Below are 115,343 nucleotides of genomic sequence, written 5' to 3'. Positions count from 1 at the left end.
GCTGTTGAGGAAGTGGGCGTTGATTTCAAAGATGATGTCCAGATGTCGGGGCAGCAGGCGCGCCATCAGCTCGACCGGCCAGGTTTCCAAGGCTTCGCTCATCAATGTGTGGTTGGTGTAGGAGAAGATTTTGCAGCACATTTCCCATGCTTTTGTCCATTCGAAGCCTTCTTCGTCAATCAGGATACGCATCAACTCCGGAATGGCGAGTACGGGGTGGGTGTCGTTCAGGTGGATGGCGGCTTTGCCGGCAAGATTTTCAACGCTCGGGAAACGGCATTTGTGGCGTGCGACGATGTCTTGAACCGAGGCGGAAACAAGGAAATATTCCTGTTTCAGGCGCAGCTCTCTGCCGCTGTCGGTAGAATCGTTCGGATAGAGGACGCGGGAGATGTTTTCGTCGCTGTTTTGCGCACGGACGGCAGAGGCATAGTCGCCCTTGTTGAAGTCGGCAAGGTTGAACAGTTTGCCGGCGTGCGCCGTCCACAAGCGCAACGGGTTGGCACATTCGCCGCCGTAGCCCGGGATGATTTCATCGTATGCCATCGCGGAGATTTCTTCTTCGGGCAGCCATTCTTTTTTGCCGCCCATATTCAGAAGCTGACCACCGAAACGGACGGAATACTGTTTGTTCGGACGGGCAAACTGCCAAGCCAAATCCTGATCCAGCCACAAATCGGGTTTTTCGACCTGCTGTCCGTCCGCGATTTCCTGTTTGAACATACCGTATTGGTAGCGGATGCCGTAGCCCATTGCCGGAATCCGCAAAGTGGCGAGCGAATCCAAGAAGCAGGCGGCAAGGCGGCCCAAACCGCCGTTGCCCAAACCCGGGTCTTGTTCTTGTTCGCAAACGTCGGCGAACGCTTTGCCCAGTTGTTTGAACGCCTCTTCAAATTCGGCGTAAACGCCTTCGTTGATCAGGGCGTTGACAAATGCGCGGCCGAGCAGGAATTCCATAGACAGGTAGTAAACCATACGCTTCCCGTTTTCGATGTGGGCGCGGCGGGTTTTCAGGAAGTCTTCGGCAATCAGGTCGCGTGCGGCAAGCATCGCGGCGTTGAGCCATTGGTGTTCGTTGGCATCTTTGGGGTCTGCGCCCAAGATGAAAATCAGCTTATAGACGATTGCCTTGCGGATGGTCTCGGCATCCGGCTTGGGCATGACGTAGTCGAAACCGGAAATGGGAAGTTTTTGAGCCATGTGAAACAGCCTTTCTCTGCGGGGTGATTGAAAAATAGGTTTCCGTATGCCGTCTGAAGGGTAGCCGGTTCAGACGGCATTTCTTTTATTTATGTTCGGACGGGTCATGCTTCCTGCTTCAAAACCCAAATGCCCATATGTCCGGCGGCAAACCGATTTTCAGAAACATTGTAATTAAATTTCTCCGATGGTACGCAAGAAACCTGCCACCGTCCTTGAGGCAGGTTAAAAAACTGCCGATTACGCGCACCGTTGACCAACAGCAGCCATTGCCCGTCCAGCAGAACCTGCATCGATTTCGCCGTCTTGTCGTGCCAGTTTTCATGATTCATCGGCACTCCGTCGGCATTCAGCCAACGTACCCTGCCCTCCGTCCACCAGATGTTTTCGTTCAAAATGTCGATTTCCCGGCGCAGGGCAATCAGCGATTTCGTGTAATCCTGCAACATTTCGTCCGCGTCCTGCCAGTCGAGCCACGCAATCGGGTTGTCTTGGCAATAGGCATTGTTGTTGCCCTGCTGGCTGTTGCCGAACTCGTCGCCGCCGAGCAGCATCGGGATGCCGTTGGAAAGGAACAGCGAGGAGAGCAGTGCTTTAGCGGTGTATTCGCGGCTTTGCCGTATGTCCGTATCGTCGGTCGCGCCTTCGATGCCGTGGTTGTAGCTGATGTTGCCGTTGTGTCCGTCGCGGTTGCCTTCGCCGTTGGCATCGTTGTGTTTTTCGTTGTAACTGACCAAGTCGCGCAGGGTGAAGCCGTCGTGTGCGGTAATGAAGTTGAGGCTTGCCGAGGGCTTGCGTCCGCCGTGCCGGAACAGGTCGGATGAACCTGCTAGACGTTCGGCAAACGCACCCAAATTGCCGTTTTCCCATACCCAAAACGCACGCATATCGTCGCGGAAACGTCCGTTCCATTCGGCAAACGGCGGCGGAAACTGCCCCAAACGGTAGCCGTCGCCGCCGATGTCCCACGCTTCGGCAATCAGTTTCACATCTGCCAGCACGGGGTCTTGGTAAAGCGTTTGGAAAAAATGCCCGTCCGTTCGGAAATCTGGCCCCCGTCCCAAAACCGTTCCCAAGTCGAAGCGGAAACCGTCTATATGGAAGTGTTCCGCCCAATAGCGCAGGCTGTCCGCAGCCCAACGCGCCACATCGCGGTCGGCAATACGCAGCGTGTTGCCGCAGCCCGACCAGTTTTCATAACCGCCGTGCAGCTTGTGCCAATACCAGCGCGCATTGTCGATACCGCGCTGGCACAGCATCGCGCCTGCTTCGTCCTGTTCGGCGGTATGGTTGTACACCACGTCCAAAATCACTTCCAAACCTGCCGCGTGCAGCGATTTGACCGCCTGTTTCAGCTCCGCCGCAGCCTGTTCCGCCTCCGCCGCGTAGGACGGCTCGACCGCGAAATGGGCGCAAGTGTTGTAACCCCAATAGTTCGACAGCCCTGCCTGCTGCAAATGGTATTCGTCAAGATGCTGCTGAACCGGCAGCAGCTCGACCGTGGTAACGCCCAAATCCTTCAAATAGGCAATCACGCGCGCATCGGACAGGGCGCGGTATGTGCCGGCATGTGCCAAATCGGGAAACTGTTTGGTCAGCCCCTTGACGTGCGCCTCGTAAATCACGGTTTGCGCCAAGGGGATGCGCGGACGGCGGTCGCCGCCCCAGTCGAAACCGTCATCGCCCCACACCACGCTTTTGGGCGCAAATGCCACGTTGTCGCGCCCGTCCTCCGATCTGAACCATGCCATCTCTTCCGCATTGCGGAAACTCGGTTTGCCGTCGGTCTGCCGCGCATACGGATCGAGCAGCAGCTTTTGCGGATTGAAACAGGATTCCGCCTCCGTGTCCGCCCTGCCGTACACGCGGTAGCCGTAACGCTGCCCCGTGCCGATTCCGCGCACAAAGCCGTAAAACACCGTGCCTTCGTACGAAGGCAGCTCCAGCCGCGTTTCCCTGCCTTCGCCGTCAAACAGGCACAGCTCCACTTTTTCGGCATTGCCTGAAAACAAGGCGAAATTGACCCCACCGTCCATCGGGGTCGCCCCCATCGGATAAGGAAAGCCGCTTTCGATAACATATTTTTCGGCAACCATAAAACCGTTCCAAAAATAAAATAATAAAATGATTCAGTATGATACGAACAGATAAAGCCCTAATGCCGTCTGAAGCAGGCTTTCCCGCCTTCAGACGGCATCTCAAACTTCAAAACCCGATTCACAGGGCGACGCTTTATGTGCAGTCCTGTGTGTTGGAACATCGGTTAAACATCGTTTACAAAAACGCCGACGCGCCCCGCCGTATTCAGACGGCATCCCAAGGCTCGGAATGCCGTCTGAACGCCTTTGCGGTAGGCAGTCAAAGCCGCCCTGCCCCCAATCCGCCCTATCCCCTAGGCAATGCCTCTTCGTCCAGCGATTTCAACCATGCCAGCTTTTCGCCAATTTTGATTTCCAATCCACGAGGGACGGGTTGGTAGAAATCGGGTTCGTCCAAGCCGTCGGGCATATAGCTTTCTCCGGCGGCGTAGGCGTTCGGTTCGTCGTGGGCATAGCGGTATTCGCGTCCGTAGCCCAACTCCTTCATCAATTTGGTCGGCGCATTGCGAAGATGGACGGGCACTTCGTCGCTGCTGTTTTCTGCAACAAACCGGCGCATTTGGTTATATGCCTTGTAGCCCGCGTTGGATTTGGCGGCGGCAGCAAGGTACAGCACAGCTTGCGCCAAAGCGAGTTCCCCTTCGGGCGAGCCTAGGCGTTCAAAGGTGGCGGCGGCATCGTTGGCGATTTGAAAGGCACGCGGGTCGGCAAGCCCGATGTCTTCCCAAGCGATACGCACGATGCGGCGGGCGAGGTAGCGCGGGTCGGTGCCGCCGTCGAGCATACGGCAAAACCAATACAATGCCGCGTTAGGATGCGAACCGCGCACGGATTTGTGCAGGGCGGAGATTTGGTTGTAGAAACTCTCGCCGCCTTTGTCGAAACGGCGGATTTGCGCCCCGAGACTGTCAGTGAGAAATTCGGCGGTCAGGGTTTTCAGACGGCGCGTGTCGGCGGCGCGTAACAGTTGTTCCAACAAATTCAACAATCTACGCGCATCACCGTCAGCGGTATTCACGAGTAATTCTTGCGCATCCGCTTCAATCGTAAACTCTTGGTATTCAGGCAAAGCCAAAACTTTGGCAATCAGCTTTTTGAGGCCGTCTGAAGACAAGGGCTGCAAAACATACACCTGAGCGCGGCTCAACAGCGCGGGATTGACTTCGAACGACGGATTTTCCGTCGTCGCGCCGATAAAGGTCAGCAAACCGTTTTCCACATAAGGCAAAAACGCGTCCTGCTGCGCCTTGTTGAAGCGGTGGACTTCGTCGACAAACAAAATCGTCGCCCGCCCCTGCTGCAAAGCGATTTCGGCCTTGTCGATTGCCCCGCGTATGTCCTTCACGCCGGAAAATACGGCGGAAACCGGCAGAAACTGGGCATTGAAACTCTGCGCCAAAATCCGTGCTAGCGTAGTTTTGCCTACACCCGGCGGCCCCCACAGCAACATAGAATGCGGCTTTCCTCCCTCCACCGCCACGCGCAAAGGTTTGCCTTCGCCGATGAGGTGTTCCTGCCCCACCACATCGTCAAGCGTATGCGGACGCAATCGTTCGGCAAGCGGCGCGTCGGGTTCTCGGGCAAACAAATCGGTCATAAGGGCTCCGTCGACAGGTTTTCAAACAATATGATTATACGGCAGGGAAAGGCGGCGTGCCGCATACGGATTCCGCCCCGCCGTTTGCATTAAGCCGATATTAGGCGCATACTGAAAAAGACGAGAGACTTCACACACTATATCCGGCCGGAGTCCGATTCCGCACCGGCACAACAATACTCAAATCAGAGTTTCAATTAAACATTAAGGAGACTTTGATGAAACAAAATAGAAAATTTGCTTTATCTACCATTGCTTTGTTGATTCAATCGGCATTATGTTTTGAGGCAGAAGCCCATGAATATACTAATATTCAAGAGATGGAATGGGTGTCTTTATTTTCTGATCCGCAAAGAGACGATGATAGTCTTATAACCCTTAAAGATGAAAAAATCACTGTAAAAAACTATATTGTGCCTTGGTGGAAAAAAGGTGAAAACTTTAGAAAATTAGAACTTATTACCACTGGTAAAAATGATAATGGAAATTTAACGGTAAAGGGAAGTTACGGTATTCTTTCTTATGCAGACAAAGAGCTAGAATACAAACCAGAGCTATTGCTTAAAAGCAATAATGACATTCTATTTAAAAATAATCTCCAATCTGTTGAAATTAATCCTTATTCTAATGATGTCAAGTTAGAAGCCGAAGGAAAAATAGACTTTAATCTAGATATTGCCGAGAAAGCACTCACCCAACAAGGACAGGAATTTCTTGTTAATGATAAATCTTTAATTAAATATCTCAACTACACCACAGACGGTACTAAAGGCTCATTATCTCTAACCTCCAAATTAGGCAACCATCTTAACTTAAATGCAAAAATACACAAAGGTATTCACCATAGCGGTATTGTCAACCATTTAAATACAAATGTTAATTTGACGGCAACAGAAGGCGATAATGTTATTGCCCTTAATGCACATTTAGAAGACAAAATTGATAACCCAGCAAATTTTAGCACCCCAAGTTATTTAAGAGGAATTGAAACCGCCTTTAAATCTCACACCACCTTAGTTGGAGAAAATAATAAAGTTTCCATTACAACTGAAGGCAATGGATTAGGATTAGGATTAGGTAAACAAAACCCCAGCAAGGACAGCCCTTATTCAGGGCATACCACAGGTATTTTTATTAATAACCAGCCTAATAATTTAGATCAACCCACTATTGATGGGTTTAGCTCTGTAAATTTAAAAGCGACAAAAGGCAATAATGAAGTAGATATAAACGTAAGAAACCACTCTTCTGTAAAAGGAATTATTGCCACTCATAATTCAAAAGCAACTCTTGAAGCAGAAGAAGGTAATAATATCATTAAGGTAAAAAATCCGGATTTAAACACACCTATTGAAAGAGCTGAAGGCGAACACTACAGAACAGGTATTCAATCATCAACCGACAGTCAAGTCACCTTGACTGCCAAAAATAATATTGTGGAAGTGGCCGGTAATCCGATGTATCAAGAAGGTTTGCAAGTTGATTCTAACTCTTCCATTACAGCAACAGCAAAAGAAAACAATGAAATTACGGTTGAAAATGCAGCTTATGGCAGCGATGGGGTGTCGACTTTAATCCCCCAAGCTAATGGCCGCCCTTCATTAACCAATGATGGTAATAAAATTATCTTAGAGGCAGGTAAAGATAATATCATTACCATGAAAGCCACCGATGCAGATATGGATTATCTTGAAAATTCTGCTGTGTTAAAGGAAACCAATCATTATAAAGGTAAAAAAGGCTCAAATGGCATACTTAGTGCAGGAGATAAGTCTTTAGTTAAATTGACGGGTAAAAATAATTATATTCTCACTGAATTAAGCGATAAAGCGCGAGCTTTTGAACATAATGGCGTGGTATCGCAAGACGGTGCTAAAGTTGGGATTACCGCCAAAGAAGATAATGCTATTGCAGGAGCAAATGATGGGTCTAATGCTCACACTCAAGCCACTGTCACTATTGATGGTAAAAACAATACTATTTTAGCCTTTCAAAATGGAATGAAAGCATTTGGTAAAGGTCAACAAACGGTAACTGCCAGCGAAAAAAATGAGATTATTGGTGGTGGAACAGGTGTTTGGACTAGACATGAGGGTAGTCATATTGCTCTGAATGGAAAGGAAAACCAAGTATCTAGTAAATTGGGACTGTATGCTTCTGAAAAAAGTCAGCAAACTTTAAAAGCAGAAGATAAAAACGAAATTAATGGCAGTAATGTTGCTATTTACAGTGATGATTCAACCATTAATTTAGATTCTCAAAAAAGCAATATTGTTAATCTTAATGTTAATTCTAAAGCAGATAAAACTGTTAATATATTTGCCTCAAATAATGGATCAATCTTATTAACTGCAAAAGAAGACAATACGATTAATGCCAAACACGAAGGGATTAAATCCGACACTAAGGCAAGTGTTACTTTAGCTGCTAGAAACAATACTATTAATGCCTCTGAAACAGGTATTTATTCATTAAACAGTGCTAAGATAGATGTAAATGGTCAAATTAAATTAAGTTCGAAAATCGCTAATCACGCATCAACAGAGGGGCGCATCAACTTAAATTATGCTGATAAGAGTGAAATTACGGGCGCAACCATCGCAAATGGCGGTAATATTGCTATTAAACCATTAAATTTCTCTACTAACACTATGACATTAACAGGTGATGTGTTATCCGCAAATAATGGCAAAGTAGAGTTAGACTTCACACCAAACAGTCATTTAGTAGGTCGTTTAGATAACTTTGCTGGGTTAAATAATCCTACCCATAAAGATTTATTCAACCGATATGTCAATAACCTAGAAGGCAAAAGTGCGGGCGAAATTAACCTTAATTTAGCCAAAGACGCATTATGGACGATGACAGGTCAAAGCTGGATGGATAAATTGAGCGGCGAAGGTACGGTTGATTTTGACAGTAACAGCAAAACGAGCGGACGCGCCTTACATATCGGCGAATTGGCGGGTGCCAATAAATTCTTGATGCATCTGAATAAAGACGGCATTCACAGCGATATGCTCTATGTGAAAAAAGGAACGTCCACTCCGCAAGAAGTCGTCGTCAAAAATCTGTCCGAAGTGCTCGACAGTATGAATTACGGCGACCGCCTGCGTTTTGCGACTGTTCGAGAAAATTCAGGCAATGAATTTGTGAACGGTAAGAAATATATTGATGATACACATCTTATGGAGCAGGCTTTAACGGTTGAATATTCTGACCATAAAACTGATCCGAGCAATAACGATGATTACAATCGCAGATTTAATGGTGAAACAATGACTGCTGAAAAAGCAGGTAACACAGATGTGGATGCGATGTATGGTAGCGAGCATAGAAAAAATGTCTATTTAGTCAAACAAACTACGGGCAATCCGAGCCGAAATGTCAAAAATATCAATGATATGTTCGACTCAACCGCACATTATGCGTTCACTTTGGATACTTATACCAAACGCGAAGGGGAGCGGGCTTTTTCAACGTTGGACAAAAAAGAAGGCGATTGGATAAGGCTGACGCATACCCGTTTGATTCAATCCAATGCGTTTAGGTTTCATAACAACGATTTTGAAATCGGATATGACCGCTTCAGCCTCAACGAGCAGGAGAAAAAACGCAAATGGGGCATAAGTTTCGACTACGGCCACGGCAGGACATCATTATGGAATACGTTTGGCAAGGGCAAAATCAGGAAATATGAATTGGCCCTGTACAATACTACCCAATACATAGATAAAGAAGGAGACGAAACAGGATATATCGACAATGTATTAAAAATAGGAAAACTGCGTAACCGTGTGATTGCACGAAATCATATGGGGCAATTATGGGGCAAGGGAAAATATAGCAACACCCTATTCTCTATCAGCACCGAATACGGCCGCCGTAAATTTTTGGATGACGATAAATTGTGGCGGATTACACCGCAAGCACAGTTGCAATATTCCTATTTGAGAGGTGCAGGCTATCGGCTCGACAATGGTATAAATGTCAACTTAAGCCACGTAAACAGCCTGATAGGCCGCTTGGGTTTGGATGTTGTGAGAAAATTTGACGAAGATAAAAAACTTTTCTATGTAAAAGGCAATATTCTTCATGAATTCTTGGGCAGCCGCTCCTTTAAGGCATTTGAAGGCAACAGCAGTTATGCTCAAAAATGGAATACGAGGGGGACTTGGTATTCCGCCGGATTGGGCTACAATGCGCGGACAGGCAAAAAAACGAATGTCTTTGCCGATGCGGAAAAAGAGTTTTCCGGCGGCAAAAAAGGTTCGTACAACATCCGCTTATCCGTTTCCCATCAGTTTGACTGAATGATTGAAACCTTATCGCAACAATAGGTTAAATCCATTCAAGTCTTTAGGATAAACCACAATGAAATGCCGTCTGAACCGGTTTCAGACGGCATTTTTGCAAACAGGCAAAATGACGGCGGCGGGATTTTTTATTTTCCCGATTGAAGTATAATGTCGTCGGTTTCAACCGGATATTCAAACGGTTTGCTTCAGCACGCGGAACGGCGCATAAAACGCCGCCCTGTGCGTTATCCCGAACGGGGCGGCTAATCAGATCCTATCGCCATAAAACGGCGGGGTTTCAACCGAAAAGGAATTGAGATGAACAAAACCTTGTCTATTTTGCCGATGGCAATCTTACTCGGCGGCTGCGCCGTCGGCGGCGGCACATTCGGCAGCTTAGACGGCGGCACAGGTATGGGCGGCAGCATCGTCAAAATGGCGGTAGAGAGCCAATGCCGCGCGGAATTGAACAGGCGCAGCGAATGGCGTTTGACCGCGCTGGCGATGAGTGCCGAAAAACAGGCGGAATGGGAAAACAAAATTTGCGCTTGCGTCGCCCAAGAAGCACCGGAACGGATGACCGGCAACGATGTGATGCAGATGCTGGATCCGTCCACGCGCAATCAGGCGCTTGCCGCCCTGACCGTCAAAACGGTTTCCGCCTGCTTCGGCAGGCTGTACCGCTAACCTCCTTCAGACGGCATGAGGCAGATGCCGTCTGAAGCCGTTTTCCTGCAATTTCGACAGACGAGAAAAATCATGAAATACATCAGCACGCGCGGCGAAACCGCACACAAACCGTTCAGCGAAGTTTTATTGATGGGGCTTGCCCCCGACGGCGGCCTGATGCTGCCGGAACATTATCCGCAAATCGGTCGCGAAACCTTGGACAAATGGCGCGGTTTGGCTTATCCCGAATTGGCGTTTGAAATTATGCGCCTATTCGTTACGGATATTCCGGAGGACGATTTGCGCGATATTCTGAACCGTACTTACACGGAAGCGGCGTTCGGTACTAAGGAAATCACCCCCGTCCGCACGCTTTCAGACGGCATCAAAATCCAAGCCTTGTCCAACGGCCCGACGCTGGCGTTCAAAGATATGGCGATGCAGTTTTTGGGCAACGCGTTTGAATATGTTTTAAACAAAGAAGGCAAAAAACTCAATATCTTGGGCGCAACCAGCGGCGATACGGGTTCGGCTGCGGAATATGCCTTGCGCGGCAAAAAAGGCGTGAACGTATTTATGTTGTCGCCCGACGGCAAAATGAGCGCGTTCCAACGCGCGCAGATGTACAGCCTGCAAGACGGGAATATCCACAATATCGCCGTGAAGGGTATGTTTGACGACTGCCAGGACATTGTAAAGGCGGTGCAGAACGATGCCGCGTTCAAGGAAAAATACCATATCGGTACGGTCAACTCGATCAACTGGGGACGCATCGTCGCGCAAGTGGTTTATTACTTTGCGGGCTATTTCAAAGCGACGCAAAGCAATGACGAGCAGGTCAGCTTCTGCGTGCCGAGCGGCAACTTCGGCAACGTTTGCGCGGGACATATCGCCAAACAAATGGGCTTGCCCATCCGCCGCCTGATTGTTGCAACCAATGAAAACGATGTGTTGGACGAGTTTTTCAAAACCGGTGCATACCGCCCGCGCAACAGCGAGCATACTTATGTTACCTCCAGCCCGTCTATGGACATTTCCAAAGCGTCCAACTTCGAGCGTTTCGTGTTCGACCTGATGGATCGCGATCCTCAGGAAATCAATACGCTGTGGGCGGAAGTCGCGGCGGGTAAGGGCTTTGACCTGCGATTTGCCTTGGACAAAGTCGGCGGCAAATACGGCTTTACCTCCGGCAAATCCATCCACGCCGACCGCCTCGCCACCATCAAGCAGGTTTACGAGCAAAACCAAGAACTCATCGACCCGCACACTGCCGACGGCGTAAAAGTCGCCCGCGAAGTGCGTGAAGAAGGGGAAACGGTGGTTTGTTTGGAAACCGCGTTGGCGGCGAAATTCGATGCGACCATACGCGAAGCCGTCGGCGATGTCGCCATTCCGCGCCCCGCCGCGCTGGAAGGTTTGGAAAAATTGCCGCAGCGCGTGCAAACCGTGCCGAACAGTGCGGATGCGGTAAAAGGCATCATCGAACAAACCCTTGCCTGATGTTCCGTATGGGCGGCATTCCGTCCGAGCTTAAGATTGAAAGAAAATGACCTTACCTATGCAGGAAACCCGTTTTTCCATACTGTTGGACGAATTGGCGGCAAAACAGGAAGCAGCCATCGCCCCCCACCTGCTTGCCGACGGAACAAAGGTATGGGTACGCAAAGCAGGCAGGCACAATGCACGATGGCGTTACGCGCTACTCGGTATGGTTGCCCGATATTTGAAACTGGGGGTGTTGAAGCCGGTTCCCAGTCTCGGCGGTGAGCCTGCCATTGCAACCGAGTCGAAACGCCTGTACGAATTGCGCGCGGCGGGGATAGTCGTTCCCGAATTGCTCGCCGTCCGGAAAAATGCCCTTATGTTCGGCAATTTGGAAGGCATCCCGCTCGATGCGCAAATCCGCCAAGAAGCCGAAGCCGGAAAGGCGGACGCTTGGCTTGCCGGTTTGGAAGCCATTGCACGCGTGCATAAAAAACAGCAGTTCCTCAGTCAGGCGTTTGCACGGAATATGATGTGGGCCGGAAAAAACATCAGCTTTTTGGATTTTGAAGACGACCCTTCCGAAGTCCTGACCATAGCGCAATGCCAAGCCCGCGATTGGCTTTGCTACATCCATTCGACCGCGCTGATATTGAAAAACGGCGGACTGCTGGAAGCGGCTGCGGAAAAATGGGGCGGCGTATTGTCGGATCAGCCTGCCGAAATACAAAGGCTGATTGCCGCCACCGTCAAACCGATTCTCCCGATACGCAGGCTGGAACACCCCCGCTGGGGACGGGACGCGCTCAGGCTGGCAGCCTCGATTTCCCTGATTTCCCTTGCCGATATGCCGCCGTAAGCCGCCGCCCGCCCCGCGATGCCGTCTGAAGCCCTTCAGACGGCATATAACCAACGCGCATCAAGCATTGTCGCAACCATCCGTTTCGTTTAGAATTTTGACTTTATCCCGAATCGGGCAGACATTTTCACTCTGCCGCACATCCCGAACAAGCACTATCCATTTCTTTTACTGACAGGAAACCCAAATGGCAGCATTCAATACCCAAAAAGTATTGTCCGTACACCACTGGACAGACGCATATTTTACCTTTACCTGCACCCGCGACGAATCGTTGCGCTTTGAAAACGGACAGTTCGTTATGGTCGGATTGATGGTGGACGGCAAGCCGCTGATGCGCGCATACAGCGTCGCCTCCGCCAACTGGGAAGAACACCTCGAATTTTTTAGCATTAAAGTCCAAGACGGTCCTCTGACCAGCCGCCTGCAACACCTCAAAGTCGGCGACGACGTGTTAATCAGCAAAAAACCGACCGGAACCTTGGTTGCCGGCGACCTGAATCCGGGCAAACACCTTTACTTGTTGAGCACCGGTACTGGCATCGCTCCTTTCTTGAGCATCACCAAAGACCCCGAAATTTACGAGCAATTTGAAAAAATCATCCTCGTACACGGTGTGCGCTACAAAAAAGATTTGGCGTACTACGACCGCTTTACCAAAGAATTGCCCGAACACGAATACCTCGGCGACTTGGTTAAAGAAAAACTGATTTACTACCCGATTGTTTCGCGTGAAGAATTCGAACACCACGGCCGCCTAACCGACCTGATGGTAAGCGGCAAACTGTTTGAAGACATCGGCCTGCCCAAAATCAATCCTCAAGACGACCGCGCCATGCTGTGCGGCAGCCCCGCGATGCTGAAAGACACCTGCAAAGTTTTGGACGATTTCGGTTTGACCGTCTCTCCGAAAACAGGCGTGCGCGGTGATTACCTGATTGAGCGCGCATTTGTGGACCAATAATCTACTTGAAAATGCCGTCTGAACGGCATCAGCAATCAAAAATCCCGAATCCTGCCAATCAGGATTCGGGGTTTTTATAGTGAATTAAATTTAAATCAGGACAAGACGGCGAGCCGCAGACAGTACAAATAGTACGGAACCGATTCACTTGGTGCTTCAGCACCTTAGAGAATCGTTCTCTTTGAGCTAAGGCGAACCAACACTGTACCGGTTTAAATTTAATTCACTATATAGTGGGTAAAAATTAGAAATGCACATTTCCGTCATTCACGCGCAGGCGGGAATCCAGACCTATCCGTTTCATTAGCATTTGAAAATAAAAGAAAAACCAAGCATATGGGTTCCCGCTTGCAGGGGAATGGCGACGGTATTCTGCCGTAGCCAAAGCAGAAAAACATCCTTATTGTCATTTCATCATGATATGACAGTAAGGATGTTAAAAATTAATTATCATTATATAATTGATATATAAGAAAAATTGTCCCAATAAGAAATGTTATGCAGAAAATAAAATGAAAAGGATGGTTTTCATTGAAAATGGTTGTTCTGCCATCGTCATACACAGAGCCAGTATTTGGAAAAAAAATAATCCATATTGACATAATTATTCCATTTATCGCATAAATCCACTTTCTAATTTTTTTCCACATTAATATAATCTCTTATTTAATAAAATCAAAATAAAAATCAAATACCTAGCAATTCGATCTCAAATTTTGAACGCCAACGTGTTTGAGCGGTAACAATACATACTTTAAGTTTGCAATCCTTCATCGTCTCATTTTTGTTTTCATCAACTATACGTCTAAAGCAACGCTGTCCGTCATTGTTCGGACGGCATTTTTTCAGACGGCATGTCCACCTGCTTATGAAGCCGCATGGCGTTGCCCAATACGACCAGCGAACTGAAGCTCATACCCAGTGCGGCAATCCACGGTTGGACATAGCCCAAAACGGCAAGCGGTACGGCAATGATGTTGTAAGCACTCGCCCACGACAGGTTCTGACGAATAATCTGCTGCGTCCTTCCCGCCTGTGTCAGCATATGCGGAACGGTATTCAAATCTTCGTTTAAAAGGACGATATCCGCGCCGTCCCTTGCAATATCGGTTCCGCCCGCCACCGCTGCAGAAGTATCGGCCTGTGCCAAAACAGGGGCGTCGTTGATGCCGTCGCCTATCATCAACACTCTTTTCCCTTCTTTCTGCAAAGCCTTGACATATTCCAACTTGTCTTCCGGCATGGCTTGGGAACGGTAGTGTCCGATACCCAAGGCGACGGCGGTTTCTACAACGGCGGTTTCACGGTCTCCGCTGAGCAGGTGCAGGGTCAGGTTTTGCCGCTTCAACTTGCGGACAACTTCCTCTGCCCCCTCCTTCAACGGGTCTTGAAGATAAAACACAGCTTGGAAACCGAGCTGGTTGCCGAGATAGACCGCGCTGCCACTTTCTGAAGCCTGTTCATCCTGCGGAGGTTCTCCAGCGATTTTGGCAACATAAGCCGCCCTGCCCAATGCCCACACCTGCGTTTCCCCGTTGACGGTCAGTTGCGCACCTACGCCTTCACCGACGTGATTGAGGCGTTGTCCGACCCGTATGTCAGGAATCATGCCGTCTGAAACACGATGGTTGAGGATGGCGCGGGCAAGGGGATGTTCGGACTGTTGTTCCAACGCCTGCGCCACCGCGAGAACAAAGGCTTCGTCTGTACCGCTCAACAATAAGATACGGCTGACGGTGGGATTTCCCCGAGTCAGCGTTCCTGTTTTGTCGAAGATGATGTCGGTGGTTTGGGCAAGCGTTTCCAGGGTTTGCTTACCGCTGATTAAAATGCCTTCGCGCGCCAGCGCACCGGTAGAAGCTGCCAAGGCCGTCGGCGTGGCAAGCGACAGGGCGCAGGGGCAGGTAATGACCAGCAGGGCGACGGTAATCCAAAGCGCGGTGTGTGCGTCGGCGTACAGCGTCCAGCCGATGAAGACGGGGACGGCAAGCAGGAGTTCGCCGAATATGAAAGACGAGGCGTATTGTTCCGCCAACTCGGCAGTGCGCGGTTTTTGCGCCAAGGCGCGGTCGAGCAGGCGGACGATGTGCGACAGGCGCGTGCCGCCGCCGGTGCGGTCGGTGCGTATAATCAGGGGGCTTTGCGTGTTGAGTGTGCCTGCGGTTACTTTTTCAGACGGTATCTTGGCGACGGGCAGGCTCTCGCCGGTCAGCATAGATTCGTTGACGGCACTGCTTCCTTCCAGCACCGTGCCGTCAACGGGGATGGTCTCGCCCGGTTTGACCAGCACCACATCGCCTGCTTGGAGCTTGACGACGGCGGCTTCGCGGACATCCTGTACGGCAGGATAGCCGGGCATCCGGTGGCAGAAGGCGGGTATCAGTTTCACCAGCCTTTCGGCGGCATCGCCTGCCTTGCGTCGGGCAATGTGTTCCATAAAGCGTCCGCCCAGCAGGAAAAACAGCAGCATCGCGATGGATTCGAAATACATCCCCTGCCCTGCGTTGGTGGCGAGGCTGTAAATGCCGGCGGCAAAGGTCATAATGATGGCGGCGGCAATCGGCGTATCCATACCGACGCGGCGGTTTTTCAGGTCGCGCAATGCGCCTTGATAAAACGGGACGGCGCAATAGAATACGACGGGCAGTACCATCAGGAAGCCGCCCCAATGGAGGATTTGCAGGAAATCGGGTTCGATGTCGCCGCCGTAAAGGTAGGTCGGCAGCGCGAACATCATGGTCTGCATCATCCCCAGTCCGGCAACGGCAAGGCGGACGATGTATTGTTTGCGTTCTTTTTGGTTGGCGGCTTCGATTTTTTGCGCGTCATAGGGTGCGGCGGTGTAGCCTGTCTGCCGGATTTTCAACAGAATGTCGGAGAGGTGGATTTTGCCGTCCTCCCAGACGACGCGGCAGCGGTGCGTGCTGTAATTGAGGTCGATGCGGACAATGCCGTCTGTACGCAAAAGCTGCTGTTCGATCAGCCAGACGCAGGCGGCGCAGGTGATGCCGCCGAGCATTAAAACCGCCTCGCGCGTGCCGCCGTGTGTTTCGACAAAATCGGACTGCACCTCGGGCAGGTCGTACAGGAGGATTTGCTCGAGGATTTCTTGGGGCGGCAGCTCGGTTTTTTGCGCGTCGGCGGTGCGTTGTTTGTAATAACTGCCCAAACCCGCGTCAATAATGCTTTGTGCGACTGCCTGACAGCCGGCGCAGCAGGTTTCGCGGTCTTCGTTTTCGTAACGGACAGTCAGGTGGAGGTGTTCGGGAACGTCCAGCCCGCAGTGGAAACAGGTTTTTTTCATGGCATTTCGGTTTCGTCTGTGTTTGGTGCGGTGGCACAATACTCGGCAATGGCTTCGCGCAGTGCGTCTATACCGGTATTTTCAGCAACGGAAATGCGGACGGCGACAATTTTTCCCGCAGCGTCGCGCCATATGCCTGTGTTTTGTTCTTCAGACGGCAGCAGGTCGGTTTTGTTGTACACCTTGATGCACGGAATATCGCCGGCATGGATTTCTTGCAGTACGTTTTCCACGTCTTCAATCTGCTGCCCGCTGTTCGGGGCGGCAGCATCGACGACGTGCAGCAGCACATCGGCTTGCGCGGTTTCTTCCAAGGTGGCGGAAAATGCCGAAATCAGTTTGTGCGGCAGATCGCTGACGAATCCGACGGTATCGGTCAGGATGATGCTGCATTCGGGACTGATGTACAGCCGCCGCGCCGTCGTGTCGAGTGTGGCGAAAAGCTGGTCTTTCGCATATATGCCCGACTTGGTCAGCCGGTTGAACAGGCTGGATTTGCCGACATTGGTATAGCCGACCAGCGCAAACGTTTTGATTCTGCCCGATTCGCGGGACTTACGGCGCAGCGCGCGCTGTTTTTTGAGGTTGGCAAGCTGTTTTTTCAAGACATTAATCCGATGGGCGATCAATCGGCGGTCGGTTTCCAGTTTGGTTTCGCCCGGTCCTTTCATGCCGATGCCGCCGCGCTGGCTTTGCAAATGTCCGTAACCGCGTATCAAGCGTCCCGCCAAATGGCTTAATTGTGCCAACTCGACTTGCAGCCTGCCTTCCTGCGTGCGGGCGCGGCGGGCGAAAATCGCCAGAATCAGCCCTACCCTGTCCAATACGCGGCACTTCAGCTCCTTTTCGAGGTTGCGCTCTTGCGTCGGCGTCAGTTCGTGGTTGAATACGACCAAATCGATGCCGTCTGCGGCAACTGCTTCCGACAGCTCCGCCGCCTTGCCCGTGCCGACAAACAGCGCGGTGTGCGGACGGTCGCGTTTGGCGGTCTCCACAATGACGGGATTGCCGCCCGCCGCCTTGACCAGCTCGACGGCTTCTGCCAATGCCGTCTGAAAACTGTTCAGACGGGCGGCACTGCTGCCCGTACCATCTTTGTCCAACATTACGCCCACCAGCATGACGCGTTCCGGTTGCGCTTGGGTACTGCCGTTGCAGTCTGTTCTGCCTGTCATGTATTCAATCCTGTAAATAAAGGGTAACGCCGCGTTCCGGGCTGTCTTCCGGCGCAAGCGTGATGCGGCTGCCCGTTATTCCGCCAACGCTGAAGACGATGCCGCCCGCCTCGTGCCTTCCTATGGACAGGCGGCTGCCGGGCCGCTGCCGGTAGGTATAACGGGTACACGCTTCCAAGCACCAGCGTCCGCGCCAGTGGATGAAATATTTTTCGCCTTTTCTAACCGCAAGTGTCTCGCCGCCGTTCACCTCAAAATAAGGGTAATCGGGTTTTCGGGTTTTAAACTGCCATTTCGCCTGCGCGCGCCGTCCGTTGCGGACATAGTCGAATACCGCCGTATAAAGCGTGCCGTATTCCAAAGGCTTGAGCGGGAAAAGCGCGAATTGGTACGCGGTCAGCCTGCCGTTGGGGTCGTTGTCGGCGGTTAAAACCCTGACGGGGCGGATTTCGTTTTTACCCTGATACAGCTTGAAACTTTTCATCGCAATTTTGCCTGCCGCCTCGGAAAAATCAATGCTGGCAGGATTTCCCGTCATTTCATATCCCGGCATAGGGGCGGGACGTTCCCCGTAAAAATAAGGCAGCGCGCCGCTGCCGACCGGATAGGCAGTATAAAGCAATTCCGTTGTGGGCATGACTTCGTCGGCATAAACGACCGCACCGTTATGGCAGGCGTTGCGGTAATAGTGCCGTCCCGCTTCAGGCTGATTTCTGCCTTGGGCGCAATGCCGCTCAAACCTGCCGTTACCCTGATTGAATACGACGACGGTTTTGCCGTTTTCGCGCACAAATGCCGCACCTGCTTCGTCGGTATGGCGGTCAAGCAGCGAAAGGCGGTGGTAGATTGCGCTCATCAATCCGTCAACCTGGCGTTGCTGCGTGCGGATGTCGCTGTCGGACGATTCGGCGGCTTCCTCTTCCGTGCTGATGTTTTCATGCACGCCGTTGTAGAGATACCCGGCAAGGCGTGTGCGTCCGGTCAGCTTTTGTGCGGTGTAGTGCGGATTGTCGGGATGGTGTTCGCCGTGTCCGTCTTCGGGATTGAGCGTGAGGTAACGTGCGTGCCTGCGGGCGGAGTTTTCCAGTACAGGCGCGTGTGCCAGCGCGTGCAAACCGATTTGGGCGCGGATGCGGTTGAGGTAGTGCAGCGCATCGCCGCCGTCCCTGATTTGCGGTGCGGACGGATAGACAAGTTCGCCCGCCGGCAGGGATTGGTTTTGGGTATGGTAGAAAACGCCTGCCGCCGAACCCAACAGGAGCAGCCAAATAAAAAGGGATTTCATAATGCCACCCTCCCGAAGCGGCAACGGGGTGTTTTATCAAAACGGCAAACTTGTCAATGCGGTTTCCGCTTGCCGATTGCCAAACCGGCAAACCTTTCCCCGTGCCGATGCCGAACCCGATGCCGTCTGAACCTTCAGACGGCATCGGGTGTTTATTTGTCCACCCGGACGGGTGCGGGTTCGTATTGTGTCGATTCGTCCCCGTAATACAACACGCCGAGTTTGATGGGGATTCTGCCTTGTGATTTGCGGTGGGCGTTGGAATCGCGCAAGGAATAGGCGCAGCCGCAATATTCCTGCTGGTAGAAGTTTTCACGTTTGCTGATTTCAATCATGCGCGCGCTGCCGCCGCCTTTGCGCCAGTTGAAGTCCCAATACACCACATCATCGTAAGGCGCGGCGGCGCGGCGGCCGCAGTCGTTGATTTGCGCCATATTTTTCCAGCGTGAAATGCCCAGCGAACTGGTAAAGACAGGGAACCCGTGCTCATGCGCGTATTGCGCCGCTTTTTCAAACCGCATATCGAAACACATCGTGCAGCGGATGCCGCGTTCGGGTTCGAATTCCATCCCTTTGGCTTTGGCAAACCATTCTTTGCGGTCGTTTTCGTAATCGTCGTCTTTGTCGATGAAGGGGATGCCGAACTTTTCCGCAAAGCGCACGTTTTCCTCTTTTCGGAGCATATATTCTTTGTGCGGATGGATATTGGGATTGTAAAAATAAATGGTGTAATCAATACCGCTGGCGAGCATAGCCTCCATCACTTCGCCGCTGCACGGGGCGCAGCAGGAATGCAGCAAGACTTTTTTATGTCCGCCGGGCGGGACGAGTATGGGGCGGTCGATGTCGGTAACGGTAGGTTTGTTTTGTGTTTCCATTAACTTAACAATATCTGTCGAATACGGTTGAAGCGGCTATTTTATCAGAGCCGCCGCATGTAAAACAGAGTGTCAGGGCATCAACCCAAGCTGCCTGAACGAACAGACGCTTTGCGCCGTTACGATAAAATGGTCGAGCAGCGACACATCGACCAGCGACATGGCCTGTGCCAGCCGCCTTGTGAACATGATGTCTTCCTGCGAAGGCTCGGCGGAACCGCCCGGGTGGTTGTGCGCGATAATCAGGCTGTCGGCGTATTCGTCCAATGCCAGTTTGACGATTTCGCGGATGTAGGGCGTGTTTTCCGCAACCGTCCCGCGAGATAGTTCCCTGACGGAAATCAGCCGGTTTTGGCGGTTCAGCAGCAGTGCGACGCTGACTTCGACTTTTTCCTGTCCCAAATGAAAGCGCAGGTAATCGGCGACCGTATCCGGATCGGACAGGACGATGCCCTCCTGCAATTCTTCCGCCAATATCCGCCTCCCGATTTCCCTGACTACGGCGAACTGTGTGAAACTCGCTGTCCCCATACCCTTGTATGCCGACAGTTTGCCGACCTCCGCGCTCATCAGCTTCCCCAAGCTGCCGAACTCCTGCAACAGGTAGCGCGCCAAATCGACCGCGCTCATCCCACGCGTTCCGACGCGCAGCAGGATTGCCAAAAGTTCGGCATCGCTCAACGCCGCCGCCCCGCGTTCCAACAGCTTTTCCCTGGGCCTTTCGCCTTCCGGCCATTGCTTGATGCTCATATTTTCCCTTTTTTAAAATAGTCTGAGATGCCGTCTGAAACAGATATTCCCACACACCAAATATCCGAAATGCCGTCTGAACCGGATTTCCGCTTCAGACGGCATCTGTATTTCAAAACGGTCTTACGCCGTTTCTTCCAACTCGATTGAAGCCGCCAAAAGCGACAGGCGCGCCATAACGCCGTACACATAGAGGCGGTTGTGGACATTATCGACATCGCAGTCTTTTTCGGAGCGCGGCATACCGAGCGAATCCCATTGTTCGAATACGCGTTTGCAGGCTTCGGGGGCTTCTTGCGAATTATCGCCGTTACCGGTAGGAATGCTGTTGGACAGCGGCACAAACACCATACCGCCGGCGTTGAGGTTTTCGTCCGCACCGCGCCCTTCGTGCACGCGGAAGAAGCCGCCGATGACGAAGCGGTCCATCATATAGACGACGGGTTCACACACCGCGCCGTTTAAGGTTTCATAAGTATAAATCCCTTCTTGGACAATCACTTCGCTGACTTCCAAGCCTTCTTTGACTTTCGCCATTTTGTTGCGGTTTTTACGGTTCAAGCCGCGCACTTCGTCGGCGGATTTGACGCTCATCACGCCCATACCGTAAGTGCCCGCGTCGGCTTTGACGATGACGAAAGGTTTGTCGGCAATGCCCGATTCGTCGTATTTGGCTTGGATTTTCGCCAGCACGCGTTCTACCGCTTCCGCCAGCGCGTCTTCGCCTTCACGCCCTTGGAAATCCAAACCGCCGATTTTTTCAAAATACGGGTTAATCTGCCACTCGTCGATGTCGATCAGCTTGGCAAATTCGGCGGCAACTTGGTTGTACGCGCCGAAATGAGCTGTTTTGCGGCGCGTTGTCCAACCGCCGTGCAACGGAGGCAAAACGGTTTGGCTGATGTCTTTGAGAATGTCGGGAATGCCGGCGGACAAGTCGTTGTTCAACAAAACCACGCAAGGCGAAAAGCCGTCGGCAAGATGTACACGCTCACGGGTACGCAATAAAGGCTCAAGCAGGATTTTGTCACCCAAGGCGGTTTCAAGCTCGGTCGGCTCGGTTACCTCAGGATTCAGGCTACCCAAGCGCACTTCATACCCTGCCGAACGCAAAATCTCGCTGAGGGCGTAAACGTTTTGCAGGTAAAACGTATTGCGCGTATGGTTTTCAGGAATAATCAATACGGACTTTGCCGTTTCGCAGGCGCGTTGTACCGCATCTTGTGCCGCGACTGCCGCCAGCGGGATGAAATTCGGATTCAGATTATTGAAGCCGCCCGGAAACAAATTCATATCGATGGACGAAATTTTGTAACCGGCGTTGCGGATATCGACCGAACCGTAAAACGGCGGACGGTGCACATTCCACTGCGAACGGAACCACGCCTCGATTTTGGCGTGATTGGACAGGATTTTTGCCTCAAACGCCTGAAGTTGCGCCGAATGTTCGGGCGACATAACCGGTAATTTCATCTTTCGTCTGCCTCTGTGTGTTTTTTGACAAGGTACAGATAATAATGCCTTTGAAAGAATGACGACAAGTATTCTTTCATATCGGATCATTCTTTAGATATAACTGTTTACTGAAATGGACAATATGTCTAATTTTTTCGTTAAAATTGTTTACAAAATAACACCGACTCAAAAATTAGACAAAATCTGTTGCGCGGCGTAAAGAATACGTCTAAAATCCGCCCAATCCGCATCACCATTTATCCAAAAGAACAACATCATGACAGCACAAACCCTTTACGACAAACTCTGGAACAGCCACGTCGTCCGCGAAGAAGAAGACGGCACCGTCCTGCTTTACATCGACCGCCATCTGGTTCACGAAGTAACCAGCCCGCAGGCGTTTGAAGGTCTGAAAATGGCGGGGCGCAAGCTGTGGCGCATCGACAGCGTCGTTTCCACCGCCGACCACAACACCCCGACCGGCGATTGGGACAAAGGCATCCAAGACCCGATTTCCAGGCTGCAAGTCGATACTTTGGATCAAAACATCAAAACATTCGGCGCACTCGCCTACTTTCCGTTTATGGACAAAGGTCAAGGCATCGTCCACGTTATGGGGCCCGAACAAGGCGCGACCCTGCCCGGTATGACCGTCGTCTGCGGCGACTCGCACACTTCCACCCACGGCGCATTCGGCGCACTGGCGCACGGCATCGGCACTTCCGAAGTCGAACACACGATGGCGACCCAGTGCATTACCGCGAAAAAATCCAAATCCATGCTGATTGCCGTTGAAGGCCGTCTAAAACCCGGCGTTACCGCCAAAGACGTGGCACTTTACATCATTGGCCAAATCGGCACGGCGGGCGGCACGGGTTACGCCGTCGAGTTCGGCGGCGAAGCCATCCGCAGCCTCTCTATGGAAGGCCGCATGACCCTGTGCAACATGGCGATTGAAGCAGGTGCGCGCTCCGGCATGGTTGCCGTCGATCAAACCACCATCGACTATGTAAAAGACAAACCCTTCGCACCCAAAGGCGAAGCATGGGACAAAGCCGTCGAATACTGGCGCACGCTGGTTTCCGACGAAGGCGCGGTATTCGATAAAGAATACCACTTCAAAGCCGAAGACATCGAGCCTCAAGTCACTTGGGGTACGTCGCCTGAAATGGTTTTGGATATCAGCGGAAAAGTACCTAATCCTGCCGAAGAAACCGATCCGGTCAAACGCAGCGGCATGGAACGCGCCCTCGAATACATGGGCTTGGAAGCCGGTACACCATTAAACGAAATCCCTGTCGATATCGTCTTTATCGGTTCTTGCACCAACAGCCGTATTGAAGACTTGCGCGAAGCCGCCGCCATCGCCAAAGACCGCAAAAAAGCCGCCAACGTACAGCGCGTGTTAATCGTCCCCGGCTCCGGTTTGGTCAAAGAACAAGCCGAAAAAGAAGGCTTGGACAAAATTTTCATCAAAGCCGGTTTTGAATGGCGCGAACCGGGCTGCTCTATGTGCCTCGCCATGAATGCCGACCGCCTGACCCCGGGACAACGTTGCGCCTCCACTTCCAACCGTAACTTTGAAGGCCGTCAAGGCAACGGCGGACGCACCCACCTCGTCAGCCCCGCTATGGCCGCCGCCGCCGCCGTTACCGGACACTTTACCGACATCCGCACGATGGCGTAAGTATATTCAGACGGCCTTTAAGAATTTGACGAGGTCGTCTGAAATATGTCCCGTAAGGCAGAAACACCTTTAATATTCAAACCAAGGAATTTAAGCATGAACAAACTTTTCATTACCGCCCTGTCCGCCCTCGCCTTGTCCGCCTGCGCCGGCACTTGGCAGGGCGCGAAACAAGACACCGCCCGCAATCTTGACAAAACACAGGCCGCCGCCGAACGCGCCGCCGAACAAACAGGCAACGCCGTCGAAAAAGGCTGGGACAAAACCAAAGAAGCCGTCAAAAAAGGCGGCAATGCCGTCGGACGCGGTATTTCCCATCTCGGCGAAAAAATCGAAAACGCCACCGAATAACCGATTCGCGATGCCGTCTGAAACCGTTTCAGACGGCATCGTCAGCACAAGACACAAACCCATGAAAGCCTTTACCAAAATCACCGCCATCGTCGCCCCGCTCGACCGCAGCAACGTCGATACCGACGCCATCATCCCCAAACAATTTTTAAAATCCATCAAACGCAGCGGCTTCGGCCCCAATGCCTTTGATGAATGGCGTTACCTCGACCACGGCGAACCGGGCATGGACAACAGCAAACGCCCGTTGAACCCCGATTTCTCCCTGAACCAGCCACGCTATCAAGGCGCGCAAATCCTGTTGACGCGTAAAAACTTCGGTTGCGGCTCTTCACGCGAACACGCCCCTTGGGCATTGGACGACTACGGCTTCCGCGCCGTCATCGCCCCCAGCTTCGCCGACATCTTCTTCAACAACTGCTACAAAAACGGACTTTTGCCTATCGTTTTGACAGAAGAACAGGTTGACCAGCTTTTCAAAGAAGTTGAAGCTAACGAAGGCTATCAGCTCTCCATCGACCTTGCCGAACAAACCCTGACCACCCCTAGCGGCGAAACGTTCACATTCGACATTACCGAACATCGCAAACACTGCCTCTTAAACGGCTTGGACGAAATCGGACTGACCCTGCAACACGCCGACGAAATTCACGCCTTTGAAGAAAAACGCCGCCAAAACCAGCCTTGGCTGTTTAACGGTTAAAACCATGCCGTCTGAAAACCGTTCAGACGGCATTCCTGATAACAATAATTGCTGCGGCTAATGTAAACAGAGGGGCGATAAATTGCTTTCATCTTTTAAGCTGGCTTAGCAACACTCTAAATTAATGCAATAATGCAACTCTCCATTTCAAATAAATTTTTAGATTTTTAATATGCAACAAATTAAATTTATTGACTTATTTTCCGGAATGAGTGGCATCAGGAAAGGATTCGAACAAGCCTGTCGGAAACAGTCGGTTGCTTGCGAATGTGTTTTTACTTCAGAAATCAAACCGGCAGCTTTGGAAGTATTGAAGCAAAACTACCCTGATGAAGTGCCGTATGGAGATATAACGAAAATTGAAACAGGGGATATTCCCGATTTTGACATCCTGTTGGCAGGTTTCCCTTGTCAGGCTTTTTCTTTCGCCGGAAAAAGGTTAGGCTTTGAAGATACACGTGGAACGCTTTTCTTTGATGTGGCAAGGATTTTAAAGGCAAAAAAACCAAAAGGTTTTATTTTGGAAAATGTGGAAGGATTGGTGACGCACGATAGAAAAGATCCGACACAAAAAATAGGACGCACCCTGACCGTTATTTTGGAAACCTTGGAAACATTGGGCTACTATGTTTCTTGGAAAGTTTTAAATGCAAAAGATTTCGGCATTCCCCAAAACAGGAAGCGCATTTATCTGACAGGCAGTTTGAAATCCAAACCCGACTTATCTTTTGAAACAACCCTAAGTCCGAAATTAAAAAATATTTTGGAATCGGGACTGCCTACCGAAAGCAGTCCTTTCATCAAAAAATTGCTAAAGAAATTTCCCCCGTCCGAACTGTACGGAAAATCAGTAAAGGACAAACGGGGAGGGAAAAACAATATCCACAGTTGGGATATTGAATTAAAAGGCACAGTAACCGAAGAAGAGAAGCAATTATTAAATATGCTTCTAAAAGAACGGAGGAAGAAAAAATGGGCTTCAGAAATCGGCATCGATTGGATGGATGGGATGCCTTTGACAAAAGCGCAAATTTCAACTTTCTATAAACACCCCAATCTCCAAAATATTTTGGACAGCCTGACAGATAAAGGCTATTTGGTTTTGGAGCATCCGAAACAAAAAATTGGCGGGCGAAGAATCAAAGATGAATCCCTGCCCAAAGGCTACAATATTGTTTCAGGAAAAAAATCATTTGAAATCAATAAAATATTAGACCCAAATGATGTTGCGCCAACCTTAGTTGCAATGGATATGGAGCACCTTTTCGTCGTTGACAACGGCGGTTTGCGCACACTTACCGGAAAAGAAGGTTTACGCTTATTCGGCTATCCGGACGATTATTCGTTTGATATTCCTAAAAAAGACAAATACGATTTATTGGGCAATACCGTTGCCGTTCCTGTGATTAAGGCGGTATCTGAAAGGCTTCTGCATACTTTATAAACCGATAGGGATAAAATGGTAAAACTTACTGCACAACAAATATTTGATAAGTTGCTGAATGAGGAAAAAATCTTATCGGCTAATGGTCAAATTAGATTTTTCTTGGGCGATGTGGATATTATCGTCAAACAAAAAGATGTCGTCGGCAACATCATTCAGGAATGGCTCGGCGGATGGTTGAGAAAAAGGGAAATTGAATTTGATGTTTCAACCAATACCCAAATGCCCCCCGATTTCTTTTTAAATAAAAAAGACCGCAGTAGAGAATTGTTGGAAGTAAAGGCGTTCAACCGAAATGCCAGTCCGGGTTTTGATATTGCAGATTTTAAAATGTATTCTGATGAAATCATTCATAAACCCTATATGCTGGATGTAGATTATTTAATATTCGGTTACGATATGGACGACAACGGCAATGTAACCATCAAGGATTTATGGCTTAAAAAAGTATGGCAAATTACCAGAAGTATGGATGGATGGGCAATTAATCTTCAAGTCAAAAAAGGCGTGGTGCATAAAATCCGCCCAGGTGTTTGGTACAGCATAAATAAAAAGAATATGCCAATGTTTGAATGCTTGGAAGATTTTGTTTCCGCAATTGAAGAAACCGTTTATCAAAACCCGGCAACACGGCATAACGCATCCTTATGGAAAAGGAAATTTGAGGAAGCCTATAAAAAACACTACAACCGATCGATTTCCATACCCCGTTGGCACGAAATTGCACATAAATACCAAAAGAAATAACCCTTCAACCATCAACCCGTAAGGAAACTTAAAATGACCAAACATATTGCCATCCTCCGAGGCGACGGCATCGGTCCCGAAATCGTCGCCGAAACCGTCCGCGTACTCGACAAACTTATCGCCCAAGGCTTGGACGTCAGCTACGAATACGCCCCACTAGGCGGCGAAGCCTATGACGAATACGGCCATCCTTATCCCGAACTTACGCAAAACCTCTGCCGCAAAGCCGATGCCGTCCTGCTCGGCGCGGTCGGCAGCCCGCAATACGACAATCTTGACCGCCCGCTGCGCCCTGAGCGCGGTTTGTTGGCGATTCGTAAGGATTTGAACCTGTTTGCCAATTTGCGCCCCGCTATCCTCTATCCCGAATTAGCCAACGCCTCCACGCTCAAGCCTGAAATCGTTGCCGGTTTGGATATTTTGATTGTGCGCGAACTCACCGGCGATATTTATTTCGGCGAACCGCGCGGCATCCGCGTTTTGGAAAACGGCGAACGCGAAGGCTACAACACCATGAAATACAGCGAAAGCGAAATCCGCCGTATTGCCCACGTCGCCTTCCAATCCGCCCAAAAACGCAGCAAAAAAGTCTGCTCCGTCGGCAAAGCCAACGTTTTGGAAACCACCGAACTGTGGCGCGAAATCTTTGAAGAAATCGGCAAACAATACCCCGATGTCGAACTCTCCCACATGTATGTGGACAACGCCGCCATGCAGTTGGTACGCGCGCCCAAACAATTCGACGTGATTGCCACCGGCAACATCTTCGGCGATATTTTATCGGACGAAGCCTCTATGCTGACCGGCTCCATCGGTATGCTGCCCTCCGCCTCGCTGGACGAAAACGGCAAAGGTCTGTACGAACCGTCACACGGCTCCGCTCCCGACATCGCCGGACAAAACAAAGCCAACCCGCTGGCCACCATCCTCTCGCTTGCCATGCTGCTGCGTTACAGCCTGAACGACGAAGCCCGCGCGCAACAAGTCGAAAACGCCGTCCAAAAAGTGCTGCAACAAGGCTTGCGCACCGGCGATATTTACGAAGAAGGCACGAAACTCGTTTCCTGCTCCGAAATGGGCGACGCGGTACTCGCCGCCTTGTAAAAAACAAAGCGCGGTGTTATCCGCGCTTTTTCATCTGCCCGTTCGTCAACCGCCTGCAAACCCACCGTTTACCGGCAGGAAATGCCATCAATCCCCGCCTATGTTAGGATAAACGCCTTTACCGGCCCACACAAAGGATTATCATCATGAAAAAAATCATCATCGCCGCACTCGCAGCCGCCGCCGTCGGTACTGCCTCCGCCGCCACCTACAAAGTGGACGAATATCACGCCAACGCCCGTTTCGCCATCGACCACTTCAACACCAGCACCAACGTCGGCGGTTTTTACGGTCTGAGCGGTTCCGTTGAGTTCGACCAAGCAAAACGCGACGGCAAAATCGACATCACAATCCCCGTTGCCAACCTGCAAAGCGGTTCGCAACACTTCACCGACCACCTGAAATCCGCCGACATCTTCGATGCCGCCCAATATCCGAACATCCGCTTCGTTTCCACCAAATTCAATTTCAACGGCAAAAAACTTGTTTCCGTTGACGGCAACCTGACTATGCACGGCAAAACCGCCCCCGTCAAACTCAAAGCCGAAAAATTCAACTGCTACCCAAGCCCGATGTTGAAAACCGAAGTTTGCGGCGGCGACTTCAGCACCACCATCGACCGCACCAAATGGGGCGTGGACTACCTCGTTAACGCCGGTATGACCAAAAACGTCCGCATCGACATCCAAATCGAGGCAGCCAAACAATAAATCTTGATACGAATCAATAAAAATGCCGTCTGAAATATTTCAGACGGCATTTTTATTTCCATCATGATAAATTTACCATATCATATCGTACTAATCCTTATTAATTATATTGGATAAACTTTATGACTACTCCGTTTAAGCTAAATACGCATCGTCTTTTTAATCTCAACATCATCCTGCTATCTCTGCTTTCCGCATCATGCTACGCAGAAGGCATGACATCTGCCGAGTTGCCGCAAGTCAACGTTAACGCGCACAAAGACAAAAGCAGCCGCGACCTGCAGGCTAAGGACGTTTTGGGCGACGGCGACGTGCTGACCGCCCATGATTTGAAAACCAAACGCGCCGTCTCACTCGGTCAGACTTTGGAAAAAGTCGGCGGCGTACAAAACGCCGGTTTCGGCCCCAATACCGGTCTGCCTCAAATCCGCAGCTTGAGCGGTTCGCGCGTCTATATCAGCGAAAACGGCATGGGTGTGTCCGATATGGCGGCAATCAGCGGCAACCTGCCGACCATGGTCAACCCGTTTTTAGCAGATAAAATTACGGTTTTGAAATCTTCAGCGGCAGTCCTGTACGGCGGCAACGCCATCGGTGGAGCGGTTGATGTCGATACCGGCATCATCCCGCACAAACTGCCGGAACAAGACTTCGGCGGTAAAATCGAATTGAGCGGCGGCTACAACACCCCGCACAACGAAGCCTTCCGTTTCGACGGCAAGACCGGTAATTTCGCATGGCATCTTGATGCTTCCAACAGCCAAATTTCAGGCTACCGCATCCCCGGCTCAAGCAAGCCCGATTTGTGCTACGACCCGGCGAACCGCCTCAACTCGCGCCTAATGTGGTCTTGCCAGATTACGCCGGAAATTGAAGAAAAACTCAATTACGGATATTTCAAATATAAACTCAAAGACAGCGCATCTTTTTTTAAGAAATACCCAGATGCCGATGAGAGTGAAGCCTACAAATTGGTAAAACCGATGTGGGGTGAATGGATTGACAATCCGCTTTACGACGGTTCGAAAGAGTTCCGTAAAACCACCGTCCACGCCATGCGCGACGATACGCCCGTCCGCGAAGGCCGCCTGGGCAACAGCAGCCTGAAAAACCGCAGCGTTTCATTCGGCGGCAGCTATATCGGCGAGAGAGGCCACATCGGTGCCGCCGTCAGCCGCAGCCTGTACCGTTCCGGTATTCCCGGTTTCTCCTATTACAATATCGACGGCAACGGCAATCGCAAACTTGCCGCCGAACCCGCATCCGTCTATTCTCAGCAAACACGCTGGCTTGTGGACGCACTTTACCGTCCGCAATCCTCTTGGGTGGACAACGTCAGCTTCCTGACCTCATACACCGATACGCCGAATACCGAACTCTTGGGCTCGACCAAGGTTAACAGCCTCGACAGCCGTACCCTCCAAAACCGTATCGAACTGAACCACCACTTCTCCTCTCTGTTTAACGGCAGTATAGGGGCCGACTACAAACGCCGCCATACCGAATCTTCGGGCTTGAACGGCAAACGTACCGGCAACTATTCCTACCTGCCCGATACGAACAGTCGTGAATACGGCATATTTGTCTTGGAAAACCTCAAATACCGCAACTATGAAGCCTCGCTCGGTTGGCGTTATGGCAATGTCCGCCACGGCCTTGACTTGGGCAGCTACAAAACAGCCCGTAATACTGGTTCCAAAAAAGGATCTGAGCAACGGAGCAGCCTCAAATACAGCCTCAACAGCTTCCATCGTCAACCGGTTGGAAACCCCTTCCGTTTTGGAAAATAAATGCCCGCTACAGCCGCTCCCAACGCGCGCCGGAAATTAACGAACTCTATGCAAGCGGCAGCCATTATGCGCAACTTGCTTCGGAAAATCATTTTTCCGATTCCGTCTTACGTCCGGAAACTGCCAGAACATGGGAATTCGGCAACGAATTCGCGTGGAACGGCGGCAAACTCCGCGCCAACTATTACCAAACCCGATTCAACGACTACATTTATCTGTCTGACTCTGCACATGACGGCGGCGACCGCCTGCCGACCAAATACTGGCGTGCGGCAGATACCCGCATCCAAGGTTTGGAAATCGAGCTGACCCAACTTTTCGACCTGAAACAATACGGACAACTCGAACTACGCCTGTTTGCCGACAGGGTTCGCAATCATGCCGACGACAAAGACAGTAGGAATGCGGACTCAAACCGCCTGCGCAATGACGGCTACTATATGCCCAACCTGCCTGTTTCCCGCTACGGGCTGGGTGCAAGCTGGAACAAAGGAGCATGGCAAATCGGCAGCAGCCTGACCCGCTACGCCGCCGCCAAACACACCGGAAACATGGCTGCGGCATACAAAGAACCCTCACTCGGCTCCTACGCCCTGCTCGATGCCTATGTCAGCCATACGCAAAAACACAGCAGATACAGCACAGAATGGTTCTTGGACGGCCGAAACCTGACCAACCGTACCGCGCGCGCGCAAAACTCCATACTCAAATACATTGCGCCGCTGCCCGGACGTTCTATCCGCGCCGGTGTGAAAATTTCGCTGTAAACATCAAATACCGCCTGTAAACGAAATGCCGTCTGAACATTCTTCAGACGGCATTGATTTATTTCAAACACCGATACAGCGTTCAATCTGCCACTTTTTTCAATTCCGCACGCATAGCATCAATTACCGCCTTGTAATCCGGTTTGCCGAAAATTGCCGAACCTGCCACAAAGGTATCCGCGCCGGCTTGGGCGGCGGCGGCAATATTGTCGGTTTTGATGCCGCCGTCCACTTCAATGGCAATACGTCTGCCGCTTTTCTCTTCATAGCAGTCAAGCATGGCGCGAGCCTGTCTGATTTTTTCCAAAGTGTGCGGAATGAAGCTCTGACCGCCGAACCCGGGGTTGACCGACATCAGCAAAACCATATCCAGCCTGTCCAATACGTTTTCCAACAGATATACGGGCGTTGCCGGATTCAACACCAGCCCCGCCTGACAGCCCATGTCCCGAATCAGGCTCAAGCTGCGGTCAATATGGCGGCTCGCTTCGGGATGGAACGTGATGATTGATGCTCCTGCTTTGGCAAACGACTGAATCAGGTCGTCCACGGGTTCGACCATCAGATGCACATCGATCGGCACGCCCGCATAAGGCTTCAATGCCGCGCAAACCATAGGGCCGAAAGTCAGGTTCGGCACATAATGGTTGTCCATCACGTCAAAATGGATCAGATCTGCACCCGCCGCAATGACGCTTTCCACCTCTTCGCCAAGCCGTGCAAAATCTGCCGATAAAATGCTGGGTGCGATACGGTAAGTAGTCATGTTTTTTCCTTCAATATCTCTTTTATAGTGGATTAACAAAAATCAGGACAAGGCGACGAAGCCGCAGACAGTACAAATAGTACGGCAAGGCGAGGCAACGCTGTACTGGTTTAAATTTAATCCACTATACGTTCCGATTCCGCCGTTATGTCTGCCTGCCGGACATACGTACGCATTATTAACAAAAGTTAACCGCGATAATACCATCTTTCACACGTCAATCTAGTATATTTCCTAAAATTTCCAACAAGAGGAAAAGCCGTGCCACTGCCCGTTTCCAGCCATTTTGCCAAACCTGTTGCCTCTTTTTTCGGTATGGCTTTGCTTTCCTGTCAGATTTCCTACGCCGCGCCGTCTTATATTTCCCTAACCGATTTCCAACCGAACTGCGACATACGCCGGCTCGGGCTGACACAGGGTCAGCATAATGAGCTGCGTAAAATCCGCGCCGCCTTCAAAATGGCGGGCGACAGGGCGCGTTTGAAGGTTATGCATTCCGAACACAGCCGCCGCCGGTCTGTCGTTGAAATCATTTCTTCGGATGTTTTTAATCGGAACGAGGCGCGCGATTATGTCGAAAGCCGCTACCACTCCAGCATGGATTTTGCGGTGGACGAGTTGGAAATCCAACACCGTTTCTTTCATATCCTCACACCTCAACAGCAGCAAATGTGGCTTTCTTCCTGCCTCAAATAATCCCCGAAACGCTCACGGCGCACGTTGCTCCGGCAGCCTGCCCGCCCAGTCGCAGGCAAACTGCCAGGCGGAACGTCCCGAGCGGTTGCCCCGCATCTGCGCCCACTGCAACGCCGCCGTCCGGGCGGCTTCGTCATATGGCACATCAAAATCTTCCAACCAGCTTTGCACTGCCGACAGATAATCGTTTTGATCGAACGGATAAAAACTGAGCCACAATCCGAAACGGTCGGACAAAGATACTTTTTCTTCCACCGCTTCTTTCTGATGGATTTCTCCGCGCACGCCTGTCATACCTGCGTTTTCATCAAAATATTCCGGCATCAGGTGCCGTCTGTTGGAAGTCGCGTACACCAGCACGTTGGCGCAACGTTGGGACAAACCGCCGTCCAACGCGGTTTTCAATGCCTTATAGGTTTCGTCGCCGCTTTCAAATGACAAATCGTCGCAAAATACAATGAATTTTTCCGGGCGTTCCTTCAAAAGCGTCAACAGATACGGCAGGCCGATCAAATCGCTTTTATCGACTTCGATCAGGCGCAACTCCTTATCCGCATATTCGTGCAGCAGGGCTTTGACCAGCGAGGATTTGCCTGTTCCGCGCGCGCCGCTCATCAATACATTGTTCGCCGGTCGGCCGGCAATGAATTGTTCGGTATTACGCACCAGCAATTCGGTCTGCCTGCCGACTCCGGCAAGCCGCGACAAAGGGAAAACGTGCGGATCGGGCAAGTGTTCCAAAAAACCTTTTTTGCCCGCACTCTGCCAGCGGAAGGCAAGCGCGTTCCAATCCGTATGCCCGGGTTCGGGCGGAAGCACGGCATCCAAACGCCGCAAAACGGCATAGGCTTTATCGAGAAATTCGTTCAATTCCATCTCTACCTCACTTTGCATATCTTTGCGCCATCAGCCGTTCGACGGTATCGACGATTGCCTGCGTATTCGGATCGATTTCGATGTTGATCCTGTCTCCGGCCTTTCTGCTGCCGAACAGCGTCCGTTCCAAAGTTTCAGGAATCAGATGGACATTGAAACGGCTGTCTTCGACTTTGCCTATAGTCAGGCTGCAACCGTCCAAGCCGACGAACCCTTTGGTCAGGATATAGGGTTTGAGTTCGTGCGGGAGCGCAAACCAAACCGTGCGGTTGAACCCGTCCCGTTCGATTTCGACAATGGGCACGGTTGCCATAATGTGTCCGCTCATGACGTGTCCGCCGATTTCGTCTCCGAAACGCGCCGCCCGTTCGATGTTGACGCAATCGCCTTCCTTCAGCAGCCCCAAATTGGTTTTTGCCAAAGTTTCCGCCATTAAATCGAAGCTGACGCGGTTTCCTTCGATTTCGGTAATCGTCAGGCAGCAGCCGTTGTTGGCGACCGATGCGCCGCGTTGCAGATTGTCCGCCGCCTCTTGCGGAAGCTCGACGACATAAGTCTGAAACGCCTCCGACGGGCGGTGGATTGCCGTCAGTTTTCCCAATCCTTGAACAATGCCTGTAAACATAATCCTGTTTCCCTATGTCGGTAAAATAGTGCAAATTGTAGCATTTCCCCGCGAAAAATGCCGTCTGAAACGCCTTCAGACGGCATTGTGCCTCCGATTCGGGCAAAAACCGCCCGGTACGTCTTGACCTTTCCTTTCCGCGCCGGTCGGCAGTGTTGCCCTTATCCCTCCTGCAAATCGGTTTGCGTGTTCAAGTCGGCAAAATGCCCGTCAAACTCGAATCTGACCGGCCGCGCCCTTTGCTGCTGCAACCAGCTCCTCAATGTTTTCATACCCGAAAACAGATAAGGAATCGCGCTTTGCAGAATTTGCGGACGGATATACATAGTGTTGTAGTGCATCGTTACCGGCGTTTCCACATAAAACGCATTGCACAACGGTGTGCGTTTGGAGACGCTTTCAAAGCGCGCGACCAAATCGTCCGGCAGATACGGCATATCGCACGGCACAACCAAAAGCCAGTCGGCAGTCGCCAACTGCAAATCGTTGGCTGCGGTACACAATGCCGAAAGCGGGCCGAAATGCTGCCACTGCCGCGCATCGGGAAAAACGTGCGGGCTGCGGCGGGCATATTCTTCCAAATTCCGGTTGGTACTGATGGCGATATGGCTGACCTGCGGCCTGACCCTGTCGATGACATGGTCTATCAGTGCCTTACCGCCCAAAAGAGCAAGCCCCTTGTCCTCGCCTCCCATACGGCTCGCCTGCCCGCCGGCCAGTATCAGAGCAAAAGTTTTCATTGCGGATGTTCTCTTGGAAAAGTTCGAGGTTTTCATGATTGCAGTCTGCTGTTTCCAATAGTTCAAAATGCCGTCTGAAGCAGACGGCAAATAAATTCATGTTATTTGAATTTTATCATAACATGATTTAACACTGAAGCGGTACGGATTGAGTTTTCCTTAACCAATTCTTTCTGAGAAGTTGTATCTAATCCCAAAGAATGATATTGTTTGCATTATTTGGAACAATTTTTCGCCGAGCATGATACTGCCAGCCCGTTTTTCAGACGGCATCAGCCTTTCCCTGCGCCTGAAACTCCTGACCGGACTGTGGGTCGGGTTGGCGGCATTGTCTGTCGTTTTGACACTGCTGCTCTCTTTGCGTCTGGAAAACGCGGCCTCCGTCATCGAAGAAGCGGGCAACTTGAGAATGCAGGCATACCGTCTGGCATACATGGCGGGTGAAGGCTCGCCCCGTGCGCAAATTGACAATCAGGTTGCCGAATTTGAAAAAAGTTTAAAACGCATTGCCCAAAGCGATGCCATCCATCCGCTGATTCCCTCCGACAATCCCCTTGCCTACGATTTGATACAGTCCATGCTGATTATCGACTGGCAGGCAAACATCCTTCCCCCGCTGCAGGCCTACCGCCGCCCGACACAAGTCGAACTTTACCGCTTTGCCGGCAATATCGAACTGTTTTTGCAGGCATTGGAAAATGCCAACGAAAAAAACACATGGTGGCTCAGGCGGTTTCAATGGGCGATTATGCTGATGACGCTGGTGTCGTCGGTACTGATGCTGTTCTGGCACCAAATCTGGGTTATCCGCCCGCTTCAGGCATTGGGAGAAGGTGCGGAACGCATCGGTCAGCGGCATTTCGACATCCCTGTTCCCGAAGACGGTACGCCGGAATTCAAACAGGTAGGCCGCTGTTTCAACCAAATGGGCGGTAAACTCAAAGCCCTGTACGACAATTTAGAAGGGCAGGTTGCCGAACAGACCCATAACCTTGAAAAGCAAAACCGCAACCTGACCTTGCTGTACCGGACCACGCGCGACCTGCATCAATCCTATACGCCGCGACAGGCGGCGGAAGAATTTTTGAACCACATCCTGCCCGCCGTGGGCGCGCAATCCGGCAGCATCTGCCTGGAAAACGGTTCCGACACAGACATTTCCGTCCATACGGCCGAACACGGCAAAAAGCCCCCTTTGGAAAAATACCATGACGAAACCTTTCCCATCGAATATCAAAACGAGAAACTGGGTATGCTTTCGCTCAGCTTTTCAGACGGCATTTCCCTCACCGGAGACGACCGCACACTGCTTCAAACCCTGATTCGGCAATTGGGCGTATCGCTTGCCGGTGCAAAACAGGAGGAAGAAAAACGTCTGCTTGCCATATTGCAGGAACGCAGCCTGATTGCACAGGGGCTGCACGACAGCATCGCACAAGCATTAACGTTCCTGAACCTACAGGTACAGATGCTGGAAACCGCCTTTGCCGAAAACAAACGGGAGGAAGCCGCAGAAAACATCGGCTTCATCAAAACAGGCGTGCAGGAATGTTATGAAGATGTCCGCGAACTGCTGCTCAACTTCCGTACCAAAATCAGCAACAAAGAATTTCCAGAAGCCGTTGCCGACCTGTTCGCGCGCTTCACGCGGCAGACCGGCACGACTGTCGAAACCGCTTGGGAAAACGGCACGCACCTGCCTACACAGGACGAGCAGCTCCAAATGATTTTCATCCTTCAAGAAAGCCTGTCCAACATCCGCAAACACGCCCGCGCCACCCATGTAAAATTCACCCTTTCCGAACACGGCGGACGCTTTACCATGACCATCCAAGACAACGGACAAGGTTTCGACACGGAGAAGATAGGAGAACCTGCGGGCAGCCATGTCGGGCTGCACATCATGCAGGAGCGTGCCAAGCGCATCCATGCCGTTTTAGAAATCCGTTCCCAAGCCCAACAGGGAACCACCGTCTCATTGACGGGTGCACCCAAAGAAAGCCTACTATGACCATCAAAATCATCCTGATAGACGACCACACCCTCTTCCGCAGCGGCATCAAAGCCCTTTTGTCGCGCCAACACGGTTTTGAAGTCATCGGCGAAGCCGCAGACGGCCTCTCGGGCATCAAAATGATCAGCCGGCTGCAACCCGATGTCGTCCTGCTTGACCTTGATATGCCCGGTATGAACGGACGCGAAGCACTCTCCCAAATCATCAGCATCAATCCGCAACAGGCAGTGATTATGCTGACCGTTTCCGAAGACAACGACGATTTGACCGAATGTATGCGTATCGGCGCGCGCGGCTACCTGCTGAAAAACATCAACGCCGACTTTCTGCTCGAAAGCATACGTAAAGCCGCAGAAGGCGATAATGTATTCTCGCCCGAGATGACCGCCAAACTCGTCAAAAGCCTGATTTCCCCTCAACCCGCACAAGGGACGCAGCCGCTCTCCTCACTTACCCCTCGCGAACTGGAAATCTTGGGCTATCTCGCCGCAGGACACAGCAACAAAATCATCGCCCGCCACCTCGATCTTGCCGAATCCACCGTCAAAGTCCACGTTCAAAACCTGCTCCGCAAACTCAACCTCAGCAGCCGTGTCCAAGCCGCCGTTTACGCCATCCGGCACAACGTCCCCCAACCTGTGCTGGAATAGGCGTTCAGACGGCATCGGGTCGGGAAGGAAAGCAATGCGCCCCTTTGACGGGGTGCAATATATAAGGGACGGCATCCGGTGTGCCGTCCCTTTAAGTACGCCATTACTGCCGCCCCGAACGGGATGGCAGGCGGTTTATTTCCAAGAATATTTCATCCCCGCAGTGCCTTGGCAGCCGTGATGTTTGTTGCCGCCGAATGATTTTCCGCAACGGGCATCGGCATAAAGGTAAGTGTTTTCGGTTAATGAGAATTGAGTGCCCAAGCCTAATTCCCACCAAGTACGGACAAACTTCCCGGCTAATTTGTCCTGCCCGATTAATGCGTTGCCCCCTGCCTTAAAATCGTGCCAAATATTGCCGGTGAAATAATAGGTGCGCGTGCGTTGCTTATCGTTCGGTTGGTTATGCGCCAAACGGAAACCGACACGGCCGCGCAAACCGTAACCTTTTTGCGAAACGGCACGAGTGCCGTCGTTAAAGTTGCCTAAGCGCAAGTATTGCGCAATCAGTTGTGCTTGCGGCTCTAAAATCCAGCTATCTCCGTTGTTGGTTTTATCTTTGCCTAAGGCGTAAGGGCGGCCGGTTTCCACTGAAAGGGCAGCTCCCCAACCGTGATTTTTCGCACCTGTACCGTCAACCGCCGAATAACGGTTATTTAACCAAGAAAGCTGCCCCACCAAATCAATGTAAGTGCCGTTTTCATGGTAACGCGTATCGGTTACACCAAGATTAAGTGCGGTAGTTTTTACGTGGGAAGTTAATTTATCTGCAATCACGATGCCGTTTTTCGCGCGGTATTCATCATAGAATTTGCTGTGAGAACGTAACGCACCGAAATACAAGCCGGTAAAACGACGAGTGAGTTTGCCCTCATCATCTTGTTTGGTTTTAACATCAAAATCGTGTCCCACTTGGAAGCCGTACATATTGGTTTTGAAACCAAAACGTTCTTTTCCATCGAGTTTGAGGTGTTTGCCGATTACGCGCCCCCAAGATTGTTTTTCCACATCCTGCCAATAACTGCCTTGCTTGTCCCAAGAAAGGGTTTGGTTTTCGCCACGGCGTTGGTGAAGTGTATCCAGCATCGCATAGCCTGATTCCAAGTTTTGACGTGGAACGAGCGTATAAGCCGGTGCGCTTGGCGTGATGATGGTTTTATCTTGATTCGGCGTGGTTAAAGTCCAGAAGTATTCTGTCGCGCCCGCCTCATCTTTGCGGGAAACCAATTGCAATTCCCCTGCACCCGTGGTTTTTGCTGTACCAGTAAAGGTTGAACGTGTATTGTAAGCGTAAGGTTTAGTTGCATCCGTAGAATTTATTTCACCGTTTGCTGTTCCTTTGTCATCGCCTAAAACTTTAATAACAGGGACACTACGTTTGTAGCGATCGGCAAGTTCGCCGATTGAGCCATCAATAACATTTTCAGTACCATCTGTTTTAACGGCTTTAACAGTCGTATTACCAGAGGCATCACCTGTAATCGTTAATAAATCCGATTCTGAATGTGCGCCGGAATAATCGCCCGGGGTATCCCATTTGGTGTTTACTTCTAACACACCATCTTTACCAACATAATTCCCTTCAATGGTCAGTTTGTCTGCATAGGATTGATTGGCAAGCGTAATGATGCCGCCGTTGGTGAACGTTCCCTTTTCAGTTTCATAACTTGTACCTGATAAAGAAACACCCGCACTTGACTGGGTAAATGTACTTTTAGCAAGTTGTATATTCCCATCCGGTGTCTCGACTACACCTTTTGTAATTGTGAAACTACCATCTTTGATTTTAATTGTTCCTGCCTTATCTTCTATTTCTATCACTCCGTTTACAATTTTGAATGGTTTCGTAACATATTTAACGGTATTATCATTTGGTTGTTCTGTGCCATCTGTTTTTAATAGCGTACTTGATTTTATTTTGAATAGACCTTTGGCATTTATTGTGCCATTAGTGATACTCTTTTCAATTTTTTGCTCATTCGCAGCGTGAGTCAAGGTTACTTTATAATCTGTTCCTACCCCCATAGAATGTTTTGAAGCATCTAATACACCGCCATCAGCAAGCTTCACATCATAAGCTGTCGCACCTTGAACTGACTCATCTATTTTAGGTGCGAGTTCCCAAATAGCCCCATTTTTGATTGCAACATCAAGTTTAGAACTGACGAGTCCTTCACTTTGCTGATGCGTCAAGCCAATCGCTTTGGCTTTATTATCTAGCGTAAAAGTGAGATCTGAGGCTTTGTTTTTTGCCAATTTTGTTTCAGCCAACCAACCTTTATTTGCTGCCTTTGCTTCAGATTGCGCGCCTTTTAATAAGAATTTTGCATTTTCGGCAACAAATTCCCCATTGTTAAACCAGTTGGCGACGCTCTTTCCTGCAATAGATACCGCAGGGCTGTTCACATTCTCTGCATTAGCGACAATCAATGAGGCATTTTCAGAATTGGTTGAAATTTTGGTATTGTTCAACCTCACTTCTTGATCTTTGTTTGGTTCGTTACGGGAAACGGGTACAGTGAAAAAATAGGTTACATCAGTAGCGTAATCCCCTGTATCAAATACAATAGCGGAATTACCTGATGTGATTGTTCCTGAGCTGGTTTCACTATCCGCGATTAAACGGGATTTTGTTCCGAACAAGCGTACCGTAGCTGAATCTTTTGTTTCTGAAGTATCCAGCTCCATTTTGCCTGTCGAGTTGATTACCGCACCTTCGTAATCATCAGCTTTTGGCGTGTTAGGTAATTCCGGTTTACCAATTTTCAGTGCTGCGGAATGTTTACCATTTGCTTTTACAGTGATTTTGCTGTCTTTTAAATTGGCTTTAGCACCATCACCTGCAATGTAGATACCCACTAAATAATCGCCAATTTTTGCGGTTGATTTATCTTCAACGTCGATAGTTAATGATTTTTCAGAATTTAAAATAGGGGTTGAATGAGTGGATGATTTTCGATAAATCCTAATCCCTGAAAGTTGATGACCGGTGTTAGCTGTTGCACCGCTATAGCTCATAGAACCAAGAATAGTACCCGGGGTATTATCTACTGTAATTGTTGCATTATCTTTTAATGTTAAAACAGTCTCATTTTTACCACCACCATTATAATCATACCCAACCGCAATGCCATAAGCGGCGTTAGAGTCGGGAGACATACCAACTTTTCCCTCACTGGCTAAAGTAACAGCAATATTGGTTTTTCCTTGAATTTCTTCGCTGCGATCGCCACGAATAATAATGGCTTTAGGATAAGTGTGTTTTTTAGGGTCTTGTGGTGTAACCGTGATATTTACATCACCGGTAACGGTGTTTGTAGCATCGGTAACTTCGTGACCAATAGGCGTTTCACCGAAAATTTGTTTATTTTCATTAATACTGGGATATTCAGCTGAAAAAGCTGTTGCAGAAAGAGAAGAAATCAAAATGCTCAAAAGCGTTTTGCGATAGGGAAATGGTTTCATAAGGGGGCCCGTAATTTCAGAACATAAAGATAAGTAAAAATTGATGTCAATTATTTTAATAAGGATAAACCTATTAAGAGTTTACCCCCCCCCCCGAATATGGCAAGCAAAAAAATGCTAGCATAATGAAAATGCCGTCTGAAACAGGTTCAGACGGCATTGGCTTTCAGACGGCATTTGATGCTTGGAAGTCAGGAAACTTGGGTTTGATGCTCGTTCCCTTGACGCTCTCGGATGCAACCCAAACGGTACACTGTCTCGCCCTGCCCGCTCAGGAATGACCGAACCGCATCAGCATCTTCGGCAGCAACGATGACAACCATACCGATGCCGCAGTTAAAGGTCCGGTACATTTCTTGGGTTTCCACATTGCCCGCCTTTTGAAGCCATTGGAAGAGCTTGGGCAATTCCCACGATTCGGCATCGATTTGGGCAACCGTGTTTTCAGGCAACACGCGCGGCACGTTTTCGGTAATGCCGCCGCCGGTAATGTGCGCCATACCTTTAATGGTAAATTTTTCCAAAGCGGCAAGAATCGGTTTCACATACAGACGGGTCGGCGCAATAACGGCTTCTCTCAAGGTTTTGCCATTATCAAACTCGGCATCCAAATCGGGATTGTCGCGTTCGATGATTTTACGGATAAGGGAATAGCCGTTTGAATGTGCGCCGTTGGAAGCCAAACCCAATACTACATCGCCCGCACCGATGCTGCGGCCGGTAATGACATTCTCTTTTTCCACCACGCCGACGGCAAAACCCGCCAAATCGTATTCTCCGACGGGATACATGCCCGGCATTTCGGCAGTTTCCCCGCCAATCAGGGCGCAGCCTGATTCTTCGCAACCTTGTGCAATGCCTTTGATCACATCGGTAGCACGGGCGACATCCAATTTGCCGCAGGCAAAATAATCCAAGAAAAACAACGGTTCAGCTCCTTGAACCAAAATATCGTTGACGCTCATTGCAACAAGGTCGATGCCCACCGTATCGTGTTTGTCCCAATCGAAAGCAAGCTTGAGCTTGGTACCCACGCCGTCCGTACCGCTGACCAATACGGGATTTTTATATTTTTTGCTGATTTCGACCAATGCGCCAAAACCGCCCAAATCCCCCAATACTTCCGGGCGCATCGTGCGTTTGGCAAACGGTTTGATGTTTTCGACCAGTTGGTCGCCTGCGTCGATATCGACGCCCGCATCGCGGTAACTCAATGAAGTACTCATCGTTTTTCCTTGGTAAATGGGGATTGGACGGTAAAATAACAGGGCGTATTCTACCTTATTTCACGTTTGCAGGTTCAGATTTTTGGGCAATATTGTAAACAATATTCTTTGTATGGCAGATTTTTTGACAAACCGTGCAAGGATGTTGATGATCCAAACAATATCAGGTTCGATATTTGAAAAATTGTCCGGAAAAACAAGCCCGCCGGATTTTGACGGATTGCCCCGTAAAATTAAAAATGCGGGTTTCCCGAAACGGCAACCGTTCCGAGACCGTAAGTACGGGCATCACCTGTCCGCAGATAATCCGGTACAAACTTTTTTATTGTTCATACAATGATTTTATTTAAGAAAATATATAACCTATCGGGCAACCTGCTTCCCGATACCGGCCAATAAAATGCCGTCTGAACTTTTTTCAGACGGCATCGCATATCATTTAAACATTAATCCAGCTTCTTAAAGTGGCGGCGGCGTTCCAGTTCGCTCAGGTAACGCTTGCGCAGGCGGATGGATTGCGGAGTGATTTCAACGAGTTCGTCATCGTCGATAAACTCAACCGCGCCTTCCAGCGTCAGCTTGATCGGCGTGGTCAGGCGCACGGCTTCGTCGGTACCGCTGGCGCGGATGTTGGTGAGTTTTTTACCTTTGAGCGGATTGACCACCAAATCGTTGTCGCGGCTGTGGATGCCGATAATCATGCCTTCGTAGATTTTGTCGTTGGGCGATACGAACATACGGCCGCGGTCTTCCAGATTCCACAAGGCATAAGCGACTGCCTCGCCCTGCTCTTGGGACACCAGCACGCCGTTGTGACGGCCGGGCATATCGGGTTTCACGGGCGCGTAGTCGTCGAACACGTGGCTCATCAAGCCGACGCCGCGCGTCAGGGTCATGAATTCGCCTTGGAAACCGATTAAGCCGCGCGCTGGAATATGGTATTCGAGGCGGGTACGGCTGTTGCCGTCGCTTTCCATATTGGTCAGTTCGCCGCGACGGCGGCCGAGTTCTTCCATTACCGCACCTTGGTTGTCGTCGGGTACGTCCACGGTCAGGTTTTCATAAGGTTCGCATTTTTGACCGTCGATGTCGCGGTACACGACGCGCGGTTTGCCGACGGCGAGTTCGTAGCCTTCGCGGCGCATATTTTCCAGCAAAATGGTCAGGTGCAGCTCGCCGCGTCCGGATACGCGGAACACGTCGGCATCGGCGGTATCTTCCACGCGCAGGGCGACGTTGGTCAGCAATTCTTTTTGCAGGCGGTCGCGGATTTGGCGGCTGGTTACGAATTTGCCTTCCGTACCCGCCAGCGGGCTGGTGTTCACCATAAAGTCCATGGTCAGCGTCGGTTCGTCCACGCTCAACATCGGCAGGCCTTTGGGATTTTCTTTGTCGGTGATGGTTACGCCGATACCGATGTCTTCGATACCGGAAATAATCACGATGTCGCCGGCTTCGGCTTCTTCAAGCGGCACGCGTTCCAAGCCTTTGAAACCCAAAAGCTGGTTGATGCGACCTTGGGCGATTTGCTGCTCGTGGTTCATCACGGCAACGGTTTGACCGGGCTTGATGCGTCCGTTCAGGATGCGTCCGATGCCGAGGCGGCCGGTGTAGTTGTCGTAGTCGAGCTGGGAAATTTGCAGTTGCAGCGGCTCGTCCGCGCTGCCGCTCGGTGCGGGCGTGTGTTTTAAGATGGTGTCGAATAGCGGGCGCATATCGCTGCTCTCGTCGGTTTCTTCCAGCTTGGCAAAGCCGCTCAAACCTGAAGCGTAAACAATCGGGAAATCCAACTGCTCGTCGGTCGCGCCCAAGTTGTCGAAGAGTTCGAAAGTTTGGTCGATGACCCAGCTCGGACGGGCGGACGGTTTGTCGATTTTATTGATGACGACGATCGGTTTCAGCCCCAAAGCCAAGGCTTTTTTGGTCACGAAACGGGTTTGCGGCATCGGACCTTCCTGCGCATCCACCAACAAGACGACGCAGTCCACCATCCCCAAAACGCGCTCCACTTCGCCGCCGAAGTCGGCGTGTCCCGGCGTGTCGACGATATTGATGTGGTAGCCCGCGTAATCGATGGCGGTATTTTTGGCGAGGATGGTGATGCCGCGTTCTTTTTCGAGGTCGTTGCTGTCCATCACGCGCTCGTCAACCTGCTGGTTGGCCCGGAATGTGCCGGATTGGCGCAGCAGTTGGTCGACCAATGTGGTTTTGCCGTGGTCGACGTGGGCGATGATGGCGATGTTGCGGATTTGTTTCATAATTAATGTTTTTCAAAAACTGTAAGAGATAACTGCGCATTATACCACGCTTTACCGGGCAGTATTTGGGAAATGAAGATGCCGTCTGAAGCCTTTGCCTTTCAGACGGTATAGTGGATTAACAAAAATCAGGACAAGGCGACGAAGCCGCAGACAGTACAAATAGTACGGAACCGATTCACTTGGTGCTTCAGCACCTTAGAGAATCGTTCTCTTTGAGCTAAGGCGAGACAACGCCGTACTGGTTTTTGTTAATCCACTATATCTTCTTACATACTTTCAGTTATCCGGTTGCGCAGCCACCTTGCCGCCGGGGCGATTTCGCCAGCCAACAGCCCCGCCGCAATGCCTGCCGATTCTTTTATGACATCCGCCGCCGCGCCGTGCAGCCACACGCCCGCGCAGGCGGCTTCAAAAACCGGCACGCCCTGTGCGAGCAGACTGCCGATGATGCCGCCCAATACGTCGCCACTGCCCGCCGTTGCCAATCCCGCGTTGCCGCTTTCGTTGACATAGATTTCCGTATCGGACGCGGCAACCAATGTTTTGTGCCCCTTTAAAACCACGGTTGCGCCGAAAATTGCCCCTATCTTCCTCACTGCCGCCGTCCGATCCGCCTGAACCTGTGCAACCGTCGTTCCAAGCAGGCGCGCGGCTTCGGCGGGGTGTGGCGTTAAAATCAGGTTTTTACACCCGCGCGCCAGATTTCGGGTTTCAGCATCGGTTGATAATATGTTCAGCGCGTCCGCATCCAAAAGGACGGGCTTGTCCGTGTGTTCCGTCAAAATTCCGGCAAGCGTTCCGACCACCGCCCTACCTGTACCCAATCCGCAACCGACAACCCAGGCGTTTATATCTTGACGCTCGGTCAAACCGTCTGCCGTGTCCAACATAATTTCGGGAAAACCGGCAATGACGGCGAAAGGCAGCGTTTCCTGATTGAAACCCGCCCACACTTTTCCGCAGCCGAGATACATTGCCGCCGATGCCGCCAAAATGGGCGCGCCGCTCATCCCTGCCGCGCCGCCGACTACGGCGAGCGTACCGAAAGTCCCTTTGTGCGAATCTTCCGCACGGGCTTTGAAAACATGGGGAAAACGCAATGCCGTCTGAAGCATCCGGCGGCGGCTTTCGCCTGAAAGATGAAAAACGGGAAACATTGCCCCTCCAATCGGTTAAAATTAAGGCTCGAAAACAAACCGATTCTACTGCCGGAAACCGATTATGAAAAACAAAACCAAAGTCTGGGACTTCCCCACCCGCCTTTTCCACTGGCTGCTTGCCACGTCCCTACCCTTTATGTGGTATAGCGCGAAAGCCGGCGGCGATATGCTGCAATGGCACACGCGCGTCGGGCTGCTCGTCCTTTTCCTGCTCGTCTTCCGCCTCTGCTGGGGCATTTGGGGCAGCGATACCGCCCGTTTTTCCCGTTTCGTCCAAGGCTGGGCAGGCATACGCGGCTATCTGAAAAACGGTATTCCCGAACACATCCAGCCCGGACACAACCCCTTGGGCGCACTGATGGTCGTCGCGCTTCTGGCCGCCGTGTCGTTCCAAGTCGGCACCGGGCTTTTTGCCGCCGATGAAAACACCTTCAGCACCAACGGCTACCTCAACCATTTGGTTTCCGAACATACGGGCAGCCTTATGCGGAAAATCCACCTCAACTTTTTCAAGCTGCTCGCCGTTTTTTCCGCAGTCCACATCGCTGCTGTCGCCGCATACCGCGTGTTCAAAAAGAAAAACCTCGTCCTCCCGATGATAACCGGCTTCAAATACATCGAAGGCAAAACCTCAATCCGCTTTGCCGGCAAAGCCGCGCTTGCCGCCGCATTATCGGTTGCCGCGCTTGCCGCAGCCGCCATCCTGCTCCTGTCCTGAAACCCGACATCAATGCCGTCTGAAGCCCTTTTCTGCCTTTCAGACGGCATTCCGAACATTGCCGCTTCAAAAATACCGTTGCACAGAATATCCCACCATTCCGCAACTTCCACACAATACCGATACTTGGTATAAAATACTTTCTTTTTTCCAGCTCTCTAACACAGTACAAAATGTCATCTGAAACCCTTCGCTTTTCAGACGGCATGAAAACAAGGAAACACACCATGCCAGAATACCGCTCCAAAACCTCCACCCACGGCCGCAATATGGCAGGCGCACGCGCATTGTGGCGTGCGACCGGCGTAATGGAAACCGACTTCGGCAAACCGATCATCGCCGTTGCCAACTCCTTCACCCAATTCGTTCCCGGCCATGTCCACTTGCACAATATGGGTCAACTGGTTGCCCGCGAAATTGAAAAAGCAGGCGCAATCGCCAAAGAATTCAACACCATCGCTATCGACGACGGCATCGCCATGGGACACAGCGGTATGTTGTACTCCCTGCCCAGCCGCGATTTGATTGCCGACTCTATCGAATACATGGTCAACGCCCACTGCGCCGACGCGCTGGTGTGCATTTCCAACTGCGACAAAATCACCCCAGGAATGCTGATTGCCGCGATGCGCCTGAACATCCCCACCATCTTCGTCTCCGGCGGTCCGATGGAAGCAGGCAAGGTTATCGGCGTGGCAAACATCCAACCAGAACGCCGCTTGGACTTGATTGACGCGATGATCGAATCGGCGGACGACAATGTCAGCAACCGGCAAGTCGAAGAAGTCGAACAAAACGCCTGCCCGACCTGCGGCTCGTGTTCGGGTATGTTTACGGCAAACTCGATGAACTGCCTGACCGAAGCACTCGGCCTTTCCCTGCCGGGCAACGGTTCTTATCTGGCTACCCACGCAGGTCGTAAAGAATTGTTTCTCGAAGCCGGCCGTATGATTGTCGAAATCACCAAACGTTATTACGAGCAAAACGACGAAACCGTGCTGCCGCGCAGCATTGCCACCAAAAAAGCGTTTGAAAACGCCATGACCATGGACATCGCCATGGGCGGCTCCACCAACACCATCCTGCACTTGCTCGCCGTTGCCAACGAAGCGGGCGTGGATTTCAAAATGGCCGACATCGACCGCCTGAGTCGCGTCGTGCCCTGCATCTGCAAAACCGCGCCTAACAACCACGACTACTACATGGAAGACGTGCACCGCGCAGGCGGCATCTTCGCCATCCTGAAAGAATTGGACAAAGCGGGCAAACTGCACACCGACGTGTACACCATCCACGCGCCGACGCTGAAAGACGCGATTGAGCAATGGGACGTAACCAATCCCGAAAACACCCGCGCCATCGAGCGTTTCAAAGCCGCACCGGGCGGCGTGCGCACTACCCAAGCATTCTCGCAAAGCCGTATGTGGAAAACCCTCGACCTCGACCGCGAAAAAGGCTGCATCCGCGACGTGGCACACGCCTACTCGCAAGACGGCGGTTTGGCAGTCTTGTTCGGCAACATCGCCGAGCGCGGCTGCGTGGTAAAAACCGCAGGCGTGGACGAGAGCATCCTCAAATTCACCGGTCGCGCCCGCGTGTTTGAAAGCCAAGAAGCCGCCGTCGAAGGCATTTTGGGCAACCAAATCGTCGCCGGCGACATCGTCATCATCCGCTACGAAGGCCCGAAAGGCGGCCCCGGTATGCAGGAAATGCTGTACCCGACCTCCTATCTGAAATCCAAAGGCTTGGGCAAAGCCTGCGCCCTCTTGACGGACGGACGCTTCTCCGGCGGCACATCAGGTTTGTCCATCGGACACGCCTCGCCCGAAGCGGCAGAAGGCGGCGCAATCGGTTTGGTACACGAAGGCGACACCATCGAAATCGATATTCCAAACCGCAGCATCAACCTGAAAGTATCCGACGAAGAACTCGCCGCCCGCCGCGCCGAAATGGAAGCGCGCGGCAGCAAAGCGTGGAAGCCGGAAAACCGCGACCGCTACGTCTCCGCCGCATTAAGGGCTTACGGCGCGATGGCGACTTCCGCCGACAAAGGCGCGGTGCGCGACGTATCGCAAATCGAGAGATAAGCCCCAAAACGTGCGGCAAATGCCGTCTGAACAGTAAAGGTCTGATGATGGACAAATTTATCTGGGCGATGGCGGTATTTTCCGCAATTTTGGCCCTCGTTATCGGCAGCGGCTTTACCGCGCTCGAATATGTGAAAGAGCCGCTGCCGGCCGCCCCTTATGCCGCTTCCGCGCCGCAAACCGCCGGGGTCAAGCCCTCGGCGCATTCTGACGGAACGGAATCCCCCGTACTGCCGGTTGACGGTTCAAACCCCGCCCCCGTTTCAAACACCGGCGATGCGGACGGACAGGACGCGCCTGACGGAAAGGCAGCCGATACCGTTTCCATCATCGGGGTCGGCGACATTATGCTCGGCAGCAATTATCCGGTCGATTACCTGCCCGATACCAATATCCTGAAAAACGTCGAATCCGTCTTGCAAGACGCGGACATTACCGTCGGCAACCTTGAAGGCACGCTGTTTGACGAAGGCGGTACGCCGAAGAAATGTGCCAATCCGAACATCTGCTACGTTTTCCGCACGCCCTCCGCCTACGGGCAATACCTTGCCGACGCGGGATTCGACTACCTCAGCCTCGCCAACAACCACAGCAACGACTTCGGCGCGCAAGGCATCACGGCAACGGCAGGCAACCTTGACGAATTGAACATCAAATATTCGGGCATCGAAAACAGGTTTGAAACCGCCATCCTGAAGAAAAACGGCGTGAGATACGGCTTCGTCTCCTTCGCCCCCAACCTTGCCGCCGTCAAACTGAACGATTATGCCAAAGTCAGAAAACTGATTCGGAAAACCAAACAGAAAGCCGACATCGTCATTGTGATGTTCCACGGCGGCGCGGAAGGAAAGCAGGCGGAACACCTGCCGTTCGATACCGAAATATTCTATGGGGAAAACAGGGGCAACGTCGTCGAGTTTGCGCGGCTTGCCGTTGATTCCGGCGCAGATGTCGTATTCGGGCAGGGGCCGCACGTTACTCGCGCCGTCGAACTTTACCGCGACCGCTTCATCTCCTACAGCGGCGGCAACTTTGCCACCTACGGCGCAATCAACACCTCCGGCATCAGCGGCATCGCGCCGATTTTCAAAATCATCACCGACAAACAGGGGCGGTTCGTTTCCGGCAACATTATCCCCATCACTCAAGTCGGCGATAAAATCCCCAAAATCGACCCTGAAAAAACCGTTATTCAGCGGATTATTTATCTGAACCACAGCGATTTCCCCAACGGGAACGGACTGGATGTCTCGCCCGACGGCAGCATCACGCGCCGGTAAAAGATATTCAAAATAATGTCTGAAAGAAAATGCCGTCTGAACAAATACCGTCCGAACCTTTCCGGGTTTCAGACGGCATTTAAGTTTCAGACGGCATTTTTGCAATCATCAATAATCGACTTTAATCCCTGAGGCTTTTTCCGCTCCGTCCGCGCCGCCTTCCGGCTCGAACTGCAAGGGATACAGGTTGAGCTTTTCCATCAGGATTCTGTCGCCGTCCTCATCAGGATTACCTGTGGTCAACAGCTTGTCGCCGTAAAAAATCGAGTTCGCGCCCGCCATAAAGCACATCGCCTGCATCGCTTCCGGCATATTGCTGCGCCCTGCCGACAGCCGGACATAACTTTGCGGCATCGTAATCCGCGCCACGGCGATGGTGCGGACAAACTCCGTCCAGTCCAAATCCTCGGCATCGGCAAGCGGCGTACCTTCCACTTTGACCAACCGGTTAATCGGCACGCTTTCGGGCTGCGGGTCGAGATTGGCGAGGCTGGCAATCAGCCCGGCACGTTCGGCGCGGGTTTCGTTCATCCCGACGATGCCGCCGCAGCAGACTTTCAAACCGGCGTTGCGGACTTTGCCCAAGGTGTCCATACGGTCTTCGTGCCGGCGTGTGTGGATGATGTCGTTGTAGCGGTCGGGGTCGGTGTCGAGGTTGTGGTTGTAATAATCCAAGCCCGCCTCTTTCAAATCTTCCGCCATACCTTCTTCGAGCATACCGAACGTGCCGCAGGTTTCCATACCCAAACCCTTGACGGCTTTGATGATTGCGGAAACCGTCTCCACGTCTTTGGGTTTGGGGCCGCGCCACGCCGCACCCATACAGAACCGGCTTGCGCCGCGCGATTGGGCGATTTTGGCTTTTTCGACGATTTCATCCACATCCATCATCTGCTCTTTGCCCAGATTGGTGTTGTGGTGCGCCGATTGCGGACAGTAGGCGCAATCTTCGGGACAGCCGCCGGTTTTGATGGACAACAGCGTGGAAAGTTGGATTTCGCGCGGGTTGAAATTTTGGCGGTGGACTTCTGCCGCCTGATAGACGAGTTCTAAAAACGGCAGTCCGAAAAGTGCCTCGACATCGCATTTTTTCCAATAGTGCGCGGTAGGATGCGGCTTGCGCTCGGTCTTACGGCGCAAGGCGACGGGGGATACGGTCATAATGTGTTCTTTCGTATTTACAGCGGCGCAATGACGCTGACGTGCAGACCGCCGGCGCAATGACGGCGGTTGCGGGTAATCAAATGGCTGAAAACAGCGGCGGCAAGTGTAACGCGTTTGAAAATACGGGGCAAACGGTTTTTCCGCCTTTGTGCCGCGCAGGTGGAAAATGCCGTCTGAAGGGCTTTCAGACGGCATCGCCCAAACTATTTTAAAGCGTCCAGCAGCTTTCCGTGTATTCCGCCGAAACCGCCGTTGCTCATCACCAAAATATGGTCCCCGGTTCGGGCGTTTTTCACGATTTCGGCAACAAAGGCATCGAAATCCTTGCCGACGTGCAGCCTGCCGCCCAAAGGTGCGAGGGCTTCGTCAACGTCCCAGTCCACGCCGCCGGCGTAGCAGAACACTTGGTCGGCTTCTTTAAGGCTTACAGGCAGGGCGGACTTCATCGTGCCCAGCTTCATCGTGTTGGAACGCGGTTCGAGGACGGCGAGGATACGCGCGCCGCCGATACGTTGGCGCAAACCTTGAATCGTGGTTTCGATGGCGGTCGGGTGGTGGGCGAAGTCGTCGTAAACGGTGATGCCGTTTGCCGTGCCTTTGATTTCCATACGGCGTTTGACGTTTTTAAACGCGCCCAAGGCTTCGCAGGCCGTCCGAATATCAACGCCGGCGTGACGCGCGGCGGCGATGACGGCAAGTGCGTTCATACGGTTGTGCCTGCCCATCAAATCCCATTTGACGCGTCCGGCGGTTTTGCCGTCAAGCAACACGTCGAACGAGCCGTCGGCATTGGCTTCGCCGGCCTGCCAGCCGTGTTCCATGCCGAATTTCTCCACCGGCGTCCAGCAGCCTTTGTCCAAAGTGTCTTGCAGGCTTTGTTGTTGTCCGTTGCAGACGATGAGGCCTTCAGACGGCACGGTGCGCACGAGATGGTGGAACTGGGTCTGTATCGCGCCCAAATCGGCGAAGATGTCGGCGTGGTCAAATTCCAGATTGTTCAACACGGCGGTACGCGGACGGTAATGCACGAATTTAGAACGTTTGTCGAAAAAGGCGGTGTCGTATTCGTCGGCTTCGATGACGAAAAACGGCGATTGGCTGTTCGGGTCTTGACGCGGCGTTTGCGGCAGGCGGGCGGAAACGCTGAAGTTTTCCGGTACGCCGCCGATGAGGAAGCCCGGCGCGAGTCCGGCATATTCCAAGACCCATGCGAGCATGGACGCAGTGGTCGTTTTGCCGTGCGTCCCCGCCACGCCAAGTACCCAATGATGGTGCAGCACGTTTTCAGCCAGCCATTGCGGGCCGGAAATATAAGGCAGCCCTTTGTTCAAAATTGCCTCGACCACATCCATCCCGCGCCTGGCGACATTGCCGATAACGTAAACGTCAGCTTGAAATTCCTCCAACTGCGCCGCATCGAAGCCTTCGTGTACGCCTATGCCCAAGGCTTCGAGCTGGGTGCTCATCGGCGGATACATCTTCGCGTCGCAACCGCTGACTTTAAAGCCCGCTTCTTTGGCAATGGTGGCAATCCCGCCCATAAACGTGCCGCCGATACCAATAATATGGATGTGTTTCATCAAAGTTCCCCAATCGTTCAAATTTTGCCGTCCGACAGCGCAAGGGCTGATTCGGCTTCAATCAGTGCGGCTTGATGCCGGCAGCCGAACCGTCTTTCTGTGCATTTCCTTTCGGATTTTGGACGTGTTCGTCCCTCACCGTGTCCGAATAATCGCCGACCCCTGCGTCTTCCGCCCTGTCTTTCACGGCAGGTCTGACCGAACTGTACACACGATCCCGCCCCAAACCCGCGTTGGTACAATGTTTTCCCGGAGTTTGGCTGTAACTGACCTTACCGTTTTGACGGCATTCATACACTGCCGCAGATGCCGTCTGAACCGCCACAGCCAGCATCAGCCCCGCAATCATTTTAGATGTTCTCATATCAAGACTCCTTCAAAACCATTTCCACCACATCCAAGCCAAAACCGCCGCCGCCACGGCATTAGACAATAAGATGAGTTTCCACTGTCCCGCCTTATGCGGCACAGCCCTTCTCGGCTTCAAAACGCCGCCATAAAAAAACGGCGACAGCAGCATAGAAGCGATACATAAGAAAATCAATACGCCGTAATAGATTTTTTCAGACGGCATTTCTTTTCCTCAATACGCCGCCCGCTGCCGCATCTGCTCGAACAGGCAGATTGTCGCCGCCATCGCGACATTTAAAGACTCGGTTGCATCGTGCATCGGTATCCTGACGCACTTGTCCGCCCTGTCCAAAACCGCTTTGCCGACACCCGCGCCTTCGTTGCCGAACACCCAGGCTGTCGGTTCGCGCAAATCTTCGTTATACAGAACCGCCTGTTTTTCCTCACGCAAGGCGGTGGCAAACACACGGTCTTCATAACGCGCCAACCATATTTCCAAATCCGCCTGCGGATAAATCTCCGACAAGAAATGCGCGCCCATACCTGCGCGTAATACCTTGGGCGACCAAACATCCGCTGAACCCCTGCCCAAGACGACCGTACCTACCCCTGCCGCCGCCGCACTCCGTAAGACGGTGCCGACATTGCCCGGATCTTGTACGCCGTCCAAAACCACACAGTCGCCTTTGTCCGGCAAGGTTCCGCCCAATGGGATGTCAATCAGCGCAAGCACATCATCCGCACAAGTCAAGCTGCTGATTTTTTTCAATATGCCGTCTGAAACGGAAAAAATCCTGTCTTCCGGCAAAACCGCCGTCAATTTACGGACTTCTTCAGACGGCATTTTAGCTTCGGGAATATATACCCCGACCGGTTTTCTGCCGGATTGCAGGAAAACCTGAAGCAGGTGCACGCCCTCCAAAACGGTTTGGGCATACTGCCGCCTGAACTTTCCTTGCGACAACAGGCGGTGCAGGTGTCTGATGTGTTCATTATTGGTCGAACTGATGTGTTTCACTTCACAAGCCTTTTAGAAATATGCAACCGGACAATACCCGACTGAACGCCGCCGAAATCTGTTTGCGATATTATCAAAATAAAATGGGAAAGTCAGGATGGACGGGCAAAATGCCGTCTGAAACCGAGATTTGAAAATCCGCACAACAGTTTGCCAACGCCAATGGACGGTTTCCGCTGTCGGCAACAAGCGGCCAGATTGGGCGCAGGGCAGGCAAAACCCGTTTCCCCTGAAGGATTTTTTTCACATTTTTCTGGATGCCGCCCACGGTCAACGTATCCGATGCCGCTACCGTCCTCAAAATCCCGTCCTGTTCCAAAAGATGTCCGGGAAGCCCGAACGGATGGCGTTTTAAAACAAATCCCTGATCCGTCAATATTTCCCTTAAATTTCCGCTTACCTGCCTGTCTTTCAAAAACCGTAATTTATCCGTTTTTTCCAATCGGAACACAAACAGCCTGTCCGCATAATGATACAGCTCAAAACCGGACAGCGTCCATTGGCCTGTCTTCGCCTCCGTCAAAACGCGGGCAATGTCGGCAAGGGCATTCTGATTCGGCACGGTGATGCCGTTTTCCTTCAGAAAATGCCGCAAAATATGGGTTTTCCGGCGCGGGGAAAATGCCTGCCAACGCACCGTATCGAAACTGCCTTCCTCACAGACCCAACGGCAGTCCTGAACGACGACCTCGTCCAACAAAGCCAAATCTTCCTGCAAAGCGCGGACATTGTTCAGCACATGCCGCCCGAAATGGGGAATCTGCGCCGAGAGTTCGGGCAAAATACGGTGTCGGAAGCGGTTTCGCAAATAAGCCGTATCGCTATTGCTTTCGTCCTCGATATTCGGCAAACCGTGTTTTTTTGCATAATCCTGCACATCTTGCCGTGAAAAAGGCAGCAAGGGCCGCCAGATGATGCCGTTTTCCCCAAAAGGACGGACGGCGGGCATAGCCGCCAAAGCGCGCAAACCGCCGCCGCGCGCGACTGCCAGCATAAAGGTTTCGATTTGATCGTCCCTGTGGTGCGCCAACGCCAAAACATCAAAGCCTTTTTCGGCAAACGCTGCATACCGCTTTTGCCGCGCCGCCGCCTCGATGCCCAAACCGTTTTTTTCCACGCAGACCTTAACCGTTTCCAGCCCCACCCCGAGCATATCGCAATAGTTTTGGCAGAAATCCGCCCAATCGTCGGCACGGGGGCTCAAGCCGTGATGGATATGCAATGCCTCCGGCACAAATCCTGCCCGTTTCCCGGCACAAACCAGCAGATGCAGTAAAACGACGGAATCCAATCCGCCGCTTAATGCCACTGCTGTTTTTTTTCCATTCAGACCTTGAGGAAAACAATCCTTCAAGCATTGCTCAAACGCATCTAAAGTCAGCACGGCTCCGTCCCGATAAAGAAAAAGCAAGCAGTTTCAGACAAACTGCTTGCTGCTTGTTCTACCCGAATTATTGTTCCGAAAATTTGCCGTAAGCCATAATGCGGTCGAAACGGCGTGAAAGCAAATCGGCGAGCGGCATACTTTGCGCTTCGTGCAGTTGTTTTTCCAAAACGGTTTTCACGTTTTTCATGGTTTGCCCGAAATCCCGATGCGCGCCGCCCAATGGTTCTTTGATGACGGTATCGACCAAGTCCAGCTTTTGCAGGCGGTCGGCAGTAATGCCCAAAGCCTGTGCCGCATCAGCCGCTTTTTCGGCGGTTTTCCACAAAATAGACGCGCAGCCTTCGGGGGAAATAACGGAATAGGTCGAATATTGCAGCATATTGACGTAATCGCCTACGGCAACCGCCAATGCGCCGCCCGAACCGCCTTCGCCGATGACGGTACACAAAACGGGAACGCGCAGGCGCGTCAGTTCGTACAGGTTTTTGCCGATGGCTTCCGACTGCCCGCGTTCTTCCGCGCCGATGCCCGGATACGCGCCCGGCGTATCGATAAAGGTCATGACAGGCAAGCCGAATTTTTCCGCCGTTTTCATCAGGCGCAAGGCTTTGCGGTAGCCTTCGGGACGGGGCATACCGAAGTTGCGGCGGATTTTTTCTTTGGTGTCGCGCCCTTTCTGATGCCCGATAACCATCACGCTTTGTCCGTTGAAACGCGCCAATCCGCCGACAATCGCATAATCGTCGGCAAAGTGGCGGTCGCCGTGCAGCTCTTCAAAATCGGTAAACAGCGCGTCAATGTAATCCAAAGTATAGGGACGCTGCGGATGCCGGGAAACCTGTGAAATTTGGGCGGGTGTGAGTTTGCTGAAAATCGATTTGGTCAGGTCGTTGCTTTTTTTCTGCAAACGGTGTATTTCGTCCGAAATATCGACGGCAGACTCGTCTTGGACGAAACGCAGCTCATCGATTTTGTTGGTCAGTTCGGCTATGGGTTGTTCAAAATCCAAAAAAACAGGTTTCATAAAATGAAGCTCTCATCAACAGATTCTGCCGTTATCATACGCTATTTGCGCATATTACGCAGTTAATTTATTGCCGCAGACCGTTTCCCGCCCCCTATTTTTTATATTCGGGAGAATGGGAAACAAAGGATTAGTGTATATACACTAGTTATAAAGCTGCGTATCTTATGCTAAACTCAAAACAAATTCAATTGCTTCAAAAATCATAATGAAAGACAACAATGATTCTTCCGCCATACGACTGGACAAATGGCTGTGGGCTGCACGCTTTTTCAAAACCAGGTCGTTGGCACAAAAACACATCGAACTGGGCAGGGTTCAGGTAAACGGTTCAAAGGTTAAAAACAGCAAATCCGTCGGCATCGGCGATATTATCGAGCTGACGCTCAATTCCCTACCCTATAAGATTGAAGTTAAAGGTTTAAACAATCAACGCCGTCCGGCATCGGAGGCGCGTTGCCTTTATGAAGAAGACCAGGCAACGGCAGACTTGAGGGAAAAACGCAGGCAGCTCGACGAATTCAGCCGTATCAGCCACGCGTATCCCGACGGCAGGCCGACCAAGCGCGACCGCCGCCAACTGGACAGGCTGAAAAAAGGAGACTGGTAAAACCGTTCCCGCTGCAAACAGAAGTACGAACCGCGTACCGCCGTATTTCAGACGGCATTGCCGAAACTTATTCTGCCTCGTCTATCCATGCCTGCTGCACAGCCTCGAGGATGCGTTCGCCGCAACGGGCGGGATCGTCGTCAAATTCGGGCAATGCCATAATCAGGTCGCGCAGTTGGGTAAAGCGCACGGTTTTTGGATCGATGGTTTCGCCGTGCAGGTCGTAGAGTTCTTCGGCGATGCGCCGGGTGTCGGTCCATTTCATATGAATTTCCTTTTATCGTCCGGCATTGAAGCCGTGTAGAATATGTTTCGGCAAAACTGCCGCCCTTTGAGGATGGCTGAATGTTTCAACTCGCCGGACACCACCCTATGTGTCCTAATCTGGGAGGAGTTGCCCCTCCCAAACAAATCTGATTCTACCGCCCCGAAGAGCGGGGTTTCAACCGACAAGGAAGATTGATGAACAATCCGTTGGTCGCAAAATTGTCCAAACTGGTTTATACCGCTTCCGACCATCCCGACTCCCTGTCGGAGATGGAGGAGTTTGACCGTCTGATTCTGCTGATACGCAAACTGTATCAAATATTGGACGGACAACATACCCTCTACAGAGTAACGGTTTGCCTTCACTACCGGAACAGGCGCGGTCTGATTGCCTTGGATAAAGCGGCTTCCGGTTGCGATGCGGCAATGTTGCGCGCCCGGCGTTGGCGCATCTACACGCAGATTGCGGAACGCCTTTCCGGGTCGGGCGGCGGCTTCACGGTTACGACAGAAAGCGTGTCCGCCGCCTGCCCCGAGCTTGAAGGACGCTATCTCGACCTTGTCCGCCGCGCCGCCGTCTCTTTCGGTTTCGCGCAAGGATGGGAAAATCCGGCAGGCGGACAGGAAGAAACGCAAGCCGTCTCGGATGCCGCATCGGGTCGTTCCGTCAAAAAACCAATCAAAATCAATATAGAAGCGAAAGTGGAACGCTATCCGGCATACCGCCCGACCGCCGCCCTGAAAGTAACCCGCCGGCGGTTTTTCCGGCTGCAAAACCGGTAAATACCCGTGCATCGCGTCCGAGTAATCCGTCTCGGATGCCGCACCTGCCCGTTCCGTCAGAAAACCGATAAAAATCATATAGAATCGAAAGTTCCGCCTGTACGAACGCCTGTTTTCGGGCGATTGCGCCTTATCCGCGCAACAATGCCGTCTGAAGCGCGCCGGCTTCAGACGGCCTGTTCTCAGTGTTCTTCGCGCGCGTGGTTGATGGTGTATTTGGGGATTTCCACAATCAAATCTTCGCCGGCGACAACCGCCTGACAACTCAGGCGCGAATCGGCTTCCAAACCCCAAGCCTGATCGAGCAGGTCCTCTTCCAATTCGGTCGGCTCTTCCAAACTGTCAAAACCTTTGCGGATGATGACGTGGCAGGTGGTGCAGGCGCAGGATTTTTCGCAGGCGTGATCGACTTCGATGTCGTGGTCGAGCAGCACATCAAGGACGGTTTTGCCTTCGGGCGCGTTATCGATGACTGCACCCTCGGGACATAATGTTGCGTGTGGAAGTACGGTGATTTTGGGCATTTTTATTGTCTTTCTGTAAAAAGTGGTTGTGTCCGTTTTTCAGAAAACTGTCTGCCTAATGTCGCGGTTCGAGCAGGTCGGCAACATTTTGCCAGCCCGTCAGGCGGGCAAAATCGAGGGCGGTATAGCCTTCCGATGTCTTTGAGGCAGGATTTGCGCCGTATTCAAGCATGGCTTGAACCATAAGTGCATTTCCTGCGATGGCTTCATGATGAAGCGGCGTATAGCCGTCTTCGTCCTGCTCATGCAGAAAATCCGGATTTTGGGACAACTGTTGCCGAAAATCGTCAATACAGTTCCGGCACATCGGATGCTCTTCCAGATTTTCGGGGTGTTCTTTTTCTTCATACACCAGCAATATCTGTCTGGGATCGCCGAAATCGATTCCCCATGTGGCATCGTGTTCTGCGCACTCCTCTTCCGTCATCTGTCCGCGCATTGCCTGTATGGTAAAGCCGCCGTAGGGGATGCCGTTGCACACGAACATCCAGTCGCTGATGTCGTCAACCGGAACGCAAACGCTTTCGCCTTGTTCGACATTGGTCAGTTCGCCGGGTTCATTGTTCAGCACACCGTAAATATAAAGACCGTCAAAATAAATATCGTCGATCCACATATGTTCGCAAATTTCGCCGTCTTCGCCGTCTTGGAAAAAAGGGACTTTGACCATAGCAAAATCCAGGGCGGGAATAATGCGTCGGCGTTCCCAAAAAAGCTCGCGCCAAAAGTATTTGAATGTTTTACGGGCGCGTTCGCCGGCACGGTTTACCGGTTCGTCTGCCTGTTCTACATAATAAATGACGGAATCGCCCATCATACTGCTCCTCAACGTGTACGGTATCTGTTTGCACCTTACTGCGGTTTTCTGCCTTCGGCATCCGATTCGGATTTGAAAAATTCCAAATATTCGGAATAGGCTTTTTCCAAATCCGCCCGCGAAAAACAGGTGTAAATATGGATGCCGTCTGCAATTTCGTCGGTCAGCCTCGTGCCGCTTTTGCCGAAATATGCTTCTTTAAAAAGGCGGATTTTCGATTTTCTCGGCTTGTAGGATGCCGCGCCCGCCAAAAGCCGGGGCAGCGCGTAAGGGTATTCCCGGTGTCCGCGCCGTACAAAATCAAGCAGTTGTTTGCGGCCGGATACGGCATTCCCTTCCTGCCGGCGTTCGTGGACGCTTTTTTCAAATTCCGATTCCGCCGTTTCGTTTTTCGGGAACACGATTTCGCCGCGAAGCGATAAAAACAAACGTTTTACAAGATTCTCGTCCACGGCGAACAATTCGGTATCGCCTATCCTGCTTTTACTGAAAATTTCATGGAGCAGGTTTTCTTTTTCTTTGTAATTGTCGGTTTTGACGGCGAGGATGCGCTCCAATCCGGCAACGTTCGCATAGCCGTTGTTTTCCAAATGGCGCATTCTGCCTTCAAAATTGCTTACGTCCGAAATGCCGATTTTATACACGCCCTTGATGACGGCCTTCATCAGATAGACAATGCCTGACTTTTCCATATCGATGTTTTTCAAGTGTTTTCGAGCCTTCAGACGGCATCAGGTTATATCTATGCCGTCTGAAACCGTTTAAGTATCAAATATTATCGACACTCTGGCCTGTCAGCGCGCGTTGGATGTTGCGGTTCATGCGTTTGGCGGCGAAATTGTCGGTGATGCTGCCGAGTTTGGCGGCGGCGGCACGGATGTCTTCGGCTTTTCCGTCTTTCAGACGGCCTTGCAAATCGGCGATGCCTTGCCGAATCTGTTGCAATTCTTCGGCTTCCAGCAAATCGCTGTCCAACTCGAGGGCGGCGTTGACGGCATCGGTCAGGCTTTCGGCTTCGACCACGGCTTCGGCGCGGGCGCGGGCCGCCATATCTTCGGCGGCGTTGTCCATACTGTCTTTAAGCATTCGGGTAATCGCGCCGTCGTCCAGGCCGTAGGAAGGTTTGACTTCGATTTGCGCGTGTACGCCGGTGCTTTGTTCTTGGGCGGAAACGGACAGCAGCCCGTCCGCATCGATTTGGAAGGTTACGCGGATACGCGCCGCACCCGCCGCCATAGGCGGAATGCCGCGCAAGGTAAATTTGGCAAGGCTGCGGCAGTCGGCAACCAGTTCGCGCTCGCCTTGTACGACGTGTATCGTCATCGCGGTTTGACCGTCTTTGAAGGTGGTAAAGTCCTGCGCGCGCGCAGTGGGGATGGTGGAATTGCGCGGGATGATTTTTTCCGCCAAGCCGCCGTAGGTTTCCAAACCGAGCGACAAGGGCGTAACGTCCAGCAGCAGCCATTCGCCGTCGGCTTTGTTGCCTGCGAGGACGTTTGCCTGTATGGCTGCGCCGAGCGCGACAACTTCGTCGGGGTTGAGGTTGTTCAGCGGGGTTTGTCCGAAAAAGGTGGCGACTGCCTGCTGGACGTGCAGCATACGGGTCGAACCGCCGACCATAATCACGCCTTTGACTTCGTTTTTACCGACACCGGCATCTTTCAACGCCTGTTTGACCGGTTCGAGCGTTTTCATCACCAAATGCTGCGTCAGGTTGTGGAACTCGGCGCGACTGATGCTTGTGTCGATTGCCATGCCGTCTGAAAACGTCGCCTGAATACGTGCTTCGGTTTGCGTGGTCAATTGTTCTTTGGCGGCGCGGACAAGGGAAAGCAGGAGTTGGCTGTCTTGTTCGTTGAGTTGGGAGAGCCCGTTTTGTTCGAGCAGGTAGCAGAACAAACGATGGTCGAAATCGTCGCCTCCCAACGCGCTGTTGCCGCCGGTGGCTTTGACTTCAAACAGCCCTTTGGTCAGTTGCAATACGGATACGTCGAATGTGCCGCCCCCTAAGTCGTACACGACAAACGTGCCTTCTGAGGCGTTGTCCAGCCCGTAGGCGATTGCGGCGGCGGTGGGTTCGTTGAGCAGTCGCAATACGTTCAAACCGGCCAGACGCGCGGCATCTTTGGTGGCTTGGCGTTGGGCATCATCGAAATAGGCGGGAACGGTAATAACAGCACCAACCAAATCGCCGCCCAAGGTTTCTTCGGCGCGCAATTTAAGGGTTTTGAGGATTTCCGCCGACACTTCGACAGGCGTTTTCACCCCCTGCCGCGTATGTAGTTCGATAATGCGTTGATTGTCGCCGAAACGGTAAGGCAGGTAATGCGTATTTTGATGCAGATCGGCAAGCGTCCGTCCGATAAGGCGTTTGGCGGAGCTGACGGTATTCAGCGGGTCGGATTTTTGCGCGGACAGGGCGGTTTTGCCGACTTCAATGCCGCCGTTTTCCAGATAGCGGACGACGGAAGGCAGGGTAACGCACCCGTCGGCATCGGGCAGGCAGGCGGCACTGCCGCTGCGGACGGTGGCGACTAGGCTGTTGGTCGTACCCAAATCGATGCCTGCCGCCAAACGGTGCCGGTGCGGGGCGGCGGACATACCCGGTTCTGAAATCTGCAAAAGAGCCATAAATTCTGCCTGTCGGTGCGGTGTATAAAGGAAGGAAGTCGGCATTTTAACAGAATTTGCGCCGATAGTTGAGCAAACCGCTAAGGATTGGGCCGTGCCGCCGAAATTGCCCTCTGCCGCCAAATGCCGATAAAATCCGCCTTTCCCGCCCATCATTAGGAATATAAATCGTGAAAGGACTCGACTATTGCCGTCAAAAAGCAGAAGAAAGCCGCTCCAGTTTTTTATCGGGCTTCCGTTTCCTGCCGCAGGAAAAACGGGATGCGGTAACGGTTTTATATGCCTTTTGCCGCGAATTGGACGATGTGGTTGACGAATGTTCCAACCCCGATGTTGCACAGGCAACATTGAACTGGTGGCGCGGCGATTTAGACAAGGTGTTCGGCGGCGAGATGCCGGAACACCCCGTCAATCAGGCCTTGCAGCAGGTTAAGGAAACCTTCAATCTGCCGAAATATGAATTGGAAGCCTTAATCGACGGGATGCAGATGGATTTGGTTCGGGCGCGTTACGGCTGTTTTGAAGAATTGAAACTGTATTGCCGCCGTGTTGCAGGCGTGGTCGGCTGCCTGATTGCGCGGATTTTGGGGTTTTCAGACGGCAAAACGCTGGAATACGCCGACAAAATGGGGCTTGCGCTGCAACTGACCAACATCATCCGCGATGTCGGCGAAGATGCGCGCAACGGCAGGATTTACCTGCCGATGGAGGAAATGCGGCGGTTTGACGTACCCGCAAGCGTGATTTTGCAATGCAGCCCGACGGACAATTTTGCCGAATTGATGGCGTTCCAAATCAAACGCGCCCGCGAAACCTACCGCGAAGCCGTATCGCTGCTGCCTGATGCCGACAAAAAAGCCCAAAAAGTCGGACTGGTTATGGCGGCGGTTTATTACGCGCTTTTAAACGAAATCGACCGAGACGGCGCGCAAAACGTCCTCAAATACAAAATCGCCCTCCCTTCGCCGCGCAAAAAACGCATTGCCCTGAAGACTTGGTTATTCGGATTCAAACCGCGCCCCGGCACGCCGGAACGGGCATAAGGCGCATACCGCCCTTCAGGAAAACCCAACCCCCGCCGCCCCGAAAACGGGGTCTCAACCATTGGAGGAATAAATGATGAACACGCCGCATCCGCGCCCGAAAATCGCCGTCATCGGCGCAGGCTGGGCCGGCTTGTCCGCCGCCGTTACCTTGGCGCGGCACGCCGACATTACCCTGTTTGAAGCCGGCAGGCAGGCGGGCGGCAGGGCGCGCACACTGGCCGGAAATACCGACGGTTTCGGTTTTTTGGACAACGGGCAGCACATTTTGCTCGGCACATACCGGGGCGTGTTGCGCCTGATGAAAACCATCGGTTCAGATCCCCGTGCCGCCTTTTTGCGCGTACCGCTGCACTGGCATATGCACGGCGGTTTGCAGTTCCGCGCCCTCCCCCTGCCCGCACCGCTGCATATTTTGGGCGGCGTGCTGCTTGCCCGGCGTGCACCGACTGCATTCAAAGCCAAACTGCTTGCCGATATGTCCGATTTGCAGAAGTCCGCACGCCTCGGACAGCCCGACACGACAGTGGCGCAATGGCTGAAACAGCGGAACGTGCCGCGTGCCGCCGTGATGCAGTTTTGGCAGCCCTTGGTTTGGGGCGCGCTCAACACGCCTTTGGAAACCGCAAGCCTGCGCGTGTTGTGCAACGTTTTGTCCGACGGCGTGCTGACGAAAAAATCCGGCAGCGACTATCTCCTACCCAAGCAGGATTTGGGCGCAATCGTCGCCGAACCCGCCTTGGCGGAGCTTCAACGGCTCGGCGCGGACATCCGCCTCGAAACGCGCGTATGCCGTCTGAACACCCTCCCGGACGGGAAAGTGCTCGTCAACGGCGAAGCTTTCGATGCCGCCGTCCCCGCCACCGCGCCCTACCACGCCGCCGCGCTCCTGCCCGAAGGCACGCCCGAACACCTTCAGACGGCATATCAAAACCTTCGCTATCACGCCATCACCACCGTCTATCTGCGCTACGCCGAACCCGTCCGCCTGTCCGCCCCGCTGACCGGCCTTGCCGACGGCACGGCACAATGGCTGCTTTGCCGGGGCAGGCTCGGCTTGCCGGAAAACGAAGTCTCCGCCGTCATCAGCGTTTCCGACCGCGTCGGCGCGTTTGCAAACCGGGCGTGGGCGGACAAAGTCCACTCCGACCTCAAACGCATCCTTCCGCATTTGGGCGAACCCGAAGCCGTGCGCGTCATCACCGAAAAACGCGCCACAACCGCAGCCGATGCCCCGCCGCCGGATTTGTCGTGGCTGCACCGGCACCGCATCTTCCCCGCCGGCGACTACCTCCACCCATACTACCCCGCCACGCTCGAAGCCGCCGTACAATCAGGTTTCGCGTCGGCGGAAGCCTGCCTGCAAAGCCTGAACGATGCCGTCTGAAAACGTCGGCCGGCATCGGGACGCTTTACAAGGTGCTGCAAAACGCTAAAATACCCCCGACCGACCACCAAAAAGGAAAAAGTATGGCGACACTGTCCGACAAAACCATCTTAGTAACCGGCGCATCGCAAGGCCTGGGCGAACAGGTCGCCAAAGCCTATGCGGCGGCAGGCGCAACCGTGATTCTGGTGGCACGCCATCAGAAAAAACTGGAAAAAGTCTATGACGCGATTGTCGAAGCCGGACACCCCGAACCCTTCGCCATCCGTTTCGACCTGATGAGTGCGGAAGAAAAAGAATTCGAACAGTTCGCCGCCACCATTGCCGAAGCCACGCAAGGCAAACTGGACGGCATCGTCCACTGTGCCGGCTATTTTTACGCCCTCTCGCCGCTGGATTTCCAAACCGTCTCCGAATGGGTCAACCAATACCGCATCAACACCGTCGCCCCGATGGGGCTGACACGCGCCCTGTTCCCGCTGCTGAAGCAGTCGCCCGACGCGTCCGTCATCTTCGTCGGAGAAAGCCACGGCGAAACACCCAAAGCCTACTGGGGCGGCTTCGGCGCGTCCAAAGCCGCATTGAACTACCTGTGCAAAGTCGCCGCCGACGAATGGGAACGCTTCGGCAACCTGCGCGCCAACGTCCTCGTCCCCGGCCCCATCAATTCCCCGCAACGCATCAAATCCCACCCGGGCGAAGCCAAAAGCGAACGCAAAAGCTACGGGGACGTGCTACCCGCATTTGTCTGGTGGGCAAGTGCCGAAAGCAAAGGGCAGAGCGGCGAAATCATTTACCTCTAAATCTCCTTTTTGTTTTGCCATTTAGATTCTCCAATAAAAAAGCAGCCTTTTCAGGCTGCATATAAGGGAAAGGCCGCCGGAAGGCAGCCTAAAAAAGAGGGTCAGACGGAAATGCCGTCCAACAGAACATCGGCGTGTTCTTTTAATTCCGGCTTGGTCGTATGCCCCATATGGGCAAGGAAAATCTGTACGCCTTCGGTACGGGCAAGTTTGACAGCGGGGACGAAATCGCTGTCCGCCGTTACCAGCACGATAATGCCGACTTGTTTTTTCAATGCCAATGTTGCCATATCCAAACCGATTCTCATGTCCACGCCCTTTTGCGTGATATTCGGCGTGATGTCGTCGGGGTTCAGTGTAGCACTGTTTGCGCCCGGGACGGGGTTCAGACTGCTTTGCCTTTTGATTTTCCAGCTATCGCCGTTGGTGGATGCCTGCCCCATGCGCAGGGCAAAAAACGGCAGTAATTTCAAACCTTCCAGCAGCTGTTTGTTGTTGCGGGCAACATTTGATGCCGACAAGTCGAATGTGCTGCCGTCCAGCGGGTTGTTTAGTTTGCCGTCGGCAGGCGGGGCATCGTAGTAGAAAACGCGGTACAGGTTTTTGTCCGTCAAGTAGGCATTTCTCCTGATACTTTCCACAAGACTGGCAAAGTCGGCCGCCTGTACGGGTCTGCCCGTTTGGCTTTTGATTTTGCGTTTGGCAAAACCCGCGTCAATAAGGATGGCGAAAGATGTATTCATGATAAATAGGCGTAAAAAATTGGCCGTTAGTGGGTAGCAGGCTGGTTACTGCACTTGGATAGGTCACCCACATTGGCCGTTTTTGTATGTGGCTGCATTATGCACGAAAAATAATATCCTGTAAAGGCCGCCTATTTCAGACGGCCTTGTTTACGGTCGGCTTAGCTCACCGTCATGGAAGCAATGCAGAACGGGCGGTAGATAATCGCGCCCCATGTGCCCTGCGATCAAAGGGCGGGTTCCACACCCGCCCTCCTTTTCAGACGGCATCAAAAAACACGCCATATCCGCCAATATGCCGACACAGGCAAATCTTTCGACACCCCGGCAGACAAAAACACCTTGACTAAAAATTACATGCAAATAATAATAACAACCTCTTTATTCCTCTAACAATTTTGGAGTAGTTTTCATGAAGAAAATTTCCGCCGCCATCGCTTTTGCCGCCGCTGCCGTTTCACTGACCGGCTGTGCGGTCGAATCCTCACGCAGCCTCGAGGTAGCAAAAGTCGCCTCCTACAATACGCAATATCACGGTGTTCGCACCCCGATTTCCGTTGGAACATTCGACAACCGCTCCAGTTTCCAAAAAGGCATTTTCTCCGACGGGGAAGACCGTTTGGGCAGCCAGGCGAAAACCATTCTGGTAACGCACCTGCAACAAACCAACCGCTTCAACGTACTGAACCGCACCAACCTTAGCGCATTGAAACAGGAATCCGGCATTTCCGGCAAAATGCAAAACCTGAAAGGCGCAGATTATGTCGTTACCGGCGATGTAACCGAATTCGGACGCAAAGATGTCGGCGATCATCAGCTCTTCGGCATTTTGGGTCGCGGCAAATCGCAAATCGCCTATGCAAAAGTGGCTCTGAATATCGTCAACGTCAATACTTCCGAAATCGTCTATTCCACACAGGGCGCGGGCGAATACGCACTTTCCAACCGTGAAATCATCGGTTTCGGCGGCACTTCCGGCTACGATGCGACTTTGAACGGCAAAGTTTTGGACTTGGCAATCCGCGAAGCCGTCAACAATCTGGTTCAGGCTGTCGACAACGGCGTATGGCAACCCAACCGTTAAGGACAAATGATGAATCTGAAAACCTTGAGCCGTTTGTCGCTGTGTGCGGCGGTCTTGGCTCTGACCGCCTGCGGCGGCAACGGGCAAAAATCCCTGTATTATTACGGCGGCTATCCCGACACCGTCTATGAAGGTTTGAAAAACGACGACACTTCGTTGGGCAAGCAGACCGAAAAGATGGAAAAATACTTTGTGGAAGCCGGCAACAAAAAAATGAATGCCGCCCCGGGTGCGCACGCCCATCTGGGACTGCTGCTTTCCCGTTCGGGAGACAAAGAGGGCGCGTTCCGCCAGTTTGAAGAAGAGAAAAGGCTGTTTCCCGAATCGGGCGTATTTATGGACTTCCTGATGAAAACTAGTAAAGGAGGCAAGCGATGAAACCTTTGATTTTAGGGCTTGCCGCCGTGTTGGCACTGTCTGCCTGCCAAGTTCAAAAAGCGCCCGATTTCGACTACACGTCATTCAAGGAAAGCAAACCGGCTTCAATTTTGGTGGTTCCGCCGCTGAACGAGTCGCCCGATGTCAACGGCACTTGGGGGATGCTGGCTTCGACCGCCGAGCCGCTTTCCGAAGCCGGCTATTACGTCTTCCCCGCCGCAGTCGTAGAGGAAACCTTCAAACAAAACGGCTTGACCAATGCCGCCGATATTCACGCCGTCCGTCCGGAAAAACTGCATCAGATTTTCGGCAATGATGCGGTTTTGTACATTACGGTTACCGAATACGGCACTTCATATCAAATTTTAGACAGCGTAACCACCGTATCCGCCATAGCACGGCTGGTCGATTCCCGCAACGGGAAAGAGTTGTGGTCGGGTTCGGTCAGCATCCGCGAAGGCAGCAACAACAGCAACAGCGGCCTATTGGGGGCTTTGGTCGGCGCAGTGGTCAATCAGATTGCCAACAGCCTGACCGACCGCGGTTATCAGGTTTCCAAAACCGCCGCATACAACCTGCTGTCGCCCTATTCCCACAACGGCATCCTGAAAGGCCCGAGATTCGTCGAAGAGCAGCCCAAATAAGCATATGCCGTCTGAACCTCTCCGAGCTTCAGACGGCATATGCGAATCTTGATACTTGCAAGCCGTACCGCCCAAAATCGGGCGGCCGGTTTCAATATCCGAACAAGGTTCGGGTTCTGTATTTTGCAGAACCCGAACCTTTTATTCAAATTTAAACTTAATTCCGGAGTGGTTGTATGGTAAATTAACACGCAATGTACCCTGACCGGCAAAACTTCCCCAAATTTCATCAAAAAATCAACTGTACCCGTCTTTTTCAGACGGCATTGATACCGTAAGAGATTTCCCATGCAAAAATGGCAAACCGAGCTTTATTCCACACCGCTTTGGCTTTTACAGACTCTCTTGATAGTTTCCGCCGCTTCGGCGGTGATTCTGTTTTTAACACGGAAAACGCGTTTCGGGCGCGAGTTTGCCTATATCCTGCGCCTTTGCCTGACACCGAAAAGCGCGGTCAAAGTCTTACTGCTGATTACGGCGATGATTACGCTGCTGTTAACCGAAGTGCGGCTGAATGTATTGAGTACCTTTATGTCCAAAGGGCTTTACGACTCGATGCAGGATTTGAATGCTTCGGCATTTTGGATGTTTGCCGCGATGAACGCGGGCGTGGTGCTGATACGGGCGTTTAACAATGTCGTCAACGACTTCCTCGATCAAGGCTTGGCGATTAAATGGTCGGAGCGGCTCAATGAAGTTTTGACTTCACGCTGGCTTGCCGACAAAAACTACTACCGCCTGCAAATGCGCCGCCATGCGCCGGACAACATCGACCAGCGTATCCAACAGGACGCGCAGGAATTCATCGCTTCGACCATCGAATTTGTGCGCGGCATGGTCAATTCAGTCGTTACCTCTTTAGAATTTGCCGTTGTTTTGTGGGGCTTGGCGGGTATCCTGACCGTGTTCGGCTTCGACATTCCGCACGGCATCGTTTGGTTTGTCTATATATTTGTGATTTTGGCGACCTTTATCGCCATGTGGATAGGCAACCCTTTGATTCGTTACAACTATGAAAACGAAAAACTCAACGGCGACTACCGTTATTCCCTTATCCGCGTGCGCGACCACGCCGAAAGCGTGGCGTTTTACAGCGGAGAACAACACGAACACGACCAGCTTTCCAACCGCTTCAAAGCCATCATCCGCAACCGTTGGCGCATCGCGCGGCAAAGCGTCTGCCTGAGCGGCTTTAACGATATGTTCACCAACGGCATCAAGCTTTTTCCCATTATTTTGCAAGCGCCGCGCCTGTTTGCCGGACAAATCAAAATCGGCGACATCCAGCAAACCGTCCAAGCTTTCGCACGACTGCAAAACGCACTGTCTTTCTTCCGGATGTTCTACAACAAATTCACCGCCTACCGCGCCCGATTGGAGCGTCTGTACGGCTTTTTGCTGAGTACCGAAGAACAACACAGCGCACAGCAGCCCGAGATTAGCGAAGTTTCAGACGGCATTGCACTGGAAAACGTCGCCCTGTTCCGCCACAACGGCGAAGTTTTATTAGACGGTATCAATATCAAGCTCAAAAGCGGTGATTCCCTGCTGATACGCGGTCCGAGCGGTTGCGGCAAAACCTCGCTGCTGCGCGCGCTGGCTGGGCTTTGGCCGTTTGGCAGCAGCGGCAAAGTCAGCCATCCGCCTCATCAAGACATCCTCTTCCTGCCGCAACGTCCGTACACGGCGCAAGGCAGCCTGCACGATGCGATTTGTTATCCTGACATCGACAAACAGCATCCGGAGCTAATCGAAGCTATGAACACCTGCCGCTTAGGTTATCTGGTTGATAAATTAGACAAAGCAGACGACTGGCAGCACAAACTCTCCCCTGGCGAACTGCAACGCGTCGCCTTCGTCCGCGCCCTGCTTTCCAAGCCCAAAATCGTCCTGCTCGACGAAGCCACCGCCGCCTTGGACGAACCGACCGAAGCCATGCTCTACCGCACCTTAAAGCACAAACTGCCCGACAGCATCATCATCAGCATCGGACACCGAAGCACGCTCAACGCGTTCCACAATATGCACCTCAATGTCGGCAACGTTGCCTGCGACTGAACGATGCCGTCTGAAGCCGTTTTCAGACGGCATCGTCAAATTGGAAAGGCGCGCAAAAACAACGTACAATAAACCTATCTGCCAACCTCTGAAATGCTGCACCGTGAACCAGCTTATTTTTGATTTTGCCGCACACGACTACCCAAGTTTCGACAAATTCCTCGGCACGGAAAATGCGGAGCTGGTCTATGTCCTCCAACACAAACACGGACAGTTCATCTATGTTTGGGGAGAAGAAGGAGCGGGAAAAAGCCACCTTTTGCAGGCATGGGTCGCACAGGCGCTCGAAGCCGGCAAAAACGCCGCCTATATCGATGCCGCCTCCATGCCGCTGACCGATGCCGCGTTCGAGGCGGAATACCTCGCCGTCGATCAAGTCGAAAAGCTGGGCAACGAAGAACAAGCCCTGCTTTTTTCCATCTTCAACCGCTTCCGCAACAGCGGCAAAGGCTTTTTGCTGCTCGGTTCGGAATACACGCCCCAGCAGCTCGTCATCCGCGAAGATTTGCGGACGCGTATGGCGTACTGCCTCGTTTACGAAGTTAAGCCCCTAACCGACCAAGAAAAAATCGACGCGCTCGCCAGTATGGCGGCGGCACGCCAAGTAACCGTCGATTCCGAAATTTTCGAATACCTGCTCAAACACTGGCGGCGCGATATGGACAGCCTGATGATGATGCTCGACACGCTGGACAACTACGCCGTAACCATGGGCAAACGCATCACCCTGCCGCTTTTGCGCCAGCTTTTGAAACAACAGGAAACCCAATGAACAACCTCGCCATCTTCGACCTCGACAACACCCTCATCAACACCGATTCCGACCACGCCTGGCCGCAATACCTCATCAAAAAAGGGTTGGTTGACGCTGCCGAAACCGAAGCGCAAAACGAAAAATTCTACCGCGACTACCAAAACGGCTGCCTCGACATCGACGCATTCCTCAAATTCCACCTCGCCCCGCTCGCCCGTTACAGCAAAGAAGAGCTGGCAGAGTTTCACCGCGAATTTATGGCGGAATACATCATCCCCCACATCTCGCCTATGCAGCGTATGCTGGTACAGAGCCACCAAATGGCAGGCGACGAAACCCTCGTGATTTCCTCGACCAACGAGTTTATCATCACCCCCATCTGCCGCCTTTTCGGCATTACCAACATCATCGGCACACAACTCGAAACCGGTGCCGACGGCCGCTACACCGGCAACTACATCGGCACGCCCAGCTTTAGGGAAGGAAAAATTACCCGCCTGAACCAATGGCTTGCCGAACGCGGCGAAACGCTCGAAAGCTATGGCAAAACCTATTTTTACAGTGATTCCAAAAACGATCTGCCGCTGCTGCGCCTTGTCGACGAACCCGTCGCCGTCAACCCCGATGCCGAACTGGAAAAAGAAGCCAAAGAAAAAGGCTGGCCGGTTTTGAATTTCAAATGACGCAATGCCGTCTGAAGCCCGATTCGGCGTTCAGACGGTATTGAGGCTGAAATCCCAAAAACTCAAAGCCACAGGAATTTATCCGGAAAAACAAAAAACACAGGAATTCATCGGGAAAAACAACAATCTTTCCACCGTCATTCCCACGAAAGTGGGAATCTTGATCCGTCCGCACGGAAACTTATATTTCGTCATTTGCACCCGACATAATTCAATACTTTATTTTGCAATAAATTAACGGATGCTGACAAATTAGATTGGATTAATTACCCTATTATCTATATTGGGTTATCGGGTTGCTAATTGAGCAGAGCGTAGCAAACCATAAAGTGAGTGTTTCCACCCACTCTGCATTTACTATGAAGTGGTTATTAAATATGATAATGAGACCTATTAAATTTAGTATGGTAAATATGTTATTATTTATTGTTATATGTAGTTCATTTTTTGATCTGCTCGTTCAACTATGTACAATTTTATTTCATAGTCAAAAAATATACTTTATTACATTATTTTTATTATTTATTTTTAATTTTACTACAAAATCTATCTATATGGCAATTATTTATCCTATTTTATATTTTTTATCGTAAAAAAATATTATCCTTACTCTAGGAAAGTGATAATTCTATTATCATTAGCATTATCTATATATTTTAGTTTTATGGACTTTTACTTTTTTTCCATATATTCAGATAACCTTAGCTATGAAACGGAGCCTTTACATTTATACATCCCTATTATTATTAATTTTTTCTCACTTTTAGTTTCTAATTTTATTTTATCTTTTATCAACAAGTAAATGTATATACAAAATACAATCCAAAAGATCCTAAGCAAACCACCAATCCCACACCACCCTTACCGGTTCAAATCCGCACAAAAACCCACATCCCGTCATTCCCACGAAAGTGGGAATCTAGGACGTAAAATCTAAAGAAACCTTTTTTCCCGATAAGTTTCCGTGCCGACAGGTCTAGATTCCCGCCTGCGCGAGAATGACGAAATTTCAAAGTTATGGCGTTATCGGAAAAACAGAAAATCAAAGCCGGAGAATTTATCCCAAACAACCGGATTTCAAAAAACCAGATTCCCGGCGGGAATGACGGATCTTAGGTTTCTGTTTTTGTTTCTATAGTGGATTAAATTTAAATCAGGACAAGGCGACGAAGCCGCAGACAGTACAAATAGTACGGCAAGGCGAGGCAACGCCGTACTGGTTTAAATTTAATCCACTATATTTTTTCAGGAATGACGGTTTGGAAATTGCCCGAAACCCAAAAAAGCGGAAACCGGACAACCCGGCTTCCCGCCAAAGCCGGCATTTTCCGCCTTTGCTTCAGGCATCTTCCCCTCCGCCCAAAATCATCGACCCGATACCGGCATCGGTAAAGATTTCCAGCAAAAGCGCGTTGGGCAACCTGCCGTCGATGATGTGCGTGGCTTTCACACCGTTGACGGCGGCTTCGACCGCAGAAGCGATTTTCGGCAGCATACCGCCATACAGCGTGCCGTCGGCAATCAGTTCGTCAATCCGTTTCGGCGTGAGTTTGGTCAGCAGATTGCCCGTTTTGTCCATCACACCGGCGATATTCGTCATCATCAAGAGTTTTTCGGCGTTCAATTCTTCCGCCAATTTGCCTGCCACCAAATCGGCGTTGATGTTGAACGCTTCGCCTTTTTCACCTACGCCGACGGGGGCGACGACGGGAATGCAGCCGCGTTCTATCAGCCCTTTAACCAAACCGGTATCGATGCTTTCCACCGTACCGACCTGTCCGATGTCCACGCCATTCTGTTCGGGCGTATCGACCAAAAGTTTCTTCGCCTTAATGAAATGATCATCGCGCCCGCTCACGCCGACCGCGTGCCCGCCATATGTGTTAATCATCGACACGATTTCTTTATTGACGTGCCCGCCCAACACCATTTCGACAATATCCATCGTCTCTTTGTCGGTAACGCGCATTCCTTGGACAAACTCGCCCTTTTTGCCGACTTTTTCAAGCATCGCATTGATTTGCGGCCCGCCGCCGTGAACGATGACGGGATGGATGCCGACCAGCTTCAGCAGCACGACATCGCGCGCAAACCCTTCTTTCAGCGCAGGCTCGGTCATGGCGTTGCCGCCGTACTTGATGACGGCGACAGAACCGGAAAAACGGCGGATATAAGGCAGCGCTTCGGCAAGGATACGCGCTTTGTCGGCGGCGGAAATCATGTTTTCAGACTCCATAACGGCTCCCTATTGTTGACAATTTCGGCTTATGTTAACGCCAAACGCCGTCTGAAACAATCTTCAGACGGCATCCGGCACACCTTCGGGCAGGTTGAAGCCTTGCAATACGGGCGGTAAAATCACAACTTATCCGGTTCGAGAAACCGGCCGACAGCAAGGACTCCCTATGATTAAAATCAGCACCCGCTTCGATGCCGGTTCCGTCATCGTCAAAGACTTAAGCAATCCTGACAACATCCGCCTCGCCCTGCGTCCCGACAATGCTTCCGATTTCGCACAATGGTTCTACTTCCGGCTGCAAGGCGCGGCATATCAAAACTGCACCATACGTTTTGAAAACGCGGCAGAAGCCGCCTACCCCAAAGGCTGGGAAGATTATCAGGCTTGCGCCTCATACGACCGCCGCAACTGGTTCCGCGTACCGACCTCCTACGAAAACGGCGTACTGACCGTCAATCATACGCCGCTGTCCAACAGCGTGTATTACGCCTATTTCGAACCCTATTCCGAAGAACAGCATTTAAACCTCCTCGGCGACGCGCAAGGCAGCGGGCTGTGCCGCATCGACGATTTGGGCAGCACCGTGCAAGGGCGCGACATCAATCTGCTGACCATAGGCAATCAGGTCGAAAGTGATTTGAAAATCTGGATTACCGCCCGCCAGCATCCGGGTGAAACGATGGCGGAATGGTTTATCGAGGGGCTGCTCGGCAGACTGCTCGATCCGCAAGACCCGACAGCACGCACCCTGCTTGACCGCGCCACTTTCTACATCGTACCAAACATGAATCCCGACGGTTCGGCACTTGGCAACCTGCGTACCAACGCCGCCGGTGCGAACCTCAACCGCGAGTGGGAAAACCCGACTTTGGAAAAAAGCCCCGAAGTGTTCTTCGTGCGCGAAAAAATGCTGGAAACCGGCGTAGATTTGTTTTTGGACATCCACGGCGATGAAGGTCTGCCCTTTGTCTTTGTTGCAGGTACGGAAGGCGTGCCGAACTACAATCCGCGCATTGCCGCGCTGGAAGCGCAGTTCAAAACCGCCCTTTTGAACGCCAGCCCCGATTTCCAAGACGAATACGGTTACGAAAAAGACGCGCCAGGCGAAGCGAATATGACCTTGGCGACCAACTGGGTCGGCAACCGTTTCAACTGCCTTGCCTACACGCTGGAAATGCCGTTCAAAGACAATGCCAACCTGCCCGACGACGACTTCGGATGGAACGGCCAGCGTTCGCTGCGTTTGGGCGAAGCCGCGTTGTCCGCCATCCTCAACGTCATCGGCGATTTGCGCTGACATTTCCCCTCCCCGAAAATGCCGTCTGAAGCCTTCCGCCTTTCAGACGGCATTTGAAATCAAGGAACATCATGATTACCCATCCCCAATTCGACCCCGTCCTCATCAGTATCGGCCCGCTTGCCGTCCGCTGGTATGCCCTAAGCTACATCCTCGGATTTATTCTTTTTACCTTTCTCGGCAGAAGGCGCATCGCGCAAGGCTTGTCCGTTTTTACCAAAGAATCGCTCGACGACTTCCTCACTTGGGGCATTTTGGGCGTGATTTTAGGCGGGCGTTTGGGTTACGTCCTGTTTTACAAGTTTTCCGACTACCTTGCCCATCCGCTTGATATTTTCAAGGTATGGGAAGGCGGAATGTCGTTCCACGGCGGCTTTTTGGGTGTAGTTATTGCCATGTGGTTGTTCAGCCGCAAGCACGGCATCGGCTTCCTCAAACTGATGGACACGGTCGCACCGCTCGTTCCGCTGGGTCTCGCTTCGGGACGCATCGGCAACTTCATCAACGGAGAACTTTGGGGACGCGTTACCGACATTAACGCATTTTGGGCAATGGGCTTCCCGCAGGCGCATTACGAAGACCTCGAAGCCGCCGCGCACAATCCGCTTTGGACAGAATGGTTGCAGCAATACCATATGCTGCCGCGCCATCCCTCGCAGCTTTATCAATTTGCACTTGAAGGCATCTGCCTGTTTATCGCCGTGTGGCTGTTCTCGAAAAAACAGCGTCCGACCGGACAAGTGGCCTCACTCTTCCTAGGTGGCTATGGCGTATTCCGCTTTATTGCCGAATTTGCACGCCAACCCGACGACTATCTCGGGCTGCTGACCTTGGGGCTGTCGATGGGGCAATGGTTGAGCGTCCCCATGATTGTTTTGGGTGTAGTCGGCTTCATCTTTTTCGGCAGCAGGAAAAATTAAACCTTTCCGACAAAAATGCCGTCTGAAACGCAAACTACATTCAGACGGCATTTTATTCCGCTCGAACCATCAATTTTTACCGCAACACGCCTTGTATTTTCTGCCGCTGCCGCACGGACAGGGATCATTCCTGCCTGTTTTTTCTCCTTCCCTGCGGACGGTTTGCGGTTTATTGATGACTGCCTGCCAGTAGCGGTAGATATCCGCCAATGCATAAGGCAACTCGGATTCCAGCTCCGCTAGCTCGCCTTCTGTGAATTGCAGACGGATAGAGCCGTTGTCCTCTTCGTCGTAAATACCGCCCAATGCCATGATGGGATAAAACAACTCTTCAAACTCTTCATCATCGACGGCTTCAAACCAATCGGTCGGCACAATATCCAAACCGTAAAGATAAGCATTGCACCATGTGTAAAAATCGCTGCTGCCGTCTTCGTTTTCATACAGCCACAAATCGGGCAGTTTTTTATCCGACATTGCGGCGGTTGTTTCCATCGCCATTGCCAAAACCAGCCGTTCGATTTCGGAACGTTCAGCAGCGGTAAATTGCGATTCGTCGCCCAACACTTCAGGCAGCCAGTCAAGCGGTGTCAATTTGTCCGGCCCGCTCAACAGTGCCGTCATAAAACCTTGAACTTCGTCGCAACGCATGGTATTGCCCTGTTCGCTTTTGGCATCCAACAATTCGCTCAACCGCTGTTTGGACGCTTCGGTAAATTTTTGGGAATCCATCATTTAACCTTTTAAAATGGGTCGGATACCTAATTATAATCGCAATATGCCGTCTGAAGCGTTTTCTACTTCAGACGGCATAACTTTCGCCCAACCGTTAAATCGTACCGCTGCCTTGCGCTTTCGGTTTGGCAGAACCAAATTCCAGCTTGCTCAAAGCGGAAAGGTAGGCTTTGGCGGTGGCGACCAAAACGTCGGTATCCGCGCCCTGACCGTTGACGACGCGGTTGCCGCGCACCAGACGGACGCTGGTTTCGCCCTGGCTTTCCGTGCCTTGCGTGACGGCGTTGACGGAATAAATCTGCAAAGCCGCGCCGCTTTGCGCCACGCTCTCAATCGCTTTGAAAATCGCATCGACGGGACCGGAACCGCTGGCCGAAGCGCGTTTTTCTTCACCTTTGATGCTGAACACGATGTCGGCGCGCGGTTCTTCTCCGGTTTCGGTGCTGATTTTTTGGGAGATGAATTTGTAGCTTTCCGCGGTCATGCTGCCCATTTCGTCGGACACCAGCGCGTGCAGGTCTTCATCGAAGATTTCGCGTTTTTTGTCGGCGAGTTCTTTGAAGCGGGCAAACGCGGCGTTCAACGCTTCTTCGCTTTCCAATTCGATACCCAAATCTGCCAGCTTGGTTTTGAAGGCGTTGCGGCCGGACAGTTTGCCTAACGTCAGGCGGTTGGTTGACCAGCCGACCGATTCGGCAGTCATGATTTCATAGGTTTCGGGGTGTTTCAACACACCGTCCTGATGAATGCCTGATTCATGTGCAAAGGCGTTTGCGCCGACCACTGCCTTGTTGGGCTGAATCGGATAGCCGGTAATGGTGGACACCAGTTTGGATACCGGCACGATTTGCGTGGTATCGATGCCGGTTTCCAAGCCGAACAAATCATGACGCACTTTCAACGCCATCACGATTTCTTCAAGGCTGGCATTGCCCGCGCGTTCGCCCAAACCGTTGATGGTGCATTCCACCTGGCGCACGCCTGCCTGAACGGCGGCCAGCGAGTTGGCAACCGCCATACCCAAGTCGTTGTGGCAGTGGGTCGACCAGACTACTTTGTCGCCGTTGGGCACACTTTTGATAATGTTGCTGATACGTTCGTACCACACGGAAGGGATAGAGTAGCCGACGGTATCGGGAATATTGATGGTGGTCGCACCCGCTTCGATAACCGCCGTAAAGATTTTGGCGAGGAAGTCCAAATCCGAACGCACAGCGTCTTCGGCAGAAAATTCCACATCGTCGGTGTATTCTTTGGCGATTTTTACCGCTTTGACCGCCGCATCAATGACCTGCTGCGGCTTCATTTTCAGTTTGTGCTCCATATGGATGGGGCTGGTGGCGATGAAGGTGTGGATGCGTTTTTTCGTAGCGGGGGAAACGGCTTCGCCCGCCTTACGCACATCGTTTTCAACGGCACGCGCCAACGAGCAGACTGTGGATTTGGTGATGATTTTGGCAATCGCATTGACCGATTCGAAATCGCCCGGGCTGGCGGCGGCAAAACCTGCCTCAATCACATCGACACCCATTTTCTCCAACTGGCGGGCAATACGGATTTTCTCCTCTTTGGTCATGGATGCACCGGGCGACTGCTCGCCGTCGCGCATGGTGGTGTCGAAAATAATTACGCGGTTAGTCTGTGTCATTTCTGTTCTCTCCAGAGATTCGTTTTTTTGTAAAAAAGCATTCAAATCCAGCGGTCTGCCTTGCGCTTCCGCCAGCGCGGTCAACTTTTGCAGCTGCGCCAAAGGCAGCGACCCGCGCGTGCGCCATTTGTAGATGGCGGCGGTTGTTGCGGCATTTTCGGGATCGTGCCGTTTCAACGCTTCGGCAAGCGCGTTCACGCCGCCGAAATAGGCGACCAGACGGTCTATATCTAATTGCATGGTAGTCCTTGTCTAAAATCAATCTGCCCGCAGCAGAAATATGGACAGGATTATACGCATTTTAGACAAAACGGCAATATCAATTTGAAAGAATCTCAATAACTCATCATAGATTTTATTAATTTTATACATTTTGTCTATTTTATTGCAGGCGCGCCGCAATTGTTGACAATTGCGGCAGAACAGGGCAAATTCGACAGCAACAAACCAAACGCTACAAACGCAAAGAACAGAAACAATGAAATACAAGAGAATCGTATTTAAAGTCGGCACATCTTCGATTACCCATTCGGACGGCAGCCTCTCGCGCGGCAAAATCCAAACCATTACCCGCCAGCTTGCCGCATTGCATCATGCGGGACACGAGCTGGTCTTGGTTTCATCCGGCGCGGTTGCGGCAGGGTTCGGTGCGCTGGGTTTCAAAAAACGTCCGGTCAAAATCGCCGACAAACAGGCTTCCGCCGCCGTCGGGCAGGGGCTGCTAATGGAAGAATATACGGCAAACCTGTCTTCAGACGGCATCGTGTCCGCGCAAATCCTGCTCAGCCGCGCCGACTTTGCCGACAAACGCCGCTACCAAAATGCCGGCGGCGCGCTTTCCGTGCTGCTGCAACGCCGCGCGATTCCCATCATCAATGAAAACGATACGGTTTCGGTTGAGGAGTTGAAAATCGGCGACAACGACACATTGAGTGCGCAAGTGGCGGCGATGATACAGGCAGACCTTTTGGTGCTGCTGACCGACATAGACGGGCTTTACACCGGCAACCCGAACAGCAATCCCGATGCCGTACGGCTGGACAGAATCGAACACATCAACCATGAAATCATCGAAATGGCAGGCGGCGCGGGCTCGTCAAACGGCACGGGCGGTATGCTGACCAAAATCAAAGCGGCGACGATTGCGACCGAGTCCGGCGTACCGGTCTATATCTGTTCCTCGCTCAAACCCGATGCACTTGCCGAAGCGGCAGATAATCAGGCGGACGGCTCGTTTTTCGTCCCACGCACCAAAGGTTTGCGGACGCAGAAGCAATGGCTGGCGTTCTATTCCGAAAGCCGGGGCGGCGTTTATGTGGACGAAGGTGCGGAACACGCTTTGTCCGAACAGGGAAAAAGCCTGCTGATGTCGGGCATTGCCGGAATCGAAGGGCATTTCTCCCGTATGGACACCGTAACCGTGTACAGCAGCGCAAGCAAACAGCCTTTGGGCAAAGGGCGCGTCCTGTTCGGCTCTGCCGCCGCCGAAGACCTGCTCAAATCGCGTAAGGCGAAAGGCGTATTCATCCATCGGGACGACTGGATTTCCATCACGCCCGAAATACTCCTGCTTCTGACCGAATTTTAGAAAAGGAAACCCATGTCAAACACACAAAAACAGCTTGCCCTTGCCAAAGCGGCAAAAAAATCCGCCAACACGGCGGATACGGCAGAAAAAAACCGCGCGCTGCTTGCTATGGCGGACAGTCTGGAAGCGGCGGCGGAAGATATTTTGGCGGCAAACCGTTTGGATTTGGAAGCGGCGGCAGGCAAAATTCCCGAAAGCATGACCGACCGCCTTTTGTTGGACGGCAAACGCATTTGTGCGATGGCGGACGGCATCAGGGCGGTTGCCGCGCTGCCCGACCCCGTGGGCGAAATACTGGAAACCTCGACTTTGCCCAACGGCTTGGAAATCGTTAAAAAGCGCGTGGCGATGGGCGTTATCGGCATTATTTACGAAAGCCGCCCGAACGTTACTTCCGATGCGGCGGCTTTGGCACTGAAAAGCGGCAGCGCGGTCGTACTCCGCAGCGGCAAAGATGCATTCCAATCCGCACGCGCCATCGTTGCCGCCCTGAAAACGGGGTTGGCGCAAACCCGCATCTCCCCCGACGCGCTCCAGTTGATTGAAGACACCGGGCGCGAGGGCAGTTACGAAATGATGAGGGCGAAAGATTATCTAGACCTGCTGATTCCGCGCGGCGGGACGGGGCTGATACGGGCGGTGGTTGAAAATGCCGTCGTGCCGGTCATTGAAACGGGGACGGGCATCGTCCACATTTATATCGACAAGGACGCGGATTGGGACAAGGCGCTCCGTATCGTGTACAACGCCAAAACCAGCCGTCCGTCCGTGTGCAACTCGATGGAAGTGCTGCTGGTGCATGAAGACATTGCTGCCGACTTCCTGCCCAAGCTCGAACGGCTGTTGGTTCGCGACCGTATAGAAGCCGGACTGCCGCCCGTCCGCTTCCGTTTGGATTCGCAGGCGGCGCGGCATATCGGCGGCGAAGCGGCGGGTGCAGACGATTTCGATACCGAGTTTTTAGACTACATCCTCGCCGTGAAAACCGTCGCTTCGGTCGAAGAGGCGGTCGGGCACATCGAAACGCACGGCACGCACCATTCAGACGGCATCGTTACCGAAAACCGCCACGCTGCGGACTATTTCACGACCCATATCGATTCTGCCGCCGTGTATGTCAACGCGTCCACGCGCTTTACCGACGGCGGCGAATTCGGCTTGGGTTGCGAAATGGGCATCTCCACGCAAAAACTCCACGCCCGGGGTCCGATGGGTTTGAAAGAGCTGACAAGCTATAAATACATCATTCGGGGCGTTGGGCAGGTCAGGGAATAATCCGCATTCAAACGTCCGATAAAAATGCCGTCTGAAACAGTCTTCAGACGGCATTTCCATTTGCAAAAAATCAAGCATTGTCCAAGGGGACGAGAATCGTACGGTTGCCGTTGTGTTCCGGTGCGGACACAATGCCTTCCGCCTCCATCTGGTCAATCAGACGCGCGGCGCGGTTGTAGCCGATACGCAAGGCGCGCTGTACGCCCGAAATGCTGGCTTTGCGCGTTTTCAGGACAACGGATACGGCCTCGTCGTACATCGGATCGGCTTCGCCGTCGCCGCTGCGCCCGATGCCGGGCAGCTCTTCGCTGCCGCCGCCGCTCAAAATATCGTCAACATAGTCCGGCTCGCCAAACTGCTTCAAATATTCGACCACGCGGTGCACCTCTTCATCCGAGGCAAACGCGCCGTGAACGCGTTGCGGATAGGCCGTACCCGGCGGCAGGAACAGCATATCGCCCTGACCGAGCAGGTTTTCCGCGCCCATTTGGTCGAGAATCGTGCGGCTGTCGATTTTGCTGGACACTTGGAACGCGATGCGCGTCGGGATGTTCGCCTTAATCAACCCTGTAATCACATCGACGCTGGGGCGTTGTGTGGCAAGAATCAGATGGATGCCTGCCGCGCGGGCTTTCTGGGCGAGGCGGGCAATCAGTTCTTCGATTTTCTTGCCCGCCGTCATCATCAAATCGGCAAACTCATCGACCACGACCACGATAAACGGCAGTTTTTCCAAAGGTTCGGGATCGTCGGGCGTGAGGCTGAACGGGTTGCCGATTTTTTCTCCCCTTGCTGCGGCTTCGGCGATTTTTTGGTTGAAGCCCGCAAGATTGCGCACGCCCATAAAGCTCATCAGGCGGTAGCGTTTTTCCATTTCGTTAACACACCAGTTCAGCGCGTTTGCCGCCAGCTTCATATCGGTAACGACAGGGGCAAGCAAGTGAGGGATGCCTTCGTAAATGCTCAATTCCAGCATTTTCGGATCGATCATAATCATACGCACGTCTTCCGGCGCGGCTTTGAAAAGCATAGACAGAATCATCGCGTTGACACCCACCGATTTGCCCGAACCGGTCGTGCCGGCAACCAGCAAATGCGGTGCTTTGCCCAAGTCGGTTACGACGGGCTGTCCGGTGATGTCCTGACCGAGCGCGAGCGTCAGCTTGGATTTGGATTCGGCAAACTCGGGCGAATTGAAGATTTCGCTCAGGCGTATCATTTGGCGTTTCGGGTTCGGAAGTTCCAAACCCATGCAGGTTTTGCCGGGGATGGTTTCGACAACGCGGATAGAAGCCACGCCGAGCGAACGCGCCAAATCTTTTTCCAGATTCAGAACCGAATTGCCGCGAACGCCGACATCCGGTTCGATTTCATAACGCGTAATCACGGGGCCGGAATAGGAATCGACAACCTTGACCTTGACTTTGAATTCCGCCAATTTTTCTTCGATGGTGATGCTGTTTTCCAACAGCTCTTCTTCGGTTTGCGTCGCCTCGGGATTGAACAGCGGAGGCAGAAGCAGGTCGGTTGTCGGCAGGTGTTCGGATTCCGCACCGGTTTCTTCCGATTTGAACGCCTCTTCATCCGCTTCCGTATCCGATGCCCGGCGGGACGGGCGTTCAGACGGCACATCTTCAAACGGACAAACCGCCCGACTGTCATGCCCGAACGCTCCGTCATCGGACAAATATTGCCCGCTTGACCGCTCTGCCACACCCTCACTGCCGTCATCCGCAATAGCGTCGGTTTCCTCTTGCCAACCTCCATTCAAAACATCATCGGCAAGATGGTCGGTTTCAGCAATGCGGCTGCGTTGTGCCTGCTCGAATCCTGCCGGCGGTTCATAGGTACGGTTGTAGATTTCCGATACGGGCGGCGGCGGCAGAATATCGATTTCGGGCGTGAAAACTTTCGGCATTTCGGGCGGCTCGACCACCCACGCATCCGGCGCGGCAGGCTCTTCAATATGGATATCGGCAGTTTCATCATAAACCGACCCCCCGTATCCCACAGACGAAACAGTTTCCGTGAAAACATTTTCGGTTTCAGACGGCATTTCGATATCCCGTTTCCCGACAACCGTCCGACTTTCCGGAATCAGGCGCGAAATCCGCGCCTCCGCAGAAACCGTTGCCTTGTTCGGTTCTTTCAAATTGACGGAAACGCGGCGGCAGGCATCGTGGACGGCTGTGCCGTCTGAAACGGACTGCCCTTGGGAAACATCCGGGGATTTTGCCTCCGCCTGCCCTTTCCCCTGCCCTGCATGACGGCGGAACGGCGCATTCCGTGCATTTTCGGCTTTGACTACAGAAAAGGCAGACGGATGCTGCTTCTCAAAATACGGCTCAAATCCGTAATCCGCAGACTCGGAAAACGCTTCTTTGTCCGCATCGAACATACGGGAATACGTGCGTTGAAGCACAGGGTCGTCCAAACCGATAATCTGCAGCCCTTCCATCGGGGTATCGGACACGCGGACTTTTGGGGCCGCTGTTTCGTTTTTCTCAAATGCATCGATATAGCGTTTTTTCGTTTCCCTTAAAGCCGCGCTGTTTAAGGCACGCGTTGCTTCTTCCAAAGTGATTTCTTTAAAAACCGGACGGACGGGCGAAGTTTCGCTTTCAGACGGCATCAACCCTTCAGCAATACTCCTGTCGAATGGGATGCGGCGGTTGTCGATTACGGCAGTTGCAATGTCTTCCGTATCGGCAGCCTCTTCCTCCGCAGTTTCTGCTGCTTCCGTTTCCGCTTCTTCCGTCCCGTTTCCGCTGTCTGAATACCCGTCGGATGCGGTCGGAACATCCTCACGGTTTGCAGAAGCAGGCGGAACGGACCTGTCCGGTTCGGATTCGTGCGCCAGATAATTCCGGCAAAAACGGACAATATTAACGGAAAGCCAGCATACCGCCGCTTTGACCGCATGAAAAATCATCAGACCAAGCTCGAGAAAATTAGGCATCCTGTCTTGGATTTCAGGTAATTCCTCCTGTTGTCCCCCTTTATTTTCCTGCCATTCAGAAACTTCACGCACCCATTCCCGTTCGGATTGTGCTCGGATAAAAAACAAACCCGCAATAGCAAGCAACAAAATAATGATCAGAACTATCCAAAACATATGCAGTTTCCCGCAAAGCAAACGATTAAATAGGTATATTTTAACGTGTTTCCATTATAAACAAAACAACCTGACCGACAATTCGGTCAAAATCATTACAGCTTTCTGTTTGCCGCAGGCAGCACTATAATAGATGCTCTCTTATTCATCTTTACGGTATTGGCATGATTTTCCAAACAGTCTGGTTTTCAGATATGCTGCTGGGGGCTTCATGGATTGCACTCATCCTCCTATTGGCAGCTTCCGGACCGTCGGCATTCCGCTCGCTTGCCCGCTACCGTTCCGCCGTACCGCTCTGTATCGTTATTTTTTCTGCGGCATGGAGTTTGAACACCGCTGCCGGCGGCGGACAGCTTGCCCAAATGAGCTATCACCTGCTCGCCGTCAACCTGGTCGCTCTGATGGTGGATACCTCCGCCGCCCTTTGGCTTGCCTCGATTCTAATGCTTCCATACTGCCTGCTGTTTGCCGGCTCTTCCGGTGCGTATCCTGCAAACGTATTGGTTCTGATTTTGCCCGCACTTGCCGTCAACCGCCTGTCGCGTGTGCTGGTCGACCGCCTGCCGCCCAATATTTTCATCTTTATTTTCGTCAACGGCTTTCTCGCTTCCGCCGCCGGCATTCTGCTGACCGGGCTGGTGCTGACCGGTATTTTGGATGCCGCAAACGCTTTTCCGTCCGAAATATTGTGGACGACCGCCCTGCCCGTCTTTATTCTGCTGGCGTGGGCGGAAGCCTTCCTCAGCGGCATTTCAACTGCCATATTTGTTGCCCTGAAGCCCCATTGGATCAACACTTTCGATGACAACCGCTATCTGAAGTCCGACCGCAGCATATGGCGGTAGCCTTCAGACGGCATAGGCAGACAAAACCATGCTTTCCAACATCATCCCCCTCTCCGTCGGTGCGGCACTCGGTGCGACTGCGCGTTGGCTGCTCAACCTCGCCGTTCCCGCATCGTTGTCTCCCGCCACGGGCAACCTGTTTGCCAACTGGACGGGTGCGCTGCTCATCGGCATCTTTGCCGAAACCGTCAGCCATCCGCAATGGAAGCTGCTGCTGATTACCGGTTTCCTCGGCAGCCTGACCACGCTTTCCGGATTTTCACTGGAAACCGTCTCCCTGCTCCAATCGAATCGTCCCGCTTCGGCACTTGCCAATATTTTCCTGCACACGGCAGGTTCGCTGCTGCTGACTTGGCTCGGGCTGAAGATAGGGACGGCAGTCAAATAATCACAAAAAATTGCTTCCTTTGGTTTTGACATAATCTATAAATTGGCTTCGCTTGTTTAAATACTGCCTGTGCCAATTACCGTTCTCAAATTCAAATTGAGCTTTTAGGTCTGTAACAAAGAAAAAGCCTTGGCAAGATGAAACCACCAAGGCTTTGAGAAGCAGCTCAAAAAGACGAGCCGCCGAAACCCAACTTTGATAAAAAAACAGATCCACCGACGAATTAGGCATGACGCAGAGCCAGTTGAATGAGTATGTGAACGACCCGAAAAGGACGAAAAAATTGTTTGCTCTGCAGAACAAGGCGGAAAACGAGTCTCACAACCCCAGGTTTGAAAAACCAGGTAATGATGAGCTGGATGAAATTAAAGAGGATATGAAGATTTTTTTAAAATCAAGGAGTAAATAAATGATAAATGATTTGGAAATTTATAGACAGAAACAGCTTGAATATCAAAATGATTTAGGTATGTTGATTGTGATAGCAAATCGGCATGGAGATACCGACTTTCTGCAAAAAATGGTGGAAGAAGGAAAACTGGATCCTTTAAGGGTAAGTGAGCCCGAAAAATGGAATAGCCTGCATAGGGCTAATATTTGGAATCCGTCATCACCTGAAACTATACGGTTTTACATAGACAAAGGTGTCCCTGTAAACGCCCAAGACATCTACGGCATGACACCGCTGCATTACGCGATGCGGGCAGAAAACGGAGATGCGGTCATGGTACTGTTGGAGGCCGGAGCGGATCCGAACATTGAAACCTATACCGACCAAGGAATTCCTTTGGCCATGATAGGCGGCATCCCCGACAGACTGGACGTTTTAAAAGCCATGCTGGACAAAGGTGCAGATGTGCATCACCCTGTCAAGAATGCAAACATGTCGCTATTGGATTTTATGAAGACTTATTTTTCCGATGACCAAAGTTTGAAACCGGTTATTGCCCTAATGGAGCAATATGCCTGATGCGCCATAGGTAAGGATAGCTCTCCCGCGAAATCCAGCTCTATTTCTTAAAAAAAACACTCTATTGCTGCGTCTAAAAATGCAAAAAAAGTAACCATCATAACCCTTTTGCCAAAATCAATATCATCATCCGATGAATGAATTGACGGTATATAAGACAGAACCAATAAACTAATAAACCTGTAAGAAAAATCAGTAACAAAGATATTCATTATTAACTATTCTTAAAAATTATCATGTTCGTTTGGGTAATTATCATACCCCTTTCCCTCTTATTACTAAAGCACGAATTACTTTAAAGGACGCACCCAGAGACAAGCCGAAAAGGCATATCCCATCCGCCAAACAAAATGCCCGCCGACTTACTCCGGCGGGCAGTTCCAACATCCTGTCAATCCTTCATCAGCCAGTATTGCAAACCGATTAATGTTTTACCGTCTTTAATTTCATCGTTTGCCAATGCCTGACGGACTTCATCTTTCGACATCAGCACGGTTTCCGTTATTTCATCTTCATCATTAGAAAGCGTACTGCCCAAACGCACGCCTTCCGCCTCGAACAGATACATTTTTTCGTTGCAAAAACCGACCGCCGTATAAAAGCTGTACAGCAGGCGCACGCTGTCGGCGGTATAAGGCGTTTCTTCCGCCAATTCTCGCAGCGCACACGCTGCCATATCCTCGCCCGCCACATCCAGCTTACCCGCAGGAAGTTCCAATGTCGCCTGATTTGCCGCATAACGCCACTGCCGCACCAAAACGACCTTTTCCTCATCCGTTACCGCCAACACGCACGCCGCACCCGGATGACGGATGACGATACGCTGCCCTTCATTACCGTTGGGTAACCTGACCTTATCCCTGCTGATACTGACGAAACCGCCCTCGTAAATGGTTTCGCCGCCTAATTTTACTTCCCTCAAATCCACTTCACATCTCCTTTCCGTTTCCTATTCTGCCGTTCAATCTTCACGCTTGCCGCGCTCGATTTCCACGCCAACCTCGCGCACGCCTTCCAAAATACCCGGCTTGACGATTTTCACGCGCACCCATAACGCGCCGAAATATCCCAAAACCAAATCGGCAATATATTCCGCCAACGCTTCCAAAAGCAGGAAATCCTGTTCTTTCAGATGTCGGCGCAGCGTTTCGCATACCTCGGCATAATGCACCGTATTGGCAATATCGTCGTCCGAACCCGCTTTCTCGGGAATGCCGATGTCCAAATCGACAATCAGGGTCTGCAACCGTTCGCGTTCCCAGCCGTACACGCCGATAAGCGTATCCGCCTTCATGCCGTGCAAAAAGATTTTATCCATAATCCGCCCCGTTTTTTGCTAAAATAACCGCACCATTCTAAGTAAAGTACCGCAAATGTTCAACATACCGGCTGTTGCCGTTTCCTATCTGATCGGCTCACTTTCTTTTGCCGTCATCGTGTCCAAGTATTACGGCATGGACGACCCGCGCACCTACGGATCGGGCAATCCCGGCGCGACCAATGTTTTACGCAGCGGCAAAAAAAAGGCAGCCGCGCTGACGCTCTTGGGCGATGCTGCCAAAGGTTTGGTTGCCGTTTTGCTTGCACGCGTGTTTCAAGAACTGCTCGGCTTGTCCGACAGCGCAATCGCTGCCGTCGCACTCGCCGCGCTGGTCGGGCATATGTGGCCGGTGTTTTTCGGATTTAAGGGCGGCAAAGGCGTGGCAACGGCATTGGGCGTGCTTCTGGCACTCTCTCCCGCAACTGCCTTGGTCTGCGCGTTGATTTGGCTTGTTATGGCATTCGGCTTCAAGGTGTCCTCCCTTGCCGCATTAACCGCCACAATCGCCGCACCGGTCGCCGCATCCTTCTTTATGCCGCACGTCTCGTGGGTTTGGGCGACCGTCGCCATTGCTTTGCTGGTGTTGTTCCGCCACAAAAGCAATATCAGCAACCTGCTTAAAGGCAAAGAAGGCAAAATCGGCGAAAAACGCTGATTCAGCATTTGTTTTCCATTACGTCATGCCGTCTGAAACCATGTTCCCGCGTTCAGACGGCATTTCCGCACAAACGGCTTTCATACCATGCTCAGTTACAGACACGCATTCCACGCCGGCAACCACGCCGATATACTCAAACACTTCACCTTGTTTTTAGTGCTGCAATATTTCAACCGCAAAGACAAGCCCTACTGGTACATCGACACGCACGGCGGCGCGGGTTTGTACGACCTCGGCAGCAGCGAAGCACAGAAAGTCGGTGAATACCGCCAAGGCATCGCCCTGCTCCGACAGGCGCAAAACCTGCCTGCCGAACTGTCTGACTTTGCTTTGCACATACAAAAAATCCTGCCCTCGCCCAAACTTTACTGCGGTTCTCCGTGGCTGGCGCAATCGCTGACCCGCGTCGGCGACAAATTGCGCCTGTTTGAGCTGCACCCCACCGACTTTGTCCATCTGCAAAACAATATGGGCGAAGCAGGACTGGGCAAACGCGGACAAGTGTTGCGCGAAGACGGTTACAAAGGGCTGATTTCCCTGCTGCCGCCTCCGCCGCGACGCGCTGTTATTCTCATCGACCCGCCCTATGAGGAAAAACAAGACTACCGGCGCGTGACGGATACGCTCAAAACCGCACTGAAACGTTTTGAGTCCGGCTGTTATCTCATCTGGTATCCCTGCCTCAGTCGCGAAGAAAGCCGCAAGCTGCCGGAAGAATTGAAAAAACTCGTTCCCAACAACTACCTTCACGCCGAACTGCACGTCCACGCTCCGAAAGCCGACGGCTTCGGTATGCACGGCAGCGGAATGTTCGTCATCAATCCGCCCTATCTGTTGGCGGAACAATTGGCGGCAAACCTCCCCGCCCTGACGCGGCTGCTGGCGCAAGACGAAGGTGCGCGCTACCTGTTGGACAGCAAAATCCGCTGACCCCAATGCCGTCTGAAACAGCCCTTCAGACGGCATCTCCCGTCAAACAAACAAAACCGGACGATATACCGGCAGCCGGCACTTTTAAGAATAAATATCTCCTCATCCGCCTGCCGCGTTCCGACTTGCCCCGCGCCGTTTTTTTCCACTACAATCCCATGCGATATCTGGCGGAACGCGCCAAAGGAACGCCCCGCAGCAACCTGCCGCCTTTCAGACGGCACAAACCTTTCCGAAACGAGCAAACTATGGACACACTGACCCGATTCCTCCCCGAACATCTGCAACAAAACCAACTGTCCGAATCACTCGGCGGCGTTTTACTGTCCGTCGTTTCCGCCTGCACCGAAATCAACGCCAAAGTCCGCCTCGGCGCACTGGCCGGCGTATTGGGTATGGCGGGCACGGGCAATATTCAGGGCGAAGACCAGAAAAAATTAGACGTTATCGCCAACAACATTATGATTGATACACTCAAAGCCAACCCTGACGTTGCCGGTTTGGCAAGCGAGGAAGAAGACACTTTCGTGAGTGCCGGTGAAAACGGACGCTATCTCGTCCTATTCGACCCTTTAGACGGATCGTCCAATATTGATGTCAACATTTCCGTCGGTACGATTTTCTCCATTCTCGCCAAACCCGAAGGCGCATTGGCAACCGAATCATTCCTTCAAACGGGCAGACAGCAGCTTGCCGCCGGTTACGTTCTTTACGGGCCTCAAACCCAGCTCGTATTCACACTTGGGCACGGCGTGTATATGTTCACGCTCAATGCCGAAAACGAATTTGTGCTGACCAAAGAAAACCCGAAAGTACCCGAAAGCACCAAAGAATTCGCCATCAATATGTCCAACCGCCGCCACTGGCTGCCCCCCGTCCAACAATACATCGACGAACTCTTGGCAGGCGAAACCGGCACGCGCGGCAAAAACTACAATATGCGCTGGGTAGCCAGTATGGTTGCCGAAATCCACCGCATCCTGATGCGCGGCGGCGTGTTCATGTATCCGCAAGACAAACGCGACCCCGCCAAACCCGGCAAACTGCGCCTGATGTACGAAGCCAACCCTATGAGCCTGATACTCGAACAGGCGGACGCATCGGCAAGCAACGCATATCAGACCATGCTCGACATACAGCCCGAAAGCCTGCACCAGCGCGTCGCCGTCATTATGGGCAGCCGCGAAGAAGTGGATTACCTCAACCGCCTGCATTCAAAATAAACAGGCTGCCTGACCGATAAAGAAGGGCGGCAGCGCGCATCCGACGCTGCCGCCGATATTTCGTACACAGCCTTAAAAAGATAGAAAACCGCCTTTCTGAACGGAAAAAATGCCGTCTGAAAACATTTCAGACGGCATTTCAAAAACTCAAACCCGAATTATTTGCCCGCTGCTTTTTGCAGAATGGCGTACAACTCGTCTTTCAGTTTCAATTTGGCTTTTTTCAGCTCATCGATGTTTTCCGCACCGCTGGTAACCGGATTGTTGACCAGACCGGTAATTTTATCGTCCAGCTCGTTGTGTTCGTCGAACAGACGGGCGAAGTGGGAATCTTCCTGTTTCAATTTGGAAATCAAATCACGGTATTCTGGGAACATATCGCTTTCCTCTCTTCATTAATGGGTTAAAAAGCAAACTGAATCTTTACATTAATTATAACAAAGATAATATTTTTATCCAGTATTTTATCGGATACGGCAAAATTTTCTTTTAACACCGCCGTCCGGTTGATAAAAACGTTGACAATATCACGCTTTACGCATAAATTTTCAGCCCTTATACCCTGATTACACAAAGGAGCCGAGAACATGTTTTCAAAAAGCGTTACCCTCGCACAATACGACCCCGATTTGGCAGCAGCCATTGCCCAAGAAGACCAACGCCAGCAAGACCACGTCGAGCTGATTGCCTCTGAAAACTACGTCAGCTGCGCCGTGATGGAGGCACAAGGTTCGCAATTGACCAACAAATACGCCGAAGGCTATCCTGGCAAACGCTACTACGGCGGCTGCGAATACGTCGATATTGTCGAACAATTAGCGATTGACCGTGTAAAAGAACTGTTTGGTGCCGCCTATGCCAACGTCCAACCGCACTCCGGTTCCCAAGCCAACCAAGCTGTGTACGCTTCTGTTTTGAAACCGGGCGACACCATTTTGGGTATGTCTCTGGCACACGGCGGCCACTTGACCCACGGCGCGAGCGTTAATATTTCCGGCAAACTCTACAACGCCATTACTTATGGTTTGGATGAAAACGAAGTGCTCGATTATGCCGAAGTCGAACGCTTGGCTCTTGAACACAAACCCAAAATGATTGTGGCCGGTGCATCTGCCTACGCGTTGCAAATCGACTGGGCAAAATTCCGCGAAATCGCCGATAAAGTCGGCGCATACCTCTTTGTCGACATGGCGCACTATGCCGGCCTGATTGCCGGCGGCGAATATCCTAACCCCGTGCCATTCTGCGACTTCGTGACCACCACCACCCACAAAACCCTGCGCGGTCCGCGCGGCGGCGTGATTTTGTGTCGTGACAATACCCACGAAAAAGCACTGAACTCTTCCATCTTCCCAAGCCTGCAAGGCGGTCCGTTGATGCACGTTATCGCCGCCAAAGCCGTTGCGTTCAAAGAAGCCCTGCAACCCGAATTCAAACAATACGCAAAACAAGTGAAAATCAATGCTGCCGCCATGGCGGAAGAATTGGTTAAACGCGGTTTGCGCATCGTTTCCGGCCGTACCGAAAGCCACGTTTTCCTCGTTGACCTGCAACCGATGAAAATCACCGGCAAAGCCGCCGAAGCCGCTTTGGGCAAAGCTCACATCACTGTCAACAAAAACGCCATCCCGAATGATCCGGAAAAACCGTTCGTTACCTCCGGCATCCGCATCGGCTCCGCCGCGATGACCACGCGCGGATTCAACGAAGCCGACGCGCGCGTATTGGCGAACTTGGTTGCCGACGTATTGGCCAACCCTGAAGACGAAGCGAATCTGGAAAACGTCCGCAAACAGATTACCGCCCTCTGCGACAAATACCCCGTTTACGGCGCGTAAGCCTTTTTAAAAACCGATGCCGTCTGAAACTTTTCAGACGGCATTTACTTAAAATCCAAGCTATTAAAAGGAAGTGTCCGACAGTTTGGACGATTTCGTTTTTGTTTTTACCGTGTCCAAATGTCTTGCCTATGGCTTCGGAGGCATAGGGTGCAGCGGCATTGACTGCACTTTGTAACCCGCTGGCTCGGTAACGTTAAATAAAGGCCATCTGAAACGGGTTCACGGTTTTCAGACGGCATTTGTTGCTTTATATTCATTCTGCCTGCTTAGGCAAATTGCCGTGTAAAACCGACAAACTCCTCTTTTTTCGATTTGGCCCTGCCTGAATCGATGGCTTCCCGTGCGGCAGATATGCCGTCTGAAAGCGAAGCCGCGACATTTCCGGCATACAGGGCAGCGGCGGCGTTGAGCAATACGATATCGCGCGCCGCCCCTTCTCTTCCTTCCAGCACCTCGTTCATTTTTAACAAAGATTCCTGAGTATTGGCAACTTTGATTTCATCCAAATTGCGGCGGGTTTCGATACCGAAATCTTCTGGGCGGATGTCGTATTCGCTGATTTTTCTGTCTTTGAGTTCGGCAACGCGCGTTTTGCCGGTTAATGTAATTTCATCCAAACCGCCCTCCCCGCAAACGACCAAAACGTGTTTGGAGCCGAGCTGTTGCAATACTCTGGAAAGAATGCCGCACAAATCGGTATGGAACACGCCCAAAAGTTGGTTCGGGGCGCCCGCAGGATTGGTCAACGGGCCCAATATATTGAAAATACTTCGGAAACCGAGCGAACGTCGTACCGGGGCAACATAGCGCATGGCACTGTGGTGATTGGGTGCAAACATAAACCCTATACCGGTCTGGCTGATACTTTGGGCAATCTGTTCGGGAGTCAGGTTGAGGTTTGCGCCCATTTGCTCCATCACGTCAGCCGCACCGCTGGAGGAAGAGACCGACCGCCCGCCGTGTTTGGCAACCTTCGCGCCTGCCGCTGCGGCAACAAACATCGAAGTCGTCGAAATATTGAAGGTTTTGGCACCATCCCCGCCCGTACCGACGATATCGACCAGCCCATCCGCATCCTCCAGCGGCACTTTTGCCGCAAACTCGCGCATCACGGCGGCGGCGGCGGTAATTTCGGAAACGGTTTCAACCTTGATACGCAATCCGGTCAAAATCGCCGCAATTTGTTCGGGCGGCACTTTTCCGCTCATAATCTGACGCATCAAGTCGGTCATTTCATCGTAAAACAACTCGTTATTGCCGATTAATCGTTCGATGGCCTGTTGCGGTGTAATCATTTTTTTGTCCTCCGTTCAATATTCGGACGAAAATGCCGTCTGAAGGGCTTCAGACGGCATCACGTCAGATTTTTTGCGGTTTAAAGTTTTGAAATTCGATTAAAAAATTGTTCAACATATCATGTCCGTGTTCGGTCAAGAGGGCTTCAGGGTGGAATTGTACCCCCTCGACGGCATATTCCTTATGGCGCACGCCCATAATCTCGCCGTCTTCCGTCCATGCCGTGATTTCCAAACATTCGGGCAGCGTGCCGCGTTCGATAACGAGGCTGTGATAACGCGTACAGGTAACCGGATTGGGCAAACCCTTAAACATCCCCTTGCCCGAATGGGACACGGGCGACACCTTGCCGTGCATCAGCGTTTTGGCGCGGACTATCCTGCCGCCGAACGCCTCGCCTATCGTCTGATGCCCGAGGCACACGCCCATAATCGGCAGCCGGCCGGCGAAATGGCGCATCGCCGCCACGGAAATCCCCGCTTCTTTGGGCGAACACGGACCGGGGCCGATAACGAGATATTGCGGATTCAAGGCTTCGATTTCCTCCAACGTAATATCATCGTTGCGGCGCACGGCAACTTCCTGCCCCAATTCAGCGAAATACTGGACGATGTTGTAAGTAAAACTGTCGTAATTGTCGATAAACAAAAGCATTTTGTGATTAACCTATTGATTTATAATTTATTTATTATTAACTGCATTTCCGATACCCCCATCCATACCCCTTATATCTTAGCGTGCCCGATGCACCCTCGTGAACCTGGCGCAGAGCCTCACGTTCTGACAAGTACGCCATTTTGCCACCTTTTCGACCGTTCGGGAACGTGCCGTTTTTATGCACTCATAAATTTTGGTTATCCCGCAGCCTAACATAATGGGCAAACATAGCGGAATCTGCGTCAACATCAACCGCGCCCCCGAATGACGGCGGATACAAATGGACACCGCTCGATGCCGCGACCGTGTCGTTTGAAAAACTTTTGCCTATGCCCCGGATTTTCTCAAAATCTTATGATATAAAAAATGTAATGTTATATAATAACAAACTTTTGAAATGCGACGAGAAACCAAAATGGCACAAATTACACTAAAACCCATTGTTTTATCAATTCTTTTAATCAGCACGCCCCCCCCCGCCCTAGCACATGAAACCGAGCAATCGGTGGATTTGAAAACGGTCAGCGTCGTCGGCAAAAGCCGTCCGCGCGCCACATCCGGGCTGTTGCACACTTCGACCGCTTCCGACAAAATCCTCTCCGGCGATACCTTGCGCCAAAAAGCCGTCAACTTGGGCGATGCTTTGGACGGCGTGCCGGGCATTCACGCCTCGCAATACGGCGGCGGCTCGTCCGCTCCCGTTATTCGCGGTCAAACAGGCAGGCGGATTAAAGTGTTGAACCATCACGGCGAAACGGGCGATATGGCGGATTTTTCGCCCGATCACGCCATTATGGTAGATACCGCCTTGTCACAACAAGTTGAAATCCTGCGCGGGCCGGTTACGCTCTTGTACAGCTCGGGCAATGTGGCGGGGCTGGTCGATGTTGCCGATGGCAAAATCCCCGAAAAAATGCCTGAAAACGGCGTATCGGGCGAACTCGGATTGCGTTTGAGCAGCGGCAATTTGGAAAAACTCACGTCCGGCGGCATCAATATCGGCTTGGGCAAAAACTTTGTATTGCATACCGAAGGCTTGTACCGCAAATCGGGCGATTACGCCGTACCGCGTTACCGCAATCTGAAACGACTGCCCGACAGCCATGCCGATTCCAAAACAGGCAGCATCGGGCTGTCTTGGGTAGGCGAAAAAGGCTTTATCGGCGTAGCGTACAGCGACCGTCGCGACCAATACGGTCTGCCTGCCCACAGCCACGAATACGATGATTGCCACGCCGACATCATCTGGCAAAAGAGCTTGATTAACAAACGCTATTTGCAGCTTTATCCGCACCTGTTGACCGAAGAAGACATCGATTACGACAATCCAGGCTTGAGCTGCGGCTTCCACGACGACGATAATGCACACGCACACACCCACAACGGCAGACCGTGGATAGACCTGCGCAACAAACGCTACGAACTCCGTGCCGAATGGAAGCAGCCGCTCCCCGGTTTTGAAGCCCTGCGCGTACACCTGAACCGCAACGACTACCACCACGACGAAAAAGCAGGCGATGCGGTCGAAAACTTCTTCAACAACAAAACGCAAAACGCCCGTATCGAGTTGCGCCACCAACCCATCGGCCGTCTGAAAGGCAGCTGGGGCGTGCAATATTTGGGACAAAAATCCAGCGCGCTTTCCGCCATTCCCGAAACCGTCCAACAGCCGATGTTGATTGACAACAATGTGCGCCATTACAGCTTTTTCGGTGTAGAACAGGCAAACTGGGATAACTTCACGCTTGAAGGCGGCGTACGCGTGGAAAAACAAAAAGCCTCCATCCAGTACGACAAAGCATTGATTGATCGGGAAAACTACTACAACCAGCCCCTGCCCGACCTCGGCGCGCACCGCCAAACCGCACGATCGTTCGCACTTTCGGGCAACTGGTATTTCACGCCACAACACAAACTCAGCCTGACCGCCTCCCATCAGGAACGCCTGCCGTCAACGCAAGAGCTGTACGCACACGGCAAACACGTTGCCACCAACACTTTTGAAGTCGGCAACAAACACCTCAATAAAGAGCGTTCCAACAACATCGAACTTGCGCTGGGCTACGAAGGCGACCGCTGGCAATACAATCTGGCACTCTACCGCAACCGCTTCGGCAACTACATTTACGCCCAAACCTTAAACGACGGACGCGGCCCCAAATCCATCGAAGACGACAGCGAAATGAAGCTCGTGCGCTACAACCAATCCGGTGCCGACTTCTACGGCGCGGAAGGCGAAATCTACTTCAAACCGACACCGCGCTACCGCATCGGCGTTTCCGGCGACTATGTACGAGGCCGTCTGAAAAACCTGCCGTCCCTACCCGGCAGGGAAGATGCCTACGGCAAGCGTCCTTTCATCGCGCAGGACGACCAAAACGCCCCTCGCGTTCCGGCTGCGCGCCTCGGCTTCCACCTGAAAGCCTCGCTGACCGACCGCATCGATGCCAATTTGGACTACTACCGCGTGTTCGCCCAAAACAAACTTGCACGCTACGAAACGCGCACGCCCGGACACCATATGCTCAACCTCGGCGCAAACTACCGCCGCAATACGCGCTATGGCGAGTGGAATTGGTACGTCAAAGCCGACAATCTGCTCAACCAATCTGTTTACGCCCATAGCAGCTTCCTCTCTGATACGCCGCAAATGGGCCGCAGCTTTACCGGCGGCGTGAACGTGAAGTTTTAAAATCGGACAGGCAAACAAAAAAGGTTTTCAGACGGCATTCTGAAAACCTTTTTTCTTTTTAATCAATTTGTTAGGAAATATGGCAAAGACAAAGAACAAACCACTGTGCCATCATTCCCATTTTCTTTGTTTCATCATTCTTGCTTTCACGCCGTCATTCTCGCAAAAGCAGAAAAATCAAAAGCAAAAACCCAAGATCCCGTCATTCCCGCGCAGGCGGGAATCCAATTCGTTCGGTTTCAGCCGTTTTCGATAAATCGCCTTAGCATTTTGGTTCTAGATTCCCACTTTCGTGGGAATGACGGCGTAAAGGTTTCTGTTTTTTAAGTTTTAGGTAACTAATGAGTCGTCATTCCCGCGCAGGCGGGAATCCAGTCCGTCCGGTTTCAGTCGTTTCCGATAAATCGTTGTAACGTTAAGTTTCTAGATTCCCACTTTCGTGGGAATGACGGTGTGAACATTAGCAAAAATTCAAAAAACCAAACTTCCTCATTCGTGTGGATGATGGTACTGATATTTTCTATTTCAGTTCGCAAAATTAATCTTTCAACACATCTTGCACAGCCGCCTGAATCTTAGCCGCCGCCGCTTCGATTTGCCGTTGTTCGGCAGATGGGTTTGCCGCTGTTTCAACCGGAGCAGCTTGTAAAGCAGGCTCGGCTTGAGAATCAGTCAGCGGCAAACGCGCCAATACAGTGCTGACGCCGGTGACTTTATCGCCAATCGCCACTTGCGCCTGCGCATCGACAGGCAGATACATATCCACGCGCGAACCAAAGCGGATAAAGCCATAGCGTTCGCCGCGGGACAGTTTCGCACCTGCTTGGGTGTAGCACAAAATACGGCGCGCCACCAAACCGGCCACTTGAACAAAAGTAATTTCACGACCAGAAGCCGTAGTCGCCAAAACCGCATTACGTTCATTTTCCGTGCTGGCCTTATCCAAATCCGCATTCACGAATTTACCTTTGTTATAGACCACTTTCGTTACCGTACAATCGGCAGGCGATTTTTGCGAATGCACGTTGAACACGTTCATAAAAATACTGATTTTCAAAGCATCGACATCACGATACGGATCGCGTGCACGTTCAACCACCACGATACGGCCGTCAACAGGGCTCAACACCGCTTCAGGGTTTTGCGGAATCTCACGCGCAGGGTCGCGGAAAAACTGCAAAGCAAATACGGTAAACACCCAAAACGGCAAAGACCACCAGCCGCAACACATCGACACCAGCAGGCTCAAAGCCAAACCGCCGCCAATAATCGGCCAGCCCTCACGGGCGATAATCGGGTGGGGGTAAAGACGGTTCATTTGTCATCCTTTTGTTCAAGCGGGTTAAAATTGCCGCCATTATAGCGGAATCCGCCGCATTCCGCTGGCAAATGCCGTCTGAACGCGGCTTCAGACGGCATCCGAGAAAGTGCTACAATATCGGTTTTCCTTTATTTTTCAGGCGGCATCCATTATGTGCAACCATCATCCCCAACATTCGCACGACAACGACACCATCCGCATCCGCGGCGCGCGCACGCATAATTTGAAAAACATCGATTTGGACATTCCGCGCCACAAGCTCGTGGTGGTAACAGGATTGTCGGGCAGCGGCAAGTCGTCGCTGGCGTTTGACACGCTGTATGCCGAAGGGCAGCGGCGTTATGTCGAGAGCCTTTCCGCCTATGCGCGGCAGTTTTTGCAGATGATGGACAAACCCGACGTCGATTTGATCGAGGGTCTGTCGCCCGCGATTTCCATCGAGCAGAAATCCACCAGCCACAATCCGCGTTCCACCGTCGGCACGGTTACGGAAATCCACGATTACCTGCGCCTTTTGTACGCACGCGTCGGCACGCCGTATTGCCCCGAACATAATCTGCCGTTGTCGAGCCAGACCGTATCGCAGATGGTCGATGCCGTCTTGAAACTGCCGGAAGACACGCGCGTGATGATTCTGGCACCGGCGGTGCGCGAGCGTAAGGGCGAGTTTGTCGATTTCTTTGCCGACTTGCAGGCGCAGGGCTTTGCGCGGGTGCGCGTGGACGGCGAGGTCTATCAGCTGGACGAAGTGCCGAAGCTGGAAAAAAACATCAAACACAATATCGACGTGGTCATCGACCGCGTGAAAGTGAAGGCGGACGTCAAACAACGACTGGCAGAAAGCTTTGAAACTGCATTACGCCACGGCAACGAGCGCGCACTGGCGATGGAGATGGACAGCGGCGAAGAACATTGGTTTTCCGCGCGTTTCGCCTGCCCCGTATGTTCGTACAGCCTGCCCGAATTAGAGCCGCGTCTCTTTTCGTTCAACAACCCGATGGGCTCCTGCCCGACTTGCGACGGCTTGGGCAACACCAATTTCTTCGACCCCGAAAAAGTGGTCGCCCATCCCGAATTATCCTTAGCCGCAGGCGCGATTGACGGCTGGGATAAGCGCAACCAATTCTATTTCCAAATGATTCAGTCGCTGGCGCGGCATTACGGTTTCGATGTGCAGGCTGCTTGGGAAACGCTACCTGAAAAAGTGAAAAAAGTCGTGTTGCACGGCTCGGGAAAAGAAGTCATTGATTTCACGTACCTGTCCGAACGCGGCACCACCTTCAACCGCAGCCACGCCTTCGAGGGCATCATCCCCAATCTCGAACGCCGCTACCGCGAAACCGACAGCGAAACCGTGCGCGAAAAACTGCGCGAATACCAAAACCACCGCGCCTGCCCGAGCTGCGGCGGCGCACGTTTGCGCAAAGAAGCGCGCTACGTTTACGTCGGCGGCGAACCCTTGCACGAAGTTTCCGCCTGGCCGCTCACCAAAACCCACCAATTCTTTGAAACGCTGGATTTGGACGGCAACAAAAAACAAATCGCCGAAAAAATCCTCAAAGAAATTACCGAGCGGCTCGGCTTCCTGATTAACGTCGGGCTGGATTACCTGAATTTAAGCCGCTCCGCCGAAACCCTCTCCGGCGGCGAAGCCCAACGCATCCGCCTCGCCAGCCAAATCGGCAGCGGCCTGACCGGCGTGATGTACGTTTTGGACGAACCCTCCATCGGCCTGCACCAACGCGACAACGACCGCCTGCTCGCCACCCTCAAACGCCTGCGCGATTTGGGCAACAGCGTGATTGTGGTCGAACATGACGAAGATGCCATCCGCGAAGCCGATTTCGTCGTCGATATGGGCCCCGGCGCAGGCGAACACGGCGGCAACGTACTGATTGCCGATACGCCCGAAAACGTCGCCAAATGCGAAAATTCCGTTACCGGACAATACCTCAGCGGCAAAAAATCCATTGCCGTGCCGTCTGAACGCACGCCCGTCAATCCCGAGCGAATGCTTGTCCTCAAGGGCGCGCGCGGCAACAACCTTAAAAACGTTACCCTCGAACTGCCGCTCGGTTTGATTACCTGCATCACCGGCGTATCCGGCAGCGGCAAATCCACCCTGATTAACGACACCCTCGCCAAAATTACCGCCCGCGAACTCAACCGCGCCCAAGAAGAACCCGCCCCATACGACGACATCCACGGCCTCGAACACCTCGACAAAGTCATCAACGTCGACCAATCCCCCATCGGCCGCACCCCGCGCTCCAACCCCGCCACCTACACCGGCCTGTTCACCCCCATCCGCGAACTCTTCGCCGGCGTACCCCTCTCGCGCGAACGCGGCTACAACGTCGGCAGATTCTCCTTCAACGTCAAAGGCGGCCGCTGCGAAGCCTGCCAAGGCGACGGCGTGATTAAAGTCGAAATGCACTTCCTCCCCGACGTGTACGTCCCCTGCGAAGTCTGCCACGGCAAACGCTACAACCGCGAAACCCTCGAAATCCAATACAAAGGCAAAAACATCAGCCAAGTTCTCGACATGACCGTCGAAGAAGCCCGCGAATTTTTCGACGCCGTCCCCACCGTATCGCGCAAACTGCAAACCCTCATGGACGTAGGCCTCGGCTACATCCGCCTCGGCCAATCCGCCACCACCCTCTCCGGCGGCGAAGCCCAGCGCGTCAAACTCGCCTTGGAACTCTCCAAACGCGACACCGGCAGAACGCTCTACATCCTCGACGAACCCACCACCGGCCTGCACTTCGCCGACATCGCCCTGCTGCTGGAAGTGATAGGCCGTCTGAAAGGCAAAGGCAACTCGATCGTGATTATCGAGCATAATCTGGATGTGATTAAAACTGCGGATTGGATTGTGGACTTGGGGCCGGAAGGGGGTGATGGGGGGGGCAGGATTATTGCGGAAGGCAGTCCCGAGCAGGTGGCGAAGGTTAAGGGGAGTTATACTGGAAAATACCTGAAACCCATGTTGAAATAGTCAAATTTTGGAGAACGGAAATGACTTTGTATCAGAGTCTGCAAAACGCAAAAAGTGAAGAAGATGTCAAAGATGCCTACATTGCCGCGCTGAAGCTCAAAAAAGTAACCAAAGGTCTGATTGACATTCAAACTGAAGAAATATGGTTTGAAGCCAAACATAAGCCCACCGATGTGTACACAATGTTTACACAACTGTTATATTACGTCTGCCATGCCTACAATAAAGGTAATCATCTAGAATCCCTATTTTTGCCTCCTTTGCTTTGCGTCATCGACAACGAAAAAGCCGCACTGATGTCCACTGAAAGCATCACACCGATTTTCAAAGACAAAAAAATCGCATGGGGTAAATCCGCTAGCCAAGTCAGCCGCGAACTCATCGCCCAAGTCTCGCCGTATATCAACGACCACTTTATCGTTTACCACATTGCTGAGAGTGAAGCCGAATTTATCCAAGCCGTCAAAGACAGCATCAAAAACGGCGGCATTGTCCGAACACAAATCACTCCCGACAATTTGAAAAAAGTTTTCGACAGTTGGGTAGAAATGGTCGGAAGGGAATTGAAAGACCTATCCAACCCAGCCGATTATGCCCTTCTGTTTTACGCCGACATCATGCACGATGGCAAGAAAGCCGTTATTGGCAGGGAATTGGATACCAGACTGATCATTATCGATGAAAAGCCTGCCTTTTATTTGCGTGGAGAACTGTTGGAGCTTGCCAGCATCAAAGGCTACCGCGAGTTTTGGAATATTTACCACCGTCCGCCCGCCGAAGAACACCGCAACTATCTGATGGAACGGCGCGACCAGCTTATCCCATTGGACGAGCGACAATTCAAAGGCGCGTATTACACACCACTCAAAGTAGTTGAAAAAGCATATGAATTATTAAGCGATACACTGGGTAAAAACTGGCAGAAAAACTACATCGTATGGGATATGTGCTGCGGCGTAGGCAACCTCGAAACCAAACACGGCAACCGGCGCAACGTGTTCATGTCCACACTCGACCAAGCCGACATTAACGTCATGCAGACAAGTGGACAGTTTCCCGCCGCTACCCGCTTCCAATACGACTATCTCAACGACGATATTGCCGAAGATGGCAGCATTGATTACAGCCTGACAGACAAAATTCCGTCTGAACTGCGCGAAATCATCCAAACGGCAAAAGCTGACAAGAAGAAAAAGATTCTGGTACTGATTAATCCGCCTTATGGTGAAGCGGCAAGTGCGGATACAGTAAGCGGATCGTCAAAAAATAAAACCGGTATTTCTCAAAACAAAATTGCTAAAACCTTACCTGATCTGGGCTACGCCACACGCGAACTGTTCGTACAGTTTTTATTGCGTATCCAATGTGAACTGCCGAATGCCGTCATCGCCATATTCAGCACATTGAAATATATTTCTGCACCGAATTTTGAGCCGTTCCGCGAAATTTGGCAGCCGAAATTCCTAAACGGGTTTGTAGTCCATAGCAAAAGTTTTGACGGACTGAAAGGCGATTTCCCCATCGGTTTTTTGATTTGGGACTTGTCCAAAAAAGGTAAGGAAACCGTTTTCAAGCTACCTGCATTTGATAAAAAATGCGAAGCCTTCGGCGAAAAAAAATTTTATATTGAAACAGAACAGCCGTCTTTAAACGAATGGATAGAACGCGCCAAACCTAATGATATGGACGCATTGCCGCTGAAAAATGCTTTGTCCCCGCCCGAAAAAAACACAGGCGATATTCGTGGCAGAAAATGGGCGGATAATGCAATCGGCGGCATGATGTGCAAGGGTAATGATTTTCAAAATGCAGGAAAATCAACTGCCTTGTTTTCATCCGGTTATTGCAGCGCAGGTGGTTTTTTAGTAACAAAGGACAATTTGAAAAAAGCTGCTGTTGTATTTACCGCCCGCCGTATCATCAAACCCACATGGCTCAACGACCGTGACCAATTCTTGCAGCCGTCTGAAAAACTGCCCGAAAGTTTCTACACCGATTGTTTGCTGTATATGCTCTTTTCCAACAGTAACCTCACCGCCGGCACAGCAAAAGACACACTGGAATGGAACGGTAAGAAATGGCAGCTGACCAACCATTTTATCCCCTATACCGAAGAACAGGTAGGTGCAAAAAACAAATTCTACTCCCACTTTATGTCCGACTATTTGGAAAACAAAAAACTTTCCAAAGAAGCTAAAGCCGTTTACAACGAAGGGCTGAAACTGTGGGAAGCATTTTACACCGCAGATATTGAGCGCAAAATCCGCGATGAATATCTACTGGACAATGCCGATGCAGGTTGGTATCAGATCCGAAACGCATTGAAAAAAGCTTCTCCTCAAACAGATTTCTCTAAATTCGAAGAAGCATATACCAAGCTTGCCAACAAACTCGAACCGCTGGTTTACAAATATGGTTTTTTGAAAGAATAGCAAGCCGTAGCCTGCACACCCAATCCACGCGCGTGCGTGGCTACGCCACACACCCTACCTGTGAATCACGCGGAACTTCAAAACCAACGCGTAGGGTGTGTGCGGTACGCACACACGCGGTTGCTTGATTGACAGTTTTCCGTTTCAACTTTTAACTTTGTTGAAGCTAGTGCTTTCAGACACCCTCCAATGTCGTTTGAAAACGTCAGCTCCAACAAAGTCAAAACCTTAAACAATAAACTATTCCTTCTCCAACTCTCAAACCACAAACAGAAATCCTATGGCGCGTTATCGCAGAAACTCCATTGCCGGCGGCACGTTCTTTTTCACCGTCAAACCCGCCGACCCAAAATCACGCCTGCTTGTCGAACATATCGGCTTCGCGTGCGGCTTATATGGATGTGCCAAAACAATATCCCTTTGAAACCGTCGCCGTATGCGTGCTGCCGAACCATATCCACGCCATTTGGACGCTGCCGCCCGATGATGCGGATTATTCCCTACTCCGGCGGCTGATTAAAACCAAATTCTCCGCATATTCCCCTCATACTAAAAACTTATCCGCCGATAAACAGCGGCGGCACGAACGCGGTATTTGGCAACGGCGTTTTTACGAACACACCGTGCGCGACGAAACGGATTTGCAGCGTTGCGCGGACTACATCCATTCCAATCCTATCAAACAAAAAATGTCGCGTGCTAAAACAGAATCCTGCAAAAATATAATCAATTAAAATCAAAATAGGACAGTAGTGCATCGTCAAATCGGGCGTAATCAGACAAAACGGTTTGCAGATACCGCTTAATATTCGCCCACACTTTCTCAATCGGGTTGAGCTCAGGTGAATAAGGTGCAAGAGGCAATTTACGGGTTTACCCCTGTTTGACCGATAAATATTCTGACTGCCTCAAAGGGGAAAAAATAATGTGGGTATGTTGAGGCTGCCTCTTTTTGAAATGACAAACAAAATGCCGTCTGAAACCCGATTTCCGGTTTCAGACGGCATTTGATGTTCAATCAGTTGTCAAACCTGATTATGCCAAACCTTTTGCTTTCAACACTTCCAGCATGGTGCTGCCCAATTCGGCAGGGCTGCGGGTGTAGGCGATGCCGGCTTTTTCGAAAGCGGCAAATTTTTCTTCGGCAGTACCTTTACCACCAGAGATAATCGCACCGGCGTGGCCCATGCGTTTGCCTTTAGGAGCGGTCACACCTGCGATGTAGCCGACAACGGGTTTGGTTACGTTGGATTGGATGTATTCGGCTGCTTCTTCTTCCGCAGTACCGCCGATTTCACCGATCATGATGATGGCGTCGGTATCCGGGTCTTCTTGGAAGAGTTTCAGCGCGTCGATTTGGTTCATACCAGGAATCGGGTCGCCGCCGATACCGATACAGGTTGATTGACCCAAGCCCAGTTTGGTGGTTTGTGCCACGGCTTCGTAAGTCAATGTACCGGAACGGGAAATAATACCGATGCGGCCAGGTTGGTGGATATGGCCCGGCATAATGCCGATTTTGCACTCACCCGGAGTAATCACGCCCGGGCAGTTAGGGCCGACCAAGCGGGTACCGTTGCCGTTGGTTTCCAAGTAACGTTTGGCTTTGAGCATGTCCAAAGTAGGCACGCCTTCGGTAATCACAACGACCAAGCCTACGCCTGAATCAACGGCTTCAACGATAGAATCCAAAACAAACGGAGCTGGAACGTAAATTACAGATGCATCAGCGCCGGTTTCTTTAACGGCTTCTTTCATGGTGTTGAATACAGGCAGGTTCAGGTGGGTTTGACCGCCTTTGCCCGGGGTAACGCCGCCGACAACTTTAGTGCCGTAAGCCAGAGCTTGTTCGGAGTGGAAAGTACCGTTTTTACCGGTGAAACCTTGAACCAATACTTTGGTGTCTTTATTAATCAATACGCTCATTCTTTTCTCCTTAGGCGTTTACGGCTGCAACAATTTTTTCGGCTGCGTCATTCAGGCCGTCGGCGGAAGTCAGTTTCAGACCTGATTCGTTCAGGATTTTCGCGCCGAGTTCGGCGTTGTTACCTTCCAAACGAACAACGACAGGAACGTCGACGTTGATTTCTTTAACGGCTGCCACGATGGCTTCCGCAATCATGTCGCAACGTACGATACCGCCGAAGATGTTGATCAATACGCCTTTAACGGATTTGTCTTCCAAAATCAGTTTGAACGCTTCAACCACGCGGTCTTTGGTTGCGCCGCCGCCAACGTCCAAGAAGTTGGCAGGTTGACCGCCTTTGAGTTTGATGATGTCCATGGTGGCCATCGCCAAACCGGCACCGTTAACCATACAGCCGATGTTGCCTTCCAGGGCAACATAGTTCAGGTCGAATTCAGAAGCTTTCAGTTCACGTTCGTTTTCTTGAGATTTGTCGCGCAATTCAGCGATTTTTGGCAGGCGGTAGAGCGCGTTGCTGTCGATGCCGATTTTGCCGTCCACGCAAGCCAGTGCGCCGTTTTCGCGAACTGCCAGCGGGTTGACTTCAAACAGGGCGAAGTCGTTTTCGACAAACGCTTTGTACGCGCCGGTCATCAGTTTGACGAACTCGTTGATTTGTTTGTCTTTCAAGCCCAGTTGGAAGGCAACTTCGCGAGCTTGGCAAGGTTGCAGGCCGACCAGCGGATCAACGGTTACTTTGAAGATTTTTTCTGGAGTTTCGGCAGCAACTTTTTCGATTTCTACGCCACCTTCGGTAGAAGCCATGAATGTAACGCGGCGGGTAGAACGGTCAACCACTGCGCCCAAGTACAGCTCGGTTTGAACCGGATACATATCTTCACAAACCAAAACGCTGTTGACAGGTTGGCCGTTGGCATCGGTTTGGTAAGTTACCAAGTTGGTGCCAATCAGGCTTTCAGCCACTTCTTTAGCTTCTTCGCGGCTTTTAACGACTTTTACGCCGCCCGCTTTACCGCGGCCGCCGGCGTGTACTTGTGCTTTGACAACAGCGAATTTGCCGCCCAATTTGTCGTAAGCTGCAGCGGCTTCTTCGCCGTTGTGTGCCAAAATACCGCCTTGTACGGGCAAACCGTAGCTAGCCAGCAGTTCTTTAGCCTGATACTCGTGTAAATTCATGGATTTCTCCTTAAGGTGAGTGGGTTTTAGGAATCGCCCTGCGGCCAATCCCATATTTTCAGACGGCCCTACTATTTACTGAAGGGCAGCCACATCCGCGCCAGCAGATACATGGCTGCACCGCCTCCTCCGAGAATAAAAAAGACGATGCCTTTTTTACGTGAATTCGGGCAGAGTAGATAAACGGCAAGGCTGAAACTGATAAACAACAATGCCACGCGCCAAACCAATTCTTTATCTTTGAAACGGTTGAGCGTATAAGTTTCGGTCATCATCACATACATTTGCCACAATGCGGCCATACACATGCTGATGATGCCCATCGGTATAAAGAAAATACCGACTATTTCTTTGTTCATAATGAATGTAAATGCTGTTTGTTTGCCTGATGGAATTATAAATCAGAAAACGAAGCTCTCGGAACATTCAATTTGTCGAAGGCCTTAAGACCGTCTGAAAAGTTTCAGACGGCCTTAATGTCTATCAACCGTGCAAAGCGCGTTTGTCGGCCGCCAATGCAGCTTCGTGAACCACTTCGGACAAGGTTGGGTGGGCATGGATAATGCGGGCGATGTCTTCGCTGCTGGCGAAGAATTCGAGCGCAGTCACGCCTTCGGTAACCAATTCGCTGACAACCGGGCCGATCATGTGTACGCCCAAGATACGGTCGGTTTTGGCATCTGCCAACACTTTAACCGTACCTTTGGCTTTGCCCATTGCCAATGCGCGACCGTTTGCACCGAAACCTGAAGTACCTTTTTTGTACTCCACGCCTTCGGCTTTGAGCTGCTCTTCGGTTTTACCCACCCAAGCGATTTCAGGGTCGGTGTAAATCACGAATGGTACGTTGTTGAAGTCGATATGCGGTTTTTGACCGGCAATGCGCTCAGCAACGGCAACGCCTTCGTCGCTGGCTTTGTGTGCCAACATCGGGCCGCGAACCACGTCGCCAATTGCCCATACGTTAGGCAGGTTGGTACGGCATTCGCCATCTACTTTGATAAAGCCGCGTTCGTCTTTTTCCAAACCTACAGCTTCGGCGTTCAGGCCTTTGGTGTTTGGAATACGGCCGATAGCAACGATGAGTTTGTCGAATACTTCGGTTTTGGCTTCACCGGCAGCTGTTTCGTAAGCAACGGAAACGCCTTTGCCTTCAGATTTGATGTCGCCGATTTTCACGCCCAATTCAATGCTCAAGCCTTGCTCTTTGGTAAAGTATTTGAAGGCTTCTTTGGCGATTTGTTGGTCGGCGGCAGCCAGGAAGGTCGGCGCAGCTTCAAGAATGGTAACTTCTGCACCTACGCGGTTCCATACGGAACCCATTTCCAGACCAATCACGCCGGAACCGATCACGCCGAGTTTGGCAGGCACTTCGGTCAGGTTCAATGCGCCTTCGTTGTCCAATACGTTTACGTTGTCGATAGCAACTTGTGGCAGCGGACGCGGTACGGAACCGGTGGCTACGATGACGTGTTTGGCTTCGATAACGGCTTTCTCGCCTTTGTTATCGACTTCGATTTGGTAAGCATCGCCATTTTTACCGGCAAAGGAAGCAGTACCGAACAGGCTGGTTACTTTGTTTTTTTGGAACAGGAATTTCACGCCGCCGGTCAGCTTGGTCACGATGGCATCTTTGCGCTCAATCATTTTGGCCGCATCGAATTTTACGTTGCCGACAGTGATACCGTGTTCGGCAAACTCGTGTTGCGCAGCGTGGAAATGTTCGCTGGATTGCAACAGGGCTTTGGAAGGGATACAGCCTACGTTTAAGCAAGTACCGCCCAATGCAGGGGCATTGCCTGCTTTGTTAACGCCTGCATCAACGCAAGCGGTTTTAAAACCCAGTTGCGCGGCACGGATGGCGGCAACGTATCCGCCCGGGCCTGCACCAATCACTACTACATCATATTGAGACATCGTGTCATCCTTTGCTTTTTGCAGTATCTCAAAATAAAAACGATACTTTTTGTTTCTTTTTTATTTTGAATGACTGCGTTTTGATGGTTTTAAGAAAAGACCGTCTGAAAGTCCATATCTGTCGATTCATTCGAATCAAATGTTTCAGACGGCCTCAATCGTTCGTTGAGCCTATTGTAGCACGATACTACATTACGCTACATCTAAATAAAAATTCAGACGGCCTTTTCATTAATAAATAAAAGGCCGTCTGAAACGATTACAGATCCAACAACAGGCGGGCCGGGTCTTCCAACGCGTCTTTAATAGCTACCAAGGTCAATACAGCTTCGCGGCCGTCAATGATACGGTGGTCGTAAGACAGAGCCAGATACATCATTGGACGGACAACAACTTGGCCGTTTTCAACCACAGCGCGCTCTTTAGTGGCGTGCATACCCAAAATCGCAGATTGAGGTGGGTTGATGATCGGGGTAGACATCATAGAACCGAAAGTACCGCCGTTGGTAATACTGAATGTACCGCCGGTCAGATCTTCGATAGCGATTTTGCCGTCTTTGGCTTTTTTCGCGTAATCAACAATTGCTTGTTCGATGTCGGCAATGCTCATTTGGTCGGCATCGCGCAGGATTGGCACAACCAAACCGCGTGGGCTGCCAATTGCGATACCGATGTCGAAGTAGCCGTGGTACACGATGTCTTTGCCGTCAACAGAAGCATTCACAACCGGATATTTTTTCAGGGCGGCAACCGCGGCTTTAACGAAGAAGGACATGAAGCCCAGTTTTACGCCGTGCTCTTTCTCGAATTTTTCTTTGTACTTCGCACGCAAGTCCATGATTGGTTTCATGTTGACTTCGTTGAATGTAGTCAGAATGGCGTTTTCTTGTTGAGAAGCCAAGAGGCGTTCTGCAACACGGGCACGCAGGCGGCTCATTGGTACGCGTTCTTCAGGACGTGCGCCGGCAGGAAGTGCAACGGCAGGAGCAGCGGCTGCGGCAGGTTTGGCCGCGGCATTTTGTACGTCTTCTTTCAAGACGCGACCGTCACGGCCGGAACCTTGCAATGCGTTCACGTCAACACCGGTCTCGGCAGCCAGTTTGGCAGCAGCAGGCATAGCGGCGTTGTTTTGTGCAGCAGCAGGAGCGGCGGCTGGGGCAGCTTCGGCAGGCGCGGCGGCAGGTGCTTCAGCGGCGGCAGTAGCAGCGGTATCGATGCGTGCCAAAACTTGGTCGGCAACAACGGTTTCACCGTCTTGAGCTACGATTTCAACCAATACGCCGGCTTGTGGAGAAGGTACTTCTAAAACCACTTTGTCAGTTTCGATATCGATCAGGATTTCGTCACGGGCAACGGCTTCGCCAACTTTCTTCTTCCATTCCAAGAGCGTGCCTTCAGATACGCTTTCAGACAGCATAGGTACTTTTACATCAATAATCATTTTGTGTCTCCAATGGCCCTTTCAGACGGCCTGTTGTGTGTTTTTAATTCTGCATATGGGCATTCCGCCTGAGCAAACTCAGACGGAATGCTACTTGGTTTACAATGCCAAAGCATCTTCAACCAATTGTTTCAATTGAGCAATGTGTTTGCTTGAGTAGCCCACGGCAGGTGATGCGCTGCTTGGACGACCAGCATAAGACAGTTTTTGCTCTTCGCTGATAACGTCTTCGATGCGGTGGCGGATTTGGTAGAACGCGCCTTGGTTTTTCGGCTCTTCTTGTGCCCAAACCACAGATTTTGCGTTCGGATATTTCGCCAGTTCAGCTTTAACCTCGTCGTATGGGAACGGATACAGCTGCTCAACGCGGACGATAGCAACATCATCTTCCAGTTTACGTTCGGCACGACCGGCTTCCAAGTCATAGTAAACCTGACCGGCACACAATACCACGCGTTTCACGCTGTCGTTGCTTGCGCGTTCTGCGGTATCGCCGATAACCGGACGGAAAGTCGAACCTTCGGTGAAGTTTTCCAGCGGGCTCATTGCACCTTTGAAGCGCAACAGGCGTTTGGACATGAAAATCACCAGCGGTTTGCGGTATGAACCCAAGACTTGGCGTTGCAAGAGGTGGAACATTTGCGACGCTTCAGACGGCATGATGACTTGCATATTGTTCTCAGAACACAGTTGCAACCAACGTTCTACGCGTGCAGAAGAGTGCTCAGGACCTTGACCGTCGTAGCCATGCGGCAGGATGGTGGTCAGACCGCACAAACGACCCCATTTGGTTTCGCCTGAAGACAGGAATTGGTCGATAGTTACTTGTGCGCCGTTGGCGAAGTCACCGAATTGCGCTTCCCAAATGGTCAGCTTGTCAGGAGCGGAGCAGGCAAAGCCGTACTCGAACGCCATCACAGCTTCTTCGTTCAAGATAGAGTCGATAACCAGGAACTCGCCCAAGCCTTCGCCCATGTTGCGCAGAGGAACATAAGTACCGTCGTCCCATTTTTCGCGTTTTTGATCGTGCAGAACGGCATGACGGTGTGAGAATGTACCGCGGCCGGAGTCCTCACCGGAGATACGCACACCATGACCTTTTGTCAGCAGGCTTGCGTATGCCAAGGTTTCGGCCATACCCCAGTCGATGGCTTGTTTGCCGGATGCCATGGCTTTACGCGCTTCAATCACACGTTTTGCAGTCGGATGCAGGGCAAAGCCTTCCGGTACAGCGGTAAATTTCTCGGTAAGACGCTCAATATCTGCGGCAGGCAAACCGGTTTCGATGTGTTCGCGCCAATCTTTACCTTGGTATTTGCTCCAGTCGATTTGCGTGCGTTGGAAGTTGCTCAACGTTGTTTGCTCGACGTGTTCGCCTTTGTCCAAAGCATCGCGGTAGGCTTGGATGTAACCGTCAGCCTCTGCTTGAGTTACCACGCCTTCGGCAATCAGTTGCTCGGTGTACAAAGCACGCGCACCCGGGTGTTGCGATACTTTTTTGTACATCATCGGTTGGGTCAAGGTTGGATCATCACCCTCGTTGTGGCCCCATTTACGGTAGCAGACAACGTCGATCACGATGTCTTTATGGAATTTTTTGCGGTAATCCAAAGCGGCTTGGATGGCAAAGCAAACGCGCTCAGGATCATCGCCATTCACATGGATAACCGGAGCGGAAACCATTTTCGCGATATCGGTACAGTGTACGGTTGAACGGGTATCGCGGATATCGGAAGTGGTAAAGCCGATTTGGTTGTTGATCACGATATGAACCGTACCGCCGGTGGTATAACCGCGCGTTTTAGACAGGTTGAATGTCGCTTGGTTGACTCCCAGACCGATAAATGCTGAGTCGCCGTGAATCAATACCGGCAAGACTTTGTCGCGGCCGTTTTCGCCCAAACGTTTTTGTTTGGCGCGCGCAGAACCTTCCACCACCGGATTGACGATTTCCAAGTGTGACGGGTTGAACGCCAAAGAAACGTGCATCGGGCCGTGAGGGGTGGCAATATCGGAGCTGAAGCCCATGTGGTATTTCACGTCGCCGCTGGGCAATTTGATTTCGGCACGGCCTTCAAATTCGGCAAACAGATCGGCCGGTTTTTTGCCCAAGATGTTAACCAAAACATTCAGACGGCCACGGTGCGCCATACCGATGATGACTTCTTCCACGCCGTCTTTACCGGCGTTTTGAATCAGGTAGTTCAAACCGGCAATCGCGCTTTCGCCGCCTTCGACACCAAAGCGTTTTTGACCGACATATTTGGTATGCAGATAACGCTCCAAAGTTTCGGCAGCGGTCATCTCTTTCAAGATACGGCGTTTTTGATCGGCATTGTAATGCGGTGTGGACAATACGCTTTCAAAATAGTTGCGTACCCAACGACGCTCTTCGGTATTGGGAATATAGATATATTCCAATGCGATGTGGCCGCAGTAGGTTTGTTTGAGGTTGCTGATGATTTGGGACAAGGGCAGCTTGCCGCGATTGGCAAAATCACCCTCGCCCATATTGAATTGAAGCGCCATATCGGCATCAGACAGACCGTGGAATTTCGGATCGAGGGCTTCAATGTCGCGCGGGGGGATACGTTTGAGCGGATCGAGCCGTGCCGCACCCACGCCTTGGATACGATAGGCGGAAATCAGCCGTAAAACGCTGACTTGCTTTTTCAGCATTGCCTCATCCGCACCGCCCGCAACGGCAGATGCAATTTTCTTTTTCGCCAAAGTAACAAATGATTCGCGAATCGGTGTGTGTGCGACATCGACAGCAACCGTCCCCGGCTGTTTGCTCAAATCGGTGAAATACTGCTTCCATTTTTCATCAACCGCATCGGGGTTTTCCAAAAAAGCCTCGTACAATTCCTCAATGTAGGGTGCGTTTGAACCGAACAGGTAAGAGAAATTGAGTTTTTCGTCCATCATGGCGTGCGCTCTTTTCTTTAAAATATAAACAAAGGGTAGAAATCCGCGTCCTGACGGCGGAACTGATGCCGTCTGAAAAGACATTTTATTCTACCCTATTTTAAACCGGATTGCTTGCATTGATTTCATCCGACTACAATCAGACGGATTCGGGAAACAATCCGGTTCTCTGATATTGCCTGTTTGACAATATATTAATGTATGTTACCTCTCGCCTGCCGGCACATAATCGCGGCGTTCCGAACCGGTATAAAGCTGGCGGGGACGGCCGATTTTCAGCGAAGGATCGCTAATCATCTCGTGCCAGTGCGAAATCCAGCCCACGCTGCGCGACAGGGCGAAGATGACGGTAAACATTTCGGTCGGGATGCCCAGCGCGGACAGGACGATGCCGGAATAGAAATCGACATTGGGATACAGTTTGCGTTCGATAAAGAACGGGTCTTTCAGCGCAATCTGTTCCAATTCCATCGCCAGTTTGAATTTCGGACTGTCTTCCAGACCCAATTCTTTCAAAACTTCATAACAGGTTTCGCGCATGATGCTGGCTCGCGGGTCCATATTGCGGTATACGCGGTGACCGAAGCCCATCAGACGGTATTTGCGTTGTTTCACACCTTCCATGTATGCGGCAACATTAGATACATCGCCGATTTCGTCCAGCATCTTCAACACAGCTTCGTTCGCACCGCCGTGCGAAGCACCCCACAGGCAGGCGATACCGGCAGCAATACAGGCAAACGGGTTCGCACCCGAAGACCCTGCCAGACGGACGGTTGAAGTTGAGGCGTTTTGCTCGTGGTCGGCATGCAAAATAAAGATGCGGTCGAGTGCGCGTGCCAAAACGGGATTGGGTTTGTAGTCTTCACACGGCGTGGCGAACATCATATGAAGGAAGTTTTCGGAATAAGAAAGATTATTCTTCGGATAATTGAACGGCAGACCGTTGGAATAGCGGTAACACATTGCCGCGATTGTCGGAATTTTGGAAATCAGACGGTAAATTGCGATTTTTCGGTGTTCGGGATTGGTAATATCCAAGCTGTCTTGGTAGAACGCAGACAGCGCGCCAACCACGCCGACCATCATCGCCATCGGATGCGCGTCGCGGCGGAAACCCCGGAAGAACCAAGTCAGCTGCTCATGCACCATCGTGTGGCGGCTGACGGTATTGTCAAATTCTGCCTTTTGCTCGGGAGTCGGCAGTTCGCCGTAAATCAACAGGTAGCAGACTTCCAAATAATCGGACTTTTCGGCCAGCTGCTCGATGGGGTATCCGCGATAATAAAGCAAGCCTTGATCGCCGTCGATATAAGTAATTTTAGACTCACAGCTTGCGGTTGAAACAAATCCGGGATCAAATGAAAACAAACCTGTATTTTTTGTCAGCCCCCGAATGTCAACCACATCATGCCCGATGCTGGCTTCCAATACCGGCAGATCCAAGCCTGCCTGACCCGGTACGTTGAGTTTGATTGATTTGGACATATTATCGCTCCTTTGCAAGTTGTAACCCACGTTGCTGCATCCGCAGCACGTTCTTTGCCTTCAGACGGCCTTTGCATTTTGAAATCTGCCCGCAGGCAGATTTCGGATGCCTCATGCCTGTCTGATTTTTTCAAGCATGGGAATCAGGTGCTTCTTGTCCGTCGCCGAATGTCCGTTAATCAAGGCAAGCAATTCTTGGTCTTGAAATTCGAGGATTTCGGAAAATTCGGACAATTCCTGATCACTCAGGTGCTCGAATTCTTTTTCCATAAACCTGCCGAAGATTAAATCTAATTCCAATAATCCCCGGCGGGTTTGAAAACGGATTTTCCGTTTGGCAATATCGTCAAAAACCATCATTTCTTAAACGGCTCGTTTCAACATAATCTCTTTAATCTTACCGATGGCTCGGGTCGGATTCAAGTGTTTGGGGCATACGTCCACACAGTTCATAATGGT

Annotated in this window: 99 protein-coding genes and 2 pseudogenes (2 of these 101 cut by a window edge); 51 read left to right on the top strand and 50 right to left on the bottom strand. The window is 51.8% G+C overall.

From position 1 onward, the window contains the following. Together Q9J79_RS01760 and glgX are read right to left on the bottom strand one after the other, a co-directional pair. On the bottom strand, positions 1-1,200 hold the 5' portion of the coding sequence (locus Q9J79_RS01760; RefSeq protein ID WP_301911283.1) for a glycogen/starch/alpha-glucan phosphorylase. It extends 1,275 nt beyond the left edge of the window; only the first 1,200 of its 2,475 coding nucleotides appear in the window; the start codon lies at positions 1,198-1,200; its stop codon lies off the left edge, out of view. Positions 1,201-1,304: 104 nt separating this feature from the next. Beyond that, entirely contained in the window at positions 1,305-3,296 is a 1,992-nt protein-coding gene (gene glgX, locus Q9J79_RS01755) for a glycogen debranching protein GlgX (RefSeq protein WP_304685281.1), read from the bottom strand. 38 nt (positions 3,297-3,334) lie between these two features. Here glgX and Q9J79_RS01750 point away from each other — a divergent pair, with 38 nt between their 5' ends. Beyond that, positions 3,335-3,679, top strand: coding sequence for a hypothetical protein (locus Q9J79_RS01750; protein WP_304685280.1), 345 nt, complete (start codon positions 3,335-3,337; stop codon positions 3,677-3,679). Here the strand turns inward: Q9J79_RS01750 and Q9J79_RS01745 are convergent. Then, positions 3,586-4,896: a replication-associated recombination protein A gene (locus Q9J79_RS01745; protein ID WP_301911286.1), complete on the bottom strand. Its 1,311-nt coding sequence runs from the start codon at positions 4,894-4,896 to the stop codon at positions 3,586-3,588. The two genes, Q9J79_RS01750 and Q9J79_RS01745, sit on opposite strands and share 94 nt — an antisense overlap. A 1,457-nt stretch (positions 4,897-6,353) precedes the next feature. Between Q9J79_RS01745 and Q9J79_RS01740 the strand changes: the two genes are divergently transcribed. From Q9J79_RS01740 to Q9J79_RS01720, 5 genes are all read left to right on the top strand, one after another. Next, positions 6,354-9,209 (top strand): autotransporter outer membrane beta-barrel domain-containing protein, encoded by a 2,856-nt coding sequence (locus Q9J79_RS01740; RefSeq protein ID WP_301911371.1) that lies wholly within the window; start codon positions 6,354-6,356, stop codon positions 9,207-9,209. A gap of 303 nt (positions 9,210-9,512) precedes the next feature. Further along, positions 9,513-9,881 carry a hypothetical protein gene (locus Q9J79_RS01735; protein ID WP_118792607.1) on the top strand — a complete coding sequence of 123 codons (369 nt, stop codon included), beginning with the start codon at positions 9,513-9,515 and terminating at the stop codon, positions 9,879-9,881. A 72-nt stretch (positions 9,882-9,953) separates the two neighbouring features. Beyond that, positions 9,954-11,363, top strand: a complete 1,410-nt coding sequence (gene thrC, locus Q9J79_RS01730; RefSeq protein ID WP_301911372.1) for a threonine synthase — start codon at positions 9,954-9,956, stop codon at positions 11,361-11,363. 46 nt (positions 11,364-11,409) lie between these two features. Beyond that, entirely contained in the window at positions 11,410-12,204 is a 795-nt protein-coding gene (locus tag Q9J79_RS01725) for a BUD32 family EKC/KEOPS complex subunit (protein ID WP_301911287.1), read from the top strand. Between the two features lie 187 nt (positions 12,205-12,391). After that, the gene (locus Q9J79_RS01720; RefSeq protein WP_002213456.1) at positions 12,392-13,168 is read left to right on the top strand and encodes a ferredoxin--NADP reductase; all 777 of its coding nucleotides are present in this window, start codon (positions 12,392-12,394) and stop codon (positions 13,166-13,168) included. Positions 13,169-13,991: 823 nt separating this feature from the next. Here Q9J79_RS01720 and Q9J79_RS01715 read toward each other — a convergent pair. The 3 genes from Q9J79_RS01715 to Q9J79_RS01705 are packed head-to-tail and all read right to left on the bottom strand — an operon-like array spanning position 13,992 to position 18,932. Further along, positions 13,992-16,472: a heavy metal translocating P-type ATPase gene (locus Q9J79_RS01715; RefSeq protein ID WP_301911288.1), complete on the bottom strand. Its 2,481-nt coding sequence runs from the start codon at positions 16,470-16,472 to the stop codon at positions 13,992-13,994. Next, complete coding sequence (gene hflX / locus Q9J79_RS01710) at positions 16,469-17,647, bottom strand: GTPase HflX (RefSeq protein WP_301911289.1); 1,179 nt, start codon at positions 17,645-17,647, stop codon at positions 16,469-16,471. The genes Q9J79_RS01715 and hflX overlap by 4 nt, the downstream gene beginning before the upstream one ends. A 4-nt stretch (positions 17,648-17,651) precedes the next feature. After that, positions 17,652-18,932, bottom strand: a complete 1,281-nt coding sequence (locus Q9J79_RS01705; protein WP_301911290.1) for a CAP domain-containing protein — start codon at positions 18,930-18,932, stop codon at positions 17,652-17,654. A gap of 1 nt (position 18,933) precedes the next feature. On the opposite strand from Q9J79_RS01705, the gene Q9J79_RS01700 reads away from it, so the two are divergent. Continuing rightward, a complete protein-coding gene (locus Q9J79_RS01700) occupies positions 18,934-19,062 on the top strand; it encodes a hypothetical protein (protein WP_301911291.1) in 129 nt (42 codons plus the stop codon). 22 nt (positions 19,063-19,084) lie between these two features. On the opposite strand, the gene Q9J79_RS01695 is transcribed toward Q9J79_RS01700, so the two are convergent. Both Q9J79_RS01695 and radC read right to left on the bottom strand, forming a co-directional pair. Beyond that, on the bottom strand, positions 19,085-19,810 hold the full coding sequence (locus Q9J79_RS01695) for an epoxyqueuosine reductase QueH (protein WP_301911292.1): 726 nt from the start codon (positions 19,808-19,810) through the stop codon (positions 19,085-19,087). Between the two features lie 72 nt (positions 19,811-19,882). Continuing rightward, positions 19,883-20,560: a RadC family protein gene (radC, locus tag Q9J79_RS01690; protein ID WP_301911293.1), complete on the bottom strand. Its 678-nt coding sequence runs from the start codon at positions 20,558-20,560 to the stop codon at positions 19,883-19,885. 27 nt (positions 20,561-20,587) lie between these two features. On the opposite strand from radC, the gene Q9J79_RS01685 reads away from it, so the two are divergent. After that, positions 20,588-20,710 (top strand): hypothetical protein, encoded by a 123-nt coding sequence (locus Q9J79_RS01685; protein ID WP_301911294.1) that lies wholly within the window; start codon positions 20,588-20,590, stop codon positions 20,708-20,710. On the opposite strand, the gene gshA is transcribed toward Q9J79_RS01685, so the two are convergent. Then, on the bottom strand, positions 20,684-22,033 hold the full coding sequence (gene gshA / locus Q9J79_RS01680) for a glutamate--cysteine ligase (RefSeq protein WP_301911295.1): 1,350 nt from the start codon (positions 22,031-22,033) through the stop codon (positions 20,684-20,686). The genes Q9J79_RS01685 and gshA overlap by 27 nt on opposite strands. A 259-nt stretch (positions 22,034-22,292) precedes the next feature. Here gshA and leuC point away from each other — a divergent pair, with 259 nt between their 5' ends. From leuC to Q9J79_RS01635, 9 genes are all read left to right on the top strand, one after another. After that, entirely contained in the window at positions 22,293-23,702 is a 1,410-nt protein-coding gene (gene leuC / locus Q9J79_RS01675; protein ID WP_301911296.1) for a 3-isopropylmalate dehydratase large subunit, read from the top strand. A 96-nt stretch (positions 23,703-23,798) separates the two neighbouring features. Next, complete coding sequence (locus tag Q9J79_RS01670) at positions 23,799-24,053, top strand: hypothetical protein (protein ID WP_250313889.1); 255 nt, start codon at positions 23,799-23,801, stop codon at positions 24,051-24,053. A 61-nt stretch (positions 24,054-24,114) separates the two neighbouring features. Beyond that, positions 24,115-24,756, top strand: coding sequence for a 3-isopropylmalate dehydratase small subunit (leuD, locus tag Q9J79_RS01665; protein WP_049343584.1), 642 nt, complete (start codon positions 24,115-24,117; stop codon positions 24,754-24,756). Between the two features lie 172 nt (positions 24,757-24,928). Then, positions 24,929-26,200, top strand: coding sequence for a DNA cytosine methyltransferase (locus tag Q9J79_RS01660; protein WP_002223735.1), 1,272 nt, complete (start codon positions 24,929-24,931; stop codon positions 26,198-26,200). Between the two features lie 15 nt (positions 26,201-26,215). Next, complete coding sequence (locus tag Q9J79_RS01655) at positions 26,216-26,947, top strand: NgoBV family restriction endonuclease (protein WP_019273354.1); 732 nt, start codon at positions 26,216-26,218, stop codon at positions 26,945-26,947. Between the two features lie 33 nt (positions 26,948-26,980). Next, positions 26,981-28,051: a 3-isopropylmalate dehydrogenase gene (gene leuB / locus Q9J79_RS01650; protein WP_301911298.1), complete on the top strand. Its 1,071-nt coding sequence runs from the start codon at positions 26,981-26,983 to the stop codon at positions 28,049-28,051. Between the two features lie 146 nt (positions 28,052-28,197). Beyond that, positions 28,198-28,761 carry a YceI family protein gene (locus Q9J79_RS01645; RefSeq protein WP_301911299.1) on the top strand — a complete coding sequence of 188 codons (564 nt, stop codon included), beginning with the start codon at positions 28,198-28,200 and terminating at the stop codon, positions 28,759-28,761. Between the two features lie 215 nt (positions 28,762-28,976). After that, positions 28,977-30,551 carry a TonB-dependent receptor plug domain-containing protein gene (locus tag Q9J79_RS01640; RefSeq protein ID WP_301911300.1) on the top strand — a complete coding sequence of 525 codons (1,575 nt, stop codon included), beginning with the start codon at positions 28,977-28,979 and terminating at the stop codon, positions 30,549-30,551. Then, positions 30,491-31,318 carry a TonB-dependent receptor domain-containing protein gene (locus Q9J79_RS01635; protein ID WP_369524641.1) on the top strand — a complete coding sequence of 276 codons (828 nt, stop codon included), beginning with the start codon at positions 30,491-30,493 and terminating at the stop codon, positions 31,316-31,318. Before Q9J79_RS01640 ends, Q9J79_RS01635 begins: the two co-directional genes overlap by 61 nt. A gap of 82 nt (positions 31,319-31,400) precedes the next feature. Here the strand turns inward: Q9J79_RS01635 and rpe are convergent, their stop codons facing one another. Then, entirely contained in the window at positions 31,401-32,084 is a 684-nt protein-coding gene (rpe, locus tag Q9J79_RS01630; RefSeq protein ID WP_301911301.1) for a ribulose-phosphate 3-epimerase, read from the bottom strand. 261 nt (positions 32,085-32,345) lie between these two features. On the opposite strand from rpe, the gene Q9J79_RS01620 reads away from it, so the two are divergent. Further along, positions 32,346-32,780, top strand: coding sequence for a Spy/CpxP family protein refolding chaperone (locus Q9J79_RS01620; protein WP_301911302.1), 435 nt, complete (start codon positions 32,346-32,348; stop codon positions 32,778-32,780). Between the two features lie 12 nt (positions 32,781-32,792). On the opposite strand, the gene Q9J79_RS01615 is transcribed toward Q9J79_RS01620, so the two are convergent. From Q9J79_RS01615 to Q9J79_RS01605, 3 genes are all read right to left on the bottom strand, one after another. Continuing rightward, positions 32,793-33,656, bottom strand: a complete 864-nt coding sequence (locus Q9J79_RS01615; RefSeq protein WP_301911374.1) for an ATP-binding protein — start codon at positions 33,654-33,656, stop codon at positions 32,793-32,795. 7 nt (positions 33,657-33,663) lie between these two features. Next, positions 33,664-34,281 carry a riboflavin synthase subunit alpha gene (locus Q9J79_RS01610; protein ID WP_301911303.1) on the bottom strand — a complete coding sequence of 206 codons (618 nt, stop codon included), beginning with the start codon at positions 34,279-34,281 and terminating at the stop codon, positions 33,664-33,666. A 161-nt stretch (positions 34,282-34,442) separates the two neighbouring features. Further along, positions 34,443-35,057, bottom strand: coding sequence for a molybdenum cofactor guanylyltransferase (locus tag Q9J79_RS01605; RefSeq protein WP_301911375.1), 615 nt, complete (start codon positions 35,055-35,057; stop codon positions 34,443-34,445). A 205-nt stretch (positions 35,058-35,262) separates the two neighbouring features. Between Q9J79_RS01605 and Q9J79_RS01600 the strand changes: the two genes are divergently transcribed. Further along, positions 35,263-37,032: a histidine kinase gene (locus Q9J79_RS01600; protein WP_301911304.1), complete on the top strand. Its 1,770-nt coding sequence runs from the start codon at positions 35,263-35,265 to the stop codon at positions 37,030-37,032. Then, the gene (locus tag Q9J79_RS01595) at positions 37,029-37,685 is read left to right on the top strand and encodes a response regulator (RefSeq protein WP_301911305.1); all 657 of its coding nucleotides are present in this window, start codon (positions 37,029-37,031) and stop codon (positions 37,683-37,685) included. Before Q9J79_RS01600 ends, Q9J79_RS01595 begins: the two co-directional genes overlap by 4 nt. Before the next feature lie 135 nt (positions 37,686-37,820). On the opposite strand, the gene Q9J79_RS01590 is transcribed toward Q9J79_RS01595, so the two are convergent. The 4 genes from Q9J79_RS01590 to Q9J79_RS01575 form a co-directional block, all read right to left on the bottom strand. After that, positions 37,821-41,150 (bottom strand): autotransporter family protein, encoded by a 3,330-nt coding sequence (locus Q9J79_RS01590; protein ID WP_301911306.1) that lies wholly within the window; start codon positions 41,148-41,150, stop codon positions 37,821-37,823. A 191-nt stretch (positions 41,151-41,341) separates the two neighbouring features. Further along, the gene (gene purM, locus Q9J79_RS01585) at positions 41,342-42,376 is read right to left on the bottom strand and encodes a phosphoribosylformylglycinamidine cyclo-ligase (RefSeq protein WP_301911307.1); all 1,035 of its coding nucleotides are present in this window, start codon (positions 42,374-42,376) and stop codon (positions 41,342-41,344) included. A 446-nt stretch (positions 42,377-42,822) separates the two neighbouring features. Then, positions 42,823-44,634, bottom strand: coding sequence for a translational GTPase TypA (typA, locus tag Q9J79_RS01580; RefSeq protein WP_301911308.1), 1,812 nt, complete (start codon positions 44,632-44,634; stop codon positions 42,823-42,825). A 269-nt stretch (positions 44,635-44,903) separates the two neighbouring features. Beyond that, positions 44,904-45,794, bottom strand: coding sequence for an NAD(P)H-hydrate dehydratase (locus Q9J79_RS01575; RefSeq protein WP_107863231.1), 891 nt, complete (start codon positions 45,792-45,794; stop codon positions 44,904-44,906). 64 nt (positions 45,795-45,858) lie between these two features. On the opposite strand from Q9J79_RS01575, the gene Q9J79_RS01570 reads away from it, so the two are divergent. From Q9J79_RS01570 to Q9J79_RS01555, 4 genes are all read left to right on the top strand, one after another. After that, positions 45,859-46,515: a cytochrome b/b6 domain-containing protein gene (locus Q9J79_RS01570; protein ID WP_118814364.1), complete on the top strand. Its 657-nt coding sequence runs from the start codon at positions 45,859-45,861 to the stop codon at positions 46,513-46,515. Positions 46,516-46,527: 12 nt separating this feature from the next. Next, entirely contained in the window at positions 46,528-46,650 is a 123-nt protein-coding gene (locus Q9J79_RS01565) for a hypothetical protein (RefSeq protein WP_283255173.1), read from the top strand. A 92-nt stretch (positions 46,651-46,742) separates the two neighbouring features. Continuing rightward, positions 46,743-48,602, top strand: coding sequence for a dihydroxy-acid dehydratase (gene ilvD / locus Q9J79_RS01560; protein WP_301911309.1), 1,860 nt, complete (start codon positions 46,743-46,745; stop codon positions 48,600-48,602). A 47-nt stretch (positions 48,603-48,649) separates the two neighbouring features. Then, positions 48,650-49,882 (top strand): CapA family protein, encoded by a 1,233-nt coding sequence (locus Q9J79_RS01555; protein WP_301911310.1) that lies wholly within the window; start codon positions 48,650-48,652, stop codon positions 49,880-49,882. A 108-nt stretch (positions 49,883-49,990) separates the two neighbouring features. Here the strand turns inward: Q9J79_RS01555 and bioB are convergent, their stop codons facing one another. From bioB to Q9J79_RS01520, 7 genes are all read right to left on the bottom strand, one after another. After that, positions 49,991-51,043, bottom strand: a complete 1,053-nt coding sequence (gene bioB / locus Q9J79_RS01550; RefSeq protein WP_301911311.1) for a biotin synthase BioB — start codon at positions 51,041-51,043, stop codon at positions 49,991-49,993. Positions 51,044-51,249: 206 nt separating this feature from the next. Further along, positions 51,250-52,626, bottom strand: a complete 1,377-nt coding sequence (gene mpl / locus Q9J79_RS01545) for a UDP-N-acetylmuramate:L-alanyl-gamma-D-glutamyl-meso-diaminopimelate ligase (RefSeq protein WP_301911313.1) — start codon at positions 52,624-52,626, stop codon at positions 51,250-51,252. Between the two features lie 61 nt (positions 52,627-52,687). Next, the gene (locus Q9J79_RS01540) at positions 52,688-52,990 is read right to left on the bottom strand and encodes a DUF4124 domain-containing protein (RefSeq protein ID WP_301911314.1); all 303 of its coding nucleotides are present in this window, start codon (positions 52,988-52,990) and stop codon (positions 52,688-52,690) included. A gap of 12 nt (positions 52,991-53,002) precedes the next feature. Then, on the bottom strand, positions 53,003-53,200 hold the full coding sequence (locus tag Q9J79_RS01535) for a hypothetical protein (RefSeq protein ID WP_025458387.1): 198 nt from the start codon (positions 53,198-53,200) through the stop codon (positions 53,003-53,005). A gap of 9 nt (positions 53,201-53,209) precedes the next feature. Further along, entirely contained in the window at positions 53,210-53,995 is a 786-nt protein-coding gene (locus Q9J79_RS01530; RefSeq protein ID WP_301911315.1) for a TrmH family RNA methyltransferase, read from the bottom strand. A gap of 73 nt (positions 53,996-54,068) precedes the next feature. Beyond that, the gene (gene tilS / locus Q9J79_RS01525; RefSeq protein WP_301911316.1) at positions 54,069-55,379 is read right to left on the bottom strand and encodes a tRNA lysidine(34) synthetase TilS; all 1,311 of its coding nucleotides are present in this window, start codon (positions 55,377-55,379) and stop codon (positions 54,069-54,071) included. Positions 55,380-55,446: 67 nt separating this feature from the next. Continuing rightward, complete coding sequence (locus Q9J79_RS01520; RefSeq protein WP_301669842.1) at positions 55,447-56,406, bottom strand: acetyl-CoA carboxylase carboxyltransferase subunit alpha; 960 nt, start codon at positions 56,404-56,406, stop codon at positions 55,447-55,449. A 208-nt stretch (positions 56,407-56,614) separates the two neighbouring features. Here Q9J79_RS01520 and Q9J79_RS01515 point away from each other — a divergent pair, with 208 nt between their 5' ends. Beyond that, positions 56,615-57,016, top strand: coding sequence for an RNA-binding S4 domain-containing protein (locus Q9J79_RS01515; RefSeq protein ID WP_301911317.1), 402 nt, complete (start codon positions 56,615-56,617; stop codon positions 57,014-57,016). A gap of 67 nt (positions 57,017-57,083) precedes the next feature. Here Q9J79_RS01515 and iscX read toward each other — a convergent pair whose 3' ends face one another. After that, the gene (gene iscX / locus Q9J79_RS01510) at positions 57,084-57,281 is read right to left on the bottom strand and encodes a Fe-S cluster assembly protein IscX (RefSeq protein WP_002248850.1); all 198 of its coding nucleotides are present in this window, start codon (positions 57,279-57,281) and stop codon (positions 57,084-57,086) included. A 197-nt stretch (positions 57,282-57,478) separates the two neighbouring features. Here iscX and Q9J79_RS01505 point away from each other — a divergent pair, with 197 nt between their 5' ends. Continuing rightward, positions 57,479-58,066, top strand: a complete 588-nt coding sequence (locus tag Q9J79_RS01505) for an amino acid permease (protein ID WP_301911318.1) — start codon at positions 57,479-57,481, stop codon at positions 58,064-58,066. Positions 58,067-58,248: 182 nt separating this feature from the next. Here Q9J79_RS01505 and fdx read toward each other — a convergent pair whose 3' ends face one another. The 4 genes from fdx to hscA all read right to left on the bottom strand — a co-directional run bounded on the left by fdx (position 58,249) and on the right by hscA (position 62,038). After that, on the bottom strand, positions 58,249-58,590 hold the full coding sequence (gene fdx, locus Q9J79_RS01500) for an ISC system 2Fe-2S type ferredoxin (RefSeq protein ID WP_002213569.1): 342 nt from the start codon (positions 58,588-58,590) through the stop codon (positions 58,249-58,251). Positions 58,591-58,645: 55 nt separating this feature from the next. Next, complete coding sequence (locus Q9J79_RS01495; protein WP_301911319.1) at positions 58,646-59,407, bottom strand: DUF2314 domain-containing protein; 762 nt, start codon at positions 59,405-59,407, stop codon at positions 58,646-58,648. A gap of 35 nt (positions 59,408-59,442) precedes the next feature. Next, positions 59,443-60,099: a GIY-YIG nuclease family protein gene (locus Q9J79_RS01490; RefSeq protein WP_301911376.1), complete on the bottom strand. Its 657-nt coding sequence runs from the start codon at positions 60,097-60,099 to the stop codon at positions 59,443-59,445. A 76-nt stretch (positions 60,100-60,175) separates the two neighbouring features. After that, positions 60,176-62,038 (bottom strand): Fe-S protein assembly chaperone HscA, encoded by a 1,863-nt coding sequence (gene hscA, locus Q9J79_RS01485; RefSeq protein WP_301911377.1) that lies wholly within the window; start codon positions 62,036-62,038, stop codon positions 60,176-60,178. 170 nt (positions 62,039-62,208) lie between these two features. On the opposite strand from hscA, the gene hpnD reads away from it, so the two are divergent. The 3 genes from hpnD (at position 62,209) to Q9J79_RS01470 (ending at position 65,271) form a co-directional block, all read left to right on the top strand. Then, positions 62,209-63,081, top strand: a complete 873-nt coding sequence (gene hpnD, locus Q9J79_RS01480) for a presqualene diphosphate synthase HpnD (protein WP_301911320.1) — start codon at positions 62,209-62,211, stop codon at positions 63,079-63,081. A gap of 73 nt (positions 63,082-63,154) precedes the next feature. After that, positions 63,155-64,468, top strand: a complete 1,314-nt coding sequence (hpnE, locus tag Q9J79_RS01475) for a hydroxysqualene dehydroxylase HpnE (RefSeq protein WP_301911321.1) — start codon at positions 63,155-63,157, stop codon at positions 64,466-64,468. A gap of 83 nt (positions 64,469-64,551) precedes the next feature. Then, on the top strand, positions 64,552-65,271 hold the full coding sequence (locus Q9J79_RS01470) for an SDR family oxidoreductase (protein WP_301911322.1): 720 nt from the start codon (positions 64,552-64,554) through the stop codon (positions 65,269-65,271). 101 nt (positions 65,272-65,372) lie between these two features. Here Q9J79_RS01470 and Q9J79_RS01465 read toward each other — a convergent pair whose 3' ends face one another. After that, the gene (locus Q9J79_RS01465; RefSeq protein WP_200523225.1) at positions 65,373-66,014 is read right to left on the bottom strand and encodes an NYN domain-containing protein; all 642 of its coding nucleotides are present in this window, start codon (positions 66,012-66,014) and stop codon (positions 65,373-65,375) included. Between the two features lie 412 nt (positions 66,015-66,426). On the opposite strand from Q9J79_RS01465, the gene Q9J79_RS01460 reads away from it, so the two are divergent. From Q9J79_RS01460 to Q9J79_RS01430, 7 genes and pseudogenes are all read left to right on the top strand, one after another. Then, positions 66,427-67,098 (top strand): CsgG/HfaB family protein, encoded by a 672-nt coding sequence (locus Q9J79_RS01460; RefSeq protein WP_301911323.1) that lies wholly within the window; start codon positions 66,427-66,429, stop codon positions 67,096-67,098. Between the two features lie 9 nt (positions 67,099-67,107). Further along, positions 67,108-67,476 (top strand): DUF4810 domain-containing protein, encoded by a 369-nt coding sequence (locus Q9J79_RS01455; protein ID WP_301673758.1) that lies wholly within the window; start codon positions 67,108-67,110, stop codon positions 67,474-67,476. Beyond that, complete coding sequence (locus Q9J79_RS01450) at positions 67,473-68,120, top strand: DUF799 domain-containing protein (RefSeq protein ID WP_301673702.1); 648 nt, start codon at positions 67,473-67,475, stop codon at positions 68,118-68,120. The genes Q9J79_RS01455 and Q9J79_RS01450 overlap by 4 nt, the downstream gene beginning before the upstream one ends. 288 nt (positions 68,121-68,408) lie before the next feature. Further along, entirely contained in the window at positions 68,409-70,178 is a 1,770-nt protein-coding gene (locus Q9J79_RS01445) for an ABC transporter ATP-binding protein/permease (protein ID WP_301911324.1), read from the top strand. Between the two features lie 103 nt (positions 70,179-70,281). Continuing rightward, positions 70,282-70,950 (top strand): DnaA regulatory inactivator Hda, encoded by a 669-nt coding sequence (gene hda / locus Q9J79_RS01440; protein ID WP_002259910.1) that lies wholly within the window; start codon positions 70,282-70,284, stop codon positions 70,948-70,950. Continuing rightward, positions 70,947-71,615 carry a histidinol-phosphatase gene (locus tag Q9J79_RS01435; protein ID WP_301911325.1) on the top strand — a complete coding sequence of 223 codons (669 nt, stop codon included), beginning with the start codon at positions 70,947-70,949 and terminating at the stop codon, positions 71,613-71,615. The genes hda and Q9J79_RS01435 overlap by 4 nt, the downstream gene beginning before the upstream one ends. A gap of 1,133 nt (positions 71,616-72,748) precedes the next feature. Beyond that, a pseudogene (locus Q9J79_RS01430) lies at positions 72,749-72,856 on the top strand (IS5/IS1182 family transposase); the annotation flags it as partial. Between the two features lie 98 nt (positions 72,857-72,954). Here Q9J79_RS01430 and argB read toward each other — a convergent pair. Next, a complete protein-coding gene (gene argB, locus Q9J79_RS01425) occupies positions 72,955-73,851 on the bottom strand; it encodes an acetylglutamate kinase (protein ID WP_301911326.1) in 897 nt (298 codons plus the stop codon). A 169-nt stretch (positions 73,852-74,020) separates the two neighbouring features. On the opposite strand from argB, the gene Q9J79_RS01420 reads away from it, so the two are divergent. Both Q9J79_RS01420 and lgt read left to right on the top strand, forming a co-directional pair. After that, entirely contained in the window at positions 74,021-75,151 is a 1,131-nt protein-coding gene (locus Q9J79_RS01420) for a M14 family metallopeptidase (protein ID WP_301911327.1), read from the top strand. A gap of 71 nt (positions 75,152-75,222) precedes the next feature. After that, a complete protein-coding gene (lgt, locus tag Q9J79_RS01415) occupies positions 75,223-76,071 on the top strand; it encodes a prolipoprotein diacylglyceryl transferase (protein WP_301673696.1) in 849 nt (282 codons plus the stop codon). 69 nt (positions 76,072-76,140) lie between these two features. Here lgt and Q9J79_RS01410 read toward each other — a convergent pair whose 3' ends face one another. Together Q9J79_RS01410 and Q9J79_RS01405 are read right to left on the bottom strand one after the other, a co-directional pair. Continuing rightward, positions 76,141-76,803 carry a YecA/YgfB family protein gene (locus Q9J79_RS01410; protein WP_301673757.1) on the bottom strand — a complete coding sequence of 221 codons (663 nt, stop codon included), beginning with the start codon at positions 76,801-76,803 and terminating at the stop codon, positions 76,141-76,143. A gap of 97 nt (positions 76,804-76,900) precedes the next feature. Then, on the bottom strand, positions 76,901-78,694 hold the full coding sequence (locus tag Q9J79_RS01405) for a 2-isopropylmalate synthase (RefSeq protein ID WP_301911328.1): 1,794 nt from the start codon (positions 78,692-78,694) through the stop codon (positions 76,901-76,903). Between the two features lie 238 nt (positions 78,695-78,932). On the opposite strand from Q9J79_RS01405, the gene proB reads away from it, so the two are divergent. Then, entirely contained in the window at positions 78,933-80,042 is a 1,110-nt protein-coding gene (gene proB / locus Q9J79_RS01400; protein ID WP_301673694.1) for a glutamate 5-kinase, read from the top strand. Positions 80,043-80,054: 12 nt separating this feature from the next. Beyond that, positions 80,055-81,317 carry a glutamate-5-semialdehyde dehydrogenase gene (locus Q9J79_RS01395; protein WP_301673693.1) on the top strand — a complete coding sequence of 421 codons (1,263 nt, stop codon included), beginning with the start codon at positions 80,055-80,057 and terminating at the stop codon, positions 81,315-81,317. 70 nt (positions 81,318-81,387) lie between these two features. Here Q9J79_RS01395 and Q9J79_RS01390 read toward each other — a convergent pair whose 3' ends face one another. After that, positions 81,388-84,432 (bottom strand): DNA translocase FtsK, encoded by a 3,045-nt coding sequence (locus Q9J79_RS01390; RefSeq protein WP_301911329.1) that lies wholly within the window; start codon positions 84,430-84,432, stop codon positions 81,388-81,390. 164 nt (positions 84,433-84,596) lie between these two features. On the opposite strand from Q9J79_RS01390, the gene Q9J79_RS01385 reads away from it, so the two are divergent. The 3 genes from Q9J79_RS01385 to Q9J79_RS01375 all read left to right on the top strand — a co-directional run bounded on the left by Q9J79_RS01385 (position 84,597) and on the right by Q9J79_RS01375 (position 86,635). Beyond that, positions 84,597-85,277: an energy-coupling factor ABC transporter permease gene (locus Q9J79_RS01385; protein WP_301911330.1), complete on the top strand. Its 681-nt coding sequence runs from the start codon at positions 84,597-84,599 to the stop codon at positions 85,275-85,277. 28 nt (positions 85,278-85,305) lie between these two features. Next, on the top strand, positions 85,306-85,665 hold the full coding sequence (locus Q9J79_RS01380) for a fluoride efflux transporter CrcB (RefSeq protein WP_301911331.1): 360 nt from the start codon (positions 85,306-85,308) through the stop codon (positions 85,663-85,665). Positions 85,666-86,074: 409 nt separating this feature from the next. Continuing rightward, positions 86,075-86,635 (top strand): ankyrin repeat domain-containing protein, encoded by a 561-nt coding sequence (locus tag Q9J79_RS01375; RefSeq protein WP_301911332.1) that lies wholly within the window; start codon positions 86,075-86,077, stop codon positions 86,633-86,635. 391 nt (positions 86,636-87,026) lie between these two features. On the opposite strand, the gene Q9J79_RS01370 is transcribed toward Q9J79_RS01375, so the two are convergent. Beyond that, the gene (locus tag Q9J79_RS01370) at positions 87,027-87,563 is read right to left on the bottom strand and encodes an NUDIX hydrolase (RefSeq protein ID WP_301911333.1); all 537 of its coding nucleotides are present in this window, start codon (positions 87,561-87,563) and stop codon (positions 87,027-87,029) included. 33 nt (positions 87,564-87,596) lie between these two features. After that, positions 87,597-87,953 carry a dihydroneopterin aldolase gene (gene folB, locus Q9J79_RS01365; RefSeq protein WP_301911334.1) on the bottom strand — a complete coding sequence of 119 codons (357 nt, stop codon included), beginning with the start codon at positions 87,951-87,953 and terminating at the stop codon, positions 87,597-87,599. A 55-nt stretch (positions 87,954-88,008) separates the two neighbouring features. On the opposite strand from folB, the gene plsY reads away from it, so the two are divergent. The 3 genes from plsY to Q9J79_RS01350 all read left to right on the top strand — a co-directional run bounded on the left by plsY (position 88,009) and on the right by Q9J79_RS01350 (position 90,767). Beyond that, a complete protein-coding gene (gene plsY / locus Q9J79_RS01360) occupies positions 88,009-88,611 on the top strand; it encodes a glycerol-3-phosphate 1-O-acyltransferase PlsY (RefSeq protein WP_301911335.1) in 603 nt (200 codons plus the stop codon). A gap of 87 nt (positions 88,612-88,698) precedes the next feature. Next, on the top strand, positions 88,699-89,544 hold the full coding sequence (locus tag Q9J79_RS01355) for a 23S rRNA (adenine(2030)-N(6))-methyltransferase RlmJ (protein WP_301911336.1): 846 nt from the start codon (positions 88,699-88,701) through the stop codon (positions 89,542-89,544). A 248-nt stretch (positions 89,545-89,792) separates the two neighbouring features. After that, positions 89,793-90,767 (top strand): class 1 fructose-bisphosphatase, encoded by a 975-nt coding sequence (locus Q9J79_RS01350; protein ID WP_301911378.1) that lies wholly within the window; start codon positions 89,793-89,795, stop codon positions 90,765-90,767. Between the two features lie 158 nt (positions 90,768-90,925). On the opposite strand, the gene Q9J79_RS01345 is transcribed toward Q9J79_RS01350, so the two are convergent. Beyond that, positions 90,926-91,144 carry an HP1242/YdcH family protein gene (locus Q9J79_RS01345; protein ID WP_003754814.1) on the bottom strand — a complete coding sequence of 73 codons (219 nt, stop codon included), beginning with the start codon at positions 91,142-91,144 and terminating at the stop codon, positions 90,926-90,928. Positions 91,145-91,354: 210 nt separating this feature from the next. On the opposite strand from Q9J79_RS01345, the gene glyA reads away from it, so the two are divergent. Next, complete coding sequence (gene glyA, locus Q9J79_RS01340) at positions 91,355-92,605, top strand: serine hydroxymethyltransferase (protein WP_301911337.1); 1,251 nt, start codon at positions 91,355-91,357, stop codon at positions 92,603-92,605. A 269-nt stretch (positions 92,606-92,874) separates the two neighbouring features. On the opposite strand, the gene trpD is transcribed toward glyA, so the two are convergent. Beyond that, positions 92,875-93,903 carry an anthranilate phosphoribosyltransferase gene (gene trpD / locus Q9J79_RS01335; RefSeq protein WP_301911338.1) on the bottom strand — a complete coding sequence of 343 codons (1,029 nt, stop codon included), beginning with the start codon at positions 93,901-93,903 and terminating at the stop codon, positions 92,875-92,877. Positions 93,904-93,967: 64 nt separating this feature from the next. Next, entirely contained in the window at positions 93,968-94,558 is a 591-nt protein-coding gene (locus tag Q9J79_RS01330; protein ID WP_014582419.1) for an aminodeoxychorismate/anthranilate synthase component II, read from the bottom strand. Positions 94,559-94,976: 418 nt separating this feature from the next. Between Q9J79_RS01330 and znuD the strand changes: the two genes are divergently transcribed. After that, positions 94,977-97,253, top strand: coding sequence for a TonB-dependent zinc receptor ZnuD (gene znuD, locus Q9J79_RS01325; protein WP_301911339.1), 2,277 nt, complete (start codon positions 94,977-94,979; stop codon positions 97,251-97,253). 538 nt (positions 97,254-97,791) lie between these two features. Here znuD and Q9J79_RS01320 read toward each other — a convergent pair. Beyond that, complete coding sequence (locus Q9J79_RS01320) at positions 97,792-98,571, bottom strand: phosphatidylserine decarboxylase (protein WP_301911340.1); 780 nt, start codon at positions 98,569-98,571, stop codon at positions 97,792-97,794. Positions 98,572-98,725: 154 nt separating this feature from the next. Between Q9J79_RS01320 and uvrA the strand changes: the two genes are divergently transcribed. The 3 genes from uvrA (at position 98,726) to Q9J79_RS01305 (ending at position 104,741) form a co-directional block, all read left to right on the top strand. Continuing rightward, positions 98,726-101,575 carry an excinuclease ABC subunit UvrA gene (gene uvrA, locus Q9J79_RS01315; protein ID WP_301911341.1) on the top strand — a complete coding sequence of 950 codons (2,850 nt, stop codon included), beginning with the start codon at positions 98,726-98,728 and terminating at the stop codon, positions 101,573-101,575. 20 nt (positions 101,576-101,595) lie between these two features. Next, complete coding sequence (locus tag Q9J79_RS01310) at positions 101,596-104,007, top strand: hypothetical protein (RefSeq protein ID WP_301911342.1); 2,412 nt, start codon at positions 101,596-101,598, stop codon at positions 104,005-104,007. A 395-nt stretch (positions 104,008-104,402) separates the two neighbouring features. Further along, positions 104,403-104,741: an REP-associated tyrosine transposase gene (locus Q9J79_RS01305; RefSeq protein WP_301911343.1), complete on the top strand. Its 339-nt coding sequence runs from the start codon at positions 104,403-104,405 to the stop codon at positions 104,739-104,741. On the opposite strand, the pseudogene Q9J79_RS01300 reads toward Q9J79_RS01305, so the two are convergent. The 10 genes and pseudogenes from Q9J79_RS01300 to Q9J79_RS01255 all read right to left on the bottom strand — a co-directional run. Next, positions 104,734-104,871 (bottom strand): annotated as a pseudogene (locus Q9J79_RS01300) (IS630 family transposase); the annotation flags it as partial. The gene Q9J79_RS01305 and the pseudogene Q9J79_RS01300 sit on opposite strands and share 8 nt — an antisense overlap. Before the next feature lie 171 nt (positions 104,872-105,042). Further along, the gene (gene sucD, locus Q9J79_RS01295) at positions 105,043-105,933 is read right to left on the bottom strand and encodes a succinate--CoA ligase subunit alpha (protein ID WP_003755541.1); all 891 of its coding nucleotides are present in this window, start codon (positions 105,931-105,933) and stop codon (positions 105,043-105,045) included. A gap of 10 nt (positions 105,934-105,943) precedes the next feature. Continuing rightward, positions 105,944-107,110 (bottom strand): ADP-forming succinate--CoA ligase subunit beta, encoded by a 1,167-nt coding sequence (gene sucC / locus Q9J79_RS01290; RefSeq protein ID WP_002213744.1) that lies wholly within the window; start codon positions 107,108-107,110, stop codon positions 105,944-105,946. Positions 107,111-107,181: 71 nt separating this feature from the next. Further along, complete coding sequence (locus tag Q9J79_RS01285; RefSeq protein WP_002213751.1) at positions 107,182-107,469, bottom strand: hypothetical protein; 288 nt, start codon at positions 107,467-107,469, stop codon at positions 107,182-107,184. 124 nt (positions 107,470-107,593) lie between these two features. Then, positions 107,594-109,027, bottom strand: a complete 1,434-nt coding sequence (lpdA, locus tag Q9J79_RS01280) for a dihydrolipoyl dehydrogenase (RefSeq protein ID WP_301911345.1) — start codon at positions 109,025-109,027, stop codon at positions 107,594-107,596. Between the two features lie 259 nt (positions 109,028-109,286). Further along, positions 109,287-110,468: a 2-oxoglutarate dehydrogenase complex dihydrolipoyllysine-residue succinyltransferase gene (odhB, locus tag Q9J79_RS01275; RefSeq protein ID WP_002217383.1), complete on the bottom strand. Its 1,182-nt coding sequence runs from the start codon at positions 110,466-110,468 to the stop codon at positions 109,287-109,289. Positions 110,469-110,567: 99 nt separating this feature from the next. Continuing rightward, positions 110,568-113,396 carry a 2-oxoglutarate dehydrogenase E1 component gene (locus Q9J79_RS01270; protein ID WP_301911346.1) on the bottom strand — a complete coding sequence of 943 codons (2,829 nt, stop codon included), beginning with the start codon at positions 113,394-113,396 and terminating at the stop codon, positions 110,568-110,570. Between the two features lie 204 nt (positions 113,397-113,600). Beyond that, the gene (gene gltA, locus Q9J79_RS01265; RefSeq protein WP_301911347.1) at positions 113,601-114,884 is read right to left on the bottom strand and encodes a citrate synthase; all 1,284 of its coding nucleotides are present in this window, start codon (positions 114,882-114,884) and stop codon (positions 113,601-113,603) included. A 111-nt stretch (positions 114,885-114,995) separates the two neighbouring features. Then, positions 114,996-115,244, bottom strand: a complete 249-nt coding sequence (locus Q9J79_RS01260; protein ID WP_003678830.1) for an FAD assembly factor SdhE — start codon at positions 115,242-115,244, stop codon at positions 114,996-114,998. 3 nt (positions 115,245-115,247) lie between these two features. After that, positions 115,248-115,343: the final stretch of a succinate dehydrogenase iron-sulfur subunit gene (locus Q9J79_RS01255; protein WP_301911348.1), read on the bottom strand. Its footprint extends 612 nt past the window's final position; only the last 96 of its 708 coding nucleotides appear in the window; its start codon lies off the right edge, out of view; its stop codon occupies positions 115,248-115,250.

This window comes from Neisseria viridiae, from assembly GCF_962747995.1.
GTDB classification, from domain to species: domain Bacteria; phylum Pseudomonadota; class Gammaproteobacteria; order Burkholderiales; family Neisseriaceae; genus Neisseria; species Neisseria viridiae.
Note: the sequence above shows the minus strand (reverse complement) of the source record. Positions and strands in the feature narration are given on the sequence as shown.

Excerpts from the sequence above, each read along its gene's own strand:
- Q9J79_RS01285 (WP_002213751.1), bottom strand. The coding sequence starts at position 107,469 with ATGAACAAAGAAATAGTCGGTATTTTCTTTATACCGATGGGCATCATC.
- gshA (WP_301911295.1), bottom strand. The coding sequence starts at position 22,033 with ATGAAATTACCGGTTATGTCGCCCGAACATTCGGCGCAACTTCAGGCG.
- Q9J79_RS01375 (WP_301911332.1), top strand. The coding sequence starts at position 86,075 with ATGATAAATGATTTGGAAATTTATAGACAGAAACAGCTTGAATATCAA.
- leuD (WP_049343584.1), top strand. The coding sequence starts at position 24,115 with ATGAAAGCCTTTACCAAAATCACCGCCATCGTCGCCCCGCTCGACCGC.
- Q9J79_RS01725 (WP_301911287.1), top strand. The coding sequence starts at position 11,410 with ATGACCTTACCTATGCAGGAAACCCGTTTTTCCATACTGTTGGACGAA.
- Q9J79_RS01540 (WP_301911314.1), bottom strand. The coding sequence starts at position 52,990 with ATGAGAACATCTAAAATGATTGCGGGGCTGATGCTGGCTGTGGCGGTT.
- Q9J79_RS01380 (WP_301911331.1), top strand. The coding sequence starts at position 85,306 with ATGCTTTCCAACATCATCCCCCTCTCCGTCGGTGCGGCACTCGGTGCG.
- Q9J79_RS01345 (WP_003754814.1), bottom strand. The coding sequence starts at position 91,144 with ATGTTCCCAGAATACCGTGATTTGATTTCCAAATTGAAACAGGAAGAT.
- ilvD (WP_301911309.1), top strand. The coding sequence starts at position 46,743 with ATGCCAGAATACCGCTCCAAAACCTCCACCCACGGCCGCAATATGGCA.
- thrC (WP_301911372.1), top strand. The coding sequence starts at position 9,954 with ATGAAATACATCAGCACGCGCGGCGAAACCGCACACAAACCGTTCAGC.
- proB (WP_301673694.1), top strand. The coding sequence starts at position 78,933 with ATGAAATACAAGAGAATCGTATTTAAAGTCGGCACATCTTCGATTACC.
- Q9J79_RS01465 (WP_200523225.1), bottom strand. The coding sequence starts at position 66,014 with ATGAATACATCTTTCGCCATCCTTATTGACGCGGGTTTTGCCAAACGC.
- glyA (WP_301911337.1), top strand. The coding sequence starts at position 91,355 with ATGTTTTCAAAAAGCGTTACCCTCGCACAATACGACCCCGATTTGGCA.
- Q9J79_RS01470 (WP_301911322.1), top strand. The coding sequence starts at position 64,552 with ATGGCGACACTGTCCGACAAAACCATCTTAGTAACCGGCGCATCGCAA.
- Q9J79_RS01305 (WP_301911343.1), top strand. The coding sequence starts at position 104,403 with ATGGATGTGCCAAAACAATATCCCTTTGAAACCGTCGCCGTATGCGTG.
- Q9J79_RS01645 (WP_301911299.1), top strand. The coding sequence starts at position 28,198 with ATGAAAAAAATCATCATCGCCGCACTCGCAGCCGCCGCCGTCGGTACT.
- Q9J79_RS01685 (WP_301911294.1), top strand. The coding sequence starts at position 20,588 with ATGCCGTCTGAAACAGATATTCCCACACACCAAATATCCGAAATGCCG.
- Q9J79_RS01490 (WP_301911376.1), bottom strand. The coding sequence starts at position 60,099 with ATGGAAAAGTCAGGCATTGTCTATCTGATGAAGGCCGTCATCAAGGGC.
- Q9J79_RS01655 (WP_019273354.1), top strand. The coding sequence starts at position 26,216 with ATGGTAAAACTTACTGCACAACAAATATTTGATAAGTTGCTGAATGAG.
- Q9J79_RS01355 (WP_301911336.1), top strand. The coding sequence starts at position 88,699 with ATGCTCAGTTACAGACACGCATTCCACGCCGGCAACCACGCCGATATA.
- glgX (WP_304685281.1), bottom strand. The coding sequence starts at position 3,296 with ATGGTTGCCGAAAAATATGTTATCGAAAGCGGCTTTCCTTATCCGATG.
- Q9J79_RS01420 (WP_301911327.1), top strand. The coding sequence starts at position 74,021 with ATGATTAAAATCAGCACCCGCTTCGATGCCGGTTCCGTCATCGTCAAA.
- Q9J79_RS01520 (WP_301669842.1), bottom strand. The coding sequence starts at position 56,406 with ATGAAACCTGTTTTTTTGGATTTTGAACAACCCATAGCCGAACTGACC.
- Q9J79_RS01750 (WP_304685280.1), top strand. The coding sequence starts at position 3,335 with ATGATACGAACAGATAAAGCCCTAATGCCGTCTGAAGCAGGCTTTCCC.
- argB (WP_301911326.1), bottom strand. The coding sequence starts at position 73,851 with ATGGAGTCTGAAAACATGATTTCCGCCGCCGACAAAGCGCGTATCCTT.
- Q9J79_RS01260 (WP_003678830.1), bottom strand. The coding sequence starts at position 115,244 with ATGATGGTTTTTGACGATATTGCCAAACGGAAAATCCGTTTTCAAACC.
- Q9J79_RS01310 (WP_301911342.1), top strand. The coding sequence starts at position 101,596 with ATGACTTTGTATCAGAGTCTGCAAAACGCAAAAAGTGAAGAAGATGTC.
- Q9J79_RS01505 (WP_301911318.1), top strand. The coding sequence starts at position 57,479 with ATGAACAATCCGTTGGTCGCAAAATTGTCCAAACTGGTTTATACCGCT.
- Q9J79_RS01595 (WP_301911305.1), top strand. The coding sequence starts at position 37,029 with ATGACCATCAAAATCATCCTGATAGACGACCACACCCTCTTCCGCAGC.
- Q9J79_RS01515 (WP_301911317.1), top strand. The coding sequence starts at position 56,615 with ATGAAAGACAACAATGATTCTTCCGCCATACGACTGGACAAATGGCTG.
- rpe (WP_301911301.1), bottom strand. The coding sequence starts at position 32,084 with ATGACTACTTACCGTATCGCACCCAGCATTTTATCGGCAGATTTTGCA.
- trpD (WP_301911338.1), bottom strand. The coding sequence starts at position 93,903 with ATGATTACACCGCAACAGGCCATCGAACGATTAATCGGCAATAACGAG.
- Q9J79_RS01590 (WP_301911306.1), bottom strand. The coding sequence starts at position 41,150 with ATGAAACCATTTCCCTATCGCAAAACGCTTTTGAGCATTTTGATTTCT.
- hflX (WP_301911289.1), bottom strand. The coding sequence starts at position 17,647 with ATGACAGGCAGAACAGACTGCAACGGCAGTACCCAAGCGCAACCGGAA.
- hpnE (WP_301911321.1), top strand. The coding sequence starts at position 63,155 with ATGATGAACACGCCGCATCCGCGCCCGAAAATCGCCGTCATCGGCGCA.
- Q9J79_RS01600 (WP_301911304.1), top strand. The coding sequence starts at position 35,263 with ATGATACTGCCAGCCCGTTTTTCAGACGGCATCAGCCTTTCCCTGCGC.
- Q9J79_RS01660 (WP_002223735.1), top strand. The coding sequence starts at position 24,929 with ATGCAACAAATTAAATTTATTGACTTATTTTCCGGAATGAGTGGCATC.
- iscX (WP_002248850.1), bottom strand. The coding sequence starts at position 57,281 with ATGAAATGGACCGACACCCGGCGCATCGCCGAAGAACTCTACGACCTG.
- sucD (WP_003755541.1), bottom strand. The coding sequence starts at position 105,933 with ATGAGCGTATTGATTAATAAAGACACCAAAGTATTGGTTCAAGGTTTC.
- Q9J79_RS01705 (WP_301911290.1), bottom strand. The coding sequence starts at position 18,932 with ATGAAATCCCTTTTTATTTGGCTGCTCCTGTTGGGTTCGGCGGCAGGC.
- gltA (WP_301911347.1), bottom strand. The coding sequence starts at position 114,884 with ATGTCCAAATCAATCAAACTCAACGTACCGGGTCAGGCAGGCTTGGAT.
- Q9J79_RS01390 (WP_301911329.1), bottom strand. The coding sequence starts at position 84,432 with ATGTTTTGGATAGTTCTGATCATTATTTTGTTGCTTGCTATTGCGGGT.
- Q9J79_RS01455 (WP_301673758.1), top strand. The coding sequence starts at position 67,108 with ATGAATCTGAAAACCTTGAGCCGTTTGTCGCTGTGTGCGGCGGTCTTG.
- bioB (WP_301911311.1), bottom strand. The coding sequence starts at position 51,043 with ATGACCGTATCCCCCGTCGCCTTGCGCCGTAAGACCGAGCGCAAGCCG.
- Q9J79_RS01495 (WP_301911319.1), bottom strand. The coding sequence starts at position 59,407 with ATGATGGGCGATTCCGTCATTTATTATGTAGAACAGGCAGACGAACCG.
- typA (WP_301911308.1), bottom strand. The coding sequence starts at position 44,634 with ATGAAACAAATCCGCAACATCGCCATCATCGCCCACGTCGACCACGGC.
- Q9J79_RS01670 (WP_250313889.1), top strand. The coding sequence starts at position 23,799 with ATGAACAAACTTTTCATTACCGCCCTGTCCGCCCTCGCCTTGTCCGCC.
- Q9J79_RS01735 (WP_118792607.1), top strand. The coding sequence starts at position 9,513 with ATGAACAAAACCTTGTCTATTTTGCCGATGGCAATCTTACTCGGCGGC.
- Q9J79_RS01535 (WP_025458387.1), bottom strand. The coding sequence starts at position 53,200 with ATGCCGTCTGAAAAAATCTATTACGGCGTATTGATTTTCTTATGTATC.
- odhB (WP_002217383.1), bottom strand. The coding sequence starts at position 110,468 with ATGATTATTGATGTAAAAGTACCTATGCTGTCTGAAAGCGTATCTGAA.
- Q9J79_RS01405 (WP_301911328.1), bottom strand. The coding sequence starts at position 78,694 with ATGCAATTAGATATAGACCGTCTGGTCGCCTATTTCGGCGGCGTGAAC.
- Q9J79_RS01610 (WP_301911303.1), bottom strand. The coding sequence starts at position 34,281 with ATGTTTACAGGCATTGTTCAAGGATTGGGAAAACTGACGGCAATCCAC.
- Q9J79_RS01640 (WP_301911300.1), top strand. The coding sequence starts at position 28,977 with ATGACATCTGCCGAGTTGCCGCAAGTCAACGTTAACGCGCACAAAGAC.
- folB (WP_301911334.1), bottom strand. The coding sequence starts at position 87,953 with ATGGATAAAATCTTTTTGCACGGCATGAAGGCGGATACGCTTATCGGC.
- Q9J79_RS01350 (WP_301911378.1), top strand. The coding sequence starts at position 89,793 with ATGGACACACTGACCCGATTCCTCCCCGAACATCTGCAACAAAACCAA.
- lpdA (WP_301911345.1), bottom strand. The coding sequence starts at position 109,027 with ATGTCTCAATATGATGTAGTAGTGATTGGTGCAGGCCCGGGCGGATAC.
- Q9J79_RS01715 (WP_301911288.1), bottom strand. The coding sequence starts at position 16,472 with ATGAAAAAAACCTGTTTCCACTGCGGGCTGGACGTTCCCGAACACCTC.
- Q9J79_RS01700 (WP_301911291.1), top strand. The coding sequence starts at position 18,934 with ATGCCACCCTCCCGAAGCGGCAACGGGGTGTTTTATCAAAACGGCAAA.
- Q9J79_RS01445 (WP_301911324.1), top strand. The coding sequence starts at position 68,409 with ATGCAAAAATGGCAAACCGAGCTTTATTCCACACCGCTTTGGCTTTTA.
- Q9J79_RS01450 (WP_301673702.1), top strand. The coding sequence starts at position 67,473 with ATGAAACCTTTGATTTTAGGGCTTGCCGCCGTGTTGGCACTGTCTGCC.
- radC (WP_301911293.1), bottom strand. The coding sequence starts at position 20,560 with ATGAGCATCAAGCAATGGCCGGAAGGCGAAAGGCCCAGGGAAAAGCTG.
- plsY (WP_301911335.1), top strand. The coding sequence starts at position 88,009 with ATGTTCAACATACCGGCTGTTGCCGTTTCCTATCTGATCGGCTCACTT.
- sucC (WP_002213744.1), bottom strand. The coding sequence starts at position 107,110 with ATGAATTTACACGAGTATCAGGCTAAAGAACTGCTGGCTAGCTACGGT.
- leuC (WP_301911296.1), top strand. The coding sequence starts at position 22,293 with ATGACAGCACAAACCCTTTACGACAAACTCTGGAACAGCCACGTCGTC.
- Q9J79_RS01270 (WP_301911346.1), bottom strand. The coding sequence starts at position 113,396 with ATGATGGACGAAAAACTCAATTTCTCTTACCTGTTCGGTTCAAACGCA.
- Q9J79_RS01720 (WP_002213456.1), top strand. The coding sequence starts at position 12,392 with ATGGCAGCATTCAATACCCAAAAAGTATTGTCCGTACACCACTGGACA.
- mpl (WP_301911313.1), bottom strand. The coding sequence starts at position 52,626 with ATGAAACACATCCATATTATTGGTATCGGCGGCACGTTTATGGGCGGG.
- Q9J79_RS01605 (WP_301911375.1), bottom strand. The coding sequence starts at position 35,057 with ATGAAAACCTCGAACTTTTCCAAGAGAACATCCGCAATGAAAACTTTT.
- Q9J79_RS01575 (WP_107863231.1), bottom strand. The coding sequence starts at position 45,794 with ATGTTTCCCGTTTTTCATCTTTCAGGCGAAAGCCGCCGCCGGATGCTT.
- Q9J79_RS01385 (WP_301911330.1), top strand. The coding sequence starts at position 84,597 with ATGATTTTCCAAACAGTCTGGTTTTCAGATATGCTGCTGGGGGCTTCA.
- Q9J79_RS01615 (WP_301911374.1), bottom strand. The coding sequence starts at position 33,656 with ATGGAATTGAACGAATTTCTCGATAAAGCCTATGCCGTTTTGCGGCGT.
- leuB (WP_301911298.1), top strand. The coding sequence starts at position 26,981 with ATGACCAAACATATTGCCATCCTCCGAGGCGACGGCATCGGTCCCGAA.
- Q9J79_RS01695 (WP_301911292.1), bottom strand. The coding sequence starts at position 19,810 with ATGGAAACACAAAACAAACCTACCGTTACCGACATCGACCGCCCCATA.
- lgt (WP_301673696.1), top strand. The coding sequence starts at position 75,223 with ATGATTACCCATCCCCAATTCGACCCCGTCCTCATCAGTATCGGCCCG.
- Q9J79_RS01570 (WP_118814364.1), top strand. The coding sequence starts at position 45,859 with ATGAAAAACAAAACCAAAGTCTGGGACTTCCCCACCCGCCTTTTCCAC.
- Q9J79_RS01555 (WP_301911310.1), top strand. The coding sequence starts at position 48,650 with ATGGACAAATTTATCTGGGCGATGGCGGTATTTTCCGCAATTTTGGCC.
- Q9J79_RS01745 (WP_301911286.1), bottom strand. The coding sequence starts at position 4,896 with ATGACCGATTTGTTTGCCCGAGAACCCGACGCGCCGCTTGCCGAACGA.
- Q9J79_RS01395 (WP_301673693.1), top strand. The coding sequence starts at position 80,055 with ATGTCAAACACACAAAAACAGCTTGCCCTTGCCAAAGCGGCAAAAAAA.
- hscA (WP_301911377.1), bottom strand. The coding sequence starts at position 62,038 with ATGGCTCTTTTGCAGATTTCAGAACCGGGTATGTCCGCCGCCCCGCAC.
- Q9J79_RS01460 (WP_301911323.1), top strand. The coding sequence starts at position 66,427 with ATGAAGAAAATTTCCGCCGCCATCGCTTTTGCCGCCGCTGCCGTTTCA.
- Q9J79_RS01330 (WP_014582419.1), bottom strand. The coding sequence starts at position 94,558 with ATGCTTTTGTTTATCGACAATTACGACAGTTTTACTTACAACATCGTC.
- Q9J79_RS01435 (WP_301911325.1), top strand. The coding sequence starts at position 70,947 with ATGAACAACCTCGCCATCTTCGACCTCGACAACACCCTCATCAACACC.
- Q9J79_RS01740 (WP_301911371.1), top strand. The coding sequence starts at position 6,354 with ATGTATCAAGAAGGTTTGCAAGTTGATTCTAACTCTTCCATTACAGCA.
- uvrA (WP_301911341.1), top strand. The coding sequence starts at position 98,726 with ATGTGCAACCATCATCCCCAACATTCGCACGACAACGACACCATCCGC.
- Q9J79_RS01565 (WP_283255173.1), top strand. The coding sequence starts at position 46,528 with ATGCCGTCTGAAGCCCTTTTCTGCCTTTCAGACGGCATTCCGAACATT.
- znuD (WP_301911339.1), top strand. The coding sequence starts at position 94,977 with ATGGCACAAATTACACTAAAACCCATTGTTTTATCAATTCTTTTAATC.
- Q9J79_RS01410 (WP_301673757.1), bottom strand. The coding sequence starts at position 76,803 with ATGGATTCCCAAAAATTTACCGAAGCGTCCAAACAGCGGTTGAGCGAA.
- purM (WP_301911307.1), bottom strand. The coding sequence starts at position 42,376 with ATGAGTACTTCATTGAGTTACCGCGATGCGGGCGTCGATATCGACGCA.
- Q9J79_RS01320 (WP_301911340.1), bottom strand. The coding sequence starts at position 98,571 with ATGAACCGTCTTTACCCCCACCCGATTATCGCCCGTGAGGGCTGGCCG.
- fdx (WP_002213569.1), bottom strand. The coding sequence starts at position 58,590 with ATGCCCAAAATCACCGTACTTCCACACGCAACATTATGTCCCGAGGGT.